The sequence below is a fragment of the Marinospirillum alkaliphilum DSM 21637 genome (assembly GCF_900119735.1).
Lineage (GTDB): Bacteria > Pseudomonadota > Gammaproteobacteria > Pseudomonadales > Halomonadaceae > Marinospirillum > Marinospirillum alkaliphilum.
The window spans coordinates 390,312-505,654 of record NZ_FPJW01000001.1; the positions used below are offsets into that span (position 1 = coordinate 390,312).

The 115,343-nt window shown below is 54.2% G+C and carries 100 protein-coding genes and 3 tRNA genes (2 of these 103 cut by a window edge); 70 read left to right on the forward strand and 33 right to left on the reverse strand.

Features of this window, described 5'->3' with window-relative positions; genetic code table 11:
• The 3 genes from BT114_RS01915 to gltA form a co-directional block, all read right to left on the reverse strand.
• Window positions 1-847 carry the 5' portion of an HD domain-containing phosphohydrolase gene (locus BT114_RS01915; RefSeq protein ID WP_072324609.1) on the reverse strand. Its footprint begins 1,016 nt before the window's first position, so 847 of the gene's 1,863 nt are visible here — the first part of the coding sequence; it begins with the start codon at window positions 845-847; its stop codon lies beyond the left edge, outside the window.
• Between the two features lie 142 nt (window positions 848-989).
• Window positions 990-1,895: an NAD(P)-dependent oxidoreductase gene (locus tag BT114_RS01920; RefSeq protein WP_072324610.1), complete on the reverse strand. Its 906-nt coding sequence runs from the start codon at window positions 1,893-1,895 to the stop codon at window positions 990-992.
• A gap of 125 nt (window positions 1,896-2,020) precedes the next feature.
• Window positions 2,021-3,304, reverse strand: a complete 1,284-nt coding sequence (gene gltA / locus BT114_RS01925; RefSeq protein WP_072324611.1) for a citrate synthase — start codon at window positions 3,302-3,304, stop codon at window positions 2,021-2,023.
• 361 nt (window positions 3,305-3,665) lie between these two features.
• Between gltA and sdhC the strand changes: the two genes are divergently transcribed.
• From sdhC to sucD, 9 genes are all read left to right on the forward strand, one after another.
• A complete protein-coding gene (gene sdhC / locus BT114_RS01930; RefSeq protein ID WP_218163435.1) occupies window positions 3,666-4,043 on the forward strand; it encodes a succinate dehydrogenase, cytochrome b556 subunit in 378 nt (125 codons plus the stop codon).
• Window positions 4,037-4,384, forward strand: a complete 348-nt coding sequence (gene sdhD / locus BT114_RS01935; RefSeq protein ID WP_072324613.1) for a succinate dehydrogenase, hydrophobic membrane anchor protein — start codon at window positions 4,037-4,039, stop codon at window positions 4,382-4,384. The genes sdhC and sdhD overlap by 7 nt, the downstream gene beginning before the upstream one ends.
• Before the next feature lie 3 nt (window positions 4,385-4,387).
• On the forward strand, window positions 4,388-6,175 hold the full coding sequence (gene sdhA, locus BT114_RS01940) for a succinate dehydrogenase flavoprotein subunit (RefSeq protein WP_072324614.1): 1,788 nt from the start codon (window positions 4,388-4,390) through the stop codon (window positions 6,173-6,175).
• Window positions 6,176-6,201: 26 nt separating this feature from the next.
• A complete protein-coding gene (locus tag BT114_RS01945) occupies window positions 6,202-6,906 on the forward strand; it encodes a succinate dehydrogenase iron-sulfur subunit (protein WP_072324615.1) in 705 nt (234 codons plus the stop codon).
• Window positions 6,907-7,201: 295 nt separating this feature from the next.
• Window positions 7,202-10,036, forward strand: a complete 2,835-nt coding sequence (locus tag BT114_RS01950) for a 2-oxoglutarate dehydrogenase E1 component (RefSeq protein WP_072324874.1) — start codon at window positions 7,202-7,204, stop codon at window positions 10,034-10,036.
• 71 nt (window positions 10,037-10,107) lie between these two features.
• Window positions 10,108-11,313 (forward strand): 2-oxoglutarate dehydrogenase complex dihydrolipoyllysine-residue succinyltransferase, encoded by a 1,206-nt coding sequence (gene odhB, locus BT114_RS01955; protein WP_072324616.1) that lies wholly within the window; start codon window positions 10,108-10,110, stop codon window positions 11,311-11,313.
• Window positions 11,314-11,360: 47 nt separating this feature from the next.
• On the forward strand, window positions 11,361-12,797 hold the full coding sequence (lpdA, locus tag BT114_RS01960; protein WP_072324617.1) for a dihydrolipoyl dehydrogenase: 1,437 nt from the start codon (window positions 11,361-11,363) through the stop codon (window positions 12,795-12,797).
• Window positions 12,798-12,936: 139 nt separating this feature from the next.
• Window positions 12,937-14,103 (forward strand): ADP-forming succinate--CoA ligase subunit beta, encoded by a 1,167-nt coding sequence (sucC, locus tag BT114_RS01965; RefSeq protein WP_072324618.1) that lies wholly within the window; start codon window positions 12,937-12,939, stop codon window positions 14,101-14,103.
• Window positions 14,103-14,975, forward strand: a complete 873-nt coding sequence (gene sucD / locus BT114_RS01970) for a succinate--CoA ligase subunit alpha (RefSeq protein WP_072324619.1) — start codon at window positions 14,103-14,105, stop codon at window positions 14,973-14,975. Before sucC ends, sucD begins: the two co-directional genes overlap by 1 nt.
• Window positions 14,976-15,105: 130 nt before the next feature.
• Here the strand turns inward: sucD and BT114_RS01975 are convergent, their stop codons facing one another.
• The 3 genes from BT114_RS01975 to BT114_RS01985 all read right to left on the reverse strand — a co-directional run bounded on the left by BT114_RS01975 (window position 15,106) and on the right by BT114_RS01985 (window position 17,153).
• Complete coding sequence (locus tag BT114_RS01975) at window positions 15,106-15,678, reverse strand: glutathione S-transferase family protein (protein WP_072324620.1); 573 nt, start codon at window positions 15,676-15,678, stop codon at window positions 15,106-15,108.
• Window positions 15,675-16,757, reverse strand: a complete 1,083-nt coding sequence (hppD, locus tag BT114_RS01980; protein ID WP_072324621.1) for a 4-hydroxyphenylpyruvate dioxygenase — start codon at window positions 16,755-16,757, stop codon at window positions 15,675-15,677. The genes BT114_RS01975 and hppD overlap by 4 nt, the downstream gene beginning before the upstream one ends.
• Before the next feature lie 150 nt (window positions 16,758-16,907).
• Window positions 16,908-17,153 (reverse strand): DUF2798 domain-containing protein, encoded by a 246-nt coding sequence (locus tag BT114_RS01985; RefSeq protein ID WP_072324622.1) that lies wholly within the window; start codon window positions 17,151-17,153, stop codon window positions 16,908-16,910.
• Window positions 17,154-17,330: 177 nt separating this feature from the next.
• On the opposite strand from BT114_RS01985, the gene BT114_RS01990 reads away from it, so the two are divergent.
• The 9 genes from BT114_RS01990 to BT114_RS02030 all read left to right on the forward strand — a co-directional run bounded on the left by BT114_RS01990 (window position 17,331) and on the right by BT114_RS02030 (window position 26,387).
• Window positions 17,331-17,810 (forward strand): PaaI family thioesterase, encoded by a 480-nt coding sequence (locus BT114_RS01990; protein WP_072324623.1) that lies wholly within the window; start codon window positions 17,331-17,333, stop codon window positions 17,808-17,810.
• Entirely contained in the window at window positions 17,807-18,256 is a 450-nt protein-coding gene (locus tag BT114_RS01995) for a PaaI family thioesterase (protein ID WP_072324624.1), read from the forward strand. Before BT114_RS01990 ends, BT114_RS01995 begins: the two co-directional genes overlap by 4 nt.
• 80 nt (window positions 18,257-18,336) lie before the next feature.
• Window positions 18,337-20,235 carry a molecular chaperone HtpG gene (gene htpG, locus BT114_RS02000; protein WP_072324625.1) on the forward strand — a complete coding sequence of 633 codons (1,899 nt, stop codon included), beginning with the start codon at window positions 18,337-18,339 and terminating at the stop codon, window positions 20,233-20,235.
• A 222-nt stretch (window positions 20,236-20,457) separates the two neighbouring features.
• Window positions 20,458-21,420 (forward strand): M15 family metallopeptidase, encoded by a 963-nt coding sequence (locus tag BT114_RS02005; protein WP_072324626.1) that lies wholly within the window; start codon window positions 20,458-20,460, stop codon window positions 21,418-21,420.
• A gap of 95 nt (window positions 21,421-21,515) precedes the next feature.
• Window positions 21,516-22,376 (forward strand): glucosaminidase domain-containing protein, encoded by an 861-nt coding sequence (locus BT114_RS02010; protein WP_072324627.1) that lies wholly within the window; start codon window positions 21,516-21,518, stop codon window positions 22,374-22,376.
• A 67-nt stretch (window positions 22,377-22,443) separates the two neighbouring features.
• Entirely contained in the window at window positions 22,444-23,904 is a 1,461-nt protein-coding gene (locus BT114_RS02015; protein ID WP_072324628.1) for a protein adenylyltransferase SelO, read from the forward strand.
• Between the two features lie 112 nt (window positions 23,905-24,016).
• Window positions 24,017-25,081: an NAD(P)H-dependent glycerol-3-phosphate dehydrogenase gene (locus BT114_RS02020; RefSeq protein WP_072324629.1), complete on the forward strand. Its 1,065-nt coding sequence runs from the start codon at window positions 24,017-24,019 to the stop codon at window positions 25,079-25,081.
• A gap of 17 nt (window positions 25,082-25,098) precedes the next feature.
• The gene (locus BT114_RS02025) at window positions 25,099-25,446 is read left to right on the forward strand and encodes a DUF4389 domain-containing protein (protein WP_072324630.1); all 348 of its coding nucleotides are present in this window, start codon (window positions 25,099-25,101) and stop codon (window positions 25,444-25,446) included.
• A gap of 32 nt (window positions 25,447-25,478) precedes the next feature.
• Window positions 25,479-26,387 carry an alpha/beta hydrolase gene (locus BT114_RS02030; RefSeq protein ID WP_084661786.1) on the forward strand — a complete coding sequence of 303 codons (909 nt, stop codon included), beginning with the start codon at window positions 25,479-25,481 and terminating at the stop codon, window positions 26,385-26,387.
• Here the strand turns inward: BT114_RS02030 and BT114_RS02035 are convergent.
• The gene (locus tag BT114_RS02035) at window positions 26,371-27,162 is read right to left on the reverse strand and encodes an alpha/beta fold hydrolase (RefSeq protein WP_072324631.1); all 792 of its coding nucleotides are present in this window, start codon (window positions 27,160-27,162) and stop codon (window positions 26,371-26,373) included. The genes BT114_RS02030 and BT114_RS02035 overlap by 17 nt on opposite strands.
• A gap of 225 nt (window positions 27,163-27,387) precedes the next feature.
• Here BT114_RS02035 and BT114_RS02040 point away from each other — a divergent pair, with 225 nt between their 5' ends.
• The 8 genes from BT114_RS02040 to BT114_RS02075 all read left to right on the forward strand — a co-directional run bounded on the left by BT114_RS02040 (window position 27,388) and on the right by BT114_RS02075 (window position 34,719).
• A complete protein-coding gene (locus BT114_RS02040; protein ID WP_072324632.1) occupies window positions 27,388-28,350 on the forward strand; it encodes an AEC family transporter in 963 nt (320 codons plus the stop codon).
• Between the two features lie 3 nt (window positions 28,351-28,353).
• Entirely contained in the window at window positions 28,354-29,289 is a 936-nt protein-coding gene (locus BT114_RS02045) for an alpha/beta fold hydrolase (RefSeq protein ID WP_072324633.1), read from the forward strand.
• Window positions 29,290-29,301: 12 nt separating this feature from the next.
• A complete protein-coding gene (locus BT114_RS02050) occupies window positions 29,302-30,321 on the forward strand; it encodes a patatin-like phospholipase family protein (protein WP_072324634.1) in 1,020 nt (339 codons plus the stop codon).
• Between the two features lie 138 nt (window positions 30,322-30,459).
• Window positions 30,460-31,086: a histidine phosphatase family protein gene (locus tag BT114_RS02055; RefSeq protein WP_072324635.1), complete on the forward strand. Its 627-nt coding sequence runs from the start codon at window positions 30,460-30,462 to the stop codon at window positions 31,084-31,086.
• Complete coding sequence (locus BT114_RS02060) at window positions 31,083-33,233, forward strand: putative bifunctional diguanylate cyclase/phosphodiesterase (protein WP_072324636.1); 2,151 nt, start codon at window positions 31,083-31,085, stop codon at window positions 33,231-33,233. Before BT114_RS02055 ends, BT114_RS02060 begins: the two co-directional genes overlap by 4 nt.
• Window positions 33,234-33,256: 23 nt before the next feature.
• Window positions 33,257-34,009 (forward strand): AzlC family ABC transporter permease, encoded by a 753-nt coding sequence (locus tag BT114_RS02065; RefSeq protein ID WP_072324637.1) that lies wholly within the window; start codon window positions 33,257-33,259, stop codon window positions 34,007-34,009.
• Window positions 34,006-34,317, forward strand: a complete 312-nt coding sequence (locus tag BT114_RS02070; protein WP_072324638.1) for an AzlD family protein — start codon at window positions 34,006-34,008, stop codon at window positions 34,315-34,317. Before BT114_RS02065 ends, BT114_RS02070 begins: the two co-directional genes overlap by 4 nt.
• A 33-nt stretch (window positions 34,318-34,350) precedes the next feature.
• Window positions 34,351-34,719, forward strand: coding sequence for a cupin domain-containing protein (locus BT114_RS02075; protein ID WP_072324639.1), 369 nt, complete (start codon window positions 34,351-34,353; stop codon window positions 34,717-34,719).
• Window positions 34,720-34,727: 8 nt separating this feature from the next.
• Here BT114_RS02075 and BT114_RS02080 read toward each other — a convergent pair whose 3' ends face one another.
• The 6 genes from BT114_RS02080 to BT114_RS02105 all read right to left on the reverse strand — a co-directional run bounded on the left by BT114_RS02080 (window position 34,728) and on the right by BT114_RS02105 (window position 40,997).
• Window positions 34,728-35,552 (reverse strand): ABC transporter permease subunit, encoded by an 825-nt coding sequence (locus tag BT114_RS02080; protein ID WP_072324640.1) that lies wholly within the window; start codon window positions 35,550-35,552, stop codon window positions 34,728-34,730.
• A complete protein-coding gene (locus BT114_RS02085) occupies window positions 35,545-36,450 on the reverse strand; it encodes an ABC transporter permease subunit (protein ID WP_425434761.1) in 906 nt (301 codons plus the stop codon). The genes BT114_RS02080 and BT114_RS02085 overlap by 8 nt, the downstream gene beginning before the upstream one ends.
• Window positions 36,447-37,586 (reverse strand): polyamine ABC transporter ATP-binding protein, encoded by a 1,140-nt coding sequence (gene potA / locus BT114_RS02090; protein WP_072324642.1) that lies wholly within the window; start codon window positions 37,584-37,586, stop codon window positions 36,447-36,449. The genes BT114_RS02085 and potA overlap by 4 nt, the downstream gene beginning before the upstream one ends.
• 19 nt (window positions 37,587-37,605) lie before the next feature.
• Complete coding sequence (locus tag BT114_RS02095) at window positions 37,606-38,712, reverse strand: polyamine ABC transporter substrate-binding protein (protein WP_072324876.1); 1,107 nt, start codon at window positions 38,710-38,712, stop codon at window positions 37,606-37,608.
• A gap of 110 nt (window positions 38,713-38,822) precedes the next feature.
• Entirely contained in the window at window positions 38,823-40,169 is a 1,347-nt protein-coding gene (locus BT114_RS02100) for a glutamine synthetase family protein (protein ID WP_072324643.1), read from the reverse strand.
• Window positions 40,170-40,190: 21 nt separating this feature from the next.
• Complete coding sequence (locus tag BT114_RS02105; RefSeq protein WP_072324644.1) at window positions 40,191-40,997, reverse strand: gamma-glutamyl-gamma-aminobutyrate hydrolase family protein; 807 nt, start codon at window positions 40,995-40,997, stop codon at window positions 40,191-40,193.
• Between the two features lie 224 nt (window positions 40,998-41,221).
• Here BT114_RS02105 and BT114_RS02110 point away from each other — a divergent pair, with 224 nt between their 5' ends.
• Both BT114_RS02110 and BT114_RS02115 read left to right on the forward strand, forming a co-directional pair.
• Entirely contained in the window at window positions 41,222-42,586 is a 1,365-nt protein-coding gene (locus BT114_RS02110; RefSeq protein WP_072324645.1) for a glutamine synthetase family protein, read from the forward strand.
• An 18-nt stretch (window positions 42,587-42,604) separates the two neighbouring features.
• Window positions 42,605-43,897: an NAD(P)/FAD-dependent oxidoreductase gene (locus tag BT114_RS02115; protein WP_072324646.1), complete on the forward strand. Its 1,293-nt coding sequence runs from the start codon at window positions 42,605-42,607 to the stop codon at window positions 43,895-43,897.
• A 15-nt stretch (window positions 43,898-43,912) separates the two neighbouring features.
• Here the strand turns inward: BT114_RS02115 and BT114_RS02120 are convergent, their stop codons facing one another.
• The 4 genes from BT114_RS02120 to BT114_RS02135 all read right to left on the reverse strand — a co-directional run bounded on the left by BT114_RS02120 (window position 43,913) and on the right by BT114_RS02135 (window position 48,319).
• Window positions 43,913-44,896, reverse strand: coding sequence for a GGDEF domain-containing protein (locus BT114_RS02120; RefSeq protein WP_072324647.1), 984 nt, complete (start codon window positions 44,894-44,896; stop codon window positions 43,913-43,915).
• Window positions 44,893-45,885 carry a response regulator gene (locus BT114_RS02125; protein WP_072324648.1) on the reverse strand — a complete coding sequence of 331 codons (993 nt, stop codon included), beginning with the start codon at window positions 45,883-45,885 and terminating at the stop codon, window positions 44,893-44,895. The genes BT114_RS02120 and BT114_RS02125 overlap by 4 nt, the downstream gene beginning before the upstream one ends.
• A gap of 165 nt (window positions 45,886-46,050) precedes the next feature.
• Window positions 46,051-46,686, reverse strand: coding sequence for a hypothetical protein (locus tag BT114_RS02130; protein WP_072324649.1), 636 nt, complete (start codon window positions 46,684-46,686; stop codon window positions 46,051-46,053).
• A 127-nt stretch (window positions 46,687-46,813) separates the two neighbouring features.
• The gene (locus BT114_RS02135; RefSeq protein WP_072324650.1) at window positions 46,814-48,319 is read right to left on the reverse strand and encodes an aldehyde dehydrogenase; all 1,506 of its coding nucleotides are present in this window, start codon (window positions 48,317-48,319) and stop codon (window positions 46,814-46,816) included.
• A 91-nt stretch (window positions 48,320-48,410) separates the two neighbouring features.
• Between BT114_RS02135 and BT114_RS02140 the strand changes: the two genes are divergently transcribed.
• Window positions 48,411-49,694, forward strand: a complete 1,284-nt coding sequence (locus BT114_RS02140) for an NAD(P)/FAD-dependent oxidoreductase (protein ID WP_072324651.1) — start codon at window positions 48,411-48,413, stop codon at window positions 49,692-49,694.
• A gap of 60 nt (window positions 49,695-49,754) precedes the next feature.
• Here BT114_RS02140 and BT114_RS02145 read toward each other — a convergent pair whose 3' ends face one another.
• Window positions 49,755-50,339, reverse strand: a complete 585-nt coding sequence (locus tag BT114_RS02145) for a Fe-Mn family superoxide dismutase (RefSeq protein WP_072324652.1) — start codon at window positions 50,337-50,339, stop codon at window positions 49,755-49,757.
• A 231-nt stretch (window positions 50,340-50,570) separates the two neighbouring features.
• Between BT114_RS02145 and BT114_RS02150 the strand changes: the two genes are divergently transcribed.
• The 4 genes from BT114_RS02150 (at window position 50,571) to BT114_RS02165 (ending at window position 58,015) form a co-directional block, all read left to right on the forward strand.
• Complete coding sequence (locus BT114_RS02150; protein ID WP_072324653.1) at window positions 50,571-51,776, forward strand: hypothetical protein; 1,206 nt, start codon at window positions 50,571-50,573, stop codon at window positions 51,774-51,776.
• A gap of 92 nt (window positions 51,777-51,868) precedes the next feature.
• Window positions 51,869-53,251, forward strand: a complete 1,383-nt coding sequence (locus BT114_RS02155; protein ID WP_072324654.1) for a DEAD/DEAH box helicase — start codon at window positions 51,869-51,871, stop codon at window positions 53,249-53,251.
• On the forward strand, window positions 53,248-55,389 hold the full coding sequence (dinG, locus tag BT114_RS02160; protein WP_072324655.1) for an ATP-dependent DNA helicase DinG: 2,142 nt from the start codon (window positions 53,248-53,250) through the stop codon (window positions 55,387-55,389). The genes BT114_RS02155 and dinG overlap by 4 nt, the downstream gene beginning before the upstream one ends.
• A gap of 271 nt (window positions 55,390-55,660) precedes the next feature.
• Window positions 55,661-58,015 (forward strand): diguanylate cyclase, encoded by a 2,355-nt coding sequence (locus BT114_RS02165; RefSeq protein ID WP_143142747.1) that lies wholly within the window; start codon window positions 55,661-55,663, stop codon window positions 58,013-58,015.
• A gap of 8 nt (window positions 58,016-58,023) precedes the next feature.
• Here BT114_RS02165 and BT114_RS02170 read toward each other — a convergent pair whose 3' ends face one another.
• Complete coding sequence (locus BT114_RS02170; protein ID WP_072324657.1) at window positions 58,024-59,670, reverse strand: methyl-accepting chemotaxis protein; 1,647 nt, start codon at window positions 59,668-59,670, stop codon at window positions 58,024-58,026.
• A 233-nt stretch (window positions 59,671-59,903) separates the two neighbouring features.
• Between BT114_RS02170 and BT114_RS02175 the strand changes: the two genes are divergently transcribed.
• Window positions 59,904-60,575, forward strand: a complete 672-nt coding sequence (locus BT114_RS02175) for an energy-coupling factor ABC transporter permease (protein WP_072324658.1) — start codon at window positions 59,904-59,906, stop codon at window positions 60,573-60,575.
• Between the two features lie 14 nt (window positions 60,576-60,589).
• Here BT114_RS02175 and BT114_RS02180 read toward each other — a convergent pair whose 3' ends face one another.
• Window positions 60,590-61,144: a response regulator transcription factor gene (locus tag BT114_RS02180; RefSeq protein ID WP_072324659.1), complete on the reverse strand. Its 555-nt coding sequence runs from the start codon at window positions 61,142-61,144 to the stop codon at window positions 60,590-60,592.
• Window positions 61,141-62,454 carry an ATP-binding protein gene (locus BT114_RS02185; RefSeq protein WP_342715651.1) on the reverse strand — a complete coding sequence of 438 codons (1,314 nt, stop codon included), beginning with the start codon at window positions 62,452-62,454 and terminating at the stop codon, window positions 61,141-61,143. The genes BT114_RS02180 and BT114_RS02185 overlap by 4 nt, the downstream gene beginning before the upstream one ends.
• 200 nt (window positions 62,455-62,654) lie before the next feature.
• On the opposite strand from BT114_RS02185, the gene acuI reads away from it, so the two are divergent.
• Together acuI and BT114_RS02195 are read left to right on the forward strand one after the other, a co-directional pair.
• Window positions 62,655-63,638: an acrylyl-CoA reductase (NADPH) gene (gene acuI, locus BT114_RS02190; RefSeq protein ID WP_072324661.1), complete on the forward strand. Its 984-nt coding sequence runs from the start codon at window positions 62,655-62,657 to the stop codon at window positions 63,636-63,638.
• A 91-nt stretch (window positions 63,639-63,729) separates the two neighbouring features.
• Window positions 63,730-65,310: a peptide chain release factor 3 gene (locus tag BT114_RS02195; protein WP_072324662.1), complete on the forward strand. Its 1,581-nt coding sequence runs from the start codon at window positions 63,730-63,732 to the stop codon at window positions 65,308-65,310.
• 15 nt (window positions 65,311-65,325) lie between these two features.
• On the opposite strand, the gene BT114_RS02200 is transcribed toward BT114_RS02195, so the two are convergent.
• From BT114_RS02200 to folD, 7 genes are all read right to left on the reverse strand, one after another.
• Window positions 65,326-65,997: a helix-turn-helix domain-containing protein gene (locus BT114_RS02200; RefSeq protein WP_072324663.1), complete on the reverse strand. Its 672-nt coding sequence runs from the start codon at window positions 65,995-65,997 to the stop codon at window positions 65,326-65,328.
• A 183-nt stretch (window positions 65,998-66,180) separates the two neighbouring features.
• A complete protein-coding gene (locus BT114_RS02205; protein WP_072324664.1) occupies window positions 66,181-67,176 on the reverse strand; it encodes an asparaginase domain-containing protein in 996 nt (331 codons plus the stop codon).
• Window positions 67,177-67,192: 16 nt separating this feature from the next.
• Window positions 67,193-68,392, reverse strand: coding sequence for an amino acid aminotransferase (locus BT114_RS02210; RefSeq protein ID WP_072324665.1), 1,200 nt, complete (start codon window positions 68,390-68,392; stop codon window positions 67,193-67,195).
• A gap of 67 nt (window positions 68,393-68,459) precedes the next feature.
• The gene (locus BT114_RS02215) at window positions 68,460-69,413 is read right to left on the reverse strand and encodes a diguanylate cyclase domain-containing protein (protein ID WP_072324666.1); all 954 of its coding nucleotides are present in this window, start codon (window positions 69,411-69,413) and stop codon (window positions 68,460-68,462) included.
• A 28-nt stretch (window positions 69,414-69,441) separates the two neighbouring features.
• A complete protein-coding gene (locus BT114_RS02220; RefSeq protein ID WP_072324667.1) occupies window positions 69,442-70,062 on the reverse strand; it encodes a chemotaxis protein CheC in 621 nt (206 codons plus the stop codon).
• 3 nt (window positions 70,063-70,065) lie between these two features.
• Window positions 70,066-70,437 (reverse strand): response regulator, encoded by a 372-nt coding sequence (locus tag BT114_RS02225; protein WP_072324668.1) that lies wholly within the window; start codon window positions 70,435-70,437, stop codon window positions 70,066-70,068.
• 80 nt (window positions 70,438-70,517) lie between these two features.
• A complete protein-coding gene (folD, locus tag BT114_RS02230; RefSeq protein ID WP_072324669.1) occupies window positions 70,518-71,387 on the reverse strand; it encodes a bifunctional methylenetetrahydrofolate dehydrogenase/methenyltetrahydrofolate cyclohydrolase FolD in 870 nt (289 codons plus the stop codon).
• Between the two features lie 199 nt (window positions 71,388-71,586).
• On the opposite strand from folD, the gene BT114_RS02235 reads away from it, so the two are divergent.
• The 9 genes from BT114_RS02235 to BT114_RS02275 all read left to right on the forward strand — a co-directional run bounded on the left by BT114_RS02235 (window position 71,587) and on the right by BT114_RS02275 (window position 80,657).
• Window positions 71,587-71,663 (forward strand) — tRNA-Pro (locus BT114_RS02235).
• Between the two features lie 49 nt (window positions 71,664-71,712).
• Window positions 71,713-71,789: transfer RNA gene (locus BT114_RS02240), tRNA-Arg, on the forward strand.
• Between the two features lie 49 nt (window positions 71,790-71,838).
• Window positions 71,839-71,914: transfer RNA gene (locus tag BT114_RS02245), tRNA-His, on the forward strand.
• A 187-nt stretch (window positions 71,915-72,101) separates the two neighbouring features.
• Window positions 72,102-73,403 (forward strand): trigger factor, encoded by a 1,302-nt coding sequence (gene tig, locus BT114_RS02250; RefSeq protein WP_072324670.1) that lies wholly within the window; start codon window positions 72,102-72,104, stop codon window positions 73,401-73,403.
• Window positions 73,404-73,552: 149 nt separating this feature from the next.
• Window positions 73,553-74,167, forward strand: coding sequence for an ATP-dependent Clp endopeptidase proteolytic subunit ClpP (clpP, locus tag BT114_RS02255; RefSeq protein WP_143142751.1), 615 nt, complete (start codon window positions 73,553-73,555; stop codon window positions 74,165-74,167).
• A 73-nt stretch (window positions 74,168-74,240) separates the two neighbouring features.
• On the forward strand, window positions 74,241-75,518 hold the full coding sequence (gene clpX, locus BT114_RS02260) for an ATP-dependent Clp protease ATP-binding subunit ClpX (RefSeq protein ID WP_072324672.1): 1,278 nt from the start codon (window positions 74,241-74,243) through the stop codon (window positions 75,516-75,518).
• Window positions 75,519-75,689: 171 nt separating this feature from the next.
• A complete protein-coding gene (gene lon, locus BT114_RS02265; RefSeq protein WP_084661787.1) occupies window positions 75,690-78,125 on the forward strand; it encodes an endopeptidase La in 2,436 nt (811 codons plus the stop codon).
• A gap of 201 nt (window positions 78,126-78,326) precedes the next feature.
• The gene (locus BT114_RS02270; protein WP_177247021.1) at window positions 78,327-78,656 is read left to right on the forward strand and encodes an HU family DNA-binding protein; all 330 of its coding nucleotides are present in this window, start codon (window positions 78,327-78,329) and stop codon (window positions 78,654-78,656) included.
• A gap of 141 nt (window positions 78,657-78,797) precedes the next feature.
• Complete coding sequence (locus tag BT114_RS02275; RefSeq protein WP_072324674.1) at window positions 78,798-80,657, forward strand: SurA N-terminal domain-containing protein; 1,860 nt, start codon at window positions 78,798-78,800, stop codon at window positions 80,655-80,657.
• A gap of 124 nt (window positions 80,658-80,781) precedes the next feature.
• Here BT114_RS02275 and BT114_RS02280 read toward each other — a convergent pair whose 3' ends face one another.
• Window positions 80,782-82,008, reverse strand: a complete 1,227-nt coding sequence (locus BT114_RS02280) for an MFS transporter (protein ID WP_245770370.1) — start codon at window positions 82,006-82,008, stop codon at window positions 80,782-80,784.
• A 125-nt stretch (window positions 82,009-82,133) separates the two neighbouring features.
• On the opposite strand from BT114_RS02280, the gene nagZ reads away from it, so the two are divergent.
• Genes nagZ through BT114_RS02300 form a run of 4 tightly spaced genes read left to right on the forward strand, consistent with a single transcriptional unit; the run spans window position 82,134 to window position 85,661 of the window.
• The gene (gene nagZ / locus BT114_RS02285; protein WP_072324676.1) at window positions 82,134-83,174 is read left to right on the forward strand and encodes a beta-N-acetylhexosaminidase; all 1,041 of its coding nucleotides are present in this window, start codon (window positions 82,134-82,136) and stop codon (window positions 83,172-83,174) included.
• Between the two features lie 31 nt (window positions 83,175-83,205).
• Window positions 83,206-84,345 carry a mechanosensitive ion channel family protein gene (locus tag BT114_RS02290; protein WP_245770371.1) on the forward strand — a complete coding sequence of 380 codons (1,140 nt, stop codon included), beginning with the start codon at window positions 83,206-83,208 and terminating at the stop codon, window positions 84,343-84,345.
• Entirely contained in the window at window positions 84,342-84,911 is a 570-nt protein-coding gene (locus BT114_RS02295) for a hypoxanthine-guanine phosphoribosyltransferase (RefSeq protein ID WP_072324677.1), read from the forward strand. The genes BT114_RS02290 and BT114_RS02295 overlap by 4 nt, the downstream gene beginning before the upstream one ends.
• Window positions 84,912-84,926: 15 nt before the next feature.
• Window positions 84,927-85,661 (forward strand): S-methyl-5'-thioinosine phosphorylase, encoded by a 735-nt coding sequence (locus BT114_RS02300; protein WP_072324678.1) that lies wholly within the window; start codon window positions 84,927-84,929, stop codon window positions 85,659-85,661.
• 25 nt (window positions 85,662-85,686) lie between these two features.
• On the opposite strand, the gene BT114_RS02305 is transcribed toward BT114_RS02300, so the two are convergent.
• Window positions 85,687-86,496: a CsiV family protein gene (locus tag BT114_RS02305; protein ID WP_177247022.1), complete on the reverse strand. Its 810-nt coding sequence runs from the start codon at window positions 86,494-86,496 to the stop codon at window positions 85,687-85,689.
• Between the two features lie 76 nt (window positions 86,497-86,572).
• Window positions 86,573-90,028: a transcription-repair coupling factor gene (gene mfd / locus BT114_RS02310; protein ID WP_072324680.1), complete on the reverse strand. Its 3,456-nt coding sequence runs from the start codon at window positions 90,026-90,028 to the stop codon at window positions 86,573-86,575.
• Between the two features lie 234 nt (window positions 90,029-90,262).
• On the opposite strand from mfd, the gene BT114_RS02315 reads away from it, so the two are divergent.
• The 9 genes from BT114_RS02315 to sthA all read left to right on the forward strand — a co-directional run bounded on the left by BT114_RS02315 (window position 90,263) and on the right by sthA (window position 99,750).
• Window positions 90,263-91,720 carry a glyceraldehyde-3-phosphate dehydrogenase gene (locus BT114_RS02315; protein WP_072324681.1) on the forward strand — a complete coding sequence of 486 codons (1,458 nt, stop codon included), beginning with the start codon at window positions 90,263-90,265 and terminating at the stop codon, window positions 91,718-91,720.
• 304 nt (window positions 91,721-92,024) lie between these two features.
• Window positions 92,025-93,386: a Na(+)-translocating NADH-quinone reductase subunit A gene (locus BT114_RS02320; RefSeq protein WP_072324682.1), complete on the forward strand. Its 1,362-nt coding sequence runs from the start codon at window positions 92,025-92,027 to the stop codon at window positions 93,384-93,386.
• Window positions 93,387-93,388: 2 nt separating this feature from the next.
• On the forward strand, window positions 93,389-94,597 hold the full coding sequence (locus BT114_RS02325) for an NADH:ubiquinone reductase (Na(+)-transporting) subunit B (RefSeq protein WP_072324879.1): 1,209 nt from the start codon (window positions 93,389-93,391) through the stop codon (window positions 94,595-94,597).
• Complete coding sequence (locus tag BT114_RS02330; RefSeq protein WP_072324683.1) at window positions 94,590-95,354, forward strand: Na(+)-translocating NADH-quinone reductase subunit C; 765 nt, start codon at window positions 94,590-94,592, stop codon at window positions 95,352-95,354. Before BT114_RS02325 ends, BT114_RS02330 begins: the two co-directional genes overlap by 8 nt.
• A 2-nt stretch (window positions 95,355-95,356) precedes the next feature.
• The gene (locus BT114_RS02335; RefSeq protein ID WP_072324684.1) at window positions 95,357-96,025 is read left to right on the forward strand and encodes an NADH:ubiquinone reductase (Na(+)-transporting) subunit D; all 669 of its coding nucleotides are present in this window, start codon (window positions 95,357-95,359) and stop codon (window positions 96,023-96,025) included.
• A gap of 3 nt (window positions 96,026-96,028) precedes the next feature.
• Window positions 96,029-96,649 carry an NADH:ubiquinone reductase (Na(+)-transporting) subunit E gene (gene nqrE / locus BT114_RS02340; RefSeq protein ID WP_072324685.1) on the forward strand — a complete coding sequence of 207 codons (621 nt, stop codon included), beginning with the start codon at window positions 96,029-96,031 and terminating at the stop codon, window positions 96,647-96,649.
• A 35-nt stretch (window positions 96,650-96,684) separates the two neighbouring features.
• Window positions 96,685-97,920, forward strand: a complete 1,236-nt coding sequence (gene nqrF, locus BT114_RS02345) for an NADH:ubiquinone reductase (Na(+)-transporting) subunit F (RefSeq protein ID WP_072324686.1) — start codon at window positions 96,685-96,687, stop codon at window positions 97,918-97,920.
• A 97-nt stretch (window positions 97,921-98,017) separates the two neighbouring features.
• On the forward strand, window positions 98,018-98,260 hold the full coding sequence (nqrM, locus tag BT114_RS02350; RefSeq protein WP_072324687.1) for a (Na+)-NQR maturation NqrM: 243 nt from the start codon (window positions 98,018-98,020) through the stop codon (window positions 98,258-98,260).
• A 95-nt stretch (window positions 98,261-98,355) separates the two neighbouring features.
• Window positions 98,356-99,750: a Si-specific NAD(P)(+) transhydrogenase gene (gene sthA / locus BT114_RS02355; RefSeq protein ID WP_072324688.1), complete on the forward strand. Its 1,395-nt coding sequence runs from the start codon at window positions 98,356-98,358 to the stop codon at window positions 99,748-99,750.
• A 178-nt stretch (window positions 99,751-99,928) separates the two neighbouring features.
• On the opposite strand, the gene BT114_RS02360 is transcribed toward sthA, so the two are convergent.
• A complete protein-coding gene (locus BT114_RS02360; RefSeq protein WP_072324689.1) occupies window positions 99,929-100,798 on the reverse strand; it encodes a hypothetical protein in 870 nt (289 codons plus the stop codon).
• A 50-nt stretch (window positions 100,799-100,848) separates the two neighbouring features.
• Here BT114_RS02360 and BT114_RS02365 point away from each other — a divergent pair, with 50 nt between their 5' ends.
• Window positions 100,849-102,087, forward strand: a complete 1,239-nt coding sequence (locus tag BT114_RS02365) for a lipoprotein-releasing ABC transporter permease subunit (protein ID WP_072324690.1) — start codon at window positions 100,849-100,851, stop codon at window positions 102,085-102,087.
• Entirely contained in the window at window positions 102,080-102,796 is a 717-nt protein-coding gene (locus BT114_RS02370) for an ABC transporter ATP-binding protein (protein ID WP_072324691.1), read from the forward strand. The genes BT114_RS02365 and BT114_RS02370 overlap by 8 nt, the downstream gene beginning before the upstream one ends.
• Before the next feature lie 6 nt (window positions 102,797-102,802).
• On the opposite strand, the gene BT114_RS02375 is transcribed toward BT114_RS02370, so the two are convergent.
• The gene (locus BT114_RS02375; RefSeq protein WP_072324692.1) at window positions 102,803-103,342 is read right to left on the reverse strand and encodes a DUF2062 domain-containing protein; all 540 of its coding nucleotides are present in this window, start codon (window positions 103,340-103,342) and stop codon (window positions 102,803-102,805) included.
• A 101-nt stretch (window positions 103,343-103,443) separates the two neighbouring features.
• Between BT114_RS02375 and BT114_RS02380 the strand changes: the two genes are divergently transcribed.
• The 10 genes from BT114_RS02380 to BT114_RS02425 form a co-directional block, all read left to right on the forward strand.
• The gene (locus BT114_RS02380) at window positions 103,444-105,843 is read left to right on the forward strand and encodes a DNA internalization-related competence protein ComEC/Rec2 (protein WP_072324693.1); all 2,400 of its coding nucleotides are present in this window, start codon (window positions 103,444-103,446) and stop codon (window positions 105,841-105,843) included.
• Window positions 105,844-105,870: 27 nt separating this feature from the next.
• Window positions 105,871-106,563 carry a MotA/TolQ/ExbB proton channel family protein gene (locus tag BT114_RS02385; protein WP_072324694.1) on the forward strand — a complete coding sequence of 231 codons (693 nt, stop codon included), beginning with the start codon at window positions 105,871-105,873 and terminating at the stop codon, window positions 106,561-106,563.
• A 3-nt stretch (window positions 106,564-106,566) separates the two neighbouring features.
• Window positions 106,567-106,977 carry an ExbD/TolR family protein gene (locus BT114_RS02390; RefSeq protein WP_072324695.1) on the forward strand — a complete coding sequence of 137 codons (411 nt, stop codon included), beginning with the start codon at window positions 106,567-106,569 and terminating at the stop codon, window positions 106,975-106,977.
• Between the two features lie 5 nt (window positions 106,978-106,982).
• The gene (lpxK, locus tag BT114_RS02395) at window positions 106,983-108,002 is read left to right on the forward strand and encodes a tetraacyldisaccharide 4'-kinase (protein WP_072324696.1); all 1,020 of its coding nucleotides are present in this window, start codon (window positions 106,983-106,985) and stop codon (window positions 108,000-108,002) included.
• Window positions 107,999-108,619 carry a MiaE family protein gene (locus BT114_RS02400; protein ID WP_072324697.1) on the forward strand — a complete coding sequence of 207 codons (621 nt, stop codon included), beginning with the start codon at window positions 107,999-108,001 and terminating at the stop codon, window positions 108,617-108,619. Before lpxK ends, BT114_RS02400 begins: the two co-directional genes overlap by 4 nt.
• A gap of 150 nt (window positions 108,620-108,769) precedes the next feature.
• A complete protein-coding gene (gene traF, locus BT114_RS02405; protein WP_072324698.1) occupies window positions 108,770-110,134 on the forward strand; it encodes a conjugal transfer protein TraF in 1,365 nt (454 codons plus the stop codon).
• 170 nt (window positions 110,135-110,304) lie between these two features.
• Complete coding sequence (locus BT114_RS02410; protein WP_245770372.1) at window positions 110,305-111,171, forward strand: UTP--glucose-1-phosphate uridylyltransferase; 867 nt, start codon at window positions 110,305-110,307, stop codon at window positions 111,169-111,171.
• Window positions 111,172-111,177: 6 nt separating this feature from the next.
• A complete protein-coding gene (gene pgi / locus BT114_RS02415; protein WP_072324700.1) occupies window positions 111,178-112,791 on the forward strand; it encodes a glucose-6-phosphate isomerase in 1,614 nt (537 codons plus the stop codon).
• A complete protein-coding gene (locus BT114_RS02420) occupies window positions 112,788-114,068 on the forward strand; it encodes a nucleotide sugar dehydrogenase (RefSeq protein ID WP_072324701.1) in 1,281 nt (426 codons plus the stop codon). Before pgi ends, BT114_RS02420 begins: the two co-directional genes overlap by 4 nt.
• 38 nt (window positions 114,069-114,106) lie before the next feature.
• On the forward strand, window positions 114,107-115,343 hold the 5' portion of the coding sequence (locus BT114_RS02425) for an MBL fold metallo-hydrolase RNA specificity domain-containing protein (RefSeq protein ID WP_072324702.1). The gene runs 176 nt beyond the window's last position; the window shows 1,237 of its 1,413 coding nt (coding positions 1-1,237); it begins with the start codon at window positions 114,107-114,109; its stop codon lies off the right edge, out of view.

The window sequence follows — 115,343 nt, forward strand, 5'->3', positions numbered from 1 at the left end:
CAGCAGGTGGGGTAAAGAGTTCTGAGGCTGGTGCAGAAATGGCGTTGCCGCTGCTGGCACGGGCGTTGTCGCGTTGAAGTTCGGTGACCACAAAGGAGATCTGGCGATCCAGCTTGGGGTTCATGTTAATGAACTGGCAGCCAAGGCTGCTGATGTCGCGGTTTTCATCATACCCGACATGGCGAACGGCAATACCCAGGTCAATCAGATGGCCGTTGGGGAAAATGATATGGCAGCTGGTGTATTCAGTGTTTTTGGGTAGTGCTTCCTGCAGATCGCCGGGTACTTCAATCTGGCAGCCCTGGGCAGACAGGTCGCGCAGCAGGCCTTCATGTGCCCAGGTTGGGTTTTGTGGAATGATGTTGTCGTATTCGTCCCGTTTGACGGGTGGCACCTTTACGCCAAGGCGAACCGGGATTTCCAGTGACATGCGAATGGGGGCGCGATAAAACTGACGCCTTTGTAAAAATTGCAGCTCCGTCGGAAAGGGGATCTTGTAGATCGGGCTACCTTCCTTTACAGCCCTGCCGGAAGCCTGCATGTGGGCTGCGCTGATTTTGCAGCCGTCGTGAAAGCTGTCAAAGCTGAAGGGGATGGCTTTGGCCATCAGTTCATCACCCCACTTGGGAGTGACTTCATCGAGCAGGAAATAACCTTCCTTGTAGTTAACCGCCAGAACCATGCTGGTGTAATAGTCCGCCACTGAATCAAAGTGCAGTTTCAGGGGGGTGTGCTTGGACTGCAGGCGGCGCAGCAGACGATAGACGCCTTCCGGTGACTTGATCAGTTGACCCTCAGGTTTGTTTTGGTGCGCACCTGAGTTGTTATCGGTTCTGCTTTCTTCCATAGTTGCCACTAAGTCGGTCCTGGCTCGGTGAGGGTTGGCCAATGCTCCTTAATACCTTTTCATGTGTCAAAAATCAAGATTAAGTCATTGATTTTTGCAAGAAAGAGCAAGGGCCTTGAGTTGTGGGTGCAGCTGAATGCCTTTAGTTCTTATTGTCAGCCGGTTTCGAGAAGGCCTGCAGGCGTCGTAACAAGCTGGAGGTATCCCAGCGGCCGCCGCCAAGTTGTTGAACTTCAGAATAAAACTGATCAACCAGGGCTGTCACGGGAAGTTGTGCATTGATCTGGCGAGCCTGTTCAAGGCAGATGCCCAGGTCCTTACGCATCCAGTCTACCGCAAAACCATGTTCATACTCATTGGCAATCATGGTTTTGTGACGGTTGTTCATTTGCCAGGAGCCGGCCGCACCCAGACTGATCACATCAATCACCTTTTGTTGATCCAGTCCGGCTGCAGCTGCAAAGTTGAGTCCTTCCGCAAGCGCTTGCACCAGGCCGCCAATACAAATCTGGTTGACCATTTTGGTGAGTTGTCCTGAGCCGGCAGGGCCCATGTGGGTGACCGCCTTGGCAAAACATTGCATGATCGGTTCGCCACGCACAAAGGCTGCATTGTTACCGCCAACCATGATGGTGAGCTGGCCGTTTTCAGCGCCTTGTTGGCCGCCAGATACGGGGGCATCCAGAAAATCAATTTGTTTCTGGTCGCAGCATTCGACCATTTCTTTGGCCAGGCTGGCGGATGCAGTGGTGTGGTCGATGATCAGGCTGCCGGGTTTAAGGCTTTCCAGCAGGCCGTTGCGCCCACTGATGACTTCACGAACATCGGCGTCATTGCCAACGCATAGCAGCACAATTTCAGCATCGGCCGCTGCCAGAGCCGGGGTGCGTGCGGCCTGTTGACCAGGATGGCGCTCGGCCCAGGCCTGTGCCTTTTCAAAAGTGCGGTTGTACACAGTGACTTGATGGCCCGCTTTGACCAGGTGGCTGGCCATTGGTGCTCCCATAACACCCATGCCGATAAAGGCTAATTTACGGGATGAAGTCATTGGTGGCTCCTGTGATTGTTGGGTGGTCGTTTGTCTTTATTGCACACAGCTTAATGGGCTGCATCATTTACAGCAATGCATAAAAAAGGCTGCCCGCAGGCAGCCTTTTAAGTGGGTGGCCAGAATCAGCGCTGAGGATAGTCGCGCTGAGGAGCACCGGTATACAGCTGGCGTGGGCGACCAATTTTGTAATCGTTGCTGATCATCTCGTTCCAGTGAGAGATCCAGCCAATGGTGCGGCTCATGGCAAAAATTACGGTGAACATGGCGGTCGGAATGCCAATTGCTTTCAGGATGATGCCGGAGTAGAAGTCTACGTTCGGGTAGAGGCGGCGAGACTTGAAGTAGTCGTCTTCCAGGGCGATCTGCTCCAGGCGCTTGGCGATTTTCAGTTGTGGGTCATCAGCCATACCCAGCTCTTGCAGTACTTCATCACAGGTCTTTTTCATGACTCTGGCGCGAGGATCGAAGTTGCGATAAACACGGTGACCAAAGCCCATCAGTTTGAAGGGGTCGTTTTTGTCTTTGGCGCGTGCAACAAACTCGTCGATGCGTGACTCGTCACCAATTTCATCCAGCATGGTCAATACCGCTTCATTGGCACCACCGTGAGCCGGTCCCCATAGGGCGGCAATACCGGCAGCAATACAGGCGAAGGGGTTGGCGCCAGTGGAGCCAGCCAGGCGTACGGTTGAGGTTGATGCATTTTGCTCGTGGTCAGCATGCAGCATGAAAATGCGATCCATGGCCTTGGCAAACACCGGGTTAACCTTGTATTCCTCGCAGGGTGTTGCAAACATCATGTGCAGGAAGTTTTCTGCGTAGGTCAGGTCATTGCGCGGATAAACAAAGGGCTGGCCAGTGGAGTACTTGTAACACATGGCTGCAATGGTTGGCATCTTGGCGATCAGGCGATGGGCAGATACTTCGCGGTGATAAGCATCACTGATGTCCATGGCTTCGTGATAAAAGGCAGACAGTGCGCCAACCACGCCACACATGACGGCCATTGGGTGGGCGTCACGGCGGAAACCTTTGAAGAACTGGGTCAGCTGTTCGTGTACCATGGTATGACGACGGATGGTGTTTTCGAACTTTTCACGCTGAGCCGGGGTAGGTAGTTCGCCGTTCAGCAGCAGGTAGCAGAGCTCAACATAGTCAGAGTGTTCTGCCAGTTGCTCAATGGGGTAGCCGCGATGCAGCAGGATTCCCTTTTCGCCATCAATAAAGGTGATCTTGGATTCACAGGAGGCGGTGGCCAGAAAACCAGGATCGTAGGTGAACATGCCGGTTGCACCGCCGAGGCTGCGCACGTCAATCACGTCAGGACCAGTGGTGCCGCTCAGGATCGGGAATTCGATGCTCTGCTCAAGACCATCAACGGTCAGTACTGCTTTCTTGTCAGCCATAAGGCCTCCTTATTTATTTTTGGTCACACTTGCCATACAAAAATTCAAAGTCGCACCACTATAAAAGGCTTGAATGACTTGTCAATTGAGCCAATGGGCTAGGTTGAGGGGTTGCTGGGCTGCCAGAATGCGCCACGCCTGAGTTTCAGGCCGTACATTAGATTGGCTTATTTTGATGCAGCGCACAACCTTTGGCTAGATTGCACAAGCAGAAGCGGGTTCCTATAATCGGCGACCTGCACCAGGGGGAAGTAGTACTGCAGCAGAACTGACTGGATCAGCCCGTTCTGGCAAGTGCTTCTTATTACAATCGCTTGTTGCCGGGGAAACCTGTGCAAGCACCATAAGAGTGTGTAGAGCCGTGAAAGACAAAAGACCTGTAAACCTCGATCTATCGACGATCAAACTTCCTTTGTCAGCGCTGACATCGATTACTCACCGGATTACCGGTGTGATCATGTTTGTCGGCCTGATTTTTATGTTCTGGGCACTGGATGTGTCGCTGTCCTCTCCTGAGGGCTTCGAAACTGTCAAGACTGTATTGCAGCAGAATTTCCTCGCCAAGTTTGTGCTTTGGGGCCTGTTGTCTGCGTTGGCATACCACTGCGTGGCGGGTGTTAAGCACCTGATCATGGATCTGGATATCGGTGTGACTCTGGAAGGCGGTCACAAGATGTCTCAGGCGGTAGTGGCTGTTTCTGTTGTTCTTGTTCTGCTGGCGGGGGTCTGGGTATGGTAACCAATATCACCAACTTTGGTCGCAGCGGCCTATCTGACTGGTTGATGCAGCGTATTTCAGCGGTCATCCTGCTGGCTTACACCCTGTTTATGGTTGGCTTTTTCCTGCTGAATCCCAATCTGGATTACGCGGCCTGGTCAGCACTCTTTCAGTGCACTCTGATGCGCATTTTCAGCCTGCTGGCGCTGTTGTCGCTGGCTGCACACGCCTGGATTGGTCTGTGGACCGTATCCACTGACTACATGAAAGCAACCGGTGTGCGTCTGGTGTTCCAGGCGGTGGTAGCGCTGGGTCTGTTTGCCTATGTGGTCTGGGGCGTTCAAGTTTTGTGGGGAGCATAATCCATGTCAGTTCTTCGTACTCTCGAATTTGATGCCATCATTGTCGGTGGCGGCGGTTCCGGTCTGCGTGCTGCGCTGCAGCTGGCTCAGTCCGGTCGCAAGACAGCAGTTATTTCCAAGGTGTTCCCGACTCGCTCGCATACAGTGTCTGCTCAGGGTGGTATCACCTGTGCCATCGCTTCTGATGATCCGAATGATGACTGGCGCTGGCACATGTACGATACCGTCAAGGGTTCCGACTACATCGGTGACCAGGACGCGATCGAATACATGTGTAATGAAGGCCCGAAAGCGGTATTTGAGCTGGAGCACATGGGTCTGCCTTTCTCCCGTACTGAACAAGGCCGTATCTACCAGCGTCCGTTTGGTGGTCAGTCTAAAGAGTTTGGTAAGGGTGGTCAGGCTGCACGGACCTGTGCCGCTGCTGACCGTACCGGCCATGCGCTGCTGCATACGCTGTATCAGGCTAACATCAAGAACAACACCACTTTCCTGAATGAGTGGTATGCCGTTGATCTGGTGAAAAACGCCAAAGATGACGTGGTGGGTTGTATTGCCATGTGCATTGAAACCGGTGAAACCGTATTTGTGAAGTCCAAGGCCACGGTACTGGCCACCGGTGGTGCGGGCCGTATTTATGCCTCGACCACCAATGCCCTGATCAACACCGGTGACGGTATTGGTATGGCGCTGCGTGCCGGCTTCCCGATGCAGGATATGGAAATGTGGCAGTTCCACCCAACCGGTATTGCTGGTGCGGGTGTACTGGTGACCGAAGGTTGCCGTGGTGAAGGTGGTTACCTGATCAACAAGGATGGCGAGCGCTTTATGGAGCGTTACGCTCCGAACGCCAAAGACCTGGCGGGGCGTGACGTGGTTGCACGCTCCATGGTTCTGGAAATTCTGGAAGGTCGTGGTGCCGGTGAGAAGGGTGACCATGTATTCCTGAAGCTGGATCACCTGGGTGAAGACGTACTGAACAAGCGTTTGCCGGGTATCTGTGAGCTGTCCAAAACCTTTGCTCACGTGGATCCGGTCAAGGCCCCAATTCCTGTGGTGCCAACCTGCCATTACATGATGGGCGGTATCCCGACCAATATTCATGGTCAGGCCATCACTCGTGATGCCAACGGCAACGACAAGATTGTTAACGGTCTGTTTGCCTGTGGTGAAGCGGCTTGTGTATCTGTGCATGGTGCCAACCGTCTGGGCGGCAACTCGCTGCTGGATCTGGTGGTGTTCGGTCGTGCAGCAGGTCTGTACATCGAGCAGGCGCTGGATCAGGGTATTGCTTATGACGAAGCTTCTGCTTCCGACATTGAAGCATCCATGAAGCGTCTGACGCGTTGGAATGAATCCAAAGGTGGTGAGTCTGTTGCGGCACTGCGCGCCGAGCTGCAGACCTGCATGCAGAACTACTTCGGTGTATTCCGCGATGGTCAGTACATGGAGAAGGGTATTGCCCAACTGAAAGATCTGCGTGGTCGTATTGCTGAAGCCCACCTGGGTGACAAGAGCAATGCTTTCAACACGGCCCGCATCGAAGCACTGGAGCTGGACAACCTGTTGGAAGTGGCTGAAGCCACTGCCATTGCCGCCAACGAGCGCAAGGAAAGTCGTGGTGCCCACAGCCGTAACGATTACCCGGAACGTGATGACGTGAACTGGCTGAAGCACTCTCTGTACATGCCGGCAACCAAAACCCTTGAGCAGCGCGACGTTAATATGGCGCCGAAGCTGGTGCAGGGTGAACTGCTGAAGTACTTTGAACCCAAAGTACGTACTTACTGATCAGACTTGCCGATTTGGAGAACAAAATGCTTCAGGTATCTGTGTATCGTTACAATCCGGAAACGGATAAAGCGCCTTACATGCAGGACTTTGAAATCGACACCAAAGGCAAGGACCTGATGGTGCTGGATGTTCTGGCCCTGGTGAAGGAAAAAGACAATGGTATGGCTTATCGTCGCTCCTGCCGTGAAGGTGTGTGTGGTTCTGATGGCATGAACATGAATGGCAAGAATGGCCTGGCCTGCGTCACACCCCTGTCCGAAGTGGTCAAGGGTGGCAAGCTGGTGCTGCGCCCGCTGCCGGGTCTGCCGGTCATTCGTGACCTGGTGGTGGACATGAGTCTGTTCTACCAGCAGTACGAGCGCATCAAACCCTTCCTGATTAATGACACTCCGGCCCCGGCCATTGAGCGTCTGCAAACTCCGGAAGAGCGTGACAAGCTGGACGGCCTGTACGAGTGTATTCTCTGTGCTTGCTGTTCCACTTCCTGTCCGTCCTTCTGGTGGAATCCTGACAAGTTTGTTGGTCCTTCCGGTTTGCTGCAGGCCTACCGCTTCCTGATCGACAGTCGCGATACGGCCACCCGCGAGCGTCTGGCTGATCTGGATGATCCGTTCAGTGTGTTCCGCTGCCGCGGCATCATGAACTGTGTGTCCGTATGTCCGAAGGGTCTGAACCCGACCCGGGCTATCGGCCACATTCGCGACATGTTGCTGGCCAACGCGACCTAAGGTTTTTTTTGCCCCTTGTAAAAAGGGGCTTTTATGCACCAAAAGTCGTGGGCAAAACCCTGTACCGGCACTGTCGTTTTTCTGTCAGTCGGGTACAATACGCAAGCAGAAGCCGGTGTGATCCACCGGCTTCTGACTAAATTGAGAAACCATCAGGGGATACGGGTTTTCCCCGTTTGTTCGCGGCGGCCAGGGGAACTGAGAAAGTAGATTCTGAACAGGCGAACAGCCCGGTTCAGAAAATGACTCAGCGGTCGAAGCGAATGGACTCCCCTTCATGCAGGGTGATAACAGAATGCAAGAAGGCAGCATGGAGTTTATGTGGAACACCTCCCATACCTATGGGGGCAACGTCCACTACATCGAGGATCTCTACGAAGAGTATCTGAACGATCCCAACGCCGTTCCGGAGCAATGGCGTGAATATTTCAACAAGCTCCCCCGCCCGGAAGGCGCACCTGCGCAGGATCTTCCGCTCGCTCCCGTCCGCGATCATTTTTCCCAATTAGCCCGCCAGCGTGTTTCCCGTGCTGCTTCAGGCAGTGTGGATAGCGCGCACGAGAAAAAGCAGGTCAAGGTACTGCAGCTGATTAATGCCTACCGTTTCCGTGGTCATCAGCACGCCAAGCTTGATCCGCTTGAGCTGATGAAGCGTCAGCAAGTGCCCGATCTTGATCTTGGCTTCCACCAGTTGGGTAAGGAAGACCTTGAACAAGAATTCCAGACAGGCTCCCTTTTTATCGGTAAGGAAAAGGCAACCCTGCGAGAGATCCATGAAGCAGTCACCCAAACCTACTGTTCCACCATCGGTGCTGAGTTTATGCACATTGTGGATACAGAAGAGAAGCGTTGGCTGCAGCAGCGTTTTGAGTCAGTGCGCTCAAAACCGGAATACAGTGCTGAAGTTCGCAAACACCTGTTGGAGCGACTGACAGCTGCTGAAGGCCTGGAAAACTACCTGGCCTCCAAATACCCGGGCACCAAGCGTTTTGGTCTGGAGGGCGGTGAGTCCTACATTCCGATGATGGATGAAATCATTCAGCGCTCTGGTTCCTATGGTGTTAAAGAAGTGGTGATTGGTATGGCCCACCGTGGCCGTCTGAACACCCTGGTTAACATCCTGGGCAAAAACCCCTCTGATCTGTTTGATGAGTTTGACGGCAAAAAAATGTTTGCCGATGGCTCCGGTGACGTTAAGTATCACCAAGGCTTCTCGTCCAACGTGATGACTCCCGGTGGTGAAGTGCACCTGGCACTGGCTTTTAACCCGTCACACCTGGAAATTGTTTCCCCGGTGGTGGAAGGGTCTGTGCGTGCTCGTCAGGATCGCCGTGATGACCGTACCGGTGAGCTGGTACTGCCGATTTCCATTCATGGTGACTCTGCCTTCTCTGGTCAGGGTGTGGTGATGGAAACCTTCCAGATGTCCCAGACACGCGCCTACAAAACGGGCGGTACCATCCACATCGTCATCAATAACCAGGTGGGTTTCACCACTTCCAAGCCAGAAGATACCCGTTCTTCCGAGTATTGCACTGATGTGGCAAAAATGGTTTCTGCGCCCATTTTCCACGTGAATGGTGATGATCCTGAAGCGGTACTGCACGTCACTCAGGTGGCAGTGGACTATCGCATGCAGTTCAAGAAAGACGTGGTGATTGACCTGGTTTGCTACCGTCGTCGTGGTCACAACGAAGCGGATGAGCCGTCCGGTACTCAGCCGCTGATGTACCAGAAGATTGCCAAACACCCATCAACACGCAAAATTTACGGTGAAAAACTGGTTGCAGCGGGTGTGATCACCGCTGAAGAAAACCAGAAGTTCAGCGATGATTACCGTGATGCACTGGACAATGGTCAGCATGTTGCCAAATCACTGGTGAAAGAGCCCAACAAGGCGCTGTTTGTTGATTGGACGCCTTACCTGGGTCACAAGTGGACTGCCAAATACGACACCAGTGTGGATATCAAGCATCTGCAAGAACTGGCCGCTAAAATGTGTGAAGTCCCGGAAGGCTTCCAGATGCAGCGCCAGGTTGCCAAGATCTACGAAGACCGCCGCAAGATGCTGGCCGGTGGCATGGCTCTGAACTGGGGCTTTGCCGAGGTGCTGGCTTATGCGACGCTACTGGATGCCAACCACCCGATCCGCATCACCGGTCAGGACGTGGGTCGTGGTACCTTCTCTCACCGCCATGCCGTACTGCACGATTACAATGATGCTCGTGTCTATGTGCCGTTGCAGAACCTGAAAGAAGGCCAGCCGAAGTTTGTGATTCATGACTCCTACCTGTCTGAAGAGGCAGTACTGGCGTTTGAATATGGTTATGCCACCACCATGCCGAATGCACTGGTGATCTGGGAAGCTCAGTTTGGTGATTTTGCCAACGGTGCCCAGGTGGTGATGGACCAGTTCATTTCTTCTGGTGAAACCAAATGGGGTCGTCTGTGTGGTCTGACCATGCTGCTGCCGCATGGTTATGAAGGTCAGGGCCCAGAGCACTCTTCAGCCCGTCTGGAGCGCTACCTGCAGCTTTGTGCTGAGCACAACATTCAGGTTTGTACACCAACAACACCTTCGCAGATTTTCCACCTGCTGCGTCGTCAGGTGTTGCGTCCGTTGCGCAAGCCGTTGGTGGTCATGTCACCAAAAAGCCTGCTGCGCCACAAGGATGCCATTTCCAGCCTGGAAGACCTGGCCAATGGTCACTTCCAGACGGTGATTGGTGATCAGGCAAACCTCGATCCGAAAAAGGTCAAGCGTGTGATTCTCTGTGGCGGCAAGGTTTACTACGACCTGGCTGCCAAGCGTGAAGAGATGGGCAATACCGATACCGCCATTGTGCGTATTGAGCAGCTGTATCCCTTCCCGGAAGAGGATCTGGAAGCTGAGCTGGCACAGTACACCAATCTGGAACATGTTGTCTGGTGTCAGGAAGAGCCCCAGAACCAGGGTGCCTGGTACTCCAGCCAGCACCACATGCGTCACGTGCTGAGCCGTGTTAAACCTGAGCTGACTCATCAGCTCAAGTTTGCCGGTCGTCCGGCCTCCGCTGCGCCGGCTTGTGGTTATGCCAGCGTGCACGTTGAGCAGCAGAACAAACTGGTTGCTGACGCCTTCGAGGCATAACAGCAGGTAAACCTCAACAAGTCCGGGTCAGTTGGCCCGGACCACAAAGAATAAAACAGGAAAGGTATAACATGGCCATCGAGATTAAAGCTCCAACTTTCCCCGAGTCGGTTGCCGAAGGCACCGTAGCAACCTGGCACAAGCAGCCTGGTGAAGCCGTCAGCCGTGATGAAATTCTGGTTGATATCGAAACTGATAAGGTGGTGCTGGAAGTTCCATCTCCTGCTGATGGTGTGCTGGAAGAAATTATTGCTGCTGAAGGTGACACTGTTGCCTCTGAACAGCTGTTGGCACGCGTGAAAGAAGGTGCTGTTGCTGCAGCCCCGGCTGCTGCCAAGCCTGCAGAAACCGCTGCACCTGCTGCTTCTGAAGAAGCTGAAGTTGTTGGTGACAAGCGTGTTGCACCTGCTGCTCGCAAACTGGCTGCTGAAAAGGGCCTGGATCTGGCTGCCATTCAAGGCAGTGGCAAGGGTGGCATGATCACCAAGGAAGACGTACTGAAAGCTGCTTCTGCTCCAGCCGCCAAACCTGCAGCTGCACCTGCTGCCGTTCAAGTGACTGCAGCTCCGGGTGAGCGCATCGAGAAGCGTGTTCCGATGAGCCGTATGCGTCAAACCATTGCCAAGCGTCTGGTACAGGCTCAGCAAACTGCTGCCATGCTGACCACTTACAATGAAGTGGACATGAAGCCTGTCATGGATCTGCGCAAGCAGTACAAGGACCTGTTCGAGAAGCGTCACAATGGTGTGCGTCTGGGCTTCATGTCCTTCTTTGTGAAGGCCGCCACTGAAGCACTCAAGCGTTTCCCGGATGTGAATGCCTCCATTGATGGCACTGACATTGTTTACCATGGTTATCAGGACATCGGTGTTGCAGTATCCACTGATCGTGGTCTGATGGTTCCGGTTCTGCGCGATTGTGACTCCATGAACCTGGCTGATATCGAAGGCACCATTGCTGATTTTGGCAAACGTGGCCGTGAAGGCAAAATTGGTATCGAAGACCTGCAGGGCGGTACCTTCACCATCACCAACGGTGGTGTATTCGGCTCCCTGATGTCCACTCCGATCATCAACCCGCCGCAGACTGCGATCCTGGGTATGCACAAAATCCAGGAGCGTCCGATGGCTATTAATGGTCAAGTGGTTATCCGTCCGATGATGTATCTGGCGTTGTCTTACGATCACCGCATGATTGACGGCAAGGATGCTGTACAATTCCTTGTTACCATCAAGGAACTGCTGGAAGATCCGGCGCGTATTCTGCTGGATGTCTAAAAGCCGGGAAGCAATCCATCCTGAGACCCTGAAACAGGAACAGAGATATGTCTGACAAATTTGATGTAGTGGTCATTGGTGCGGGTCCTGGCGGTTATGTTGCCGCCATCCGCGCAGCACAGCTGGGCCTGAAAACTGCCTGTGTTGAGAAGTGGGTAAATAAAGAGGGTAAAACCGTACTGGGTGGCACCTGTCTGAACGTGGGCTGTATTCCGTCCAAGGCATTGCTGGAAGCTTCGCACAAGTACCATGAAGCCAAGCATGATTTTGACACCTTTGGTATTGAAGCCAAAGACGTCAAAATGGATGTCAAAAAGATGGTTGCCCGCAAGGACAAGATTGTTACCCAACTGACTGGCGGCATTGCCATGCTGTTCAAGGCCAATGGTGTCACTCCTTTTGAAGGTACTGGCAAGTTGTTGGCTGGCAAAAAGGTTGAAGTGACAGGTCATGACGGTAAAACCCAGCTACTGGAAGCTGAGAATATCATTATTGCATCCGGTTCTGTGCCGGTTGAAATTCCACCAGCGCCGCTGACTGAAGGCCTGATTGTAGATTCCACTGGTGCACTGGACTTCACTGAAACCCCCGCACGTCTGGGCGTAATTGGTGGTGGTGTCATCGGTCTGGAGTTGGGTTCTGTGTGGAGCCGTCTGGGCTCTGAGGTCACTGTGTTTGAAGCCATGGATACCTTCCTGGCCTCAATCGACCAGCAGATTGCCAAAGAAGTCAAAAAATCACTGACCAAACAGGGTCTGCAGATTGAGCTGGGTGCTCGCGTTACTGCGACCAAGGTGAAGGGTAAAGAAGTTGAAGTGACCTACACCGATGCCAAGGGTGAGCACAACAAGGTTTTTGACAAGCTGATTGTTTGTGTGGGTCGTAAACCTTACACCAAGGGTGTGCTGGCTGATGACTCCGGTGTATCACTGGACGAGCGTGGTTTCATCTTTGTTGATGATCAGTGCCGCACTTCTGTACCGGGTGTTTATGCCATTGGTGATGTGGTGCGCGGCCCGATGCTGGCACACAAGGCATCTGAAGAAGGTGTGACAGTTGCTGAGCTGATTGCTGGTCACAAGGCCGAGATGAACTATGACGCCATTCCTGGCGTAATTTACACCTTCCCGGAAGTGGCTTCTGTCGGTAAGACCGAAGAAGAGCTGAAGGCAGCGGGTGTACCCTACAAGTCCGGTGTGTTCCCCTTCTCCGCGATTGGTCGTGCCATGGCCAACAACTGCACTGAAGGTATGGTGAAAATCCTGGCTCACGAAGAAACTGATCGTGTACTGGGCATGCATATTTTTGGTCAGAACGCCGGTGAAATGATTCACAATGGTGTTATTGCTCTTGAGTTTGCTTCTTCGGCTGAAGATCTGGCGCTGATGTGTTTTGCACACCCGACCCTGTCCGAAGCAGTTCACGAAGCAGCTCTGGCTGTGGATGGTCATGCCATTCACATGGCCAACCGCAAGAAGCGCTGATTTAATCAGTTGTAAGGTTTGTGGGTCAGCCTGACCGGCAGACTCACTGGGGATAAACCCTGTCAGAACATTGGTTACAAGCCGGTGTTCGGACAGGGTTTATCAGGATCGCAAGTAACAGACAAAGACGGCATTGAATATGAACCTGCACGAATATCAGGGAAAAAAAATTTTCGCCGATTACGGTCTGCCAGTTTCCACCGGTTTTGCAGTAGACACCCCGGAAGAAGCTGCAGAAGCCTGTAAAAAAATCGGTGGCAACATGTGGGTTGTTAAGGCCCAGGTACACGCTGGTGGCCGTGGTAAGGCTGGTGGTGTAAAACTGATCAAGTCTGCCGATGAAGCAGCTGCTTTTGCCAAGCAGTGGCTGGGCAAGAATCTGGTAACCTACCAGACTGACAAAAATGGTCAGCCGGTTAGCAAGATTCTGGTAGAAAGCTGCACCGATATCGCCAATGAACTGTATCTGGGTGCGGTTCTGGATCGTGCAACTCGTCGTGTGGTTTTCATGGCCTCTACTGAAGGCGGTGTGGAAATCGAGAAGGTTGCCGAAGAAACTCCAGAAAAAATTCTCAAGGCCATCATCGACCCGCTGGTCGGTGCTCAGCCTTACCAGGCCCGTGAACTGGGCTTCAAACTGGGTCTGAACAGTGAGCAGATCAAGCAGTTCACCAAGATCTTCCTGGGTCTGTCCCAGATTTTCCAGGACAAAGATCTGGCGCTGATGGAAATCAACCCGCTGGTCATCACCGAGCAGGGCAATCTGCACTGCCTGGATGCCAAACTGGTTGTGGACAGCAATGCCCTGTACCGTCACAAAGACCTGCAGGAAATGCGCGATCCTTCTCAGGAAGACGAGCGTGAAGCCAATGCTGCCAAGTGGGAACTGAACTACGTTGCTCTGGATGGCAACATCGGCTGCATGGTTAACGGTGCCGGTCTGGCCATGGGAACCATGGATATTGTTAACCTGCACGGCGGCCAGCCAGCCAACTTCCTTGACGTAGGTGGCGGTGCGACCAAAGAGCGCGTTGCTGAAGCATTCAAGATCATCCTGTCTGACAGCAATGTTAAAGCCGTACTGGTCAATATCTTCGGTGGTATCGTTCGTTGCGACATGATCGCTGAAGGTATCATTGGTGCGGTTGAGCAAGTGGGTGTAAAAGTGCCCGTGGTTGTCCGCCTCGAAGGCAACAACGCAGAACTGGGTTCCAAAAAGCTGGCTGACAGCGGTCTGAACATCATTGCGGCCACCAGCCTGACCGATGCAGCTCAGCAGGTTGTTAAAGCTGCGGAGGGCAAATAATGAGCGTATTGATCAATAAAGACACCAAGGTTATCTGCCAGGGTTTCACCGGTGGTCAGGGTACTTTCCACTCTGAGCAAGCGATTGCTTATGGCACCAAGATGGTTGGTGGTGTTACTCCCGGTAAAGGTGGTACCACTCACCTGGGTCTGCCGGTTTTCAACACCGTAAAAGAAGCGGTGGAAGCAACTGGTGCAGAAGCTTCTGTGATCTACGTTCCGGCTCCCTTCTGCAAGGATTCCATCCTGGAAGCAGCCAACGCTGGTATCAAGCTGATTGTGACCATCACCGAAGGTATCCCGACGCTTGATATGCTGGACTGTAAAGTCAAGTGTGACGAGCTGGGTGTTATCCTGATCGGCCCGAACTGCCCCGGTGTGATCACTCCCGGTGAGTGCAAGATCGGTATCATGCCGGGTCACATCCACAAGCCTGGCAAGGTTGGTATCGTATCCCGTTCCGGCACCCTGACTTACGAAGCTGTTAAGCAGACCACTGATTACGGTTTTGGTCAGTCTACCTGTGTTGGTATCGGTGGTGACCCCATCCCCGGTTCCAGCTTCATCGACATTCTGAAGCTGTTCCAGGAAGACCCGCAGACTGAAGCGATTGTAATGATCGGTGAAATCGGTGGTTCTGCCGAAGAAGAAGCGGCTGCCTTCATCAAGGCCAATGTCACCAAGCCTGTTGTGTCTTACATTGCCGGTGTGACTGCACCTGCTGGTAAGCGCATGGGTCACGCGGGTGCCATTATCGCTGGTGGTAAGGGTACCGCTGCCGAGAAATTTGCTGCCTTGGAAGATGCTGGTGTCAAGACCGTGCGTTCTCTGGCCGACATCGGTGCAGCCCTGAAAGAAGTGACTGGCTGGTAAGTTCCAGCCTGTGACCTGAGTCAATCTGCTTCGGCAGGTTGACCATCCATAAAACCGCCTGATGATTTGATCAGGCGGTTTTTTTTTATGGGTATGGGTATGGGGTTGCAGATTTTTTGCCCAATGCTGGTCAGCGTCTTGGATCGGTACTGATCACATACTCGCGTTCAGTATTGGCATCACGAAAGGTTTTCAGTGCGGGTGTGGACTCCAGCTGGAATTGTTCACGAAAATCAATCCAGTCCAGCAGGCAATAAAGGCAGATGGCTGGATAGTTCCAGTTGTCAAAGTGGCCGCTGCTGACCATGCCTTCCAGGTGCATCATCAGGTTATTGATGCGCTCACGCTGGAGGTTGAAATAGAGTGCATCCTGATCAACATCCACGCCAGATTTTTTCAGCAGGAACAACTGCACAAAAGCCGTATTGGCTTCATCAATCAGGGTGAGCTGGTTGTCTTCACGAACACCAACCGTTTCCCGCTGCAGCCGGTCATTCAGATGATAAAAGATCACCCTTGAGTCATAGATGGTGTCCTTGCCGAGTTGCAGCAGTGGGATTTTGCGTGCCGGACTGACTGCTTCAAGCTGTTTTCGGCCTTCGGGTAAAAAAATATCCATGGCCACAAACTCATAATCGGCATGCTCCAGCCAGATTCTGAGTCGGCGTACATAGGGTGATGTGGCAGAACCATAAAGCTTCATAAGACTCCCCTTTGCATCTGGTCGCGTTCAATGCTTTCAAACAGGGCGCGGAAATTACCCTCACCGAACCCTTCATCGCCCTTACGCTGGATAAGCTCAAAAAAGATCGGTCCTATCACAGTATGAGTGAAGATCTGCAACAATAAACCACCTCCGGGTGTTGGTGCACCATCCAGCAGTATTCCCAGTTGCTTCAGGTGTAAGACATCCTCACCATGACCGGGCAGGCGTTGTTCCAGCATTTCATAATAACTGTCGGGTGGGGCTGCCATAAAAGTCACACCACCTTGCAGCAAGGCTTCCACGCTGTCATAGATGGAGGCGCAGCTTAAAGCGATATGTTGTATGCCTTCCCCGCGGTAGCTGCGCAGGTATTCCTCAATCTGACTTTTATCATCCGCTGACTCATTGATGGGAATGCGAATTTTGCCGCAGGGGCTGGTCATGGCGCGGGATTTGAGTCCGGTCAGTTGCCCTTCAATGTCAAAGTAACGGATTTCACGAAAATTAAACAAGCGTTGATAAAAGTCGGCCCACTGATCCATGTGCCCCCGATAAACATTATGGGTCAGGTGATCAATGGATTGCAGACCCACCCCCTTGGGTTGCTGATCAACACCTTCCAGTGGCACAAAATCCAGGTCATAAATGCTGTGCCCCGGGGTGTAACGATCCACTAAATAAATCAGGCTGCCACCGATGCCTTCAATAGCCGGTATATTCAGCTCCATCGGTCCAACCGGGTTGGCAATGGCCCGAGCACCCAGGCTAATGGCTCGTTCATAAGCCCAGGCCGCATCAGCAACTCTCAGTGCCATGGCACAGGCACTGGGGCCGTGTTGCCGGGCAAAGCGACGGGCAAAGGCATCTGCTTCAGCATTCACAATAAAGTTGATGTCACCCTGGCGAAACAGGGTCACCTGTTTTGAGCGATGACGGGCGATAGCTGTAAAACCCAGGGATTCAAAAAGCTGGTGCAGTTGTTGTGGGTCTTCGGCTGTGTATTCAACAAACTCAAAGCCATCAGTCCCCATGGGATTGGCCGGAGTGATACAGGCCGGGTTGACAGGCAACGACATGGTAAAGCTCCTGTTTTTTTATTGTTCTGAGAAGGGCTGTTAAACAGGAGTGTAGGTGTTGTCCGGTATTTTTCCACCTGTCGCCAGTGGGGTAAATGGCTATTAGCAGATGGTCTGACAGGATGAAGTCTAAGGCTTGATCAGGGTGTTTTAGTGGGGTTGTTCAGGTGGGGTACGGATTAATTTGCCTGCCAGTATCTGTAGTTTCGGAGCACCCAGCAGGATCAGTGCAAAGGCAATCGGCCAGGCAATGTAAAAGGCACGCCACCAGCGGGCAATGAAATCACTGTCCATTCCGGTGTTCACCAGGGTGATGACAAAGGTCATGATGGTGACCATGTAAATGGACATGATGAAAGAAAAGACATAACGGGTATAACGGGGTGGAAACAGCATCAGTGACTCCAGCTTAATTAAGGATCTGCTTATTTTAAGAGCTCTGGGCAGTTTTGCACAGGGCGATATCCCTGTGGAAGGCTTCCTGGTACTTCCCTCGCAAAACTTTTCAGAAAGGCTTTCTGTCGTTATGCTAGTCAAACAAGTGTTTGTCTATGGACGCTGCTGGAAAGATCAATGACCAATGAACAACGCCTGACGGGCTTAAAGCGTTTCATGACCCTGATTCCTCACTGCAAGATGCTGAACATGCAGGTGGAAGCAGTCAGCGAAACAGATCTGGTGCTGTCTCTGGAAGGGGATCAGCGTTTTGTGGGTAATGCCCGTGATCAGCTGATTCACGGTGGATTGTTGACCGTGCTGATGGATACTGCCTGTGGTTCGGCAGCCATTCTGGCTTTGCCGGAACCGGAAGTCTGTCCAACCGTGGATTTACGGATGGATCACTACCGGGCAGCCTCGGCCGGGCAAAGGCTTTTTTGTCGCGCCCGTGTGACGCATCTGGCGCGTCAGATCGTTTTTACCGAAGGATGGATCTGGCAGCAACAAGAGGATCATCCGGTCGCCAAGGGAACCGGTACTTTTATGCGCCTGGGCCCGGAACGTACTCCAAAAGGTTTTGCCCAGCATTTATTTGGTACCGGAGGTGCGGCATGAATGAGAGTGACCTGCAGTCCGGTCAGTTGGGTGAACGCCTGACAGCAACCACCATCAATGGTTGGTTTGATCTGATCCCTTACGCCCGATTGATTGGTGTTCAGGCGCTGGAGCAGGGTGATGAACTCTTGTTCCAACTGCAGCCGGAAAGCAGCAATGTCGGTAATCCACTGTTACCTGCCTTGCATGGTGGGGTGGTGGCGGCCTTTATGGAAACCGCAGCAGTGCTGAGTGTGATGGCTCACACCGGTGGCAAGCGGGTGCCCAAGGTGATCGACTTCTCGATTGACTACCTGCGATCTGCTCGTCTGGAACCGACGCTGGCCAGTTGCCAGTTGGGGCGGCTTGGCAAGCGGGTGGTGAATGTTTCTGTTGCGGCCTGGCAGGGTGAGCGACGTGATGAGCCGGTGGCACTGGCCAGAGCACACCTGGTATGGCCGGAATAAAAGACTTGAAATTCAGCTGAATGCCCCCATCTATGCGGATATCCCAACCAACAACATGATGTTCAGGAGTCCGCATAATCATGAGCCAGGCAGAAAAACAGACACTGGGTTTCCAGACGGAAGTCAAACAGCTGCTGCACCTGATGGTGCACGCACTTTATTCCAACCGCGAAATCTTTCTGCGCGAACTCATTTCCAATGCCTCAGATGCTTGCGACAAGCTGCGCTTTCAGGCGATTGCCCACCCGGCATTGCTGGAAGAAGATCCAGAGCTGCGGGTGCGTATCAGCTTTGATGAAAAAGCCGGTACCCTGACGCTGGAAGACAACGGCATCGGTATGGATCGTGAAGATGTGATTGCCAATCTGGGCACCATCGCCCGTTCAGGCACGGCCGAATTCATGAAGCAACTCACCGGCGATCAGAAAAAAGACTCCCACCTGATCGGCCAGTTTGGTGTCGGTTTTTATTCAGCCTTTATTGTGGCTGATGAAGTGACCGTGGAAACCCGTAAAGCAGGTGCTGCACTGGCTGATGCAGTGCGCTGGACTTCAAAAGGTGATGGTGAGTTCACCGTTGAGAGCATTGAGCGCGCGCCACGAGGCACCCGCATTACCCTGCAGCTGAAAGAAGATGCCAGCGAATTTGCCAATGGCTGGCGACTGCGCAACATCATTCACAAGTACTCGGATCACATCGGCTTACCGATCCAGTTGCAGAAGGATGTTGAGGTGGACTCCGAAGGCGAGCAGGCCAGTGCCGTTGAATGGGAAACCATCAACAAGGCCAATGCGCTGTGGACTCGCAGCAAGAGCGACATCAAGGAAGAAGAATACAAGGAGTTTTACAAACACGTTGCTCATGACTTTGAAGATCCGCTGGACTGGAGCCACAACAAGGTGGAAGGCAAGCAAGAGTACACCTCTCTGCTGTATGTGCCAAAACGGGCACCCTTTGACCTCTATCACCGCGAAGCGCCACGTGGCCTGAAGCTTTATGTGCAGCGGGTATTCATCCTCGACAATGCCGAACAGTTCCTGCCGCTGTACCTGCGTTTTATCAAGGGTGTGGTGGATTCTTCTGACCTGCCGTTGAACATCTCCCGTGAGATTCTGCAGCAGAATCCGCAGATCGACAGCATGAAAACCGCACTGACCAAGCGCGTGTTGAGCCTGCTGGAAAAAATGGCGGAAGACAAGGAAAAATATCAGGGCTTCTGGAAAGAGTTTGGCCAGGTATTGAAGGAAGGGCCGGGTGAAGACTATGCCAACCGTGAGCGCATTGCCGGTTTGTTGCGTTTCAGTTCCACCAGTGAAAATGAGCAGTCAGTCAGTCTGGCGGATTATGTCAGCCGCATGAAGGAAGGTCAGGACAAGATTTATTACCTGGTGGGTGAAAGCCTGGCGCAGGTGAAATCCAGTCCGCACCTGGAAGTATTCCGTAAAAAAGGCATCGAAGTGCTGCTGCTGACCGATCGCATTGATGAGTGGCTGATGAGCCACCTGAATGAGTTTGATGGCAAGTCTTTTGTGGATGTGGCACGGGGTGATCTGGATCTGGGCGCGCTGGATTCTGAAGAAGATAAAAAGGCTCAGGAACAGGCCAGTGAAACCAAAAAAGACCTGCTGGAGCGCATCAAGAAGTCACTGGAAGAGCGCGTCAGTGAAGTCAGGGTTTCCACTCGTCTGACTGATTCTCCGGCGGTGCTGGTGATTGGTGCAGGTGATCTGGGTGTGCAGATGCGCAAGATTCTGGAGGCAGCAGGTCAGAAAGCACCGGACAGCAAACCCATTCTGGAGATCAACCCAGGTCATCCGCTGATTGAGCGTCTGGAAGCTGAGCAGCAGGAAGGGCGTTTTGGTGAGCTGGCATTGCTGCTGTGTGACCAGGCGGCACTGGCCGCCGGTGAAAGTCTGGAAGATCCGGGCCAGTTTGTGCAGCGGCTCAACCGTTTGTTGCTGGAGCTGAGCAGCCACTGATGGCTTCATCGCAACACTAAACTCAAGTCAGGCTCAATACAAATCGAGCCTGACTTGTATTTGATATGTAATACTGATTGATTTATTTGTAACTATGGTATTTTTAAATCGATACCATTGAGAATTCTCATCATCTCTTCACCAGTTATTCTGGACAGCCTCAAATCACCTCGGTAAAGTTTACTCATCAAAGCATTATAACGAACAAGGGTGGAGTGATTTGTGGAACGTAGAACACTTCTGAAAGCGCTGTCTGTCACTGGTTTTGTGGCGCTTGGCAGTGGCTCGGTGCTGCGCCAGATACATCTGAATAGCCAGTTGCAGGAAAGTTTTGGCATGGGTGCACTGCAAGGTCAGTGGGCAGCATCCAACCTGCAGTATGGCATGGAAGATATTTTGCCAACTGAGTTGAGTCAGGCCCTTTCTGCTGTCCACCAGCAAGCTGCAGCTCAGGCTGCTGCCAGCGGTCAGAATGACGCCCAGACGCGCATTCGTTATTTTGAAAGCGTGTTTGATGATGACTACTTCCTGCCTGCCGACAAGCATGATGTCATGATGGCTGCTTATCAGCGCCTGGATCGTGTGCAGTCCTATGTTGGACATGGCAACTTCAATCTGCTGTCTTTTGATGATGCCCTGCGTTTTGCACGTAACTATTCAGAAATCGGCGCCTTTACCCAGGCAGAGCTGGATTTCCTGGATGAGCTGTATCACACCGATGCACGCCTTTACGGTTTCTACGGTGAACGGGTCATGGATACCCTGACTGCCAGTATTTCCCGCAAGGATGTGATTGGTGTTGGTCGTACCGGCCACTTCCTGTTCAAAGGCAAGTCAGAAGCCTTTTATGATCGACTGTTAAAAGAAGTCGGTGATGACCTGGTGCTGACGTCCGGTGTGCGTAGTATGGTTAAACAGATGCACCTGTTCCTGGCCAAGACGGAGCAGTCTGCCGGTAATCTGTCCAAGGCTTCACGCTCGCTGGCTCCGCCCGGTCACTCTTACCATGCTGTGGGCGACTTTGATGTGGGTAAGGTGGGCTTTGGTTATCGCAACTTCACTGATGACTTTGCTGATACTGATGTCTACAAGCGTCTGCAGGATCTGGGTTTTGTCGAGATTCGCTACACCACAGACAATAACTATGGTGTTCGTTATGAGCCCTGGCATATTCAGGTCACTTGATGCAGCATTAGACAAGTACAACAAAAATCCCGGCCCTGGCCGGGATTTTTGTTGTATGATGTAATTAATTGTTATCAATATTTCTGGTGTGCCTGATGCAAGTGCCTGTAACCGAAAAACCTACAATTGCCGTACCACGCATTTTTCCGTTATTGATTCTGCTGTCCTTGCTGGTGGCGCTGGGTGCATTGGTCAATGAGTGGTTATCCCCCAGGCCTCAGTTAAAACCTTTTGATCTGGTCATTGCAGACCCCCTGAAACAGATGCCGGATTATTCACATATCACCCATGTGCCCTGGCGAAAGGAGGCCTTTTTCAATGTGCTGTTGCCGCTGGTGGTTTATGAAAACCAGCGCATTGCCTGGCAGCGGGAGCAGTTATTGGCAGCGAAAGCCTTGTTGGACTCCGGGCAGGAACTGGTCACCAAAGACGAGAAGCTGGTGGCTGATATTGCCCGTTATTACGGATTGCAGTGGCCACTCACTGAAAACGAATGGCTGACCCTGTTGCGACGCGCCGACCAGGTGCCTCTGGATCTGGTGTTGATGCAAGCCGCCAATGAGTCCGCCTGGGGGACCTCACGTTTTGCGCAAGAAGGTAACAACCTGTTTGGGCAGTGGTGTTTCTCAGTGGGTTGTGGTCTGGTCCCTGAGCGACGGGTACCTGGCATGAATCATGAGGTGCGCCGTTTTGAAACAGTATTGGACAGCGTGCAGGCCTACATGCGTAACATCAATACCCACCGGGCTTATCGGCAATTGCGGTTGATTCGCCAGAACCTGCGTGAATCAGGCATTGAGGCTACGGGTGTTGATCTGGCACCGGGCTTGATCAGTTACTCAGAGCGTCGCCAGGCTTATGTGGATGAAGTCATTTCCATGATCAACAGTAATCTGGCATTCATTGATCAGGCACTGCAGCTGTTGCTGGAGGAAGAAGTCAGCGCGACTCCCTGAAGGTTTTGCTGCTGGTTTTACAGCTATAGTTGAGTAAAATACTCTGTTATACCTGTTGGAGACCCGCATGAAAACCCTGGCTCAATTGACGTTCAGTAACCGCTACAGCGGTCTGCCTGCATCATTTTACCAGCAGCGCCATCCAGGCCCACTGCAGGGACAGACCGCGCTGGTTGCTGTCAGCAGTGATGCTGCAGCGCTGCTGGATCTGGATCTGTGCCGTCAGGATCAACAGCAATTGCTTGATCTGCTCACCGGGCACTGGTTACCACCTGGTGCTTCTCCGCTGGCCATGAAATATGCAGGGCATCAGTTTGGTGTTTACAACCCGGATCTGGGCGATGGTCGCGGTCTGTTACTGGGCGAGGTGGTCAACTGTCAGGGTGAATACTGGGATCTGCATCTGAAAGGAGCCGGTCAAACAGCCTATTCACGCTTTGCCGATGGTCGGGCAGTGCTGCGCTCCAGTATTCGTGAGTTTCTTGGCAGTGAAGCCTTGCATCATCTGGGCATTCCCACCACCCGTGCACTGGCGATTGCCGTGAGCAGCGAACCGGTCAGGCGCGAACGCTATGAAGCTGCCGCTACCCTGTTGCGTCTGGCACCCAGCCATATCCGCTTTGGTCACTTTGAACATTTCTGTTATCAGGGTGACCGAACCGGTTTGCAGGTGCTGCTGGATTTTGTCATCAACAATCTTTATCCGCAGTTAAAGGACCACCCGGACCCGGCGGCCGGATTACTGGCTGAAGTTCAGTCACGCACTGTGCGATTAGTGGCCAGATGGCAGGCCTATGGTTTCTGTCATGGCGTGTTGAACACCGATAACATGTCAATTCTGGGTGAGACCTTTGACTTTGGCCCTTTTGCCTTTCTGGATCATTATGAGCCGGGTTATGTCTGTAATCACAGTGATGACCGGGGGCGTTATGCCTTCAACCGCCAGCCGGGTATCGTGCACTGGAATCTGGTGTGTCTGGGGCAGGCTTTGTTGCCACTCAGTGATGAAACCTCCATCCGGGCAGTGTTGGAGCGCTTTGCTGATGAATACCAGCAGCAGTATCAGCAGTTGATGGCAGCCCGTTTAGGCGTGGATGCCATTCAGGACTGGCCGTTGGTGGTTCGTTTTCTGGCTTTGTGTGAAGCTGGTGCCGCCGACTGGACCCGTGTTTTGCGTTTATTGGCTGAAGGGCAGCTGGAGCGGGCAGGCAGGCTGATGCAGGGGGATCGCAACCAGCCACTGCAGGAGTGGTCTCGCTGGCTGCAGGACTGGCAGCAGCGGGTCGCCAACCACTGGCCGGATGCTGAAGTGCGTCGTAAACAATTATGTCGTGTGAATCCTTGTGTATTGCCGCGCACTGGGATGTTGCAACAGGCCATCAGTCTGGCGGAGTCCGGTGATTTCAGTGAGGTGAATCGGTTGCTGGCAGTGTTGCGTGATCCCTTTGACCCTGATGGCAAATTGCCCGGAGATCTGGCAGGCCCACCAGCAGGCGCTGTGAGTCCCGTGTTGTCCTGCTCTTCTTGAGCGGGGTCAGTGACTCTTTTGCAATCCTTTACAAGCCGATGCGTTTCCATGGCCTCAGATGAGTTAGAATAAAAGCCATTATTTTGTTCAATCTGATGCATTAAGGAATTTCATGGCTTCAGAGCGCCTTGTCACTGTGCTGGGTGGTGGCAGTTTTGGTACCGCACTGGCTTCCATTGTTGCCAATAATGGTTATGCCACCCGTCTCTGGGTTCGTGACCCGGAGCTTGCCGTACATATTAATCAGCAGCACCGTAACCCACGTTATTTATCGGATCTGGTGTTGCCTGAATCCATTCAGGCCACTGCATCGCTGCAGCAGGCCCTGGAAGGTGCCGAACTGGTCTTTCTGGCAATTCCCAGCAAGGGATTTGCCCAGGTGCTCGATCAGGCGCTGCCTTACCTGCATCCGGATCAGTTGTTGGTCAGTACCACCAAGGGATTTGAGGAACAGGGATTTCGCCTGATGAGTCAGGTGATGGAGCAGAAAACCGGTTTTAAACATCTGGGGGTGTTATCCGGGCCCAATCTGGCTGGTGAGCTGGCTCAGAAACAACTCACCGCAACCGTCATTGCCAGTCCGGATGACCTGACCCGTGCCACAGTCCAGCAAGTCCTCGGCAATCGATATTTCAGGGTTTACGCCAATACCGATATGTATGGTGCAGAGCTGGGTGGTGCCTTGAAGAATATTTATGCCATCGCAGCGGGTATGGCTTCTGCCCTGGGCATGGGTGAAAACACACGTAGCATGTTGATGACCCGGGCGCTGGCTGAAATGAGCCGCTTCGCGGTCAGCCTGGGTGCCAACCCAATGACTTTTCTGGGTTTGTCCGGTGTGGGTGATCTGATCGTGACCTGTTCATCACCTTTGTCACGTAATTTCAGGGTCGGGCAGGCCCTGGGCCGTGGGCAATCGCTGGATCAGATTGTGGCATCACTTGGCCAGGTTGCAGAGGGTGTCAATACCGTTCGTCTGGTGAAGCATAAAGCCGATGAAATGGGGATTTACATGCCTTTGGTGCAGGCACTGTACCTGGTGTTGTTTGAAGGGCACCAGCCGACCGAAGTTGCTGGTTCAATGATGGGGCGAGAGCAGAGCACTGACGTGGAATTTGTATTGCCCCATGATGAAGTGGTTAAATCAGCAAGAAACATCACTCGAGTCGACACCTGACTCTGGAGAAATGACCAATGAGTTCAACAAGTATCAAAGAACGCCTCAAGGATGAAAGCTACTGGTTGCGCCTGCCGTTTATGGTGTTGTTTTTTCTGGCCTGGAAACTCACTGAGCTGGTACTGATTGGTGTGATTCTGGTGCAGGTGGTTTACCGCCTGGTGATGGGTGAACCACAACAGCAGCTGCAGCAGTTTGGTTCCCAGCTGACGGTTTATGCTTACCAGCTTTTCCGCTACCTGACCTTCAACACTGATACCAAGCCTTTTCCATTCAGTGAATGGCCGGAAACCGAACAGCCGGACAGCAATCCTTATATGCCACATAATCCGCCGGATGACAGTGATTCCACTGCGGGCCACTGAAAAAGAGTGAAGCATACACCGGAGGGTATCTGATGTGGCATGAAATGCTTTGGCCGTTGGCTGCAGCCCAGCAGAGTATGGATCTGGTCAACCGACAGATGCTGGCCAGTCAGTGTCGTTTATTGCGTGACTATCTGAATGAACTGAATACCAACTGTCGTTTGCCTCATGATATCGAACTGATGACCCTGGACATTAACGGGCGAGCTGCCGAACTGCTGAGTCCGAAGGGCAGTCCTACACAGCGTTATATGCTTTATCTGCATGGCGGTGGTTTTGCACTGGGTTCACTGGATACTCACCGCGAACTGGCGATGGCTTTTGCTCGTCATGCTGATGCCAGGGTGCTGGCGATTGATTACCGCCTGGCGCCGGACTATCCCTGGCCTGCCGGCCTGGAAGATGCATTGGCGGCCTGCCACTGGTTACTGGAGCAGGGAGTGACACCGGAGCGTCTGGCCATTGGTGGTGATTCGGCGGGCGGTGGCCTGGCCGTTTCCTTGTTGCAGAGCTTGCGCCGTGAAGGCCATCGTCAACCGGCTGCCTGTGTGCTGTTGTCGCCTTGGGTGGATCTGAGTTGTTCCAGTCCTTCCATGGACTTGAATGCAGCTACCGACCCTTTGTTGAATCGTGTGCAGATGCGTGCTTTTGCCGAGCTTTATGCCGGCAAGCAACCGCTGGACAGCCCGGCCATTTCGCCCCTTTTTGGTGACCTGCAGGGTCTGGCTCCCTTGCATGTACAGGTGAGCTTGCAGGAGGTGTTGCGGGATGACGCCAGACGCCTGGTGCAGGGTGTGCAGCAGCAGGGTGGTCGGGCTGAAATCAAGGAAACCGCCTGGATGCCACACGTCTGGCAACTGCTTTATCGTTATCTGCCTCAGGCAGCATCCAGTGTTCGTCAGGCTTCCCGCTTTATCAAGGCCTTTACTGCTGCGGCTTGAGGAGCTGCAACAGGCAGTGGCGTGTCTCTTCCGGATGTTCCAGTGGAAACATGTGTCCACCAGGCACACTGATGCAGCTGAATCCGCTTCTTTTCAGCCGCTTTTCACGCTCTGGGGTTAACAGGTCACTTTGTTGACCACGAACCAGTGTCACTGGAACCTGCAGGCGTTTCAGGCTACCACTGAGGTGATCGGCCAGATTCCGAAAGATAGCCACTTCCACACCTGGATCAAAACGCAGTCTGATGCCGCCACGCGGGTCTGGCTCGGTGCCATGATCAACATAGTCAGCCAGTGCCTGGGCGTGAAACTTGCTGAACAGCTTTTTGGAAGCAAAGTACTCAATGGCCAACTCACGATTAGGCCAGTGACTGCGACGTCCTCTGGTGATGCCTGCCGGGGTTACCTTGTCTATGAATCCAAGTTTTTTAGCCAGTTTTAACCCCAGGCTATCCAGGCCTGTCATCAAGGGTGGATCCAGCAGGATAATCTGTTCAAAACGTTGTGGCTGTTTCAAGGCAGCCATATAGGTGATGACTCCACCGAGAGAATGACCGATGCCGGTAACTTTTTGATCACTACAGGCCTGCTGTAAGTGGTCCAGCAGTTCGTTAACCAGCGCCTGCCAGTTATGGTCCACCGGAAAAGTGGGGTTATGCCCGAAGCGATCCAGGCTTTCAACCTTCCAGTGGGTTTTCAGGGGTTCCAGCAATACCCGGTAACTGCCGGCAGGGAAGCCGTTGGCATGGGCAAAGTGCAGGATGGGGAGGCTCATGCAGTATCCTTATAAACAGAATAAGTGATCAGTAAAACGCCTGTTTTAAATAATTGCAAGGCAGTTTTAGCTGTTAGAATGCATAAAAATAGACTGAAGAGTCAAAGCTAGCCTTGGGAGAAAAATATGTCTGATAACAAACCACCTCGTGATAATCGTGCCCGTAACCTGATTTTCCTGTTGATTGCTCTGGCAGGTATTGCCTATGGACTGGCGACCCTGTAAATGCAGCTGTTCATTGATACCCTGAGTTTTACCCTGCATGTCACAGCCCCGGTGTTTGTGCTGGTGTTTCTGGGCATGCTGTTTCGCCGCATGGACCTGATCAACGATGAGTTCAATCGGGTGGCTTCACGCCTGGTGTTTAATGTCACCCTGCCGACGCTGGTGTTTCTGAACCTGTTGCGAACTGATTTAACCCAGGTGTTTGCCCTGGACCTGCTGTTTTATGCTGCGTTGGTCACGCTGCTGGCGTTTGGTTGGCTGGTATGGCGAGCAAGGTCCTTGCCATCAGCCGCTGATCGCGGGGTATTTGTACAGGGGAGTTTTCGTGGCAACCTGGGTATTCTGGGGCTGGCACTGGCTGGCAATCAGTATGGTGAAGCGGGCCTGGCACTGACTTCGATTCTGCTGGCGTTGTTGATTGTGCAATACAACCTCTTGTCCGTGGTGGCGCTGAACCTGTGGCGTGACAATGGTGGCAAGGGCATCAACTGGCGACGGATGCTGCTGGATGTGGTGCGTAATCCATTGATTATCGCTGTAGCCCTGGCCGTGCCTACTTCTCTCTGGTCTGTGCCTATCCCCCAGTTGGCATTAAAGGTTGGTGATTATTTTGCCAGCATGACACTGCCATTGGCCTTGTTGTGTATCGGTGCGGCACTGGACTTGCGGGCTTTACGCGAAACCAGCGGCCCGGCGCTGATGGCTACAGCCTATAAATTGGTACTCTTGCCGGTACCGATGGTGCTGGGTGCCTGGTTGCTGGGTTATGAAGGCATGACACTGGGCATATTATTTCTGGTATTCAGTTGTCCAACTGCTGCGGCCAGTTATGTGATGGCAAGAGCCATGGGTGGTAATGCGGTACTGTCTGCCAATATTGTGGCACTGACCACCTTGTTTGGAACACTCAGTATCAGTCTGGGTGTTTTTCTCCTGCACTGGTTTGGATTAAGTCAAGGCTGATGAATGACTGTTGATAATACCCTACACCCCATTCCCGAGGGTGCTGAAACCCTGACCTTGAACCTGCCACATCTGCAACTTGCAGCGCTGGCCTGGGGTGATCCTGATGGCAAGCCGCTGCTGGCACTGCATGGCTGGCTGGATAACGCCATGACTTTTGCAAGGCTGGCACCGGTCCTGGCAAAAGTAGGATACCGTGTGGTGGCACCCGATTTTGCAGGTCATGGCTATTCTGACTGGCGCCCGGCCGGACAGACTTACCTGTTGATGGAAAACTGTTTTGATGTGCAGGCCGCTGCTCTGGCGCTGGGTTGGTCCCGTTTTACGCTGATTGGCCATTCCATGGGGGCAGGGGTGGCCTCGTTATTGGCTGGTGCCCACCCGGAGGTGGTGGAAAAACTGGTGATGCTGGATGGTATCGGCAGTCTGACAACACCCGATGAGGAGGCTGCTGCTCAGTTGGGACGTGCGTTGGGTCGCTGGATTGGGCATCAGGAAAAATATGCCGAGAGTGATCCCTTATCGGCATTTTCAGCTCGCATTTATGCCAGTGTGCAGGATGCGGCGGAGGCACGCATGAAAGGTGTCGGGGCGGTGGATTTTGATGCTGCATTGATGTTGTGCCAACGGGCCCTGCGGCAGGTTGATGAAACCCATCAGGCGGGTGGTTGGTTCTGGCGCAGTGATTCACGTCTGCGGCACCCTTCACCCTGGCGCTTGACCGAGGCGCAGAATTTATCTTTCATGAAAGCCATACAGGCACCCACCTTGTTGGTCGAAGCCCAGCAGGGTTTGTTAATCAATCGTCCGGAAATTGAGACCCGTTTTCAGGCACTGACAAATGCGCAAAAATCAGTGCTTGAAGGTGGGCATCACTTGCATCTGGAAACTGGGAGTTGTGATGCAGTGGCTGAGGTGGTTGTGAAGTTTTTGCAGTAAGGAGCAATGACGATGACAAGCAAAGGAGCAGCAGGAAAAAGCCTTGCGGTACGTTCTGCTCATCATAAACGGGTGGCGCTGGTACTGGGCTCAGGTGGTGCCAGGGGGTATGCCCACATTGGCGTGATTGAAGAGCTGGAAACCCGCGGTTATGAAATTGTTGGTGTTTCCGGCTGCTCCATGGGAGCGTTGGTCGGAGGGCTGTATGCCGCGGGCAAGCTGAAGGAATACCGTGACTGGGTCACCGGCCTGGATTATTTTGACCTGTTTCGCCTGGTGGATGTGACCTGGAGTCCCATGGGTGCCATCAAAGGAGAGCGGGTCATGGAAGTGATCAAGGGTATGCTGAATGGGCGCACCATTGAATCCCTGCCGATTCCCTATACTTCGGTTGCGACGGATCTGGTCAATCAGAAGGAAGTCTGGTTCCAGGAAGGTTCTCTGGAAGAAGCCATCCGTGCGTCTATTGCCGTACCTGGTGTCATCACACCGGTTCACCACCGTGGACGTACCCTGGTGGATGGTGGTCTGCTCAATCCCTTGCCGATTACTCCTGCTGTCGCCTGGCATGCAGATCTGATCCTTGCTGTAAACGTGACGGCTCAGAACTCCCAGGCCACCCTGGATGATTTGATGCCGGACTGGAATAAATCCGATAAAACTGAAACAGAACCCACAGCACTGCGTGACTGGATGCAACGGATTCGTGGTCGTGCCGGGCAACTGCTGGATCGTTTGAATTTCTGGGATGGTGAGGATGCAGACCCCCGCCAGGATGGTGAGGTCAGTGATACCCGCTGGGGCAAGCTTGATGTGATGTTGCAATCCTTTGAGATCACCCAGGCTGCTTTAAGCCAGTACAAGGTGGCCGGTTATCCCCCGGACATTCTGATCGAAGTGCCTCGCACAGCCTGTGGTGGTTATGAGTTTCATAAAGCCAGCCAGTTGATTGAACTGGGTCGCCGTCTGGCGCGGGACAAAGTTAATGAATGGGAGCAACTGAATCCTGTCCACCAGGGTGATCTGGATTAAAACAGGGCGACCTTGATTAAAAATACAGCAGGGTATATCAGTGATTTCTGAACAAAGAATACCCATTAAGTCGATAAGGCATTGCAAAAGCAGTTTCCGGGTTGAATAATGGAAAAAAACAAGTGAAAGGGTATTCACATGCTACGCAAGCGACTTTCAGGGTTTCTACTGTTACTGCTGATTCCAACGGTTCAGGCAGATTTTGAAGTAAAAAGCCTGACACCAGCCTTGTTGCACGAGGTGCGAGCCGGTGGTTATGTGCTGTATATCCGTCACGGCAGTACCGACTCTTCAATTCCCGATCAGGTGCCAGTCCAGCTGGACAAGTGTGAAACCCAGCGCCCCTTGACCGAAGCCGGACTGCGGCAGATGCAGCAGGTGGGTGAAAATATCCGTCAGTTGGGTCTGCCGCTGGGTGATATTCATGTCAGTCCCTTTTGCCGGACTCAGGCCAGTGCCAATGCAGCCTTTGGTGAGGGTAACTGGCAGCTTGAAAAACTCCTGATGTACACCGCTGCCATGACCCGTGCTGAAAAAGAACCAGTGGTGGCGCGCACTCGTGAACTCTTGTCTGCACCGGTGACTCAACCTGGTGTTAATCGTGGCATTCTTGCTCACGGCCCCAATCTGGCTGAAACCCTGCGTTACTTCCCGCCGGAAGGTACCCTGGTGATCATTCGTCCTTTGGGCAATGGGCAGTTTGAATATCAGGCCAGTATTCGACCTGATGACTGGGCTGGAATACTGGAAAGCCAGCAAAAATGAAAGCCAGTCGCAGCTTGCTGCTGATTTTTCTACTTCCCGCTTTTCTGGTGATCGGACTGACCCTGATGCTGGGTTACTGGTCGATCACCAGCCTTCGCGCTCAATTTGACAACTCCAGTCATCTGCAATCCACCGACCTGCAAACCATTCATGCCTCAGCCACTTTCAGTCGGGATATGGCGCTGGTGCATGAGCAGGTGGTTACGGCTCTGGCCAATGCCAAGACGGGCAGCAAGAGTGAGTTGGAGCTGTATTTTATGCACTCGGACATCACCGAAGAATTAGGGCAATTACTGGAACGGGTGGAGGTGCTGGCAACCTCTGATCTGTTGCGTGAAGTGAATCATGGCAGCGCTGACAAGCTGCGGCGAGAATTCCAGCTTTATCGCCAGTTTGTGATCATGGCCACCGATATTGCAGCCATAGACCCACCCATGGCACGTTATTACATTGAAGAAGCTCAGCAACATTTCATTCAGTTCTCCGGTTATGCCCACCGCATCACCCAGCTGTTGTCCGAGCGGGGGGAGCAGCGCCGGAATCGCTCCGAACAGGTTGTACATGATCACTTTAACACTATTGCACTGCTGGGTTTTTTCAGTCTGATTCTGATGCTGCTGCTGGCATTGTTTGCCGCCAGGCTGGTCAGTTTTCGTCTGCGAGTGGTGGCGGATGCGTTATTAAAACTGGCACGCAGTTATGACAGCAAAACCTTGCCAGAGCTGCCCGCCATTGAGGCTTTAAAAGGCAAGGGGGATGGTGAATTCAGCCTGATCGCTCGTGCATTACTGGATTTTCGGGATGCTGAAACGCGCCGTCGGGCGGCAGAAGAGCAGGTTGAACACCTGGCTTATTATGATCCGCTGACCCAGTTGGCCAATCGCCGTTTGTTGACCGAACACCTGCAGCATTCATTAAAAATGAACTCCCGCTCCCACCAGTTGGGTGCGCTGATTTATTTTGATCTGGACCACTTCAAGGCGGTCAATGATACCGGTGGTCTGGAGGTCGGGGACTTGTTACTGCAGCAGGTGGCTGACCGACTGCGCACTCTGGAAGACTTGCGCCCGATGCTGGGTCGCCCCGGTGGTGACGAATTTGTGTTGTTGCTGGACTCCCTCGGCACCGATCCGGCACTGGTGGCACCCAGGGTTGAGCAGTTGGCAGAGCAGGTGCGTACACTGCTGAATGAACCTTTTAATCTGGCAGGTGAAAATTACCAGATCACACCCAGTATCGGGATCGTGATTTTTGATGGCATCGAGTACACATCTGACGATCTGTTCCGTTTTGCTGATTCAGCCATGTATCAGGCTAAACAGGCGGGACGAAACACCACTTGTTTTTATGACCCCGAAATACAGTCGGCTCTGGAGGCCCGCACCCAACTGGAGCGGGACCTGCGTCTGGCATTGGAGCGCCAGGAGCTGTATCTGGTTTATCAGTTGCAGGTGGATACAGCGGCCCAGCCGATTGGTGCTGAAGCCTTGCTGCGCTGGCAGAGTGAGCGGCATGGCCTGGTTTCACCCGGGGTATTCATTCCACTGGCAGAAGAAACCGGGTTGATCATTCCGATTGGTTATTGGGTCTTGCAAACGGCTTGTCAGCAGTTGCTGACCTGGCAGCAAAATCCAAAAACGCGTCATCTGGTATTGGCTGTTAATGTCAGTGCGCGCCAGTTCAAGCAGGCTGATTTTGTTGAGCGAGTCCGCAAGTTGCTGGATGAAACCGGTGCTCCTGCACATCAGTTGAAACTGGAGTTGACAGAAAGTACGGTTCTTGACCGGGTGGAAGAAACCATTGAAAAAATGAAGCAGATCAAGGAGCTAGGTCTGACCTTTTCGATGGATGATTTCGGAACCGGTTATTCTTCGCTACAATACCTGAAACGCCTGCCGCTGGATCAGATCAAGATAGACCAATCCTTTGTGCGGGACATCCACCAGGATCCGGAAGATGCCGCCATCGTTAAAACCATTATCGCCATGAGCAAGGCCTTGCGCCTGCACGTGATTGCGGAAGGGGTGGAAACCGAGGCACAGCAATTCTTCCTGATGGAGCAGGGGTGTGAGGCTTTTCAGGGTTATCTGTTCTGCAGGCCAATGACGGCCAGCGAACTGGATGAACAGCTGCTGATCACCCACTGATCCCTGACCCGGAACAATTTTCCATGGCTCTGATTTCCACAGAGACCCGGCTGGATGCTTACGGCACCTGGCTGGGTTTCAAGCGTTTATTACCCCTTTCAATGTTTGTGGTGGCCTTTGGTCTGGCTTTTGGCCTGGCTGCTGCCCAGGCAGGTTTGAGCAAGTTTGAAACCCTGCTGATGAGTGGTCTGGTGTTTGCCGGAGCCTCCCAGTTTGCTGCACTGGAATTGTGGCAGCAGGATATCCCGCTGCTGACCATCATGATTACCACCTTTGCCATCAATGCCCGTCACTTGCTGATGGGCGCATCCCTTTATCCCTGGCTTTGCCAGCTTCCACCCGGTAAGCGTTATGGCATTCTCACCGTGATCAGTGATGCCAACTGGGCGATGGCGGTGCAGGATTACCAGCGAGGTGAAAGAAATCTCGGCATCCTGTTTGGTGGTGGTCTGGCTTTGTGGGTGACCTGGATGCTGGGCACCTGGCTGGGTTTGATACTGACTCAGGGTATTCCAGATCCTCAGGCTTTGGGCCTGGATATGGTGCTGGGCTGCTTTTTGCTGACCATGGCTGTGGGTGGCAAAAAGAATGCCCGTCTGTTCACCATCTGGGCGGTTGCTGCGATGGTAACACTGCTGGCGCTCTGGTTGTTACCACCCAATAGCCATGTGGTTGCTGGTGCGCTGGCGGGTGGCCTGGTCGGTGCGCTGTGGCTGGAGCCAGTAGCGGATCACGGCAAAACAGCAGATAAAGATCAGATGGAGGTAGATTCATGATGCTGGAAAATACCGGCCATGCTGTCTTGTTGGTGATTCTGGCCATGTTTCTGGTGACCCTGACGACCCGTTATGGCGGGGTGTTGCTGATGTCCTGGGTGCCCATTAACCGCCGGGTAGAGGGATTTATCAATGGCATGTCCGGCTCGGTGTTGTTGGCTATTATTCTTCCCATGGCTGTACAAGGGGATACCGCAGCCAGGCTGGCTCTCCTGACCACCCTGTTAACCGTGTTATGGCTGAAAAAGCCCTTGCCAGCGATTGCAGCAGGGTTGTTGGTGACGGCTGGCTGGCGCTACTTCATGTAAGTGGTTCCTTAATGAATTTGAACCGGAGGAAGTATGAGCTCTTTGATTCGTTTGTTGGATAAAAAGCCTGCTGTTGCGGCGGAAACCTACCAGCTGCCAGAAGAGAAGCGTCTTGTTGGTAATCCATTGCAGACGCTGTGGCTGGAGTACACCGATGCAAGTAATCAGTTCTTCAGTGGTGTCTGGCGCAGTGAGCCGGGTAAATGGCGCATCCATTACACGGAAGAAGAGTACTGCTGTATCCATGAAGGCATCAGTATTGTAACCGATGCCGAGGGACAAGCTGTCAGGCTGAAAGCCGGTGATGAGTTTGTTATCCCGCGGGGGTTTACTGGCACCTGGGAGGTGGTGGAAACCACCACCAAGCGTTTTGTTATTTTTGAAAAGGTGTCAGCAAGCTGAAAGTTGCTTCAGGGTAGTGTCTGCTTGCGCCTTTCTTCAGCCCGGCGCAGCAGATACCAGGCAATGAATGCTGCCAGAGACACGGCCAGAATGATCAGGGTGGCCAGCGCATTCACCTTGGGTGAAACGCCCAGTCGCACTGATGAAAACACCACCATCGGCAGAGTGGTGGCGCCGGGGCCGGAGACAAAACTGGCAATCACCAGATCATCCAGCGACAGGGTGAAGGCCAGTAGCCAACCAGCAGCCAGTGCTGGTGCAATCATTGGCAGGGTGATCAGGAAAAAGGTCTTGAAGGGAGTAGCACCCAGATCCATGGCGGCTTCTTCAATGGATAAATCCACTTCCCGCAAGCGGGAGGATACCACCACCGCCACATAAGCACTGCAGAAGGTGGTGTGGGCAATCCAGATGGTGGCCACACCACGATCCTGAGGCCAGCCGATGATCTGGGCCATGTGCACAAACAGCAGCAGTAATGACAGACCGGTGATTACCTCTGGCATGACCAGCGGCGCAGTGATCATGCTGGACAGGGTAGTGCGTCCGCGAAAACGGTGGAAGCGGGTCATCACAAAGGCTGCCAGGGTGCCGATGCATACCGCCATGCTGGCGGAATAAAAGGCAATTTTCAAACTGGTCCAGATGGCATTCATCAACTGCTGGTCACGCAGCAGCTCACCGTACCAGTGGGTGGAAAAGCCGGCCCAGACAGTGACCAGCCGTGAAGCGTTAAAAGAGTAGATCACCAGTATCAGCATGGGGACATAAAGAAACATCAGCCCCAGAAACAGCATGATGGTGGAGAAACCCGGTTTTGGCAGCTTAACCATTTTTTTCCAGCTCTTTTGACTGATAGCGATGGAACAGGGTGATCGGGATGATCAGGATCAACAGCATCACAATGGCCAAGGCAGATGCAACCGGCCAGTCACGGTTGTTGAAGAACTCCTCCCACAGTACCTTGCCGATCATTAATGTGCCGGGTCCGCCCAGCAGTTCTGGAATGACAAACTCACCCACAGCCGGAATGAACACCAGCATTGAACCGGCAATGATGCCACCTTTTGACAGGGGCAGGGTCACTCTCCAGAAGGTGTTGATGGTGCGGGAACCCAGATCGGATGCTGCTTCCAGCAGGCTGCGATCCAGCTTCACCAGGTTGGCATAAAGCGGCAGAATCATGAATGGCAGGTAGGCATAAACAATACCGATCACCACTGCGATGTTGGTGTTCATCAGTCGCAAGGGGGTGTCAATGATGCCAATCCACAGCAGAAACGAGTTCAGTAGCCCCTGCTGACCCAGAATACCCATCCAGGCATAAATGCGGATCAGGAAAGATGTCCAGGATGGCAGCATCACCAGCATCAACAACACCAGTTGGGTCGAGGGTTTGGCCTTGGCCATGGCATAAGCCATCGGATAACCAATCAGCAGCGCCACCAGCGTGGAGATAAATGCCAGCTTGATGGAACCCCAGTAGGCTGCGATGTAGAGGCTGTCTGACGCCAGAAACAGGTAATTGCCCAGATTGAATATCAGCGTCAGGGTGTTGTCGGCAAACTCCACTACCGGCTGATAGGGTGGAATGGCAATCACCGCTGAAGAAAAACTGATCTTCAGTACCAGTGCAAAAGGCAGTAGGAAGAACAGCAGCAACCAGATGAATGGGATGCTGAAAACCCAACTGCGGCCGCTGGGCAGATATTTTTTAATGACCTTGATCATTGCCATAACACAACCGGGCTATGGGCATCCCAGCTGACAAAGACAGGCTCATCCCAGGTGGGGTGCTCACCACGCCTTTCGCTGTTCACCAGATAGGCTTGTACAACCTGGTTGGATGGCAGTTTGATGTAATAGACCGAATGACCACCCAGATAGGCGATGTCGTGCACGGTGCCTGCTGACCAGTTGTGGTTATCGGCTGGTTGTTCACGGCTGACCAGGGTTTTTTCCGGACGCAGGGCCACCCAGCCTTTACGGGCCTCGGCCTGGGTGGTGATGCCGTGATCCAGATAAATCGGGTTGTCCAAGGCTGGAGAAACCAGCGTGCAACTGTCGGCTTCGTCTTCGGTCACTTCCGCTTCAAAGATATTCACGGAACCGATGAATTCAGCAATCATGCGGCTGTTGGGGCTTTCGTAAATATCCACCGGAGAGCCAACCTGCACAATCCAGCCATCGGCCATGATGGCAATACGCTCGGCCATGGTCATGGCTTCTTCCTGGTCGTGGGTGACCAGCACACAAGTCACGCCAACCTTTTCAAGAATATCCACTACTTCAAGCTGCATTTCGGTGCGCAGTTTTTTATCCAGCGCGCCCATGGGTTCATCCAGCAGTAACAGCTTCGGACGCTTGGCCAGTGATCGTGCCAGCGCCACACGCTGGCGTTGACCGCCAGATAACTGGTGAGGTTTGCGATGAGCAAACTTTTCCATTTTTACCAGTTTCAGCATTTCCGCCACCCGCTGTTCAATGTCCGGGCGGGGCAGCTTGTCCTGTTTCAGACCAAAGGCAATGTTCTGTGCCACCGTCATGTGTGGAAACAGTGCATAGGACTGAAACATCATGTTGATCGGACGCTCGTAGGGCGGCAGGTCGGTAATGTCCTTGCCGTCCAGAATGATGCGCCCGCTGGTGGGTTTTTCAAAACCGGCCAGCATGCGCAGCAGGGTAGACTTGCCGGAGCCCGAGCCACCCAGCAGGGCGAAAATTTCGCCCTGACGAATGCTCAGGCTCACATTATCGACGGCCAGCGTTTCATCAAAACTTTTGCTGACACCTTCGATTTGTAACAGCACTTCTGTCTGGCTACCACCGGACAGAATCTTTTTGTAGCTGCCTGCTGCACCTGCCATGCCGGTTGTTCTCCTTACCTTAACGGCCAGATTTGACGCGGTTCCAGGCGCGAGTGATTACGCGCTGGGTCGCCAGGGGGCGTTCTTTGGCGATGTAGAGCTTGGCCAGAACTTCCTCGGTCGGATAGATGGATGGATCGTTGAAAATCTCTTCATCCACCAGGCTGTTGGCTGTTTTGTTGGGGTTGGCGTACATCACGTAGTCGGTGATTTCAGCAATCACTTCCGGCTCCAGCAGGAAGTTGATCAGGGCGTGAGCATTGTCCTTGTTCGGAGCGTCGGCCGGAATCGCCATCATGTCGAACCACAGGGCAGCACCTTCTTTCGGAATGGTGTAGATGATCACGTTGCCGTTTTCAGCTTCTTCAGCACGATCAGCGGCCTGGAAGATGTCACCAGAATAACCGGCGGCCACACAAATCTCGCCATTGGCCAGATCAGAGATGTAGCGCGAAGAGTGGAAGTAGGTGACGTGACGACGCACCTTGCTGATCACTTCTGCGGCTTTTTCCAGATCACGGGTTTCGTTGCTGTTGGGGTTCATGCCCAGGTAAGCCAGGGCTGCGGGCAGCATTTCTTCGCCAGAGTCCAGCATTGAGATACCACAGCCACCAGCGGCCAGTTTGGCAGTAATGGCTGGGTCAAACAGCAGCGCCCAGGAGTCTACCGGAGCATCTTCACCCAGAATGCTCAGTACCCGCGCTTCGTTGTAACCAAAGCCGTTGGTACCCCACAGGTAAGGAATGGCGTAGTCACTGCTGGCGCCTACATCAGCCAGTTGTTTCATTAACACCGGGTCCAGGTGTTTCATGTTCGGCAGCTTGCTGTGATCCAGCTTGGCAAAGGCACCGGCAGAAATCTGTTTGGTGACATAGTGGTTGGAGGGTACTACCAGATCGTAACCGGAACGACCCGACAGCAGGGCTGCTTCCAGCACCTCGTTGCTGTCAAACACGTCATAAATGACGCGGATGCCGGTTGCTGCCGTGAAGTTGGACAGGGTGTCCTCGGCAATGTAGTCCGACCAGTTGTACACACGAACCTGATTGGACTGAGCACTGACAGTACCGGACATCAGGGCTGCCACTGCAGTGGCAAGCAGGGTCATTTTTACGGGTTGCTTCATGGTGTTGCCTCCTGGTGTGAGGTCAATGGCTGCCGGGAAAAAGCGGCGCATTGTCGGGTTTTTTTACAGCTTTGAAAATACGTCCTGATCAAAAAAATCAAAAAACTGTATCACACGCTCAAAAGCAGGAATTCACGCTCCCATGAGCTGATCACCTGTTTGAAGTTTTCGTTTTCGGTTCGTTTTACAGCAATATAACCTTCAATGAATTTGTTGCCCATGTAGTCACGCAATTTCTGGCATTGCTCCATCCGCTCCAATGCTGCTTCAAGCGTAAAAGGCAAACGCAGATTACGACGTTCATAAGCCCGTCCCTGTACAGGTGGTGAGGGTTGGACTTTTTCGATCATGCCCATGTAACCGCACAGCAGGCTGGCAGCAATGGCCAGGTAAGCATTGGCATCAGCACCGGCCAGGCGATTTTCCACTCGGCGGTTCTGGGCATCCGATTCCGGGATGCGCAGGCCACAGGTCCGGTTTTCCATGCCCCATTCCACATTCACTGGTGCCGAGGTATCCGGCAGAAAGCGGCGGAAGGAGTTCACGTTGGGAGCAAACAGTGGCAGGGCTTCAGGAATGTACTTCTGTAACCCACCCAGGTGATAGAGGAATAGGTCACTCATGCTGCCATCGGGGTTGGTGAACACACTGATGCCGGTATTGGCGTCCACTACACTCTGGTGCAGGTGCATGGCACTGCCGGGTTCCCGGGTAATGGGTTTGGCCATGAAGGTGGCCACAACACCATGTTTTAAAGCTGCTTCGCGCATGGTGCGTTTGAAAATCAGCACCTGGTCAGCCAGTTGCAGTGGGTCACCGTGACGGAAGTTGATTTCCATCTGGGCGGTGCCTTCTTCATGGATCAGGGTGTCGATGTCCAGTCCCTGAATTTCACACCAGTCATACATGTCCTCAAACAGCGGATCAAATTCGTTGGCGGCATCAATGGAAAAGGACTGGCGACCGGTCTCTTCACGACCGGAACGGCCAATGGGGGGTTGCAGCGGAAAGTCCGGGTCGGCCACGCGCTTGGTCAGGTAGAACTCCATTTCCGGAGATACAATCGGTTTCCAGCCCTGTTCTTCATAAAGTTTCAGCACGCGCTTTAGCTGGTTGCGAGCTGACAGCTCCTGAGGATTGCCGTCACGGTCATAACAATCGTGGATCACCTGAGCAGTAGGTTCCTGTGCCCAGGGAATCAGGTAGAGGGCTTCAGGATCCGGATGGCAGTGCATGTCAATGTCGGCCGGGTCCAGCAGTGAGTAATAAACATCATCCTCAACATAATCGCCGGTGACGGTCTGCAGCAGCAGGCCTTCCGGCAGACGCATGCCCTTTTCAGTGATGAATTTGGACACCGGGCTGATTTTGCCACGGGCAATGCCAGTGATGTCACTGATGACACATTCAACTTCTGTAATGCGATGTTCGTGCAGCCAGTTTTCCAGGTCTTTCATACAAGGCTCGGAGTGGTTGTTTCAGCGTGAGTTCAGGCGCTGCTGCATGCGTTGACGGCAGGCAGCACCAAAAGCTTTAAGAATAGCGCGATAAAAGGGGAAGTCACCTACCTTGTCATCCGGATGCCACTGCCATTCCGGGTGCCACTGCACTGCCAGGGTAAAGGCCGGTGCTGCCGGTAGTGAAAAGGCTTCAATCAGTCCGTCCGGTGCCAGGGCTTCGATGCGGGCACCATCGGCCAGGCGGTTGACACCCTGGCCATGCAGGGAGTTCACCCTGGTTTCTGTTTCTGGCCAGATCTGCTGCAGCAGGCCACCGGGCTGGATGCTGATATTGTGACTGAGTTTGCCGTACTGCTCCAGGATTGGGTCATCCGGGTTTTCGCGGTGATTCAGGTAACCCGGCAATTCGTGCACCTTCTGATGCAGGCTGCCACCCAGTGCCACATTCATTTCCTGAAAACCGCGACAGATGCCCAGTAACGGTACTCCGGCAGCAATGGCGGCACGGATCAACGGCAGGTTGGTGGCATCCCGCTTGATGTCCTGTGGGCTGTTCGGGTCGGCTGGCTCGCCATCATAGTGGTGTGGCTGGATATTGGAGGGTGAGCCGGTCAGCAGGATGCCATCCAGATGTTGCAGCAGTGGCTGCAGGGGTAGCTGATCGCCAAGTGGTGGAATAACCCAGGGCAGGCCTTCGGCACCCTGGCTGGCCGCACGGACATACTTTTCACCCACCACAAAAAAAGGGTGATGATTCAGCGTTTGGCTGCAGGCATTAACACCAATGACTGGTAGCAGGGAGGCAAATTCGGAAGCAGAGGGCATGGGGCAGAACACTCCACAGGTAAAGTCACTTTGTAGCCTTCTGCAGTGACAATAGCAAGATCCGGTAGCGCCTGAAAAGTAAAATTTTGCGCTGCATGAATATGGTGCACTGCAAGGCATAAAGCCCTGTTTTGCGGCAGCTTTCCTTAAGCGTTGACAGTTCGGTCAAGATGGAATTTACTGCAGGTTAAGGCCTGATGACAGGCGTCCGCAACAGGTGCTCTATGCCTACCCAGCTCGAAAAGGCGCTGGCTTTTCTGGATGAACATCCGGAAGTTCAGTATGTTGATCTGCTGATCTCTGACATGAACGGGATCGTACGTGGTAAGCGTGTTGATCCTGCCGCTTTGGCCAAGGTGTATGAAAAGGGCATTGCCCTGCCGGCCTCCATCTTTGCCCTCAATATTCAGGGCACCACCGTTGAAGAAACCGGCCTGGGGCTGGAAATTGGTGAAGCAGACCGCATCTGTCTGCCGGTCACTGATACCCTTTGCATGGAACCCTGGCAGAAACGTCCCACTGCTCAGTTATTGATGAGCATGTATGAACTGGACCGGGAAACGCCTTTTTTTGCTGATCCAAGGGTGGTGCTGCAGAAGGTGGTGGAGCGTTTTGCTGATCTGGGACTGAAACCGGTGACGGCATTTGAACTGGAGTTTTACCTGATCGATCAGGAAAATATCTCCGGGCGTCCACAGCCGCCCAAATCGCCTATTTCCGGCAAGCGCCCCGCCAGTGTGCAGGTTTACTCCATTGATGACCTGGATGAATATGCCGATTTTCTGGATGATGTGCTGGATGCTGCCCATGAGCAGAACATTCCGGCAGATGCGCTGGTGGCCGAATCAGCGCCGGGCCAGTTTGAAGTCAACCTGCATCATGTGGATGACCCGTTGAAATCCTGTGATCACGCCATCCTGTTGAAGCGGGTGATCAAGAGTGTGGCTTATGACCATGAAATGGATACCACCTTCATGGCTAAGCCCTACGCGGGTCAGTCCGGCAGTGGTATGCATCTGCACATCAGCCTGTTGGATGAAAACGGTCAGAATGTTTTTGCCGGTGATCCCCTGCAGCCTAATGATCAGCTGCGTTGGGCGGTGGGTGGCCTGGTGGAGGTGATGAATGCCAGCATGGCTTTGCTCTGCCCCAACATCAATTCCTACCGGCGCTTCAGCCCCGAGTTCTATGTGCCCAGTGCTGCCACCTGGGGGCTGGACAACCGCACCACAGCCTTGCGGATTCCCGGTGGTGACCCGGAAGCCCTGCGCATTGAGCATCGGGTCGCCGGTGCCGACGCCAATCCCTATCTGTTGATGGCCGCCATCCTGGCGGGTGTTCATTACGGCCTGACTCATCGGATAGAACCGCCGCCGATGATTGAAGGTAATGCCCATGAGCAGCAGGATGCCAATCTGGTCAACAACCTGCGGGATGCCCTGCGCAGCCTGGAAGAGTCCCCAGTGTTAAGGGATTATCTGGGTGAAGATTTCCTCAAGGTGTTTGTGGCCTGCAAGGAACATGAAATCAATGAGTTTGAGCACACCATTTCTGATCTGGAGTACCTCTGGTATTTGCATACCGTCTGAAAATGGGGAGTCTAAAACATGAGTGATCATGTGGCTTCCTGGTATGCCGCCACAGCGAACAGTCATCAGCCTTGGCCGCAACTGGCTGAAGCACTGGATGTGCAGGTGTGTGTACTGGGTGGCGGTTTTACCGGTGTCAACACAGCGCTGGAGCTGGCCGAGCGGGGATTCAGTGTAGTGCTGCTGGAAGCTCATCGTATCGGCTGGGGGGCATCCGGGCGCAATGGCGGCGAACTGATCCGTGGTATTGGTCATGGACTGGAACAGTTTGCCGGGCAGATCGGTCAGGAAGGTATCCTGCAATTCAAACAGATGGGTTTTGAGGCGGTGGATATCGTTAAACGACGCATCCAGCGCTTTGATATCCAGTGTGACTACCGGCCAGGTTACGCTGATCTGGCTACTCGTCCTTCGCACCTGCACGCCCTGGAAGAAGACCTGAAGGATCTGCAGTCACTGGGTTATCCGCATCAGCTGAAATTGCTGGATGCCAGTGAACTGAAACAACAGGTGGTCAAGTCGGACTTTTATGTCGGTGGCCTGGTGGATGAAGGCAGTGGTCACCTGCATCCGCTGAATCTGGTGCTGGGTGAGGCTGAAGCAGCTGCCGGTCTTGGCGTGAGGATTTTTGAACAGTCAGCGGTGCAAAAGATTCACAAGGGCGAGCGCCCAAGGGTGGAAACAGCTCTGGGTTCAGTGACCTGTGATCGGCTGGTGATTGCCGCCAATGGTTACCTGGACCCTGACCTGGAGCCTTGGCTGGGTGGCAAGTTGTTACCGGCTGGCAGTTATATTCTGGTGACGGAGCCGCTGGGTGATGAGCAGGCCAATGCCCTGATGCCGGGTGGTCATGCTGTTGCTGATCTGCGGGTGGAGCTGGATTATTACCGCTTCACACCCGATCAACGGCTGTTGTTTGGTGGTTTGTGCACCTACTCCGGCAAGGATCTGCCTGATCCGTCAAAACACCTGCTGCCGCATTTGCATCAGGTGTTTCCACAGCTGCTGGATGTGAAAGTGGCTTATCAGTGGGGGGGGATGCTGGGCATCGGTGCCAATCGTCTGCCACAAGTTGGTCATCTGCCGGACTGTCCGTCCATCCATTTTGCTCAAGCTTATGCAGGGCATGGCCTGAATGCATCCCACATGACGGCACGTGTACTGGCAGAAGCGTTTACGGGTGAAACCCGGCGTTATGATCTTTTTGCCAGCGTCAGGCACATGACTTTTCCCGGTGGCAAGTGGTTGCGTGGGCCTTTGTTGGCAGCGGGGATGAGTTGGTATCGAATTAAAGATCGCTTTGGCAGTTAGGCCGGTCAGGTTTTATCAGGCCAGTTGTGTCAGATCGGGCCGCCACAGACTGGTCTGGTTGCGCCCTTGGTGCTTGGAGTGATATAGCGCCTGATCGGCCTGCTCCAGCCATTGGCGAGCAGTTTGCAGCTCATTGCTGTAAGGGCAGACACCCAGACTGATGGTGATCTTCAATTTTAATTGTTCGTAGTCAACAGTCATGTCCTGAATCAGGTGGCGCAGGCGTTCAGCGACTTCCAGTGCGCCAAACTCATCGGTGTCCGGCAGCAGTAATACAAACTCTTCACCACCATAACGCCCGGCAAGGTCGGTGTCTCTGGCTGTGTGTTTGAGCTGTTTTGCCACCTGACGGATCACCTCATCACCGGCCTGGTGGCCATGCGTGTCATTCACAGCTTTGAAGTGATCAATGTCAAAGATGATCAGGCTGGCATGGCCCCCCGAGCGTTTACAGCGCCGGTATTCCTGTTGCAGGCACTCTTCCCAGAAGCCCCGGTTGTTCAGTCCGGTCAAACGATCCGTACGGCTGAGTTTTTCCAGCTGCTGATTGGCCTGCTCCAGCTGCAGTTTGCTGGTGGCGCTTTCGGTAACGTCATAAATCAGCAGGCAGACCTGTTGTACCTTGCGGTCAGGGCCCAGCAACGGCATAAAAGTAATGTTCTGGTACATGAGTTCCGACTGCCCAGTCAGTGGCCGGTAACTCTTGAAGCGAAACAGGTGGGGGCGCTGTTCCCAGGTTGAATAAGCGGGTGCACCCAGCTTGAATACGGACTCAATCTTGCGTTCCATCCAGGTTCGGGGCAGATCAGGCAGCAGGCTGAAAATGTCCTGTCCGGTGATCTGTTTGCCGGGTAGTCCGCTGTGGTTTTCCATAAAGCCATTCCACAACTGAATGCGATAGTCCCGACCGAGAATCACCAGCCCCACGTCCACAGTCTGGAGCATCTGAATCATCCAGTAGAAGTCGGTGAGATCCGGTTGTTTTTCCTGAGCGGTCATTGCAGGTATCCGGTGCGTTCAGTCAGGGCTGGCAGGGAGTCTTCAGTAAAAACCAGCAGCAGATCACATTCAATCTTTTTTTCAGGTAACTGGTAATCCAGATCAATCGCCAGCACCTGTTTCTGCTGATTGCTGCCAAGCAGTTGTTGTAAGGAGGTGTTGCGTCCCAGCAGGGTCGGGTGCCCCAGGCTGAACTGAATATCCAGTTGTTCGGCAAAACCTTTCAGGCAGGCACCAGCCAGCAAGCCGGCCAGATCCGTCAGGATTTCCAGTTCACTATTGCTATCAGGTTGCTGGGTTTCGGGCAGTAGTCGTGCCAGGGTGGGCAGGCTGGTGGTGTCAATCAGTATCAGTGCTTCCCCGGTAATGCCGGAGCCGCTGAACCCCTGGGAGACACCGGAATAGTCAGCATCGGGGCGTGTGGTGATCAGGTTGGCCAGACGCGGGTAGGGTTGCAGGTGAACCCGGGGAACCGGCAGATGGATAAAGGTACCGAGCAGTTCGCCCAGCAGTTTACCGGCCTGTCCCATGGCAATGTTGACTACTTCCTGGATCAACCCCGGCAGGTCAACCGGTTGATCATCAAAACGGGCCAGCTCGATTTCAGTCTGTGGCTGGCTGCTGCTGATGATGCCAAAACGCAGCAGGATATCAGTCAGGGTGTCAGCACCAAAGGGTTTACGAATAAAGTCCAGAGCACCCAACGCCATCACGCGTTGACGTGCTTCTGGCTGAATATCACCCGAAACCACCAGTACCAGTGTTGAGAGGTCTTCGCGGCGGATGGCTTCAAGGGTTTGATAACCATCCATCACTGGCATGTTCAGGTCCAGAAACAGCAGGTCACCCTTACCCTGGCGTATGGCTTCCAAAGCTTCCTGGCCATTGCTGGCAAAGCTGATGCTGACATCCCAGCCACCGGGTAAAGAGCGGGCCAGTTGTTTGCGGGCAAGCGCTGAATCATCACAGATTACAATGGGCAGCGTCATGGCAGTTGGTTGACCTTGGGTCAGGTTATTCTTCTTGAAAAAGATACCTTAATTAATCTATTGTTCATTGTCACTCATCAGTGACAGCTTTCGTCACTTATTTGTGATGCAGTTGGCACTTGTTATGATTTTTCTCAATGATCAGGCAGTTTCTGTCAACTGCGATCATTCAGTTACAGCACGTTGCTGGCGCCGTTGGGCTGCCCGTTCGGCGCTGCTCATGTTCGGTGCCTGCAAGCCACCATGAGGGGTGCTACCAGACACACCGTCACCGGGTTGGCCGGTTGGGCCGGTGCGCAGGTCATAGTACTCGATGTCGATATAGGGTGGGGGATTGCGCATGCTGGCCAGATAAGCGGCATCCATCAGGGTGATGATCTGTTCCACTGGCATGGGCAATCGATCACCGACCAGCATTTCTGCAATCAACAGCAGCTCGATGGCACCATCCTGGCGAGCAGCCCCCATCAGCTCACGGATGACACCCGGTGGAATGTCTTGTCCGGTACGACGGTCACTGAAGCGCACACCCAGATACTCAGGTGGCACGCCCATGTTGGCGGTGACACCCGTGGCAAACAGCTGTTCAATATCTTCGGCGCTTAAAGCACTACCCGACTGCATCAGTAAACGCGCCGGGTCCAGCAGGTTGGGTTGAGCTGAAACGGGGGACTGTGCATGCATTGCAGGGCTGGTCAGCAGCAAACTTCCGGTCAATAACAAGCTTGTGAACAGGATTCTTGAGGTGTTGGTCAGCCTGTTGCGGATACATGGCAAATGAGTGGTGGGCTGAGTTGGCATGTTTGCTCCTTGCGTGTGTGGTTCATAACCATCCTGACATAAGCCTGGGTTGATGACCACCCAGGGTGCACCTGATGGTTTTATCAGATGCACCCCAGGTTGAGGGTGTTGCTTTGAAGGTTGCAGATCAATCCAGTTTCAGCCAGGTCGCCTTGATTTCGGTGTACTTGTCAAAGGCATGCAGGGACTTGTCGCGGCCATTTCCGGATTGTTTAAAGCCGCCAAAGGGTGCTGTCATGTCACCACCATCATAGTGGTTGATCCAGACGCTGCCGGCACGCAGGGCTTTGGCGGTTTTGTGGGCCTTGTTGATGTCGCTGGTCCACACCGCTGCTGCCAGGCCATAAATGCTGTCGTTGGCGATGCTGATGGCCTGCTCCGGGGTTTCAAAGCTGATCACTGACAGTACCGGGCCAAAAATTTCTTCTGCAGCAATGCTCATCTGATTGTTCACACCGGCAAACACCGTCGGTTCGACATAATAACCACCACTGGTCTGATCCACCTGTTGACCACCACTGACCAGGCTGGCCCCTTCACTTTGTCCCAGTTGAATGAATGACAGCACACGTTTCAGCTGAGCCTGGTCAACAATGGCACCGCAGGTGGTGGCTGGATCGAGTGGATGGCCGGGTTGCCAGTCTTTCAGGGCTTCAGTGACCAGTGCCACAAACTCATCCCGGATGCTGGCTTCCACCAACAGGCGTGAACCGGCGGTGCAAACTTCACCCTGGTTGAAGGCAATGGCCTGAGCGGCCTCTTCTGCGGCACGGCGCAGATCGGGTGCATCGGCAAATACAATGTTGGGGCTTTTGCCGCCAGCTTCCAGCCACACCCGTTTCATGTTGGACTCACCGGCATAAATCATCAGCTGTTTTGCCACGCCGGTGGAGCCAGTGAACACCAGGGTGTCCACATCCATATGCAGGGCCAGCGCCTTGCCAACGGTATGACCAAAACCGGGTAAAACATTGAACACCCCGTCAGGTATACCCGCCTGTTTGGCCAGTTCTGCCACACGAATGGCAGTGAGGGGTGATTTTTCCGACGGTTTCAGGATCACCGAGTTGCCCATGGCCAGGGCAGGTGCAAATTTCCAGCTGGCCATCAGCAAGGGGAAGTTCCACGGCACGATGGCTGCCACCACACCCACAGGTTCGCGGGTGACCATGCCAATTTCATTGATCGCAGTGGGGGCCAGTTCGTCATACACCTTGTCGATGGCTTCTGCGGTCCACTGCAGGGTGCGAATGGTGGAGCCGACATCCACGCTGCGCGAAAAACGGATGGGTTTGCCCATGTCCAGGGTTTCCAGTAGCGCCAGCTCGTCACGGTTGGCGGCAATCAGCTCGGCAAACTTCAGCAAGATCTGTTTACGTTTGGCGGGGGCCAGATTACGCCATACACCCGACTCAAAAGCAGCACGAGCTGCTGCTACGGCACGATCAGCATCTTCGGCATCACAACTGGCGACCTGGGTCAGGATGCGGCCATCCACGGGGCTTTCGCAGTCAAAGGTGGCACCACTGACAGCATTCACATACTGGCCATTGATAAAGGCCTGATTGCGGATCTCCAGGCTGGCAGCCATGTTCTGCCATTCTTCACGGGTCATCTGTTGTTGTTTGCTCATGCTTTACCTCGTCAGTTGTTCTTTCTGTCTTGCGCTTTCTGGCCAGTGGCATAGACTGGGGTCAGTCTATTTTTCTGGCCGAGGTGTCCTTATGACCGCTTTTGCTCCGGTTCCTTCTTATTACGCAGCGTCTGCCAATCCTACTCCATCCCGCCCGCATTTGTCAGAGTCCATCGAAACCCAGGTGTGTGTGATCGGAGCTGGTTACACAGGCCTGTCCACCGCACTGTTTCTGGCTGAAGCCGGTTTTAAGGTGGTGATCCTGGAGGCTGCCACTGTGGGGTGGGGGGCATCCGGGCGCAACGGTGGTCAGATGGTCAACAGTTACAGTCGTGATCTGGACGTGGTGGCGCGTCAGACCAGTGCCGATGCTGCACGCTTACTGGGGCAGATGGCATTTGAAGGGGGGCGCATCATTCGCCAGCGGGTGAAGCACTATGGCATTCAGTGTGACCTGCAGGATGGTGCCGTGTTTGCTGCCCTTAATCCTCGCCAGATGAAAGAGCTGGAGCATCAGAAAAAACTCTGGGAAAGCCATGGTTATGATCAGTTGGAGCTACTCGACAAGCAGGCCTTGCAGCAACAGGTCAACACCGAGCGGTACATCGGTGGCAGCATGGATCATGGCAGTGGCCACATCCATCCGCTGAATCTGGCGCTGGGTGAGGCGGCTGCCTTTGAATCCCTCGGTGGTGTGATTTATGAGCATTCTGCGGTGGTGGACATCCAGCAGGGCCAGCCAGCAGTGGTTAAAACAGCGCAAGGAGTGGTGAAGGCGGAGTGGGTGGTGGTGGCTGGTAATGCCTATCTGGGTAAGTTGTTGCCGCAACTGGCCAGCAAATCCATGCCCTGCGGTACTCAGGTGTTGGCCACCGAGCCACTGGGTGAAGAATTGGCACGCAGCCTGATTCCTCGAAATGCCTGCATCGAGGATTGCAACTACCTGCTGGATTATTACCGCCTGAGTGCCGACCATCGCCTGATTTATGGCGGTGGGGTGGTTTATGGTGCGCGGGATCCGGTCGACATCGAACGGCTGATTCGCCCAAAAATGTTAAAAACCTTCCCGCAACTCCAGAATGTGAAGGTGGACTACACCTGGACCGGCAACTTCCTGTTGACCCTGTCACGCTTGCCTCAGATGGGGCGCATCGGCAGCAATGTTTTTTATTCCCAGGGGTGTTCCGGTCATGGTGTGACGTTTACTCATGTTGCCGGTCAGTCGCTGGCGTTGGCCATTCAGGGGCAGACACAGCAACTGGATGCCTTTGCCAGTCTGCCGCACTACCCTTTCCCCGGTGGTCGCCTGTTCCAGGTGCCTTTTTCTGCACTGGGTGCCTGGTACTACGATCTGCGCGACAAGCTGGGTATCTGATCCGGCTATAAAAAAACCCGGCACAAAAGGCCGGGTTTGAAGTGCATCCCTGAACGGGTATCAGCCAGCGAAGTTCTGGTTGACGAAGTCCCAGTTCACCAGTGCCCAGAAAGCCTCCAGGTACTTGGGACGCAGGTTGCGGAAGTCGATGTAGTAGGCATGTTCCCACAGGTCAACGGTCAGCAGTGCCGTGTGGCCGTCGGTCATGGGGGTGCCGGCGTTGGAGGTATTTACAATCTCCAGTTGACCAGCAGCATTTTTTACCAGCCAGGTCCAGGAAGAACCGAAGTTGTTGACTGCCTTGTCATCAAACTCTTTCTGGAAGGCTTCAAAAGAACCCCATTTGGCATTGATGGCATCAGCAATGGCACCCTTGGCTGCGCCACCACCGTTGGGGCTCAGGCAGTTCCAGTAGAAGGTGTGGTTCCAGACCTGGGCAGCATTGTTGAATACCGGGCCGGATTTGGAGGCCTTGATGATGTCTTCCAGGCTCTTGCCTTCGTATTCAGTACCGGGCACCAGGCCGTTCAGTTTGGTGACATAGGTGTTGTGGTGCTTGCCGTGGTGGAATTCCAGGGTTTCGGCAGAAATGTGGGGCTCCAGCGCATTCTTGGCGTAGGGCAGTGCCGGTAATTCAAAAGCCATGGTCAATCTCCTTTTTTCATCATCAAGTGACAGTGCTTATTGAGTAATGGTGGCAGTGCAGCAGAGTTTCAAGGCTGCTCTGACATAAATCAATGATTACCTTGGAATCATAACATTGCATTGCAGATGTGACAATTCCGACCTTTTTACTGGGTTATGGTGTTGGGCTGGCGGCAACCCTTGGGAATTGGCAGAATAGACCATCTTTTCACAGAAGCAGGGAAACTGTTTATGCCTGATCGTAAAGAACCACTGCTGGATATGGATGTTGGCAAAGTGGCATCCCACTCGACTGACGCTCGTACAACTGAAAGCAGGGTTGCGCCAGGTTTGTCAGAGCAGAAAACCAGAACTTCGCTTGTTGACCCTGCTCCAGCCGCTTTTTCTCGTCCTTCTGGTGTCGCCACCAACAAGGCCGCATCAAAGGATGTTGATGCCGCTGAAAAGCGGGCGGCAGCGGCAGCAAGGTTAAAGGCAGCCGTTGAAGCTGCAGCCAAACGCACCGGGCAAGCAGTGAATCAGGAAACAGCGACGGCATCAGACAGCCACCGCGAAACATCTTCTCCGCGCCCAGCAGGTGCAGGATTCAGTGCCTCAGCTTCAGCCTCAACATCAAGCGCTTCCGGTTATAAAGAACCCTCCGAGACTGCTTCTGCCGGTCAGGGTGGCGGTGGTGGTTTTGATCACCCCCATTACCTGGTGCGTCGTGAGCCGGATCAACCCGGTGGTGGCGGTGGTTTTTCACCCTTGCTGTGGGTGGCTCTGGTGCTGGCTGTGGTGGGGCTGGCATTTGGCGGCTGGCAATATACCCGTGCGGAAAAACAGCAGCAATCGATGCTGGCACTGGCGGATCGGGTACAGGAGCTGGAAATCCGTTTATCAGAAACCGGTCAAGACCTGTCCGAAGCGGGTACCACCTTCCGTGAGAAGCTGGAGTGGGCGGATAGTGAAATTCGTAAACTCTGGGTGGTTGCGCATCAACGCAACCGTCCAGCCATTGCTGAGTTGCAAGAGCAGGTAAAGGGGTTGGAAGGCAAGCTGACCCAGGCTGAGCGCCAGGCCGGTGAAGCGGCAACTGCTGCCCGTACCGCCAGTGAGCGAGCCTCGGAGGCGGGGCGTAACCTGCAAACCCAGACCGAAGCCCTCAAAAAGGATATCGCAGCCATGGGGCAGCGGCTGACAGAGGTTAGCCTGACCACCAGCACACTGGACCAGCGTTTGAGAAATCAGGATAACCGTAATGAAGTGACAGCCTTGAAACGCCAGCTTGAAGTGCTGGAACAGAAGGTGGCTGCCGGTGGCATGCCAGCTGAACTGCAGCAAAAGTTACAAGAACAGGAAGAGATTCTGGCTTCTCTGGAAGCCAGCCGCAGCCAGTTGGTCAGTCGGGTGACTCAACTGATGGATCAGGTGCGGGAGCTGCAACAGGCAAGGTGATGGGTCGTTAGGAGTGAGAGACAAAACTTGGTATCATGGCTGGCCCGAACTCCATGCGGTCCACTTTACATCAACATTTCTGAGGTCGTGTTTTGACTAATTCGTCTGCTACATCGTCCGGATCAAGAAACGCTGCACCCAAGCGCCGTCGTCGCAGAAGCAATCCCGCTGGCCAGTCTGGCGAGGCGCGTACCACTGCACCAGCAGTGCGAGTGAATGTGACTGAATGGCAGCAGAGCCGCCGCGAGCAGGCTGCTGCTGCAATGAGCGACTGGTCACCGGAATCCTTTGTGGTTGAACCTGCGGAAGGCAAGGTGCGTTTTCATGATTTTGACCTGCCTGCACCCCTGATGCGCGCCATCAGTGAACAGGGTTTTAACTACTGCACACCCATTCAGGCCGGTTCCCTGCTTTACACCCTGCATGGTGTGGATCTGATCGGCAAGGCCCAGACAGGTACCGGCAAAACGGCAGCCTTCCTGATTGCCATCCTCACTTATCTGTTGGAAGAAGAAGTACCGGAAGGTCAGAAGATTGGTGCCCCACGAGCCCTGATTCTGGCACCAACGCGTGAATTGGTACTGCAGATCTGCAAGGATGCCGAAACCCTGATGCAATACACCCCCTTCAAGCTCCTGTCGGTGGTGGGGGGTATGGATTACGTCAAACAGCGAGATCAGCTGCGCAGTGAACCGATCGATTTGCTGGTAGCCACACCCGGTCGTCTGCTGGATTTCCACAGCAAGCGGGATGTGGATCTGCGGGAAGTGGAAGTACTGGTGCTGGACGAAGCTGACCGCATGCTGGACATGGGTTTCATCCCGGATGTGAAGCGCATCATCCGTGCCACACCGCCGAAGGAAAAACGCCAGACCATGCTGTTCTCGGCCACCTTCACCCAGGACATCATGAACCTCGCGGCGCAGTGGACCATTCATCCGCAGCGAGTGGAAATTGCCACCAAGGTACAAACCGCTGACAACATTGAGCAACACGCCTTTCTGGTGTCTGACAATGAAAAGCTCAAGCTGCTGATCCGTATCATTGAACACTGGAAGCTGACCAAGGTGATGGTGTTCAGCAATCGCCGGGACTCCACCCGTAATGTCTGTGAAGCCCTGAAAAAGGCTGGCATTAACGTAGCGATGTTGTCGGGTGAAGTGGAACAGAAAAAACGCATTGCCACGCTGGAAAGCTTCCGCGAAGGCAAGATTGAAGTGCTGGTGGCCACTGATGTGGCCGGGCGTGGCATTCACATCGATGATGTCAGTCACGTGATCAACTTTAATCTGCCGGAAGACCCGGAAGACTACGTGCATCGCATAGGTCGGACTGGCCGTGCTGGCGCTTTGGGTACTTCGATCAGTTTTATTGGCGAGGAAGATGCCTTTGCTTTACCGGGCATTGAAGCACTGACCAAAAGCAAGCTGCCTTGTGTTTATCCACCGGATGAGCTGCTGCAAGACGACGCATGAATCCTGAATGGCAGGCGTTGATCCAGCAGGCTTACCGGGATTTTCTGGCAGGACGCCAGGTCAATGCCCGCCGTGGACAGGCCCACATGATTGCCGATATTGCCAAAAGCTTTGCGGCCATCACCGAAGATGCGGAGGGTCGGCGCAATAGCCAGGATCACCTGATGGTGATTGAGGCAGGCACCGGCACCGGTAAAACCCTGGCTTACCTGCTGGCCACCCTGCCGGTGGCTCAGGCACGGGAAAAACGCCTGGTCATCTCCACTGCCACCATTGCCTTGCAGGAGCAGCTATTGCTGCGTGACCTGCCGGATCTGGCCAGACACACCCAGCTGCAATTCCGTCATGCCTTGGCCAAGGGGCGCGGGCGTTATGTCTGCACCAGTCAGTTGATCAAACAGCTGGATGCAGGCAAACCGGAACAGCAGGATGCCACGCTGGATCTGTTTCAGGCCGAATTGTTAAAAGCGTCCGGCAGTGCTGACCAATCCCGTTTGCAGCAACTGGCGGATGATTTTTCTTCCGGTCGCTGGGATGGTGATCGTGACAGCCTGAAAGAATCCCTGCCATCGGAACTCTGGGATCGCCTGACCACCGATCATCAGCGTTGCACCAATCGCCGTTGCCCTCACTTTAATGGGGCCTGTCCGTTTTTTAATGCCCGGCGCGAACTGGAACAGGCCGATGTGATCGTCGCCAATCATGATCTGGTACTGGCTGATCTGGCGCTGGGAGGCGGTGTGATCTTGCCGCCACCGGAGCAGACCTATTATGTGTTTGATGAGGCTCATCACCTGCCGGACAAGGCCATCAATCATTTTGCCGCCGGTTTTCGTTTTAATACCTCCTTAAGCTGGTTGCGCCTGTTGCGTAAATCCCAGCCGGATCTGTTAACTGCTTTGGCATCCAGTCCAACGGCTTGCCGCTTGCTGGATCAGCTGGGTACACCGCTGGGGATGCTGGAGCAGGATCTGGGCGTGTTGTATGGCCAGCTGCATGAGCAGGCTGGTTTTGAGCCGGATCGCAGCAGCACGGAAATTTATCGCTGGCCGCAAGGTCAGTTACCCCAGGGCTTAAGGGATTTTGCCGCACAACTGCTGGTGCACTTTGCCACCCTTTGCCGCCTGCTGGAAAGTCTGGTGAACCAGCTGAAGGATGCCCAGGACCCGGAGAAGAACACCGCACTGGATGCCGATCTGGCAGCTGAATGGCAACCGCTGCTGGCGGTGTTGCACAACCGGGCACTGGCCGCTCATCAGCTGTGGAGCCTTTGTGCCGAGGCTGATCGGGAAGGTCAGCCGCCACTGGCGCGGTGGCTGATTCGGCACCGTCTGCAGGATGGTGATGAGGATCTGGAACTCTGTGCCAGCCCGGTAACAGCGGCTGGTGATCTGGCTTATCGTCTCTGGTCCCGTTGTTTTGGTGCCACCCTGACTTCTGCCACTCTGACAGCGCTGGGGCAGTTTGACCGTTTGCGGCAGCGGGCCGGTTTGTCGGGTCAGACACCCTGCAAGGCCTATCCCAGTCCTTTTGACTACCCCAATCTGGGGGTGCTGGAGATTCCACGTCAGGCCTGTGACCCCTCTCAGGCAGAAGCCCATACCGATGCCATCATCGATTACATGCAGGAGCATCTGGATCATCCGGCTGCTGCGGCACTGGTATTGTTCAGCTCCCGACGCCAGATGAACGAGGTTTATGATGCTTTGCCAAGCCAGCTGAAGCGAGTGACCCTGACCCAGGATGCCCTGTCCAAAAACCGCCTGATCGAAAAACACCGTGAGAGGGTGGATGCGGAAAAACCCAGCATCATTTTTGGTCTGGCTTCCCTGGCAGAAGGCATCGACCTACCCGGCAAATACCTGACCCATGTGGTGATTGTACGCCTGCCTTTTTCAACCCCGGATGATCCGGTGGAAGCCACGCTGGCGGAGTGGATTGAAGCCAGTGGCGGTAACCCCTTCATGCAGATCAGTGTACCGGATGCCAGCATTCGCCTGGTACAGGCCTGTGGTCGACTGATTCGCACCGAACAGGATCAGGGGCGGGTGACACTGCTGGATCGACGCATCCTGACCAAGCGTTATGGCAGTCAGTTGCTGAATAGTCTGCCGCCCTTTCGCCGCGAGATTCGCTGAAACTACTGATTAACTATTGTACTTGCCAATACAGCGTTGAAATTGATCTCAAAATGCTCATTTACTCTGTGTAACTCGGCTTTGGCATCCTACGTTGCTCTACCTCCTGCATCCATGCATCACGTTAATCGGCGGCTCCTTGGTTGTATGGTATACAGTTCGTAACAATTCGCATGTAAAATGTTGTCTTATGTGGTTTCACGCCATTTAAGTTGAGCCAGAGATGCTTTATTCTTGTCATTTGCGTCTTGAATAAGGAAGGTTGCAGGCAGTGAAAAGCGCGGCGTACTTCCCGAACCGTTGGTCGGGTTTGGTGGTGATTCTGCTGCTGATGTTTGCAGTGGCTTTGCCCGTGCGCGCTGAACAAGTGGTGATACAGCTGAAATGGTTGCATCAATTTCAGTTTGCCGGATATTACGCTGCCCTTGAGCAGGGTTATTTTGCTGAGGAAGGTCTGGATGTTGTGTTGCGTGAACGCAGTATGGAACACGACAACATTGATCAGGTACTCAGTGGTGAAGCGCATTATGGCATTGCCGATGCCATACTGCTCAGCATGTATGCCCAGGGACGTGACCTGGTGCTGGTTGCCCCCATCTTTCAACACTCCCCCAATGTTTTGATGACCCTGCGCTCCTCTGGTATCCGCACTCCGCGGGATCTGGTGGGGCGACGCCTGTCTTTTTACGACAATAACACCGATGGCATTGCCATCCTGGCCATGCTGGCTGAACAGGGTGTGCTCCGGGATGGTTTGATTCGTGAACACTGGAGCCAGCGCACTGAACGGCTACTCAGTGGTGAAGTGGATGCTGTGGCGGCCTACAGCACCAACGAGCCCAATGTGATGCGTGAACTGGGCCACCCGGTGCATATCATTGATCCGAAACACTATGGTATGGATTTTTACGGCGATATTTTTTTCACCAGCGGTGAAGAAGCACGCAATCATCCTGAGCGAGTGGAGCGCATGCGCCGCGCAGTGATCCGGGGCTGGCATTATGCGCTGGACAACAAGGAAGAGCTGGTTGAGCTGATCCATGCACGCTACAACACTCAGGGTAAATCCCGCACGGCGCTGATGAGTGAAGCGCTTGGCCTGGAGCCCTTGATTGCTCGCCACACCGTTGAGTTGGGGCATTTGGATGCCGGGCGCCTGGACTACATGCTGGGTTTGTTGGCCCGACACCGGATCATTGAACCTGACCAGTACGGGATTGATCGTCTGGTGTTTGAGTCGAGTCGTGGTAACCAGCTGGATCTGACGGAGGAAGAAGAGGCATTTTTACGCGCCAATCCACGTTTAACGGTGGGTATTGATACACAGTGGCCCCCATTTGATTTTCTGGATGCAAGAACAGGTCGTTTACGCGGCATCAGTCAGGACTATCTAGACATCCTTTCGGAGTTACTGGGAGTCAGCTTTGATCCGTTACTGAATTTAAGCTGGCCGGAAGTTCTGGATGCTGCGGCAAATAACCAGTTGGATCTGATCACCAGTATCACTTCCACACCTGATCGACGCAGTTTTCTGGAGTTTACCCAGCCCTATGTACGCTCACCGATGGTGATTGTCACGGGCCAGCAGGTGGATTTTGTGACCAGCATGGAGCAGTTGCACGGTCGTCCGGTGGCGGTGGTCAGGGATTATGCTTCGGATGAATGGTTAAGTAGCAGCCATCCACTGATACCACTAGTGCGAACGGCAACCACCTTGCAGGGGTTGCAGGCAGTTGCCGCCGGTGAAGTTTATGCCTTTGTGGATAATCTGGCAGTGGTCAGTTACCTGATCCGCAACGAAGGTCTGGCCAATTTGAAGGTATCCGGTCAAACGCCTTACTTTTTTGATTTGAGCATGGCAACCCCTCAAGACCGCCCTGAATTGCGCTCCATTCTGGACAAGGCACTTGCCAGCATTACCCAGCAGCAGCATGCCGAGATTTATGATCGCTGGGTAAGTTTGCAGCCAGAGCCAGGTTTTCCCTGGCAGCGTATGCTGTTACCGGTATTAAGCATGCTGGCACTATTGCTGGTATTAGGCGGTTACACCCTCTATCTGCAACGTTTAAATCAGCGTATTCGGCAGTTTAATAACCGGCTGCAAGCGGCTGAGCTTGAGCTGTTGGAAAAAAACCGGCAGTTGGAGCTGGTTTCAGTCACTGACAAACTGACAGGCGTTTACAACCGCCATCACTTGGACAAGGTACTCAGTGAGCAGTTGTCTCTGGCATCCCGTCATCAACGCCCCCTGTCGGTGGTTTTATTTGATCTGGATTATTTTAAAGAAGTGAATGATACCTACGGGCACCAGGCTGGTGACCGGGTATTGCAGTGTTTTGCCGAGCTGGTTCGCAGCAAGATCAGAACCTCGGATGTATTTGGGCGCTGGGGGGGTGAGGAGTTTTTGTTGATTTGCCCGGAAACCACTTTAAAACAAGCGGTTTCAGTGGCAGATAAAATTCGTCTTGCCTTGCAGGATCTACCGTTTGATGAAGGTTTAAAACAGCATGTCAGTGCAGGGGTGATGGCTTTATCACCGGGCATGAACCTGGATCAGCTGCTGTCCGGAGTGGACAAGCAGCTGTATATTGCCAAGGCCTCAGGCCGCAATCAGGTGGTGGGCTGAAGCTCAGTTCAGGTACGGAACTGGCTGACCTGATGATTCAGCTTCTCTGCCAGCGCCGCCAGCTCTTCACTGGCTTGAGTGGTATGTGCAGCCCCTTCTGCAGTCTGATCTGACAGCTCATTGATATTCACCACATTACGATTGATCTCATCCGCCACTGCTGCCTGTTGTTCCGCAGCGCTGGCAATCTGGGTGTTCATGTCGGCAATGTGGTGAATGGCACTGGCCACTTCATCCAGGGCTGCTGACGTCTCACGTGCATGACTCACCGTGGCGGCAGCCTGTTTACGGCTGGCAGCCATGGCAACAAAAGAGGCTTCCGCTTCTTTCACCAGCCGATCAATGGTGTCACGGATTTCCACCGTGCTTTGCTGGGTACGGGCAGCCAGGTTGCGGACCTCGTCTGCAACCACTGCAAAGCCTCGGCCATGCTCCCCGGCACGGGCAGCCTCAATCGCTGCATTCAGTGCCAGCAGATTGGTTTGTTCAGCCACATTGCTGATCACTTCCATAATGGCACCGATGTTTTCAGTGCCTTCTTTCAGGCGCTCCAGCGTGACAGCGGTGTTTTCAATGCTGGCATCCAGGTCAGACAGGGTTTGCAGGGTTTCTTTAAGGCGGCCCTGGCCTCGCTGGGTTTGTTCACTGGCAGTGCGTGCTGCACCTGCAGCCTGGGTGGCATTGCCGGCAACTTCCTGAACCGTGGCAGTCATTTCGTTCATGGCAGTAGCCACCTGGTCCGTTTCCTGGCTCTGCTGACGAACGGTCTGGGCGCTTTGCTGAGTGACAGCTGACAATTCTTCTGCAGCAGCAGACACAGACAGGGAAGACTGATGTGCTTCTTTTACCAGTTCCTGAATTTTGCCGATAAAACGGTTAAAAGCCCGGTTGATGTGCATGATTTCATCCCGGCCTTCCAGCGGCAGGCGATGGGTCAGATCACCGTCACCATCAGCAATTTCGCGCATGCGCACCAGCATGTCATGTAATGGACGTTTGATGGAGCTGGCAACCAGCAGGATCAGTACCGCAGTAATGCCCGCACCGATCAGCACAATGGTCAGCAGGGCCAGACTATGGCGCCATAACAAGGCATTCACTGTATCAAGATAAATGCCATTCACCAGAATCAGATTCCATTGGGGGAAGGTCTGGTAACGAGCCAGCTTACCGACCGGATTGGTAAAACCGGGTTTATTCCAGACGTAGCTGGTATTGCCACCTTGGCTGCTTCTTGACTGAGCAAGCATGTCTGCAATAAAAGCAAAGCCATTGGGATCTTTTAACCCGGCCAGATTACGCCCAACCAGTTCAGGTTGTTCGGGATGCATCAGCATGGTGCCCTGACCATCCAGTATCCAGAAGTAGTCACGGTCGGTGTCGGTGGTGTAACGGAAAGCACGAATCAGCTCAAAAGCTTCGGTGCGTGCCTGTTGTTCACTGATTTCACCGCGACGAGCCCGCTGGTAATGGTGCTCCAGCGTGGTATGTGCCAGCTCCAGCAGTTGCTGCAGTTTCAGGTCTTTTTCGGCCAGAATGGCGCGACGTTCTTGTTGTACGGCCAGGAGGCCAACCAACACCAGTGATAGCAGGGTTAAACCAAGGATAAGCCACAGGCGCGACTGGATCGCCAGTTGTCTGAGCAGGGATAGCATGAGTTCTTTCTCCAGAACAGCGTATTTCGTCAGATTGCAGTTTGCCGAGTGGTGTTGTTATGGAGTGCCATCAGAGGGGGTGGCTGGTTTATACTCGACTGAAAGGTGATTTTTTAGTTGTTAGTTATGTTGCGGCGCAGTATGCGATTTTATTTGCTGTGCTTCTAGTACTTCTTTGGTTTGTGTTGTCAGTGGATGTTTCTGATTGTTATGGTTCTTCTTGAGGTGAGTTAATGAGTTTTTCCGGCAGTTTTGATCCCGGTATGCTGGGTTGGGTCGCCTGGGTGTTTTACCTGCTGTTCCTGGTCCTGGCCTTGTGGCAGGTGCCGTGGACTATCCTGCTGCGCGAGCGGGGTCTGCAGCACCTGTTTCTGGGCAGCGTGGTATTGGTTGCCTTTTTGTGGCAGATGCGGGCCGGTATCAGCTACACCGTATCCATCCACCTGTTGCTAGCTACCACCCTGACCCTGATGTTCTACTGGCCGATGGCGCTATTGGCTACCAGCATTGCTCTGCTGGGTGTGACCGTCAGTGGCAAGGCCAGCTGGGACATGTTTGCCATTAATGCGCTGATTGTGTGTGTGCTGCCGGTGTTTGTCAGCCACTGGGTATGGCGCTGGGTGGAATGGAAGCTGCCAGCCAACTATTTCATTTTTGTATTGATTGCCGGAGGGGTGGGCAGTGCCCTGGCGACCCTGTCGTCAGGCCTGGTGGTGATAGGGCTGACCTGGCTTTATACCTCGGCTCACGAGTTTCGCCACCTGGCAGAAGACTACTTCTTGTTTTTGCCGCTGACCCTGCCGCCGGAAGCAGTGGTCAACGGTATGATTTTGAGTGGTTTGACGGCTTATCTGCCAGATTGGGTGCGTGCTTTTGATCCCAAAAAGTACCTGGATGAGGCATAAAGCACCCTGCTGAATCAGCGGCGTACTGGCCGTTTCTGCAGTTTACGCTGCAATGTGCGTCGATGCATGCCCAGTGCTCGTGCAGTGGCAGAAATGTTGCCATCATGCTCATGCAGCACTTTCTGGATGTGTTCCCAGGTCAGGCGATTCACTGACATGGGCTGTTCCGCCAGCGGTGTATCAGGGTTGCCTTCCTGTTTGTTGAAGGCAGCCAGGATCTCATCAGCATCGGCTGGTTTGCACAGGTAGTTTACTGCCCCCAGTTTGATGGCTTCCACTGCTGTGGCAATGCTGGAGTAACCGGTGAGCACCACAATCCTGGATTGAGGTGAGCGTTCGACCAGTTGTGGCAGCAGGTTAAGGCCGGAGCTGCCTTCCAGTTTCAGGTCCAGCGTGATGTAGTCTGGCTCGAATTCCTGAGTCTGTTCCAGTGCCTGCGTTTCATTGGTGACCTGGGCAACTTCATAGCCTCGCTTGCTGAAAGCGCGCTGCAGCACCTGTCCGAAAATTTCATCATCATCAATGATCAGAATGCGCAGTTGTTCTTCCTGCTGCTCTTCAGGGTTCATGATGTCCTGTTCTCCCGGCTGGCTGATTTGAGTGAGGGTGAAAGCACTGGAATCCTGACTTCGGTCAAGGTTCCGCCCTGGCTATGATTATACAGGCGCACGGTTCCGCCGAGGCGGTTTATCGTCGCATGCGTCAGAAACAACCCTAATCCCAGGCCTTTGCTTTTGGTTGAGATGAAAGTCTGTCCCAGGCGTTCAGCTATGTCCATCGGGATGCCAGGCCCCTGGTCGTGGATTTCAATCTGAGCCACTTGCCGACCCCATTCCACCATGATCATCACCGGCTCCCGGCTGGCATCTGCTGCATTGTTGAGCAGGTTGATCAGTGCCTGCTGCAGGGTGATGTCGTCCGGTATCCAGGGCTCGGTTTTGCTTTCATCCGGCCAGTCGATGCAATAACGCACATCGGGTCTTAACACCTCCCAGTGCTCCAATACATCGCGCAGAAAGGTCTTGATGGGTTTGCTTTCCGGGTTCAGCAGACGGCTGCGATCTGCGTTACTGACCAGGGACTGCAAGGTGACCTTGCAGGTATCCACCTGACGACGCAGCAGTGCCAGGTCGGCTGCCAGCTCCGCATTGTCAGCATGTTCATTGCTGAGTTCCTTCAGCATGACCGCCATGGTCGACAGCGGGGTGCCCAGTTCATGGGCAGTGCCGGCTGCCTGGGTGGCCACGGCCATGATCTGCTCATCACGCAGGGCGCGCTCACGGGTATCGGAAAGATCGGCATCCCGTTTGCGCAAGGATTGGGCCATTTTGTAGACAAATACTGTGATCAGGGTGGTGCTCAGCACAAAGTTGGCCCACATGCCGAGGATATGCAGATTGAAGCGGCTATCGTGCTCCATTTGCATCAACTGGGGCACCGGATGGTGAAACAGCATCAGCAGTGGGTAGGCCAGCAGGATAAAACCGGCAATGATCCAGGTGAAACGCCAGGGCAGGGTGGCTGCAGAAATGGTCAGAGGCACCAGGAAATAGGAAATGAAGGGGTTGTTGGCGCCACCCGTGAAATAAAACAGCAGGGTTAATCCGATGACATCAGCCAGCAGGTGCAACAGGTATTCAATGTCTGCCACTGGTCTGGGCCAACTCAACCGCCACCAGGTCAACAGGTTGATCAGTGCCATGCCCATGATCACGGAAAAAACCGCCAGCACATTGAGTTGGAAATTGACTACTTCCAGGCCAAAGATGATCCCGCCAAGAAAACCCGTCCAGGTGATACCCCGCACCAGAGTCAGGCGCATCAGGTTACGGCCGGGGGTGGACAGGGGAAGGGGTTGGGGGGGGCTGGTGTCTTTCAAGTGTTTCTCCATCAGGGTTCGATGAAGTTTAAGGGAAAACCCCGTTTAAACAAACCTTGATGCAGATCAGGATTTATGTGTCCAACAGGTCGGTTTGTAGTTTGTGTCCTCCCGGTCTACTATCTGCGAACACCAAGGCCTGGATGAGTCAGGTCGCTGTTCTGCATGAACAGTTATGCTGTGAGTCAAGCGGAGGTTTTATGTTCAAGGCAATAGTGATCGAGAAGGACGACACCGGTTATCGGGCCGCCATTCAGCAACTGGATGACAGTCGTCTACCCGAAGGTGAAGTGACGGTGCGAGTCAGCCATTCCACGCTGAACTACAAGGATGGTCTGGCCATCACCGGCAAGGGTCCGGTGGTGCGCAAGTTTCCGATGGTGCCGGGTATTGATCTGGTGGGTGTTGTGGAAGCGTCGGACAGCCCGGATTATCAACCGGGTGATGCGGTACTGCTGAACGGTTGGGGTGTGGGTGAAGGTCACTGGGGTGGTCTGGCGCAGAAAGCACGTTTAAAAGCAGAATGGCTGGTACCCCTGCCATCTGCATTCACGCCGGCGCAGGCCATGTCGATTGGCACTGCCGGTTATACCGCGATGCTGTGTGTGATGGCGCTGGAGCGTCATGGCGTCAAGCCTTCAGACGGTGAAATTGTAGTGACTGGTGCTGCCGGTGGTGTGGGCAGTGTCGCGCTGGCGCTGCTCAGCAAACTGGGCTACACCACTGTGGCGGTGACGGGACGTCCTGCCGATGCGGACTACCTGAAGTCTCTGGGTGCCAGTGAGGTCATGGACCGGGCCGACTTTTCACAGCCTGGCAAACCGCTGGCACGGGAGCGTTGGGCGGGAGCCGTGGATGTGGTGGGCAGCCATACCCTGGCCAACATCTGTGCTTCCACTCGTTATCGGGGTGTTGTGACTGCCTGCGGTCTGGCCGGTGGCATGGATTTACCCGCCACTGTGGCACCCTTTATCCTGCGTGGCGTCACACTGGTGGGCATCGACAGTGTCATGTGTCCACGTGAAGAACGTCTGGAAGCCTGGCGCCGTCTGGCTCAGGATCTGGACATCAGCAAGCTGGATGCCATCAGTCGTGAAATCAGCCTGGAAGAGGCGATCCCGCTGGCGGGTCAACTGCTGCAAGGGCAGGTGCGCGGTCGCGTGGTTGTGCGCATTGGTGATTGACCTTGCTGGCAGGGGTTGGTGTTATGGCATTGTTTAAGCGGACAGGATCAGCGAAAATAGCCGCCATTTTCCATCTGAACACGAGCGCCTGATGTCGACCCTTGCCAGTGAAGTCCAAAAACGCCGCACTTTCGCGATCATCTCCCACCCCGATGCCGGTAAAACCACCATCACAGAAAAGCTGTTGCTGCTCGGCAAGCTGATCCAGACCGCCGGTACCGTGAAGGGCAAGAAGAGCGACAAACACGCCACCTCTGACTGGATGACCATGGAGCAGGAGCGGGGTATCTCCATCACCTCGTCAGTGATGCAGTTTCCCTTTGATGACCGCATTGTCAATCTGCTGGACACCCCCGGTCACGAGGACTTCTCTGAAGACACCTACCGTACCCTGACGGCTGTGGACTCTGCCCTGATGGTGGTCGATGGTGCCAAGGGTGTTGAAGAACGCACCATCAAGCTGATGGATGTCTGCCGCCTGCGCGACACCCCGATCTTTTCCTTTGTGAACAAACTGGACCGGGATATTCGTGATCCGATCGAGCTGCTGGACGAAATTGAAGAAGTATTAAAAATTCAGGCAGCACCGATCAACTGGCCCATCGGTTCCGGTAAATGGTTCAAAGGGGTTTACAACCTCTACACCGATGAAATCCATGTTTTTAAACCCGGTCAGGGCCATGTGCTGCCGGATGATGAGCGCATTCAGGGGCTGGACTCGCAGCAAGCGCGTGACTTTCTGGGTGATGAATACGAATCGCTGGTGGAAGAGCTGGAGCTGGTGCAGGGTGCCACGCATCCCTGGGATGAAGCGGCCTTTCTGGCCGGTAAGCTGACGCCGGTTTATTTTGGTACTGCCCTGGGTAACTTCGGTGTGCGGGAGATGCTCAGTGACTTTGTGAAGTGGGCGCCGTCACCCCGTGCACGTGCCACGGAAACCCGTCAGGTGGATGCAGCAGAAGAAAAATTCTCCGGTTTTGTGTTTAAAATCCAGGCCAATATGGACCCGAAACACCGGGATCGCATTGCTTTTATGCGCATTTGTTCGGGTCAGTACACCCGAGGTTTGAAAATGCGTCACTGCCGCATTGGCAAGGATGTTCGCATTGCGGATGCCGTGAACTTCATGGCTGGTGAACGGGAACTGTTGGAAGAAGCCTGGTCTGGTGACATCATTGGTTTGCACAACCACGGTACCATTCAGATCGGTGATACTTTCACCGAAGGTGAGGATCTGAAGTTCACCGGTATTCCCCATTTTGCCCCTGAGTTGTTTAAACGTGTACGCCCCAAAGATCCACTGAAAATGAAGCAGTTGCAGAAGGGTTTGCAACAGCTGTCTGAAGAGGGGGCGGTGCAGTTGTTTCAGCCTTTTAAAAACAATGATCTGGTGCTGGGTGCTGTGGGTCAGCTGCAGTTTGAAGTGGTCATGTTCCGTCTGCAGGATGAATACAAGGTGGACTGCATGTATGAGCCAGTCAATGTGCAGACGGCGCGCTGGGTAGAGTGCAAGGATGCCAAAAAACTGGAAGAATTCCGTCGTAAGGCGGAGGAGAACCTGGGTGTGGATGGAGCGGGCTTATTGACCTATCTGGCACCAACCCGCGTTAACCTGCAGCTGACCCAGGAGCGCTTCCCGGAGATTGAATTCCATTCAACCCGGGAGCACTAAAAACGCTGCTGTTGATTACATGGCACGAGACCAGTCCTTGTGCTGGGGCTGCTGCCTTGCTGGTTGATTGTTGCCGTGAGTGGGAATCAGCAATTCGCGCTGTTTTCCATCCACTTCCAGAATGGCACGTCCCAAACCTTCAGCGGGCGGTGCATCCAGCAGGCGGCTGGAGACCCGATAGACCAGTTCGCCACTGTCCAGTCGAAAGGGGATCCACAGGCTTTCCATCCAGCGATAACCCGAGTGAAGAGTGGGTGTGGGTACTGTAAACCTGGCCCAGTTGATGCCTTCGTCAAAGGCACCGGACTCTTGCAGCCACAAATAAAGGCTGCGGGCGGTTTCATTCAGCATTGGCAGGTAACTGCTGCCAATCAGTTCACTGCGGCTGCGGCAGCCATTGATGGCCAAAGTGGTTTCAGAGGCAGCCAGAACGCGCAGTTCACAGTCCAGTACCAATGAAAAGTGCAGATCGCGGTTAACGCTATCCAGCAGCGGTTGGTCCATTTCCATCAAGGGAGCCTGGAGCACCCTCTCAAGTTCTTGCCGGTAGCGGGCAGAAGGCATGATGTGGCCTCTTTCCCAGCGTGAAACAGCACCCTGATCGATACCCAGTAGCTCAGCCAGTTGCTGCTGGGTCATATTACGCGCTCTACGTAGACGCTTGATGCGTTCTCCGAGCTTTTTCATGGCCTGACTCCGTCGATAGCTTGTTATTTTGTGGCTTTTTCTGAACTAATGTTAAGCATTGTATGCCACTGGTGCAGTAATTCCATGCCTAATATGTGGGATATCTTCCAAAGCTTGAACCAGTTCACAGTCCTCAGCATATCTTTGCTGAGCATGTGAAGTTCTTCACATATTTTTTGAAGTTTAGATGCTATCTGGCCAGAAGTCGCAGAGTGTTGAGAAAGATATTTTTCCCATGTATTGAAGTGCCAACAGCAGTGTCAGGCGGGTTTCGGCTGTCTCAGGTGTCATCTGGCCGAGGCTGATGACGCCTGCCTGATGCAAGCCAACTGCCGATTCGTAATCTTTTGTAACTCCGCCTTGCCAGCATTGGCTAACCAGGCCAACAGGCTTGCCACTGTTATGCATTTGTTGCAGTAAATGAAAGAACCTGGGTAGATGAGGAGTGTTACCACTGCCAAGGCCTTCCAGGATTAATCCATCAAGGCCATCCAGATGCTTGGCTAACCAGTTGTCATCCATGCCTGGTATGATTGGCAGGCGCAGTAAGCAGGGTTTGAAGTGTTCGGCCAGATGCTGCAAGTCTGTCAGTGATAAGGGTGCAATATCTGGCCATACGCCACCACTGGAGTGTTCAGCGGCTGATTCAACCGCATGAAACGCCTGGTGGGATTGGCTGTGAAATTTGCGAGTCCGTGTTGGTGGCAGCAGTTGCCGGTTAAAACAGATGCCCTGGCTGCCACGTGGCAACTCAATGGCCTGCTGCAGGGCATGCATCAAATTGCTTAAGGCATCACTGCCGGTTTCTGCTAACGGTTGCATGGCTGCAGTCAACAGTAATGAGCAGTGCAGGTCTGGTAGCAGTGTATGCAGCGCGGAAGCACTCCAGGCCAGGGTATCGGTTCCCTGAATCAGAATGCAGGCATGGGTTTTGGGGTCCAGTTGACGCAACTGTGCAGCCAGCCGAAACCAGTGGCTGCAGTTCATGGCAGAGGAATCAAGCGGTGGTTGGCATTCGCTGATTTCCAGGTCAATGCCGGATGCCTGCAGCCAGTCATCGGGTAACAGGGGAAGTAATCGACTGCCAAGATCCGGGGCTGGAGTTAATCCCTGCGGGCCAGGCAGCATTCCAAAGGTGCCACCGGCATACAGCAGATGAATTCTGTATGGCCGGGGCATACTGGAGATTATCCGCTCAGGCCTTGCCGCAGACGCTGGCAATGGCTTTGCAGAGGTATTGCAGGTTCTGCTCACTGTAACCGGCAATGTTCATACGACCGGTTTTCACCATGTAGATGCCAAACTCCTGCTGCAGTTTCTGGACTTCTTCCGGCTTTAAGCCAGAGTAGGAGAACATGCCGCGCTGCTCAGCAACACAGGCAAACTTTTCAGCCAGACCAAAGGGTTTCAGCGCATCTACAAACTGCTGGCGCAGGGTGTTGATGCGGTTGCGCATGTCATCCACTTCCCTGCGCCACAAGCCATTCAGCTCCGGGTTGGCCAGAATGGTGGCAACAATGGCACTACCGTGTGCAGGTGGGTTGGAATAGTTGGAGCGAGCGACAACAGCCAGTTGGCTGCGTACTTTTTCCATATCATTGCGGTTGGCCGCTACAGCAATAAAGGCACCAATACGCTCGCGGTACAGGCCAAAATTCTTGGAGCAGGAAGCAGTGATCATTACTTCTGGCAGTTGTTCAGCCAGCAGCCGCACAGCCGCAGCATCTTCTTCCAGACCAGCACCAAAACCCTGATAAGCAAAGTCGATCAGTGGCAGCAGCTTACGGGCTTTAAGGATCTCCAATACCTGTTGCCACTGCTCCAGGGACAGGTCAAAACCGGTTGGGTTGTGGCAGCAGGCGTGCAGCAGTACCACGTCACCTTCTGGGATTTGTTGCAGGTCAGCCAGCATGGCCGGGAAATCCAGGCGGTTGGTGTTGCTGTCTACATAACGGTAGCTTGCATATTCAACCCCGGCAGCATTAAAAATAGCGTAGTGATTGGGCCAGGTAGGATCAGAAATCCAGACCTTCTTGCCTGGTGCGCAGCGATGAATAAAATCTGCAGCCAGGCGCAGTGCGCCGGTTCCGCCAGGTGCCTGAGTCAGGGTGGCGCGGCTGGCCTGCAGCACTGCAGAGTCCTGGCCCAGTACCAGTGGCAGCAGTTGCTGGCCAAACGCCGGATCACCGTGGGAACCAATGTAGCTTTTGGTTTTTTCACGAGTCAGCAGTAGCGCTTCTGCTTCCTTGACCGCTTGCAGGATAGGGGTATTTCCCTGTGCATCCCGGTAGACACCGACACCCAGATCGATCTTGTTCGGGTTGGTGTCACGGTTAAAGGCCTCGATCAGGCCAAGGATAGGATCAGCAGGCAGAAGTTCTACTTGTCCGAACATGATTTTTCCTTTCAGGAAGCAGGGTGAATTTGCGCGGCATTGTACCCAACCCGGTGCCGCAAATGAATCAGGATTTGGTGGTAGCTGATGTGTTTTTAACAGGAGCGGCTTGAGCCGCTTGTCCCTTACCCAGGGATTTTGCCAGATACATGGCATTATCAGCACTGGTCAGCAGTGCATCGGGGGTTTCACCTTGCTCTGGCCACAGGGCGACACCAATACTGGCACCAACCTGCAGCTGGATTTGTTGCCAGGTAAAAGGCTCCGCCAGCAAGCTGCAGAGGGTTTCAGCAAAGCTTACGGCCGCTTCCGGATCAGTGATGGACGGGGTGAGGGCGATCAGTTCATCACCACCCAGGCGTGCAGCGGTATCACCCGCTTGCAGGCGGTTGGCCAGGCGTTGTGCCAGTTCCTGCAGGAGTGCATCACCAGCATCATGACCATACACATCATTGACGCTTTTAAAACCATCCAGATCAATAAAAAACAAGGCGAAGGGTTCGTTGTGCTGGCGCGCCTGACGGCAGGCTGCCTGTAGACGGTCATTCAGCAGGCTGCGATTGCCCAACCCGGTTAATACATCGTGATGAGCCAGATGGCGGACTTGGTCCATTGCGGCACGCAGGTGTTGCTCACGGCGCACGGTGCTGGTGACATCAGTGATTTGTACCAGGCAGGCCTGATGGCCATCATGTGTCACTGGTTGCACCAGAATGGAGTGGTGCAGGTGTTGGTTTGACTGGCGCTGGTAGAGTGGCAGCAAGTGAGGGTGAAGCTGGTGAGACAGGCGACGTGACAGACGATTGCTGGTGGCCTGAGTCAGCGCATCCAGCAGTGTTGGATCAATAACGCCTTTAAACAGGGTGTTGAGCGAGCAGCCACGTGCTTCAGCTTCACTGATACCGCTGATACGGGCAATCCAGGGATTCCACAGTAATACTTTCAACTCGGAATCGAGCACAATCAGGCCGGTTTCCAGCAGATCAATCAGCTGCTTGTAGTCACGCTGCTGCAGGGTCATTGTTTCAGGAAATTCCTGTCTGGCAGGTTCATTGTCCGGTCAACTTGTCAAGGTATTCGCTGAGTGCCTGGTGAAAACCCTGAGCACTGCGCAGGTCAATGATAAATGCCAGATACCCTTGCAGCGCACGCTGGCGCAGTGAGAAGTCGATCTGTACCAACATCACCATGGAGTCGTCACTTTCACACAGCAATTGCAGCATCTCATTGCAATTGCCACTGTAGGCTTCAGGCAGGGCAGTGTGGATTTCACGGTGCAGGATATTGGCGAGGGTTGCCAGGCAAGAGTTAAGCAGGATATTACCCAGCTCAGCCAGGGTATCCTGCTCCAGCTCGGAGATTTCGGTGGCACTCATTTCGTTACCAACAACGATGCGTACCAGCTCCAGGCTACGTTCTTCAGGGAAGATCAGTGCCGCCTTGCCATTGATAAAACCGTCAAAAGCCTGGGTCACGCCGGCTAGTGCGGTAGGTAACAACTGATTGAAGGTTGATTGGGCGGTTTGCATGTCGACAAAGTCAACCTTGGGCACTGAGAGCAGTACTTCATCCTGCACCAGTCGTGAGAGTGCGGAAGCGGCGCGACCAACACCGATATTCATCAGTTCAACAACGGTTTCCTGCTCATCAGTGCTGAAAAGCTGGCTCATGATCTATCCCCTGATCAGGTTGGATAACTGTTCTGGTGTAACCGGTTTGCCAAGAAATGCCATGTCCATACTGCGGGCGCGCTCCACAATGCTGTCCTGAATATTGGCGGTTACCAGGGCCATACGTAGCAGGGGATCCTGTTTGCGCAGTTCACCTGCCAGTTCAATACCATCCATGCCGGGCATATTAAAATCGATCAATGCCAGATCAAACTGACCCGGGGTGAAAGCGGCCAGGGCCTCGTCACCGTTGGCTGCCTCTGCAACACTGATTTCAAAACCGGTTGATTTCAGCAGGTGTTGCAATGTCAGGCGTGCGACCCTGCTGTCATCAACCAGCAGGATGCGCAGTGGCGTTGGGTTTGCATCAGTCATGGCTCTGTTACCTGACCTTTATCTTAGGTTATACTTTATTGTAATGAATTGTAATCAAGTGGCCGCTCAGAGTCCAGCCATCAACCTTCATTACGCATTTGTTCCTGCAGTTCACAGGCCTGCAGGGTGTTTTCAATCAGTGAAGCAACGGTCATGGGGCCGACACCACCGGGTACTGGTGTAATCCAGGCTGCGCGCTCGCTGGCTGCCTGATATTCAACGTCACCCACCAGGCTGCCGTCGGCCAGGCGGTTGATGCCAACGTCAATCACTATGGCGCCGGGTTTGATCCATTCTCCTTTTACCAGGCCCGGTTTGCCAACACCCACCACCACCAGGTCAGCATCTGCCAGTTCAGCGGCCAGGTCGCGAGTGAAGCGATGGGTGACGGTAACAGTACAGCCAGCCAGCAACAGCTCCAGTGCCATGGGGCGGCCCACGATGTTTGAGGCACCCACAACCGTGGCTTTAAGGCCCTTCAGATTAATACCCAGCTGCTTTAACAGCGTCATTACCCCTTTGGGGGTACAGGGACGAAGCTGTGGTTGGCGTTGAGCCAGGCGGCCAAGGTTGTAAGGGTGGAAGCCATCAACATCCTTTTCAGGGCGAATGCGCTCCAGTAGGGGGGTGGCATCCAGGTGTGCAGGCAGCGGTAGCTGCAGCAGGATGCCGTGCACATCCGGCTGGGCATTTAACTGGTCAATCAGCACTTCCAGCTGCTGCTGGGTGGTTTCAGCAGGAAGGGTGTGTGAATGAGAGATGATGCCAGCCTTTTCACAGGCCAGATGTTTGTTGCGAACATAAACCTCGGAGGCGGGATCAGCACCCACCAGGATCACTGCCAGTGCAGGTGCTGATTTGCCATCAGCCAATCTGCGGCGGACCTGTTCAGCAAGGGTGTTGCGAATATCGAGGGCGGCCTGCTTGCCGTCAATCAGTTGGGCGCTCATGATTACTCTGTGTAAGGGGGTCCTTGAAATGGTCGCTATTGTGGCATGAGTTGACTGCAAGTGAAACAATGCCTTCCGCACGAACTGATAAGTCACAGGAATTTTTTTTGAATCAGGGGCTTGACGCCCGCTTTTAACCCCCTATAATGCGCTCCTCGTTGGCAGGCACTTCTGGTGCGGTCAACTTGGGAAGTTGTTTCGGGGTATAGCGCAGTCTGGTAGCGCGCCTGCTTTGGGAGCAGGATGTCGGGGGTTCGAATCCCTCTACCCCGACCAAGCTTCTTCCTGTTAAGATGCGAACTGTTTGCAGGCAACAAGCGAATTGGCGCCTATAGCTCAACCGGATAGAGCAACGGCCTTCTAAGCCGTAGGTTGCAGGTTCGAGTCCTGCTGGGCGCGCCACTGCGCTCCATGTAAGCAAGACAGAGCAGTTTGTGCAGTAATTTTTGTGGTGAGCGTAGCTCAGTTGGTAGAGCTCCGGATTGTGGCTCCGGCGGTCGTGGGTTCGAGCCCCATCGTTCACCCCAGTATTTAATGAAAAAGGCGCTTTCTTCCCGGAAAGCGCCTTTTTTGTTGGCTAAAAAGCAGTATTTGTCCTTGATGGGTACTTTTTCGGCTGTCTGGCTTGCTGACCGGGGCTGTTACTCTTAAAATCCCGTCTTTGATTGATGCATCTTTTTATAAAGACCATTTAGTGTTTAACGAGGATTGTCCATGCAAGTTTCCGTAGAAACGACTTCCGCGCTGGAGCGCCGTCTGACCATTCAGGTGCCCGCTGAGAAGGTTGATACCGCAGTTGATGAGCGCCTGAAGCAGACTGCCCGCCGGGTCAAGGTCGATGGCTTCCGTCCTGGCAAGGTGCCGATGAACGTGGTCAAGCGTCGTTTCGGTGACAGCGTGCGTCAGGAAGTGCTGTCGGAGCTGATGCGCAATCACTTCATCGAAGCAGTGACCCAGGAAAAACTGAATCCTGCTGGCACACCTGAAATTGAACCGGTCAAAATGAATGCCGGTGAGCCCTTTGAATTCACTGCCACCTTTGAGGTTTACCCGGTAGTTGAGCTGAAGTCTCTGGAAGGTGAAAGCGTTGAGCGTCCGGTTGCTGAAATCAAGGATGCTGACGTTGAAGAGCTGATCACGGACCTGCGCAAACAGCGTGCAACCTTTGTTGAGACTGACAAGGCTGCTGAGACCGGTGATCAGGTCAAGATTGATTTTGAAGGTTTCATTGATGGTGAAGCTTTTGCTGGTGGCAAGGGTGAGGGTTATGACCTGACACTGGGTTCCAACTCCTTTATTCCTGGCTTCGAAGATCAGCTGGTGGGCAGCAAAGCGGGTGACAGCAAAGACGTGGAAGTGTCCTTCCCGGAAGATTACCAGGCTGCTGATCTGGCTGGTAAGGCTGCCGTATTCAAGTGCAAGGTGCACGCAGTCAAGCAGCAGCAACTGCCGGAACTGAATGATGCGTTTTTTGCCCAGTTTGGTGTTGCTGAAGGTGGTGAGTCAGCCTTCCGTGCTGAAGTGCGCAAGAACATGGAGGCTCAGTTGAAGCAGGCCACCCGCAATGCCACCAAGCAGGCGGTATTTGAAGCCCTGATGAAGGCCAATCCGATTGAAGTGCCGCGTGCATTGATCAGTGGTGAAATTGACAACCTGCGTCGTCAGGCTGCGCAGCAGTACAACCTGGGTCAGGACTTTGATATCGGCCAGATTCCGGCTGACCTGTTCAAAGACCAGGCTAAAAACAACGTGACCCTGGGTCTGCTGGTGGGTGAAGTAATCAAGGCTAATGAACTGAAAGCCGATGACGCACTGGTTGATGAGCTGCTGAATGAGATGGCAGGTTCTTATCAGGAGCCCCAGAAGGTGGTTGACTATTACAAGTCCAACCCGGAAATGCTGCGTCAGGTACAGGGTGCAGCACTGGAGCAGCAGGTGGTGGATAAACTCCTGTCTCAGGCTCAGGTCACTGATGTAACCAAAACCTTCCGTGAACTGGCTATGCCCGGTCAGTGATTCAGTCGTTCAGACGGTTGCGGTAAATCCTGATCCGGCGCTTAGGCGCCGGATCTTTTTTTGGGGATGAGCGGCAATTCACGGTGGAATTTATCTTCAACCTCGGTTAGTTTAGTTGCTATAACCTAACCTTTCGGGAATGCACTATGTTGAAAAATCTGGATATTCAAAATGCCGGTGGCCTGGTACCGATGGTGGTGGAGCAGTCTGCCAGGGGTGAGCGCGCCTATGACATCTATTCCCGTCTGCTGAAAGAGCGGGTGATTTTTCTGGTCGGGCAGGTTGAAGACTACATGGCCAATCTGGTGGTGGCTCAGATGTTGTTTCTGGAGTCTGAGAACCCCGACAAGGATATTTATCTGTACATCAACTCTCCGGGTGGTTCGGTGACTGCAGGCATGTCCATTTATGACACCATGCAATTCATCAAGCCGGATGTATCGACCATGTGTATCGGTCAGGCAGCGAGTATGGGTGCATTGCTGCTGGCGGGTGGTGCCAAGGGCAAGCGTTATTGTCTGCCCAATTCGCGCATGATGATTCACCAGCCGCTGGGTGGTTATCAGGGGCAGGCTTCTGATATTGAAATCCACACCCGAGAAATTCTGGGTATTCGTGACAAGCTCAATCGAATTCTGGCGCATCACACGGGTCAGAACATCAAGACCATTGCCAAGGATACTGATCGTGACAATTTCATGGATGGCCCGACTGCGGTAGACTATGGTCTGATCGATGCGGTGCTGGATAAACGCCCTGCCTGAAACAAAGCTGGCAGGGTATTTGCTGTAACTCCGGAAGGGTTGCAGCAGATTAATGAAGTAAACGGGGTATGACATGACCGACGGCAAGAAGAGTAAAGACAAGCTTTTGTACTGTTCATTCTGTGGCAAAAGCCAGGATGAAGTGAAAAAGCTGATTGCAGGGCCTTCGGTCTACATCTGTGATGACTGTGTGTCCTTGTGCACCGATATTATCCGCAATGAACTGCAGGATGATGAGTTGGGCGAAGAAGTTGAGCGCCTGCCGACTCCGAAAGAAATTCGCAAGCACCTGGATGACTATGTCATTGGGCAGGATCGCGCCAAAATGGTTTTGTCTGTGGCGGTTTACAACCATTACAAGCGCCTGCGTTCTCATGGTGGCAGCACCAAGGATGTTGAGCTGGGTAAAAGTAACATCCTGCTGATTGGCCCAACAGGATCCGGTAAAACACTGCTGGCTGAAACCCTGGCCCGTATGTTGAACGTGCCGTTTACCATGGCTGATGCCACCACGCTCACTGAAGCGGGTTATGTGGGTGAGGATGTTGAAAATATCATCCAGAAGCTGCTGCAGAAGTGTGATTATGATGTTGAGCGTGCTCAGCGCGGTATTGTCTACATCGACGAAATCGACAAGATTTCGCGCAAATCCGACAATCCTTCCATCACTCGTGACGTGTCCGGTGAAGGTGTGCAGCAGGCGTTGCTGAAGTTGATTGAAGGCACGGTGGCCTCGGTGCCTCCCCAGGGTGGTCGTAAACACCCGCAGCAAGAGTTTCTGCAGGTGGATACCAGCAATATGCTGTTCATCTGCGGTGGTGCTTTTGCCGGTCTGGAAAAGGTCATTCGTGCGCGTACTGAAAAAGGTGGCATCGGTTTTAATGCTGAAATCAAAAGTAAGCAGGAAGACAAGGTGTTGGGTCAGGCATTGACTGAAATCGAGCCGGAAGATCTGGTCCGTTTCGGTTTGATTCCTGAGTTCATTGGTCGTCTGCCGGTCGTGGCAACCCTGACTGACCTGGATGAGGATGCCTTGATCCAGATCCTGACCGAACCCAAAAATGCCTTGACCAAGCAGTATGCCAAGCTGTTTGAAATGGAAGGGGTGGATCTGGAATTCCGTGAAGAAGCCCTGCGCTCGATTGCCAAAAAAGCGCTGGAGCGTAAAACCGGCGCCCGTGGTTTGCGTTCCATCATGGAAAATGTACTGCTCGATACCATGTACGAAATCCCGTCACTGACCAATGTGGTCAAGGTGGTGGTAGATGAAAACGTCATTGAAGGCAGTGCTCGTCCGCTGATGCTCTACGAAAATGATGAACTGGAGCAGTTAGCCGTTAATCGTGATTGACCATCATGACGGGTGAAGTGGCTTGCCCGGTGTCACAACCCCAGCATAAAAAAAGCATCTGTGTAGAAAAAAAAGGGCCTGGTTGCCCTTTTTTTCTTGCTGCCTTGCCACCATAACTCTGTATTCTCGGTCTGTGGACCGAACCGAAACTGAACCTGGAGTACCCCTGCGATGTCGCAGTCCCAAGATGCATCTGTAATGCCGACCTTTGAGCTGCCTTTGTTGCCTTTGCGCGACGTGGTGGTTTATCCGCAGATGGTGATTCCGCTGTTTGTTGGACGTGAAAAATCCATTCATGCACTGGAAGCCGCCATGCAGAAAGACAAAAAAGTCTTTCTGTTGGCGCAGAAGGATGCTGAGGTGGATGATCCCGAAGTGGAAGACCTCTACACCATTGGTACGCAGGCCAGCATTCTGCAGTTATTGCGCTTGCCTGATGGCACGGTCAAAGTGCTGATTGAGGGTGATCAGCGTGCCCGCCTGGAATCGGTGCGTGCTGAGTCCAGTCATAATCCTCAGGGCGAGGCTGTCAGTTATCTGGTTGCCAGTGCCACTCTGCTGGATAGTGAAACCCTGTCCGAGCGTGAACAGGAAGTACTGACCCGAGTCTTGCTGAACCAGTTTGAGCAGTACGTCAAACTGTCCAAAAAAGTACCTGGTGAAGTCCTCAGTAGCCTGCAAAATATTGCTGACCCGGTACGCATGGTGGATACCGTTTCTGCCCACATGTCGCTGAGTGTGAAAGATAAGCAGCAATTGCTGGAACTGGATCGTGTGCGTGACCGCATCGAGCGGTTGATGGCGCAGATCGAAGAAGAAATTGACCTGTTGCAAGTCGAAAAACGCATTCGTGCCCGCGTTAAGCAGCAGATGGAAAAAACCCAGCGTGAGTACTATCTGAATGAGCAAATGAAAGCCATTCAGAAGGAAATGGGTGATCTGGAAAACACCGGAAACGAAATCGAGCAGCTGACGCGCAAGATTGAAGCGGCTGGCATGCCGACGGATGCCAGAGAAAAGGCGACTGCTGAGCTCAACAAGCTGAAAATGATGTCACCCACTTCAGCAGAAGCCACTGTGGTGCGTGGTTATCTGGACTGGATGGTGAATCTGCCATGGAAAAAGCGTTCACGTGCCAGTATTGACCTGAAAAAGGCCTCTGAAATTCTTGATGCAGACCACTATGGTCTGGAAGAAGTCAAAGAACGCATTCTGGATTATCTGGCTGTGCAGCAGCGGGTCAAAAAAATCAAAGGCTCGGTACTGTGTCTGGTTGGGCCGCCCGGTGTTGGTAAAACCTCGCTGGGTCAGTCGATTGCCAAGGCCGTTAATCGCAAGTATGTGCGTATGGCGCTGGGTGGTGTACGTGATGAAGCGGAAATTCGTGGTCATCGCCGTACCTACATCGGTTCCATGCCCGGCAAGCTGGTGCAGAAACTGTCTAAAGTTGGCGTCAAAAACCCGCTGTTCCTGCTGGATGAAATTGACAAGCTGGGTATGGATCACCGTGGTGACCCTTCTTCTGCGCTGCTGGAGGTGCTGGACCCGGAGCAGAACAGCAAATTCAGTGACCATTATCTGGAAGTGGACTTTGACCTGTCCGAAGTGCTGTTCATCTGTACTGCCAACTCCATGAATATTCCCGGTCCGCTGCTGGATCGTATGGAAGTGGTGCGCCTGCCCGGTTATACCGAAGACGAAAAGAGCAACATTGCTGAGTGTTATCTGGTACCCAAACAAATGGAAAATGCCGGTTTGAAGGTTGGCGAAGCCACCTTTGAGCTTGCCGCGCTGCTGGAGATGATCCGCTATTACAGCCGCGAAGCCGGGGTGCGTGAGCTGGAACGTCAGATTACCCGCGTGTGCCGTAAAGTCGTACGTGAGCTGGGTGAAGGCAAGGTGCAGGCACCGGTTAAGGTTGATGCCGCAGCCATTGAGCATTACCTGGGGGTACGCAAATACAACTACGGCCTGGCAGATGCTGAAAATCAGGTTGGGCGGGTGACCGGTTTGGCCTGGACCAGTGTGGGTGGTGAGCTACTCAGTATTGAAGCGGCCATCATGCCAGGCAAGGCGCGCCTGGTGAAAACCGGCAAGCTGGGTGATGTGATGCAGGAATCCATTCAAGCCGCCCTGACGGTGGTCAGAAGCCGTTGCATGGCGCTGGGCATTGATCCAGAGTTGTTTGAGAAAAAAGACATCCACATCCACGTACCTGAAGGGGCCACCCCAAAAGATGGTCCCAGCGCCGGTATCAGCATGTGTACCGCTCTGGTGTCCGCTTTTACGGGCATTGCAGTACGCTCAGATGTTGCCATGACGGGTGAAATCAATCTGCGGGGTGAGGTGATGCAGATTGGTGGCCTGAAAGAAAAACTTCTGGCGGCTCGCCGTGGAGGCATCAAAACCGTACTGATCCCGCAGGATAATGAGCGCGACCTGAAAGAAATTCCCGACAGTATTAAAGGCCCGTTGAAAATTGTGCCAGTGAAATGGATTGATCAGGTGCTGGATGTTGCGCTTTCCGAACACCCTGTGCCGCTCACGGCAGAAGCCCTGGCAAAAACTGAGGATAAAACCACGGATTTGCGCCCGGGAACCCACTAATTCCTGAAATAATTGCCTCAGGGTATTTCCCTGAAGCTGTCTAAAGGGCTAAGATAGGGTTCATGCGGCTTCCAGAGGCATTAAGGGCCGTTTTGTAACTGCGGTTACTGTCAGCTTGACAATTTTCCGGGCTTGTTGGTATAAGTTCTCCACGGAGTTCGCGACCAGCAGGAAAAGAAGTAAATCCTTGCATTCTGGACGTTGAGCCAAGACTTTACGGAACAGAAGCTTGTTAAATACCAAAAAAGGGGTGGAAGAGTGAATAAGTCAGAATTGATTGATGCTATCGCTACCAATGCAGACCTGCCTAAGGCTGCTGCCGGTCGTGCACTGGACGCAGTGATTGAAGCGGTAACTGCTGCTCTGCAGAAGGGTGATAGCGTCTCTCTGGTTGGTTTCGGCACCTTCGCCGTTAAAGAACGCGCTGCTCGTACTGGTCGCAACCCACAGACTGGTGCAGAAATCAAAATTGCTGCTGCCAAAGTGCCCAGCTTCAAGCCCGGTAAAGGCCTGAAAGACGCAGTTAACTGATTGATCTCAGTCAGAACCAAAAGCGCACCCAGAGGGTGCGTTTTTTTTGCCTTGAAAGAAGCTTCTTCGTTGGTTGTTGCTGGTCAAAAGGCTATAATCCGGCGTTGAACTTCATTTCATTTTGCCTGGACCGAGTGTTTCATGCTTGTAAAAATCAGAGAGAAATCCCGCGGAATCGTCGCCTATTTTCTCGTAGGTTTGATTGCCATTGCTTTTTCCATGTGGGGTATGGATTCACTGTTCACCGCCATGCGCGGTGATCCCAATGAACTCGCCCGAGTGAACGGTGAAAGCATCAGTCAGTTTCAGGTTGACCGCATGGCTCAGCAGCAGATGCGTCAGTTGCTGCAGTCCGGCCAGATCGACCCTGAACAGCTGGATATGAACCTGCTGCGCCAGTTTTCCCTGAATCAGCTGATTCAAGAGGAACTGCTGCGTCAGAAGGCTGCTGACCTGAACATGCGGGTATCGGATCGCCAGGTGGAACGTCAGATCGTTCGCATGCGTGCCTTCCAGGATGAAAATGGTCGTTTCCAGCAGGAAACCTTCACCCAGTTGTTGCGCCAGGAAGGTTTATCACCCGCTGCATTCCGCGCACAGCTGCATGAAGATCTGGTTAATCAGCAGTTGCTGGGTGGCCTCTCTGACAGTGAGTTTGTGCTGGCTTCTGAGCTGACAGAGTTTCAGTTGCTAGTCGGTCAGCAGCGTGATTACCGTTACCGGGTCATTGCTGCAGAAGACTTCATCAGTCAGGTCCGTATCACTGATGAAGCGCTGGAAGCCTTTTATCGTGAGCAGATCGCTCGCTTTATGACCCCAGAGCAGATTCGTGTCGACTACCTGATTTTTGATCCGGCCAGCCTGGTTGCCGGGATGAATGTCAGTGAAGAAGAGTTGCAGCAGGAGTATCAGCGTTATGCAGATACCCTGCGCTCCCAGTCCAGCAGTTATTCTGCTGCTCACATCCTGCTGACTTACAGCAACAATGCAGAAAAACAGGCAGCCACACAGCGTTTGCAGGAAGCCCGCCAGGAAGTACTGGCTGGTGCCGATTTTGCTGAGTTGGCGCGTGATCTTTCCGAAGATCTGGCCACTGCCCGTCGTGGTGGTGAACTTGGACCGGTGCAGCCTGGCAGCCTGAATGCCGCCTTTGAAACAGCCCTGTTTGCCATGAGTGAGCCGGGTCAGGTCTCTGAGGTGGTGGAAACCGAGTTTGGACTGCACCTGATCCAGCTGCTGGCACGAGAAGATGCCAGCGTTCCGCCGTTGAATGAAGTGCGTGAAGAGCTGCGCAGCCGTCTGTTGGCTCAGCCACTACGCGCGGCCACCAGCGACAAGCTGGAACAGCTGCGTAATCTGAGCTTCAGTTCCGAGAGCTTAAAAGAAGTCGCTGAAGCATCAGGTATCGAACTGCACCAGAGTGGCTGGCTGGTACGTGAAACGCTGCCGAGCTTCTGGGCTGAGTCTGCGGTACGTGAAGCACTGTTTTCCCGTGATGTGATTGAAGATGGCTGGATCACTGAACCACTGCGACTGCAGGATGGTCGTTATCTGGTGCTGGCTCGTGATGCTTACCAGCCACGTCAGCAGCAGCCGCTGGAAGCTGTAGCCGATGAAGTACGTGAGCACCTGACGCAGGTTCAAGCCACTAAAATGGCGCGTGAGGCTGCCACCACTCAGTTGGAGCAACTGCAAGCAGGTGAAACCCTGCGTGGTAACTGGCGTGAAATCACTGGTGCAACACGCAATACACAGAATGCCCCCCGTGATATCAATCGTGAGGCCTTCCGTTTAAGCAACAACAATACAGCTGGTTTGGTAACCCTGGCCAATGGTGATACTGCGCTGGTTGAACTGCAGCGCGTTCAGCAAGGTGAGGTGAGTCAGGATCAAGCCGAACTGGCACAGCTACGCCGTTTGTTGCTGGAGGATCGTGGTTATCGTTTGCAGGCTGGTTTTGTGAAACAGTTGGAAAGTGAAGCCAAGATAGAACTGCGCTGATATCAGTTAATCACTGATCTTTGTTGGAACGAAAAAACCGGGCAATCTTTTGATGCCCGGTTTTTTTTCGGGAGAAGGACTGAGTTGATTGGTAAGCGTAATAATTAACCAGGCTTCCTGATGATTACGGCGTGCCAGGGCGTGCCAGGAAGTACCACACCAGAGCCAGCATCTGACAGGCTGCAACGGCAGCAAAGGCGTAAACATAGGCCATATCTGGATAGCTGCCATCTGCTGCCGGAGTCCAGAGCGCAATCAACACGCCAATCAACCACTGGATCAGGAAGGCCGATGCAAAGACCAGCAGATTGAGTGCGGTGTTAACACGGCCGGCTAGTTTTTTTGGGAAAGACTGAGACAGGGCTGCATACATCAGGGTGCCAGAGCTACCAAAAAAGCCCAATATCACCCAGAGTAGCGTTGTGGGTACTGGCCAGCGCAGGATCAATGCCAGCATGCAAACCGAAAACACCAGCATGCCACTGACACTGACTTGAGTGGTGGTAAAGCCCAGTTGTTGCAGCCGGGTGGTCAGCCAGCCGAGCCCCATAAAACCAGCCACCATACCCGCTGCCGACCAGAACAGCAGATCAGCAGTAGCCGAACCTGAGTAACCATCAACTTCCCTTAACCAGACACTGGCCCAGAGGCTGAGCAGGGCAATATAAATTGCCTGGTTCAGTACACTGGCCGGAGCAACCCGAAGAAAGGCGCGATTCCGGAATATGGCCAGGCTGTCACGGATTTGTGTCATCAAGGAGTCTTCGCGTGGTTGCTCGGCAGACAGGATCACCGGAACCCGCAAACGAAGCAGCAGTGCAATGGCCAGGGTCAGAATCGCCAGACCAAAAAACATGCCGCGCCAACCCGTTAATGGCAATAGCCATTCCACCGGTGCGGTGGCGGTAAGTGCACCCAAACCGCCGCAGGCCAGCTGCAGCCCGTTAATCATCGCCAGGCGCTCGGGTGGAACCAGGGCGGCATAGGCTCGAAATGCAGACATCAGGCAGGCAGAAACCCCCAGGCCAATGAGCCCGCGTCCAATCCAGAGCTGGGTGGCATTTTGGGCCAGGGCAAAAATCAGTGCTCCGGCTGCAGCAATCACCAATATGGCTGAGGCAACCTTGCGGGTATCAAAGCGGTCCAGCAACACACCCAGTGGCAATTGCGCTGCTGCAAAGAACAGGAAATAGGCACTGCCAATCCAGCCCAGGGTAGCTGGGCCAAGTCCCAGCTCCAAGGTCAGGGGTTCGGCAATCACACCGTTGACCACCCGGTAAAAATAAGAAAGGTAATAACCCAGCGCAAAGGGCAAAAAGGCATGGAGGAAAAAACGCAGATTAAGAGTCACGGCAGGCTCGGAAGTCAGAGTTTTAGTTATGATGCACCAAAATATGGCATTCAGGGCATTTTGGCAAGCCAGTCCTGATCTGGTAGAGTTGCGCAGATCCTTGATGATGCAGGAAAAAGCTGACCATGTTGCCAGGACGTCTCATGCTGGACCTGGAAGGCCCACAACTGACTGATGATGAACGTCTGCTATTGCAGCGTGAAGCAGTGGGTGGGGTCATCCTTTTTGCACGAAATATTATTAATCGTGAACAGGTTGAACATTTAACGGCTGAAATTTGTTCGTTACGCCCTGAACTGCTGTTGGCAGTGGATCAGGAAGGGGGACGGGTACAACGTTTAAAAGAGGGCTTTACCCGCCTGCCAGCGATGCGGCAACTGGGCTGCCTTTACGATCTTGATGCCAGTGCAGCACTTGAAGCGGCTCGCTTAATGGGCCAGTTGATGGCTGCCGAGGTGATTGATGTTGGGCTGGATATCAGTTTTGCACCAGTGCTGGATCTGGACTATGGCCAGAGTGAAGTGATCGGTGATCGTGCCTTTGCATCGGATACCGGTACACTGATCCGCCTGGCAGAGGCTTTTATCGATGGCATGCATCGGGCAGGTATGGCTGCAACCGGTAAACACTATCCGGGTCATGGTCATGTTGCCGGTGACTCTCACACCTGCCTGCCGGTGGATCATCGCAGCATGCAGCAAATTCGTGATACCTGCTTAAAACCCTTTGTTGCCCTGGCGCCGCGTTTACAAGGCATCATGCCAGCCCATGTGATTTATACCGCACTGGATGATCGTCCTGCTGGTTTTTCACGCCCGTGGCTGGACTTGTTGCGTAAAGAACTCAAGTTTTCCGGCATGGTTTTCAGTGATGATCTGACCATGGCCGGTGCAGGTGCAGCAGGTGATTTTGCTCAGCGAGCCGAAGCAGCACTCAGTGCCGGATGTGATCAGGTGCTGGTTTGTAATGACCGAGCTGCTGCCTTGCAGGTGCTGGAGTGGCTGGAATCAAGCAATGCCGGTTGTTGTGAGGCGGCTAGTGGATTAAAGGCAAACCCACCCACCGGTGGTGACTGGCTGGCATCACCGGAAGCCTTGTTGGCTCGCCAGCTGGCAGGATTACTGGTTGACAAGGAGTTACAGGCAGCCTTGCATCTGCTGGTCTGATCAGACATGACACAATGAACAGGAAAGGCTAGTGATCGATTTTTTGGAAAACGTCTCTTCAGCGGGCGGTATCATTCCCCGGGAGTACGCCTGGATTATCCAGGTGTTTATTGTGGTGTTTGTGGCGTTGCTGGCGAATTATTTTGCCAGACGTTTTTTTGACAAGCTGGAAATCCGCTTTAACGCCACTCGCAATCACTGGGATGACCTGTTGCTGGATGCTGGACGTAAACCGGCAGCCATTTTTATCTGGGTTCAAGGCCTTTTGTGGGCACTGGACATTGTGCGCGCCAACTCGGACGTGGACTTGTTTGAGGTGGTCGACCCACTGCGCCGGATTACCGTGGTGGTGCTGTTGACCTGGTTTGTGGTGCGTTTTATTTCCGGGTTGGAATCTCGACTGGTGCGTCCTGGCATGTTGCGCAGGCCGATGGATGTCACCACGGCCCAGGCCATCGGCAAGCTGCTGAAAGCAACCTCATTGATCACCGCCGCACTGGTACTGCTGCAAAGCCTGGGCTTCTCGGTTGCCGGTGTGCTGGCATTTGGTGGCATTGGTGGCATCGCCATCGGTTTTGCGGCACGCGATCTGTTGGCCAACTTCTTTGGCGCATTAATGCTTTATTTCGACCGCCCCTTTGCTGTGGGGGACTGGATACGCTCACCGGACCGTGAAATTGAAGGCACGGTAGAAGAAATCGGTTGGCGCCTGACGCGTATTCGAACTTTTGACCAACGCCCCCTCTATGTACCCAACTCCATTTTTGCCAATATTGCAGTGGAAAACCCATCGCGCATGTTTAACCGGCGGATTTTTGAAACCATTGGTATCCGTTATCAGGATGCAGACAAGATGGCTGGCATCATTCAGCAGGTGCACAATTATTTGAAAAACCATCCGGAACTGGAAACAGATGCCCGCACCCTGATCGTCAACTTTAATACCTATGCAGCATCGTCACTGGACTTTTTTATCTATACCTTTACCAAAACCACCAACTGGGTTGAGTTTCACCGCATCAAGCAAGAAGTGCTGTTAAAGGTTTTTGAAATCATCCGGGAAGCGGGTGCCGACATAGCCTTTCCAACCCGCACGCTGCATGTGGCTGACCCGGTACTGCTGGAAACGGCTGCACCCCCTGTTTCAAATTTGCCGCGAGCTGAATCATGAAAGAAGAAAAGCAGGTCGAAATTCAACGCATCAACCAGGTGCTGCAAGAGGCTGATTGCCTGATCGCTGAGGCTCAGATCAGTGAAGCCCTGGACCGCATGGCAGCGGAGATCACGACCTGTCTGCAAGATCGCCTGCCGGTGGTTTATTGTGTGATGAATGGTGGCCTGTTTGTGACGGCTGAACTCTTGCGACGCATGCGTTTTCCACTGGAAGTGGATTACCTGCATGCCACCCGTTACCGCCGCGAAACCTCCGGTGGCGAGTTGCACTGGCGGGTCGAGCCGGAAATCGACATGAAAGGCCGCAGTGTATTGGTCGTCGACGACATTCTGGATGAAGGGGCCACCCTTGCTGCAATTCTTGAACACTGTCGCCAGCAGGGTGCCAGTGAGGTGCGTTGTGCGGTGCTGGTGGATAAACAGCATAATCGCAAGGCAGTGCCGGGTTTTGTGGCTGACTTTACCGGTCTGCAGATCGAGGACCGCTACCTGTTTGGTTGTGGTATGGATTACCAGGGTTACCTGCGTAATCTGCCGGCCATTTATGCCCCACGCGGGCTTTAAGACGAGGCACAGGTTATGCTGGCGATTATCGGTGGTACCGGACTGACCCAGATTGAAGGGGTGCAGCTGTTGGCCGAGCGTTCTGCGCACACCGCACTGGGTTCTGCTTCTTCACCGGTCACCGAGGCCCGTCTGGAAGGCCAGCCGGTACTGTTTCTGGCCAGGCATGGGCATCCCCATCGCATTCCACCCCATCGCATTAATTACCGTGCCAATCTGCTGGCGCTGCAGGCGGCGGGTGCCACCCGCATACTGGCGATTAATGCCGTGGGGGGCATCGATCCTGCATTTACACCCGGTTCGCTGGTGCTGCCCGATCAGATCATTGATTACACCTGGGGGCGTGAAGCCACCTTCTTTGATGGCGATTATCTGCCATTAAAACACCTGGATTTCACCTGGCCTTATGATAAAAACCTGCGTAAAAGCCTGCTGGCTGTAGCCGCCAAGGAAAAAATACCTGTCCATGCTGGTGGAGTCTATGGTGCAACCCAGGGGCCACGGCTGGAAACTGCTGCAGAGATCACCCGCATGGCCCGGGATGGCTGTACGCTGGTGGGCATGACTGGCATGCCGGAAGCCATGCTGGCTCGTGAGCTGGAGTTGCCCTATGCCTGTCTTTCGCTGGTGGTCAACCCGGCAGCAGGTCTGAGCAGTGAAGCCATCACCATGGCGGGGATTGAGCAGGTGCTGCAGCAGGGCATGGGCGAGGTGTTAAAACTGCTGCGGGCCTTTGTCAGAACCTCCTGACCTGCACCTTTAAAAGCCTCGGCCCTCAGCGAGTGGCAGCAGGCACTTCCCGTTCCGGTGCTCGTTCAATGCGAATCAACAGGCCCATATATGGGCTGTCAATAAAGTGCAGTTCGTTACTCCGCATTCTGCGGCGCTGGTGCATGCGGGCTGAATCGATGGGTTGATAACGTCCCTCCACCCGGGAAGAGCCATGGCGCAGTTCATCCGCTGTCGGCGGCTGTATGAGTGCAGGCAGCTGCAGTTGAGTGGATGTTGCGCTCAGAGACAGGGGATTGCGGCTGTCGAGTAGTACCTGGTCCACACTGCCGCTGAGCACTTCCGGTACTGCTTCAAAACGGCTGAAATACAGGTCCGTTTCAACGTGCAGGTAACGGGCTACCATGACTTTTAGTGTGCCTTGCAGTTCGGGCATGCCGTCATAATAGTTACCCCCTTCAATCAGCAGTGGAATGCTGCGATCTTCTCCGACGACATGCATGCGCCAGGCGTCATGGAATAACACCCGATAATCACGGCTGCGTTCAATGGCTGCTGCCTCGCGCACCAGTTGAACCTCGATGGGTTCATAAAGGGGTTGGGGCAAGTAATTCAGACGGCTCCAGGCCGGTGATGGCCCGATTTTCATCGCTGCGGCTGTAACCGGCTCAAAAATCTGCGGGCGGCCGGGTTTTTCAGTGGAATTGGTGGCCGGAGTCTGAGTGAAAATCAGTACCTCAATCAGATAATCCCGCTCATTGCGGTGAGGCTGGGTGTCTTCTGCTTGCAGCGGTGGGGCAGGCAGCAACAGAGCCAGCAGCAACAAACAGGTCCCGAAAGCGGGTTTTAATTGCATGACATTTTTTTCCATTCTGACTGTACGCATGTCCGGTATCGAAGGTTAGGGGCTTGGCTTCCCGAAGTCAAAAGCTTCACGCCAGTGCATCCAGTAACTGTTGCAGTGCGGTGAAACATTTTTCGGCATCTTCCATGCTGCGAGTGAATTTTAATGCCTGAGCGCCATCCAGCCGGTAGACCTGAGGTTGACGCTGCACCAGTTGCACCAGCTTGATGGGTTCCACCCGGGTCTGGCTGCTGAAATGCAGTACCCCCTTGTCCTTGCCGGCGTCAATGCGCTGGATGCCCATGGCCTCAGCCTGATGGCGCAGATCGGTCAGGCGAAACAGGTTTTTGGTGGCATCCGGCAGCAGACCAAAGCGGTCAATCATTTCCACCTGCAGCTCTTTTAATCCGGCCTTGTCACGGGTGCTGGCAATGCGTTTGTAAAGCTGCAGGCGAGTATTCACATCCGGCAGATAGTCATCCGGAATCAGGGCAGGCAGGTGCAGATTGATTTCCGTACCGCGCTGCAGTGGTAAATCCGGGTTGGGAGTTTTACCGCTGCGAATGGCTTTGACCGCTTCATCCAGCAGGTCCATGTAGAGTGAAAAACCAAGGCTTTCAATCTGCCCGCTCTGTTCTTCACCCAGCAACTCACCGGCCCCACGAATCTCCATGTCCTGTGAAGCCAGCACAAAACCGGAACCCAGATCTTCATTCAGGGCGATGGCTTCCAGGCGTTTCTCGGCTTCTGCTGTTGGTTTTTTGCCTTCCGGGGTCAGCAGGTAGGCATAAGCCTGGTGATGTGAGCGCCCGACTCGACCACGCAACTGGTGCAGCTGAGCCAGACCAAACTTGTCAGCCCGCTCAATGATGATGGTGTTGGCGTTGGGAACGTCAATGCCGGTTTCGATGATGGTGGAACAGAGCAGCAGGTTAAAACGCTTGTGATAAAAGTCCTGCATCACTCGTTCCAGCTGACGCTCCGGCATCTGGCCATGAGCCACACCCAGGCGCACTTCCGGAATCAGTTCACGCAGCTTTTCAGCGGCATTTTCAATGGTGCTGACTTCATTGTGCAGGAAATACACCTGCCCGCCGCGCAGCAGCTCACGCAACACGGCTTCCTTGATGATGGCTTCATCCCGCTGGCGCACAAAGGTTTTTACCGACAGGCGACGAGCCGGAGGCGTGGCAATGATCGACAGGTCACGAATGCCGGACATGGCCATGTTCAGTGTGCGCGGAATCGGCGTGGCGGTCAGAGACAGCAGATCCACGTTGGCGCGCAGGGCTTTTAACTGTTCTTTCTGGCGCACACCAAAACGGTGTTCTTCATCAATGATGACCAACCCCAGGTCCTGGAATTTCACCGAGGACTGCAGCAGCTTGTGGGTGCCGATCAGGATGTCCACCTTGCCTTCTTCCAGGCGCTGAATGCAGACTTCCTGTTCCTTTGCCGAACGAAAGCGCGACAGCAGCTCCACATTCACCGGCCAGTCGGCAAAACGGTCACGAAAGTTCTCGAAATGCTGCTGGGCCAGCAGGGTGGTGGGCACCAGCACTGCCACCTGCTTCTGGCCGTGCACGGCAATAAAGGCCGCACGCATCGCCACTTCGGTCTTGCCGAAACCGACATCACCACAGACCACCCGATCCATTGGGCGGGTGCGGCACATGTCCTGGATCACCGCGTTGATGGCCAGTTGCTGGTCAACGGTTTCTTCAAAGGGAAAACCGGCACTGAACTGTTCCCAGGCGGTTTCATCCAGCGTGAAGGCATGGCCTTTCTGGGCTTCACGGCGGGCATAGATGTCCAGCAGTTCAGCCGCTGTGTCACGGATTTTTTCAGCTGCTTTACGACGCTGTTTATCCCATTGATCGGAACCCAGTCGGTGCAGTGGTGCCACCTCATCACTGGTACCACTGTAACGACTGATGCGATCCAGTGACGCCACCGGCACATACAGGCTGGCATTGTCGGCATACACCAGCTTCAGGAATTCCTGGGTCTGGCCACCGGCACTGAGGGTTTCCAGTCCCATGTAACGACCAACACCATGATCGATGTGCACCACCGGTGCGCCGGGCGTCAGCTCAGTCAGACTGCGAAAGGCCAGCTCCTGATTCACGGCTGCAGTCTGGCGGCGGCGGCGCTGCATGATGCGCTCACCGAACAGGATGGACTCGGTGACCAGCAGCAACTGGGGTTGCTGAATGTACAGGCCGCGATCCAGGGGTGCCAGGGTCAGGGCCAGGCGTGGGCGCTCGGTGACAAAGGCGGGCCAGTCAGCCACATCCACCGGTTGCAGATCATGGCGACCGAGCAGTTCCAGCAGGGCTTCACGACGACCGCGAGACTCGGCAGTTAGCAGGATGCTGGCCTCCGGGTGTTGTGCCATGAAGTCCTGCAGGGCACCCAGTGGACGGGGTGACTTGGCCGCTACTGCCAGCTCAGGCAGCGGCAGCGCAGGCATGGTGACATCACCGGACAGGCTGGTGTCACTGGCACCGGCATGGAGTTCAATGCGGGCAAAGGCATTGCGTTCGCGGTTCAGCTGCTCCAGCGGCAGATAGAGTTCAGTCGGGGCCAGGCAGGGGTGCTGTACATCATGGCGCAGGCTTTCGTAGCGCCGCTGGATTTCATCCCAGTAGTGGCTGGCGGCCTGCTGGATATTCCCCTGTTCAGCAATCAGGCTGGCGTCCGGCAGGTAATCAAACAGGGTGGCGGTGTGACTGAAAAACAGCGGCATCAGGAATTCCAGTCCCGGTGTCACACGGCCCTTCAAAGTGTCCTGGTACAGGTCGCAGCGAGACAGATCCACATCAAAGCGGGTCTGAAATTCAGTGCGAAAATGTTTGAGTGCCGCTTCGGTCAGAGCAAATTCATGGGCGGGCAGCAATGAAATGCGCTCTGCCTTTTCTTCGGTGCGCTGGGTTTCCGGATTAAAAAACCTCAGTGACTCTATCTCGTCATCAAACAGCTCAATGCGAATCGGCTGCTCACAGCCCATCGGGAACAGGTCCAGCAAACCACCCCGCACGGCAAACTCACCGTGTTCGTACACCGTGTCCACATTGCGGTAACCGGCTTCTTCCAACTGGCGTCGGAAACCATGCAGATCGAGGCGTTGGCCGGGTTGCAGATCCAGTGCATGGCTGGCCACAAAATCCGCTGGTGGCAGGCGTTGCATCAGGGTGGTGACCGGTACCACCAGTAATCCCTGTTTCTGGGTGGGCAGAGCCAGCAGGGTTTTCAGGCGTTCTGAAACGATGTCCTGGTGGGGTGAAAAGCGGTCATAGGGCAACACTTCCCAGTCCGGCAGGCTGAATACCGGCAGTTGATCACCGGCAAAAAAACGCAGTTCATCCACCAGTTGCTGAGCACTGCTGCTGTCCGGGCAAACCACTAACAGTGGTGCATCCAGTGCCGCAGCGGCTTCAGTCAATGCCAGTGCCCCGGCTGCATCTGGAAGCTGCAGCCAGCGTTGTAAAAAGCCGGGTTTACGGGGCAGGGAGGCAGATAAAAGTTGTGGAGCAGCTGGCATGGATGTGGGTCACTTGAAATCGGCAAAAACCGGATGATACCAGCCTGTTGCACAGGACAAAATGTCTGCGTCACTCCAAAGTATAAAGGTGTCAGTGGGTGACTGATTTGCCTGCTTTGCCTTCAGCAAGCATAATAGCGCCCAAAAAATGGGTACCTGGTCTTCAATGAATCGCCCAGTGTGAACCTGAAAAGCCGTGCAAAAGTATTAATCAATCAATGAGAGGCAGCCCCCGTGACTGACACTAAACTGGATTCCTACTTCGAAGACTGGCAAGAGCGTGAATCCACTGCTGAAGCCATGATCCCGATGATTGGACGCCTGTACCGCAAATACAATGTGGTCACCTCCATCTTCGGTCGTGCACTGGTGAATCGTTCCGCCATCCGCATTCTGAAGGATCACCGTTTTGTGCGTCAGGTGGAAGGTGACGAGCTGGATGTGCGTGACAGCCATCTGCTGCTGGAAACACTGCTGAAACTCAAGCCTGCTCCCGCTCACGTGGATATCGGCAAGCTGGCTGCCAAATTCCGCAAGCAGGGCGGTGGCGACATGGAAGCCTTCCTGCAGGCTGAAATGGGTTCAATTCTGGGTAAGCACAAGGATGCTGATCTGGGTGGTGAACCAAAAGACGTGGTGCTCTACGGTTTTGGTCGCATCGGTCGTCTGGTCGCGCGCATCCTGATTGAAAAAGCCGGTGGCGGTAGCCTGCTGCGCTTGCGTGCTGTGGTCGTGCGTGGCGGCAAGGATGGTGACCTGGAAAAGCGTGCCAGTCTGCTGCGTCGTGACTCGGTACATGGCCCGTTCAATGGCACCATTTCCATCGATAGCGAAAATAAGGCACTGATTGTCAACGGTAACTACATCCAGTTCATCTATGCCAATTCACCCGAAGAGGTTGATTACACCAAATACGGCATCAGCAATGCCCTGGTGGTCGATAACACTGGTATCTGGCGTGATGAAAAAGGCCTCAGTCAACACCTGGCCTGTCCGGGTGCTGCCCGTGCGCTGTTGACTGCGCCGGGCAAGGGTGACATCAAGAACATTGTTTATGGCATCAATGACAAGACACTGACGGATGATGACAAGATCATCTCTGCAGCGTCCTGTACCACTAACGCCATCGTGCCGGTATTAAAAGCAGTGAATGACAAGTTCGGTGTGGTCAGTGGTCACGTGGAAACCGTGCATGCTTACACCAACGACCAGAACCTGATCGACAACTTCCACAAGGGAGATCGCCGTGGTCGTTCTGCTGCCATGAACATGGTGTTGACCGAAACCGGCGCAGCAAAAGCGGTTGCCAAGGCACTGCCGGAACTGGCTGGCAAACTGACCGGCAACGCCATTCGTGTGCCGATCCCCAACGTTTCCATGGCGATCCTGAATCTGACCCTGAATCAGGAGACCAGTGTTGAAGAGTTGAACAACTACCTGAGCTGGACCGCCCTCTACTCACCGATGCAAAAACAGATCGACTTTGTTGAGTCTGCAGAAGTGGTGTCCTCGGACTTTGTTGGCAACCGTCACGCCGGCATTGTGGATGGCAAGGCCACCATCGTCAGTGGCAAACAGGCTGTTCTCTACGTATGGTATGACAACGAGTTCGGTTACAGCTGTCAGGTGGTGCGTATCCTGCAGGATATTGCCAACGTGAAGTTCCCCTACTTCCCGGCTGATCGCGACTGACCCTTCGGTCATACTGATAAAAGGCTGTAAGCTTTTGGCTTACAGCCTTTTTTTATCTGTTTCAGGTCAAATGATCCTTGAGTTGAGTAGCCATCAGGGGGCAGGGTCTTTATAATGCTCCCAATTTTATGACCCATCCGCTGCGACAAATGGACGCGGAAAAAACGGGTCAGCGAATACTTCAAGTCCTGCAGGGTGGTGCAGACAACCGCCGAGCAAGCTGCAGGGCGAGACACGATTTTTTTGATGTAAAACCTTAGCTTTAAAAAGCTGTGTCTTTAAACTTGGTGATTGGGCGAGACCTATGATTAAAATCAAGCGTGGCCTTGATCTACCCATCGCCGGCGCACCGCAGCAGTCCATCTCGGACGGCAAGGCAGTGCGCTCAGTTGCAGTCCTTGGACCTGACTATGTCGGCATGAAGCCGACCATGGCAGTCCAGGAAGGTGACGAGGTGAAACTGGGTCAGATCCTTTTTACGGACAAAAAAACCGCAGGTGTGCAGTACACGGCACCCGCAGCAGGCAAGGTGGTAGCCATCAATCGTGGTCACCGTCGCGCACTGCAGTCCGTAGTGATTGAAGTAGCGGAGCAGGAAACAGCTGTTGAGTTCACCGCTTATGGTGAAAGTCAGCTGGATGGCCTGAATCGCGAGCAAGTGCAGCAGCAGTTGGTTGACTCCGGCTTGTGGACTGCCTTCAGAACCCGGCCTTTCAGTCGTGTTCCAGCGCTGGATGCCAAACCCAGCTCGGTGTTTGTCACCGCGATTGATACCCACCCCCTGGCTGCTGATCCGGCAGTCATCATTGCCGAACAGAAAGAAGCCTTCCTGGCCGGTCTGAAGGTGGTCAGCAAGCTGACCGAAGGCAAGACCTTCATCTGTAAAAAAACCGGCGCTGATCTTCCGGTAATCACCGGCGGCTCTTTTGAAGTAGCCGAGTTTGAAGGTGTGCACCCTGCTGGTCTGGTCGGTACCCACATTCATTTCCTTGATCCGGTCAGTGCCAAGAAACAAGTTTGGCACCTGGGCTATCAGGACGTGATTGCTGTCGGTCACCTGTTCCTGACCGGTAAGCTGAATCCTTCCCGTGTGGTGGCCATTGCTGGTCCGCTGGTTAAAGAGCCGCGCCTGGTTCGTACCCGTGTCGGCGCTGATCTGAATGATCTGCTGGCTGGTGAAGTGAATGCCCCCAATGGCACTCAGCTGATTTCCGGTTCTGTCTTTGGTGGCCGTGCTGCCAATGGACCGCTGGCTTATCTGGGTCGTTACCACAATCAGGTTTCGGTGCTGGCAGACGGCAGCAACCGTCAGTTCCTCGGCTGGTTGTCTCCAGGTCTGCCGGGCAGCAACCGTCACTCGGTGATGGGCATCTACCTGTCCAGCTTCTTTGGTCTGGGTCAGCGTTTTGCGCCGAATACCTCTACCAACGGCTCCGAGCGGGCCATGGTACCGGTAGGCGCTTACGAAAAAGTCATGCCGCTGGATATTCTGCCCACGCAGCTGCTGCGCACACTGATTGTTGGTGATGTGGAAGTGGCCATGCAGCTGGGTTGTCTGGAGCTGGATGAAGAGGACCTGGCCCTGTGCACCTACGTGTGTCCTGGCAAGTATGAATACGGTCCGATCCTGCGTGACAACCTGACGCTGATCGAGAAAGAGGGCTGATGATGAAGGCTATACGTAAACTTCTGGACGCCATGGAGCCCCACTTCCACAAGGGTGGCAAGTACGAAAAGTGGTACGCGCTCTATGAAGCCGTTGATACCATTTTTTATTCTCCTCCGAGTGTGGCCAAAACCACTGCGTTTGTTCGTGATGGCGTGGATCTGAAGCGCATCATGATCACTGTGTGGTTCTGTACTTTCCCGGCCATGTTCTTCGGCATGTGGAATGCCGGTTACCACGCCAATACCGCCATTGATGCCGGTTTTGGTTCCCTGGGTGGCCTGCGTGAAAGCTTTGTAGTGCTGCTGGGTGCTGGTAGCTATGATCCAAACAGTATCTGGGACAACATCATCCACGGGGCAACCTACTTCATTCCCATTTATGCCGTGACCTTTATTGTCGGCGGTTTCTGGGAAGTGCTGTTTGCCATGCGTCGTGGCCATGAAGTCAACGAAGGTTTCTTTGTGACTTCCGTGCTGTTTGCACTGATTCTGCCGTCCACCATTCCCCTGTGGCAGGTTGCACTGGGCATCACCTTCGGTGTGGTGATTGGTAAGGAAATCTTCGGCGGTACTGGTAAGAACTTCCTGAACCCGGCACTGACTGGCCGTGCTTTCCTCTACTTTGCTTATCCGGCAGAAATTTCCGGTGATGCAGTGTGGGTTGCCGCTGACGGTTACACCGGTGCTACCGCACTGTCTGTTGCCTATCAGGATGGCATGGCCAGCCTGCAGCAGCAGCTGAGCTGGTGGGATGCCTTCATTGGCGTGATGCCTGGCTCCATTGGTGAAACCTCCACCCTGGCAATCTTCATTGGTGGCGCAATCCTGTTGCTGACCCGCATTGCCTCCTGGCGCATCATGGCCGGTGTCATGCTCGGCATGGTATTCACCTCTACGCTGTTCAACATGATTGGTTCCGAAACCAACGCCATGTTTGCCATGCCCTGGTACTGGCATCTGGTGATCGGTGGGTTTGCCTTCGGCATGGTGTTCATGGCCACCGACCCGGTGTCTGCCTCCATGACCAATCAGGGCAAGCTGGTGTTCGGTGCACTGATCGGCATCATGACTGTGCTGATTCGTGTCATCAACCCGGCCTTCCCGGAAGGCATCATGCTGGCCATTCTGTTTGCCAACCTGTTTGCACCGCTGATTGACAGTATGGTGGTGAAGGCAAACATCAAGCGGAGGATGCTGCGCAATGTCTAAGAGCAATGATTCAATCAAAAAGACTCTGACCGTTGCTTTCCTGCTGTGTTTGGTCTGTTCGGTCATCGTCTCTGGCGCTGCCGTGGCTCTCAAGCCGCTGCAAGTTGCCAACCAGGAACATGATCGCCGCACCAACATTCTGGTGGCTGCCGGTCTGATTCAGCCGCGTGAAGCAACCCGCGAGCGCGTCAACGCTGAGTTTGACAAGATTCAGGTGAAGGTTGTTGACCTGCGTACCGGCCAATATGTTGACCATATCAATCCTAACGAGTTTGATCAGCTGCGTGCAGCCGCTGAGCCTGCCACTTCAGAGCGTCTGGCTGTAGATCCAGCGGGTATTCGCCGTCTGGAACACTATGGTCTGGTGTACCTGGTGGGTGATGTGGACAATCCTGATCGCATCATCATTCCAGTACGTGGTTCTGGTCTGTGGTCCACCCTCTATGGCTTCCTGGCCCTGGAAGGTGATGGCTCTACCATTGCTGGCCTGGGTTTCTATCAGCATGCTGAAACCCCCGGCCTGGGTGGTGAAGTGGACAACGCTAACTGGAAAGCCCAGTGGCCCGGCAAGCGTGTTTTTGCTGAGGATTCCATGCAACCCCGTCTGGGTCTGGCCAGTAATCCGGATCCGGATCACCAGGTGGATACCCTGGCCGGTGCGACCCTGACTGCGCGTGGTGTAACCAACCTGCTGCAGTTCTGGACCGGTGAGCGTGGCTACGGACCTTTCCTGGCTAAATTTCGGCAGGGAGTCTAATCATGGCAACTGAAACTCCGAAAACAGTTCTGATCAATCCGGTGTTCAAGAACAACCCCATTGCCCTTCAGGTACTGGGTGTATGTTCTGCACTGGCAGTGACCACCAGCATGAGTGTTGCGCTGGTCATGACCTTTGCGGTTATTTTTGTAACAGCTTTCTCCAACTTGTCGGTATCGCTGATCCGGAATCACATTCCCACCAGCATCCGTATTATTGTGCAGATGACCATCATTGCTTCGCTGGTTATTCTGGTTGACCAGGTGCTCAAGGCTTTTGCTTATGACATCAGTCGCCAGTTGTCAGTGTTTGTGGGTCTGATCATCACCAACTGTATTGTTATGGGGCGCGCAGAAGCCTATGCCATGAAAAATGGTCCGGGCATGAGCTTCATGGATGGTATTGGTAATGGTCTGGGCTACGGCATGGTGTTGTTGGTCGTGGGCTTCTTCCGTGAACTCTTTGGTGCCGGCAGTCTGTTTGGCATCCAGATTCTGGAACTGTCCAAAGATGGCGGTTGGTATGTGGCTAACGGCATGATGCTGCTGCCACCTTCTGCCTTCTTCATCATTGGTCTGATGATCTGGGCCATTCGCTCCTGGTATCCGGAGCAGAATGAAGTGCCAGAGTTCAAGATCACCCACAACACCAAACCCGGGGAGGCGATGTAAATCATGTTTGAACATTATCTGTCGCTGTTTATCTCGTCAGTGTTCGTGGAGAACATGGCACTGGCTTTCTTCCTGGGCATGTGTACCTTCCTGGCGGTATCCAAGAAGATTGATGCAGCCTTTGGTCTGGGTGTTGCGGTTGTGGTGGTGCTGGCCATCACCGTGCCGGTCAACAACCTGATCTACAATGGCCTGCTGCGTGAAGGCGCACTGACCTGGACCGGCATTGCCGGTGCAGAAAACATTGACCTGTCCTTCCTGGGACTGCTGAGCTACATCGGTGTTATCGCCGCGATGGTTCAGATTCTGGAAATGTTCCTGGATAAATACGTACCGGCGCTGTACAACGCCCTGGGTGTATTCCTGCCGCTGATCACTGTGAACTGTGCCATTCTTGGTGCTTCCCTGTTCATGGTGGAGCGCGATTACAACCTTGGTGAGTCAGTGGTTTACGGTGCTGGTGCTGGCGTTGGCTGGGCTCTGGCAATCGTGGCTCTGGCCGGTATCCGCGAGAAACTGAAATACAGTGACGTCCCTGCGGGTCTGCAGGGTCTGGGCATCACCTTCATTGTGGTGGGCCTGATGTCTCTGGGCTTCATGTCTTTCTCCGGCGTGCAGCTGTAAGCCGCTCATGAACAGGTTAAGGAAAGGGTATTAACATGGTCGACTCAACCATCATTCTGCTGGGCGTCGTCATGTTCACCTTGGTCGTGGTTAGTCTCGTCCTGGTGATCCTGGCGGCCCGCAGCAAGCTTGTTAGCTCGGGTAACGTCACCATTGAAATCAATGGTGATCCCAATCACACCATCGTTACTGCGGCGGGCGGCAAACTGCTGACCACCCTGGCAGCGAATGGCATTTTCCTGTCATCCGCTTGTGGCGGTGGTGGCTCTTGTGCCCAGTGTACCTGCCGGGTACTGGAAGGTGGCGGCTCGATTCTTCCGACCGAAGAATCTGCCTTCACCATGCGTGAGAAAAAAGAAGGCTGGCGCCTGTCTTGTCAGGTGCCGGTCAAGCAGGACATGAAAATCGAAGTGCACGAAGAAGTCTTCGGTGTGAAGAAGTGGACCTGCGAAGTGGTATCCAACCCCAACGTAGCCACCTTCATCAAGGAACTGACGCTGAAACTGCCGGAAGGCGAAAACGTCGAGTTCCGTGCCGGTGGTTATGTGCAGCTCGAGTGCCCGGCGCACACCGTTCATTACAAGGACTTCGACATTCAGGAAGAGTACCGTCCTGACTGGGACAAGTTCAATGTATGGAAGTATGTGTCCAAGTGCACTGAACCCACCATCCGTGCTTACTCCATGGCTAATTACCCGGAAGAGCGTGGTCTGGTGAAGTTCAACATCCGTATCGCTTCACCGCCGCCCGGTCGTGATGACCTGCCGCCCGGCATCATGTCGTCTTACGTCTTCAGTCTGAAGCCGGGTGACAAGATTGATGTGTACGGTCCTTTTGGTGAGTTCTTTGCCAAGGAAACCGATGCCGAAATGGTGTTTGTGGGTGGTGGTGCCGGTATGGCGCCGATGCGCTCGCACATTTTTGACCAGCTCAAGCGCCTGCACTCCAAGCGCAAGATCAGCTTCTGGTACGGTGCTCGTTCACTGCGCGAAGCCTTCTACGTGGAAGAGTTCGACAAGCTGGCTGAAGAAAATGAAAACTTCTCCTGGCACCTGGCCTTGTCTGATCCGCTGCCGGAAGACAACTGGACTGGCCCAACAGGCTTCATTCATAACGTGCTTTATGAAAACTACCTGAAGGACCACGTTGCACCAGAAGACTGCGAGTTCTACATGTGCGGACCGCCCATGATGAACGCTGCTGTCATCAAGCTGCTGGAAGACATGGGTGTTGAGCCTGAGAACATCCTGCTGGATGACTTCGGTGGCTAATGCAACAGACTGACAGTTTCAATTCACGGAATTGTTAGACGCATGGGGTTGTCTCTTAACCAGAGGCAACCCTTTGTTCTTTTTAACGAGGTCAACAATGCAAACCTTCTTTTTAACCCTGCTGGTGCTGGGCACCATTATCCTGATCATGTCGGTGGGTGTACTGATGGGGCGTAAACCGATTGCCGGTTCCTGCGGTGGCATGAGTGCGCTGGGTATGGATACTGAATGCGATATCTGCGGTGGTAACAAGGACATCTGCGAAACCGAACAACAGAAAAATCGCAAGGCGCGCAAGTCATCAGCAGCCGACCTGGCTTATGATGCAACGCGTAAATGATAACCTGCTTCCAAAGCCCTATTGCCCTTCAGTGACTGATTGGTCATCATAACGGCAATAACGAGGGTAAAATACTGAAATACAAGGGGTAGTGAATGGCCGTTTATAACTATGACGTGATTGTGATCGGGACCGGACCTGCCGGGGAAGGCGCTGCCATGAATGCTGCCAAGCACGGCAAAAAGGTGGCTGTAGTGGAAGACCAGCGTTCAGTTGGTGGTAACTGTACCCACAAAGGCACCATCCCATCCAAGGCGCTGCGTCATGCGGTCAAACAGATTATCCAGTTCAACACCAATCGCATGTTCCGTGACATTGGTGAGCCCCGTTGGTTCTCCTTTCCCAAGGTGCTGGAGCGCTCCAAGCGTGTGATCGAAAAGCAGGTGTCCCTGCGCACCGGTTTTTATGCCCGCAACCGTGCGGATGTGTTTTTTGGCAAGGCCCGCTTTGTTGATCCCCACACGGTGGAAGTGCGTGATTTCAACAGCGGCATCGAATTCCTGAAAGCCCAGAAGATCATCATTGCCACCGGCTCCAGCCCCTATCGTCCGGCAGACATCAACTTTGATCACCCGCGCATCTACTGCTCCGACTCCATCCTGGGCCTGTCCCACACTCCACGCTCCATCATCATTTATGGTGCCGGTGTCATCGGCTGTGAATATGCTTCCATTTTCAGCGGCCTGGGTGTGAAGGTCGATTTGATCGACAACCGTGATCGTCTGTTGTCTTTCCTGGATGATGAGATTTCTGATGGCCTCAGCTACCACCTGCGCAACAATGGGGTGCTGATTCGCCACAACGAAGAATATGAAAAGGTTGAAGTGGTTGAGCAGGGTGTGGCGCTGCACCTGAAAAGCGGCAAGAAGCTCAAGGCCGATGCCTTCATGTGGTGTAATGGCCGTACCGGTAACACCGCGGATCTGGGCCTGGAAAACATCGGTCTGGAAGCCAATTCCCGCGGTCAGTTGCAGGTGGATGACCACTATCGCACCGCCATTCCGCACATTTATGCAGCGGGTGATGTGATCGGCTGGCCCAGCCTGGCTTCAGCGTCTTATGACCAAGGGCGTTCTGCGGCAGCTGACTTCCTGGAAGAACCGGATTTCCGCTTCATTGATGACGTGCCCACCGGCATCTACACCATTCCTGAAATCAGCTCCATCGGTAAAACCGAGCGCGAACTGACCGAAGAAAAAATTCCCTATGAAGTTGGGCAGGCTTTCTTCCGCACCCTGGCCCGTGCCCAGATCACCGGTGAACCAGTGGGCATGCTGAAAATCCTGTTCCACCGCGAAACTCTGGAAATCCTGGGTATCCACTGCTTTGGTGACCAGGCCTCGGAAATTGTGCACATCGGTCAGGCTGTAATGGCACAGAAGGGTGGTGGTAACACCCTCAAATACTTCATCAACACCACCTTCAACTACCCAACCATGGCTGAGGCTTATCGCGTAGCAGCCATCAACGGCCTGAACCGGGTGTTCTGACCTGCGTTCAACATGTAAGTGAAAGCTTTGCTGAGCCGGGGGGAAACCTCCGGCTTTTTTTATGGGTGCGCCAGGCACGGTGCGTAGTGTTGACCAGGACCCCTAGTGTTGACAAGGCCCCCAGGTGTTGGCCAGAACCAGTATGCCTGCAACCTGTCCACCGTTAATACGAACAAGGTTATTGGCTGTATCGATAAACCCGAATGCTGGGCAGGAAAGGCGTGTCATCCAGGCGGTTGTCTGAGCGCACGGCACGCTGGCGTTTTTCTGGTGGTTCACTGGACGGGATGTTGAAGGGGGGGAGTTTGCCATCCGGTGATAACACAAACAGCGGCATGGCGGCATTGATGGCTTTACGATCCGGCAGGCCAGGTAACTGATCTTTGAAAAACAGATTGGCGCGCATCAAAGGAGCCTGGGTCTGCACCTGCGCCAAGGGCTCATCCAGCGGCAGTGCAGCCAGTTTTTTCAGCTGAATCTGGATATGGGGCGCTTCAGTATTCATCTGCAGCAGGCGGTATTCGGCTTCTTTGCGGCTGATGCGGCGAATACTGCGGCCACTGGTGTACCAACTGAAACGGATTTGCTCCAGTGCTGTCTCACATCCCGGTATCTGTCGCCAGCTCTGTTTCAGGTGCAGTCTTGCCAGGCCTTCATCGGTCAGGTGGGCATGCAGGGCTCGATGACGAGCAGCCAGGCGTTCACGGGCTTCGGGTAGCTCATCGGGGCTTTCCCGGCGAATGGCTTCAATGGCGCGGGAAAAGGTGACCTTGCAGTAGTTCACACTGCCCAGTTGATCCCAGATCACCGGATCACAGGCCACCAGCCCCGGATAACTGCGCGTGGCGCGACCATCCTGCCCATCCAGATACCAGAGATCCTGCAGGCTGTGATGCAGGCTACGGCGGCTGTCTTCTTCTGTCTGACAGCCAAGCATCCAGCAAGCAGGCTGTGCTTCATCCAGCAGATCAGACAGGGTTTCGAGGCTGTTCACCAGCATCTCGAAACAGCTGTCCAGCTGGGACAGAAGACGATAGTGTGTGTTCATGTTTTTCCCTTACAATGAGCGACTTCACATCTTAAGGAAGCTGGTCTTACATGGCATCAATACCACTGCTGATCGGACTGCGTTACACCCGCGCCAAGCGCAGAAACCATTTTATATCCTTTATCTCCCTCACATCCATGCTGGGCATGACCCTGGGTGTGGCAGTGCTGATTTTAGTTCTGTCGGTGATGAACGGTTTTGACCGGGAACTGCGGCAGCGCATTCTTGGTATGGTGCCTCATCTTGCCATCAAAAACTATCAGGACTTTTCCAACTGGCCGGATATTGCCGAGCGCTTGCAGCAGTATCCCGGTGTTCAGGGGGCTGCACCGTTTATCAATACCCAGGGCATGCTGATGCATCGGGGCAATCATCGCGGTGCACTGGTGTCCGGCATTCTGCCAGAGTGGGAAGGCCAGGTGTCGATCATCGGCAACCACCTGCGTGGTGTGCAACTGGATGATCTGCAGCCGGGTGAATACGGCATCATCATTGGTGATCTACTGGCGCGTTTCCTACGTGTGTCACTGGGTGATCAGGTGACGCTGCTGCTGCCGGAGGCCTCCATCACCCCGGCCGGTGTTTTTCCACGCCTGAAGCGCTTCACGGTGCTGGGTACCTTCAGTGTCGGGGCGGAGCTGGATGGCAATCTGGCGTATGTGCACCTGCAGGACATGCAAACCCTGATGCGTATGGGCGATGGCATTGAAGGCATTCGACTGCAGCTGGATGACCTGTTCCAGGCGCCCCGCATCACCCGTGAACTGGTCAACCAGTTGGGGCATCCCTATCGGGGGCAGGACTGGACCCAGACGCAGGGCAACCTGTTTCAGGCCATCCAGATGGAAAAACGCATGATCGGTCTGCTGTTGATGATCATTGTGGCGGTGGCAGCCTTCAACATTGTTTCCACGCTGGTGATGGTGGTGACTGACAAACAGTCCGACATTGCCATCCTGCGCACCTTGGGTGCCAGCCCGGCCACCATCATGGGAATCTTTATGGTGCAGGGGCTGACCATCGGTGTGGTGGGCACGGTGGTCGGGGTCCTACTGGGCATCATTCTGGCACTGAATGTCAGTGACCTGGTGTTGTGGATTGAAGGGCTGCTGGGTATTCAATTCCTCGATGCCAATGTTTACTTCATCAACTACCTGCCATCCGAGCTGCGCTTTGATGATGTGCGTTTCATTACGCTGGCGGCATTACTGCTGAGCCTGCTGTCCACCCTTTACCCGGCCTGGCGAGCATCCCGTGTGCAACCGGCGGATGCCTTGCGTCATGACTGAACAGGGAAACAACAAGATGAATCAGGCAGTACTGCGCTGTCAGGCGCTGAAAAAAATCTATACCGAAGGCCCGCAGGATGTTGAGGTGCTGGCAGGCATTGACCTGGACATTCACCCAGGTGACCGGCTGGCGATCATTGGCAGTTCCGGCTCTGGCAAAACCACCCTGTTAAACCTGCTGGGTGGGCTGGATCTGCCCAGTGAAGGGCGGGTGGAGCTGGCGGGTAAAAGTTATGCTGATCTGAGCGAAAAGCAGCGAGGCTTCCTGCGTAATCGTCATCTGGGATTTGTGTACCAGTTTCACCACCTGCTGGCTGAATTCACCGCACTGGAAAATGCCGCCATGCCACTGTTGTTGCGGGGTGAAACCATGGACAAGGCCAAAGCCAGTGCCATGAAACTGCTGGAACGGGTCAATCTGGCACACCGGGCGGATCACAAACCGGCAGAACTTTCCGGTGGTGAACGCCAGCGTGTGGCACTGGCCCGCGCATTGGTCGGAGAACCCGGCTGTGTGCTGCTGGATGAACCCACCGGCAACCTCGACCAGCACACTGCAGCCCAGGTACAGGACATGATCCGCGAACTGGCAGAAAACTCCGGCACCGCCTTTGTCATCGTCACTCACGACCCTAAATTAGCCATGCAACAAAGCCGCATCCTGCGGCTGGATGATGGCCGGCTGGTGGAAGAACATCAGCCGGGGTGATGCCTCTTACTGATCTTTTGGCGGTGGTGGTGGCAGGCGTTTGTATTGTCGGCGATTCCAGAGGGAAGAGACATGCCAGCGCCAGATCAGTCGCACGGCAATATTGGCCAGCAGGGAGGCTGTTGCTCCCACCACCACACAACCCAGTAGCAGGGGTTTCCAGACGTGGGTGAACTGGGCAGAGATCCAGTCCAGCATGCCTTCCGCGGGGCGGGGATGAACGGGCATGTCCAGCATCCAGGCACCCAATAGATAACAGACATAAAGCATGGCAGGCATGGTGATGGGATTACTGATCCAGACCATGCCCACAGAAATGGGCAAGTTCACTCGGAACAAAATGGCCAGCAGGGCAGCAGGCAGCATCTGAAAAGGCATCGGCATAAAAGCAAAAAACAACCCAATGCTGAAAGCGCCCGCCACGGAGTTGCGGGTCAAGGTCCATAGCCCCGGATCACCCAGATGACTGGCGATGAAACCGAGGGATTTCTGTTGGCGGAGTTTTTCAGGCTTGGGCAAATAGCGCTTGATAAACTTGCGGGGCATGATCTGTGCCAGTACCTCTTCAAAAAGTGCGCGTATTATGACTGTAACGGAAGCAATGACCAAGCAGGGAGGCGCACATTTTGACAGGGACTGTCCGCTTATTGTTCGACCGATTTTTAAAACCTCAGCCGACCTGGCGTCTTCCACTGGCGGCAAGCGGGCTGCTGACAGGTATCCTGCTGGCTTTATGCTTGTCTGCCTGGCCACCGGTTGAACTGCTGATCCTGCTGCTGTTGGTGCAGCTTCGCCTGCTGCGGTTGCAATTTCATGGCATTGCCGCATTTCTGTTCGGGTTTTGCTGGTTGTTGCTGTTTCTGGCCTGGCGCATGGATCTGGCGGTGAATCGGGCGGATACCCAGGGCACGGCAGTCATCACGGCGCAGGTGCTGGAAGTGAGACACTCGCCCGGTGGATTGGATTCACTGCTGGTCAAAATCCACCGCTGTGAGCGGGCCAGTGACCTGCAAGCGAGTGGCCTGCAAAAGAGTGGCCTGCAGAAGAGCCCCCAGCCCTGCCAATTACGTGCTCCGGCCCGAATACGCCTGAACTGGTATGCACCGGCTGATCTGCCACAGCCCGGTGAAACCTGGCAATTGCAGGTGCGGCTGCGTCCGTTGCGATCCCTGAAAAACTTTGGTCAGCCGCCTTCCACCGGTTTGCATCTGGCACAGGGTCTGGTTGCCAGGGGTTATGTGACACGCGATGCCAAGGTGCAACGCCTGCAAATCGCCAGTGGTTGGCAACAGGCACGCCAGTCACTGATTGATGCCATTCATTTCCAATATCAAGACCAGCATCAACCTCACTCACCTATCTTCAGTACACCCATCCCCAATCCCACCACCCTCAGTCAGGGGCAGCGTTTTCTGTTGGCACTGGGTCTGGGGGAGCGTCAGGCGCTGCTGCCGGAAGACTGGCAACTGCTGGAGCGTACCGGCACCATTCATTTGTGGGTGGTGTCTGGCCTGCATCTGGGCATGGTAGCCGGGGTGATGCTGTGGCTGGCTCGGCGCTTACGGGTGCCCTGGAGTCTGGCATTGGTGCTGGCAGGGGGGTGTGCCTGGGGTTATGCCCATCTGGCAGGCTGGGGCGTGGCTGCCGAGCGGGCGGGCATCATGCTGGTGTTCGGATTGCTGATACTCAGTGGCTGGCGGCAACTGGCACCCTGGACCGCCTTTGCACTGGCATTGCTGATCCTGTTGCTGATCAATCCGTTGCTGCCATTGACGCGTGGCTTCTGGTTATCCTTTGGTGCGGTGGCCATTCTGCTGGCTGGATCAAGAGGTTATCCGGCCATGCCGGGGTGGCTGGCGCTCATTCGGGTGCAATGGCTGATCACCCTGGGATTAACACCGCTGCTGATCTGGCAGGGCGCCTGGTTCAGTGTGTGGGCGCCACTGGTTAATCTGGTGGCGGTGCCGCTGGTCGGATTGGTGTTCCTGCCGCTGACACTGCTGGCTTTGTTGCTGCAATTCATCACCGGCTTCAGTCAGCCGCTGTTCTGGCTGGCCCAGTTGTTTGAATGGGCGGCTCTGGGGCTGATGTATGCTGCCCAGTTGCCGCAATGGCCCATTCATTACCCGATGTTTTTATGGATCGGGCTGCTGGCACTGCTGCCACCCGGTTTTCCGGGGCGTTCCCTGGCCTGGCTGGGGTTGCTGCTGGCATTTTTGCCACCACCGGTTAATCACCACCTGACAAAGCAGCAGGAACTGACCTGGCAGGTGCGGGTGCTGGATGTCGGGCAGGGCACCGCCGTACTGGTGGAAAGTCAGGGACAAACCCTGCTGTACGACACCGGGCGAGGTTTTGCATCCGGTTGGGCTCCCGTGGTTCCTGCATTGCAACCCTGGCTGAAACCTGCCGGGCTGGACTGGCTGGTGATCAGCCATGATGATCAGGATCACAGCGGTGGCCTGCCAGCCGTGCTGCGTCACTGGCCGGTTGAGCAACTGGTATATGCAGAAGCACGCCGAGAAGTGCTGGATGTTAAAAGTCAGCAAATACACGACTGTAAAGCCGGTGATCACTGGCAAATGGGAGCACTGCAGGTGCTGGCGCTGTGGCCACCGCAATCGCCACAGGGGCGCATCAATAATGAAGACTCCTGTGTGTTGCTGATCACCGGACCTGGTGCCAGCCTGTTGTTAACCGGTGATGCCCGTACTCAGGAAGAAGCTTTTTTCAGCCAGGGTTTGCCACACCTTTTGCAAGATCAGCCTCTGACCCTGCTGGTCAGTGGCCACCACGGCAGCCGCACCTCCACCGGGCAAGCCCTGCTGGATGCCACCCAACCGCGCTGGACGGTACACACCGCCGGTTGGCGCAATGCTTATGGCCATCCGCATCCAACGGTGGTGCAGCGCTTGCGGCAAAATCAAAGCATACAACTGGATACTGCAGATCAGGGTGCGGTGCACTTCAGTTTTTCACCGGAACAACAGCAGCTGCGCTGGTGGCGTCAGAAACATCGTCCTCTCTGGGAAGGGCTGGTAGAATAGCGCACGGATTTGATCTGGAGAAAGCGCGTGCTGGAGATACTCATTGCCGGTGGCTGGCTGATGCTGCCATTACTGCTCTGTTCCATTGTGGCCACGGCCATCGTGCTGGAGCGCCTGTGGGCCTTGCGTGCAGAACAGGTGGCCCCCCCCGGTCTGTTACAGCAGACATTAACACAGAGCAGTCAGCAGCCTCTCAGCAGTGAACAACTGCAGCAACTGCGTGAAAACTCTTCACTCGGCCGCATTCTGGCAGCCGGGTTGGCTCGCCGTGAACAAGGCGCTGCCCGCATCCGCGAAGCCCTGCAAACAGCCGGTGCGCATGAAGTGCATCTGCTGGAGCGCTTTCTCAGTCCACTCGGTTCGATTGCGGCCATTACACCACTGCTGGGTCTGTTGGGCACAGTGGTCGGCATGATTGATGTGTTCCAGCAACTGGATCTGGCTGCCGGTAACGCCCAGCAACTGGCCGGTGGTATTTCGGTGGCATTGATCACCACGGCAGCCGGTCTCACCGTTGCCATTCCGGCACTGGTCATGCATCGCTATTTTCTGCGCCGGGTCAGTGACCTGGTGGTGGCTTTGGAAGAAGAGTCCCAGAAGCTGCTGGATCACCTCACGCCCAATGCCAACGCGGTGGCTGCAACACAGCCTCAATTACACCTGCAACTGGATCAGGAGATCACTGACCCGGTGCAGGAAAACAGCAGCAGCTGGAACTGATCCATGCAATTCCGTCGCCAGGCTCCGGAAGCCGTACAGATCAACATGACACCCCTGATCGATGTGGTGTTTCTGCTGTTGATCTTTTTTATGGTCACCACCAGTTTTGCCGAACGCCAGCTCAGCCTGCAACTGCCACCGGCAGAAACCGCCACCGTGCAGCGCGACCCGGTGTCGCAGTTGCAGGTACTAACCCTTTATGCTGATGGTCGCCTGCTGCTGGATGAACAGGAACTGCAGGATGTTGCAGCCCTTGAAAATGCGCTGCAGGCACTGTTGCAAGACAACCCTGAGCTGGACCTGGTGATTCGAGCCGAAGCCGATGCCAGCCACCGTCAGGTGGTAGCGGCCCTGGATCTGGCAAGACGCCTGGGCATTGAGCGGGTTAGAATAGCAACCCGTTTAGCGGATTAAACCCCATGATGAAGCTTCAGCGCTGGATTGAACAACGCTGGTACGCCAGCACACCCGGTACCTTGCGTCTGCTGCAGCCCTTGGAGTGTTTTTATCGTTATTTGCAGCAACGGCGCAGCAGGGCATTCCAGACCGGTAAAAAAAACAGCCACCACCCCGGTGTGCCGGTGATCATAGTCGGCAATATCACTGTGGGTGGCAGCGGTAAATCCCCGGTGGTTGCTGCGCTGGCTGATTTCTTCAAACAGCAGGGCTGGAAACCGGGCATCGTCAGCCGGGGTTATGGCGGCCAGGCCACGCAATACCCCCTGCTGGTCACACCGCAAACAGATCCTCAACGCAGTGGCGATGAACCCCTGATGCTGGCACGTCAGACGGGGGTGCCGGTTGCCGTGGACCCGGATCGGCCCAAAGCTGCTGACCTGCTGGTGCAGCAAGGCTGTAATCTGATTCTCAGCGATGATGGTCTGCAACATCTGGCGCTGGCACGAGACATTGAGCTGGTGGTGATTGATGGCACAAGGGGGTTGGGTAATGGCCATTGTTTGCCGGTTGGTCCTTTAAGAGAGCCAGCCACCCGCCTGCAAAGTGTTGATCACCTGCTGTGCCAGGGCGAACTGCAATCAGGCTTGCTCATAACCGGTTCAGATCAAACGCCTGAACTGATTCATTACCACCTGCAGCAAACCGGCTGGCGGCGCGGTGATGGGCATTGGCAACAACAAATGCCTTTTCAGCCCGGTGAAACAGTACATGCCCTGGCGGGTATAGGTCATCCGCAGCGTTTTTTTGAACAATTAAAGCAGCAGGGGCTGGTTGTGATTGAGCATCCGCTGGCTGACCATGCCCACATGGATGCCCAGACCCTGAACCTGCCGGGTGACCATCCCATCGTGATGACCGCCAAGGATGCCGTCAAACTCCAGCCCTGGCTGAACGCACGCCATTGGGTCGTAGAAGTGCAGGCTGCATTGCCGCAAACCTTTTTGAACACCTTGCAAACACAACTGAAATCCCTGACATGAACATTGAAGCACCCGCCATACCTGAAATTGATGCCTTCCTGAAATGCCGCACGCCACAGGCCTGGGTGAACAAGGCACTGGATAATCTGCCCACGCTGTTGATTGACCACGCCCAGTGTGAAAAAAAAGCCGCTGCCACTGCCATGAGCCTGATGCACAAACACCTGCATCGGCCGGAGTTGCTGAAAAAAATGTCTCAGTTGGCGCGGGAAGAGCTGCTGCACTTTGAACAGGTGGTGAACCTGCTGCAGGCGCGGGGGATTGCCTATGAAAACCTGAGTCCGGCGCGTTATGCCGAAGGCTTGCGCAAGGCCATGCGCACCAGTGAAGAAGGGCGCTTCATTGATCTGCTGATCATCGGTGCCATCATTGAAGCTCGCTCCTGTGAGCGTTTTGTGGCGCTGATTCCGCACCTGGATCAGGAACTGGCAAAATACTACCGCTCACTGGTCAAATCCGAAGCCCGGCATTTTGAAGACTATCTGATGCTGGCAGAACTCTACTCATCCGAGCCGATTACGGGGCGAGTGGAGCAACTGCTGCAGGTGGAGCAGGAACTGATCGAAGGCCCCGATGCCCAGTTCCGCTTTCATTCGGGTGCACCGGTGGCTGCCTGATCATGACCAATACAATAAAGAGGCACCACCAAAGCAGCGGTTTACTGTTTGATACCTGGGAAATATGCTATACCTGAAATACAACCTATAAGAACAACAAAAAAACAAGGAACTGCAGCAGTTGATTACAGCAATCATGAGGAACTTAAAATGAAATTATCCCGTCTGGCCGTTGCCATGGCAGCACTCAGCCTGCCACTGGTCGCCACCACCGCCGCTGCTAACCAATCCCTGGTATCGCCGGGCTACTCTGCGACCATAGGTGGTGTATCCAACCGAGGCACTGTGCACTCGAGTTCATTCAATCCGGCCAGTAACAACCTGCTGCTGAAGGAAGGTGAGCGCCTGCGCTTTGGCTATTTCAGTAATATTGGGATGTACATGGAGTTCGGTCAGGTCGATGAGCTGGAAGATACACTGGATGGTCTGGTAGATCTGTTTGGCGACAAAGAAATTAACCTGGAAGATATTGGTCTGGACCCTCAAGGTGCAGTTGATGAGGTGGTGGATGCCATTGACAAGCTGCTGAATGATCTGGAGCGTAATGGCCAGTTCCGTTTTGGGGGCATGGTGCAGGCCCCGCTGACACCTTTTATCATTGGCTCCCAGTCAGCCAAGGGTACCTTCAGCATCAATGCTTCCGGTAGTGTGCAGGGCTCGCTGGGTATTATTAACGGTAAAACTAATATCACGCTAAAGACCTATAATCCAGGAGATGAAACTATTGAGCTGGACTCAGGTAACACCGATGCGGGTGTTGATCTGCGTGTTGCCAGTATCACGCATCTGGCAGTGGGTTATGGTACCAACCTGGGTGAGTGGGCGGACTTCAGCCTGCCAAAGGGTGAGCTGGAACTGGGTGCGCGCCTGAACCTTTACCAGGTGGAAACCGCGCGTACCTTCATTGCTTTGCAGACTGATGACGACGAGTTTGATATTGGTGACAGCTTTGATGCAGCTGAGAACAACACCAAAAACACCAGCCAGATGGGTCTGGACCTGGGTCTGATGTGGCACACCAGCAATATGCAGGCGGGTGTTACTCTGTACAACCTGAATGAGCCTACTTTCAAGTACCCTGATCTGACGGATGTGCTGGACAGTGGTTCGCTGACCGCACTCCAGAATCTGGAATCCTACGGTAAGTCCAAGGTGGCTGATTCAGTGACTCTGACCCGCCATGCTGTGGTGGAAGGTGCCTACTTCACCCAGAATCGCAACTGGGTGATCCAGGGTTATTACACCCTGGGCACGGCCACCAACTTTGTGGGTGATGAGTCCCAGATGATGGGTGTGTCCGCAGGTTACTTCTCTGATTCCTGGTTTATACCGGGTGCCCGTTTTGGTTACAACAAGAACCTCACAGGTACTGAGCTGAGTACCATCAATGGTGGTATCACGCTGGGCGGCATGTTCAACCTTGATGTGGCCATGGGTCTGGAAACTGTGGATGTTGATGGTGACAGCATCCCTCGCTACTTTGCCATCAGTCTGGGCTTTGAAGAGAAATTCTGACGTCGCCTGCCTTCGGGCCAGCAGTGCTCAGACAAGAAAGGGTGCTTCGGCACCCTTTCTTTATTTCTGGGTCATGAAATCACTATTCAGGCTTAATTTTATGTTCAAGCTCTTGCTGGAAGCACATGTTAAACTTTCCTGAAAACGGAACCACCTCAGGAGCTTTCAGCGTGTTAACCAACCTTCGCAAGGCCATCATTCCCGTTGCCGGTCTCGGCACTCGTCTGTTACCCATCAGCAAGTCCATTCCCAAGGAAATGGTGCCGGTGGTAGATCGCCCGCTGATTCAGCATGTGGTGGAGGAAGCACTGGCTGCAGGCCTTAATGAAATCATTCTGGTGACCCGTGGTGGCAAGTCGGCAGTGGAAGATCATTTTGATACCCACTATGAAATTGAAGCTGAACTGGAAAAAAAGGGCAAAACGGCCCTGCTGGAAGCGCTGCGCACCATTACACCACCTCAGCTGAAAGTCACCAGTGTGCGTCAGGATCGTGCACTGGGTCTGGGGCATGCCATTCACTGTGCAGCGCACCTGCTACAGGCTGATGAACCCTTCGCCGTGATCCTGCCGGATGTACTGGTGAAACCGGTACCGGGGGATGCAGCACCGGTCGACCTGGCGGTGATGGCTGAAGCCTACCAGCGTGATGCGGCAGCACAGATCATGGTGGAAGCCGTGCCGCTGGAGCGAGTGGACCAGTACGGCATAGTGGATTGTGGTGGTGTGGAGCCTGCTGCGGGTACGGCAGCGGCCATGCGAGGCGTGGTTGAAAAACCGAAACCTGCCGATGCGCCCAGCCGCCTGTCTGTGATCGGGCGCTACATCCTGCCCGGCGAAATCATGGGCCTACTCGCCAACACACCGCCCGGTGCCGGTGGTGAAATCCAGTTGACCGATGCCATTGCCGAGCTGATTCGTCTGGGCCGTCCGGTGGAAGCTTTCCGCATGCAGGGGCGTACCTTTGATTGTGGTTATGTGCAAGGCTGGTTGCAGGCCAATCAGCAACTGGCCCGCGAAGCAGGATTGCTGGAATAAAACAGAATGAAAAAACTGGATGCTTTTTCTCGGTTGACGGAACTCAGCCAGCGTCCCTTAATCCTGGCTGATCTGTTTGCCGATCAACCTGGGCGAGGACAAGACTTTTCACTGCAAGCCCCTTGGCTGCGGCTGGATTACAGCAAGCAGCGGGTCACCGCAGAGGTGCTGGCAGCCTTGCAACAGCTGGCCACACAGGCTGAGTTGCAGAGCTGGCGTGAAAAACTCTTTACCGGTGAAGTCGTTAATGCCAGTGAAAACCGTGCCGCGCTGCACACTGCCTTACGCACACCGGCAGAGAACCAGCCGGCTGAACTGGCCTGCGTGGAAGAACAACTGCAGCGCATGGAGCAACTGGTAACTCGCATCCAGTCGGGTGTATGGCGCGGCTTTTCCGGCAAGCGCATCACCGATGTGGTCAACCTTGGGGTGGGGGGCAGTGATCTGGGACCTTTGATGGTCACCCATGCGTTACGCGAACATGCCCAGCCTGAAGCAAAATCCCTGCGCGTGCATTTTGCATCCACCATTGATGGCAGCCAGCTGTTTGACCTGCTGGAACACCTGAACCCGGAAACCACCCTGTTCATCATCTGCTCCAAGTCCTTCACCACCATTGATACCCTGTCCAACGCCAGCACCGTACGATCCTGGCTGAACAGCCACTGTGCTGATGAGCAGCGGGTATTGCGTTGCCACTTTATTGGTGTCTCAGCGGCAGCAGACAAGATGCATGCCTGGGGCTTGCCAGCCGAAAATCAACTGGCTTTCTGGCAGTGGGTTGGAGGGCGTTTTTCACTCTGGTCAACCATCGGCCTGCCGATTGCACTGGCGCTGGGTGCCCCTGTATTCCGCCAACTGCTGGCGGGTGCACATGCCATGGATGAACACTTCCGGCATGCGCCCCTGCTGCAGAATCTGCCGGTCATGCTGGGGTTGCTGGGTGTCTGGAATGTCAATTTTCTCGACATTCGTGCCCATGCCATCCTGCCTTATGATGGTCGCCTGAAGTATTTTCCGTCTTACCTTGAACAGCTGGAAATGGAAAGCAACGGCAAATCCGTGAGCCGTGATGGCGAGCCGATTGACCACGCCACCTGCCCGGTACTCTGGGGTGAAATCGGTGCCAATGCCCAGCATGCGTTTTACCAACTCTTGCATCAGGGCACTCAGGCAGTGGCGTCGGACTTCATTCTGGCGGCCCGCCGTTATGACAATGCCCGCCATTATGCCCATCATGCTGAGCTCCAGGCCCAGCACCAGCTGAACATTGCCAACTGCCTGGCCCAGTCACGAGTACTCGCACTCGGCAATGCTGCTGTGGAGCCGACTGATAACCCGTTTCGCCACTATCCCGGTAACCAACCTTCCTCCACCCTGCTGATGGAAAGCCTGGAGCCGGAAAGCCTGGGTGCCCTGATAGCGGCTTATGAACACAAGGTGTTCACCCAGGCGGTGATCTGGGGCATCAACCCCTTTGACCAGTGGGGCGTGGAACTGGGTAAACAGGTCGCATTGCAGCTGCAGCCACTGCTGGTTTCCACCCTGGATGAGGGAGAAGTGCTGCTGGACTCTTCCACCCTGCAACTGGCACGTTACATACAGGAGCAGCAAGCATGAATGTCTTGATGCTGGGCAATAATCTGGAGTCCTGGACACTGACGGCTGCACTGGCCTCGACCGGTTGTGTGGTGCACTTGAGTGCCGCGCAACTGCCGGAAGCAGACAGTGAATTGATGGAGCCGGACCTTTATCGCCTGTTGCTGAAACAGCAGGATGCCGGACGCCTGGTGTACGCTTCCTCAATGGCTGCCGTGGAGTTGTTGATTGATGCGCGCCACCATGACAAGGGGCAGCACCAATTGCAGCAGGATTTGCTGGATTTTGCTTCACATGTGGCAGCCTTGCCGGGTGATCACACCTGTGTGGTGGCTTTGGTGCAGCCCGTACCCGTGGGCACCACCGAGCGCCTGCAAACCTTGTTGCAACAGCAGGGCTATCACCAGTTGACGTTGGTGTATTGGCCCGGCTTTGTGCAAGCCGGTCGGGCATTGGAAAGTTTTACCCGTGCCGGTCGTATCATTCTGGGCAGCAACCAGCCCGTGGCAACCCGGCTGATTCGCCGTTTGATGTCACCCTTTAACCGCAGTCGTGATGCCTTGATGGTGATGCCGCCCAAAGAAGCGGAGCTCACCAAAATAGCCATCAATGGCATGCTGGCCACGCGTGTCAGTTTCATGAACGAACTGTCGGAGCTGGCCAGTCAGCGTGGCATTGACATTGAAACCGTACGCCAGGGCATCGGTTCAGACGGTCGCATCGGGCACCAGTACCTTTACCCCGGTTGTGGTTTTGGTGGTGAGGCATTTTTACAAACCCTGGATCAACTGGCTGATGAACTGCAGGATCGAACCGGTTTTGGCCTGCTGTGCAGTGTGCGGGCGATTAATGATCAGCAGAAAGACCTGCTGTTCCAGAAACTCTGGCGCTTTTACCGTGCAGACCTGAAGGGTAAACGTGTTGCCCTGTGGGGTTGTGCCTTTAAACCCAACACCGCCAGTATTGCCGGAAGCCCTGCACTGGTACTGATTGAAGCCCTGCTGGCGCATGACGTTCAGGTGCAGGTGTATGACCCCATGGCCCTGCCAACCTTGAAAAAGCATCTGGGCCAGCGATCAGAATTGATTTATGCAAGCTCACCGGAGGCTGCTGCAGAAAGCGCTGATGCCATCCTGCTGGTCACCGAGTGGAAAGAATTCTGGAACCTGAACCTGCAGAAAATCCAGAGCAGCATGAACACCCCGTTATTGCTGGATGGCCGCAACATCTACGATCCACAGGACATGCATCACCAGGGCTGGACCTACTCAGGCATTGGCAGGGGGCAGGCCATTTAAAAAGCCCTGAAGCTGAACAACAAAACAAGGAGGTTTTTATGCAATACCCGGACTTTATTCATCATGGTGGTGCATCAGGCGTTACCGGTAGTTGTCACCAGTTGCTGGCGGATGCTGAAAACAGCTTGCTGGTGGATTGTGGGTTGTTTCAGGGTGAAGATGAAGCAACCGACAGCTTTGAACAGCTGCAGGTGAAGTTTGACATCAGCACCCTCAAGGCACTGATTGTCACCCATGTGCACATTGACCACATCGGGCGCCTGCCTTACCTGTTGGCTGCCGGTTACACCGGGCCGATCCTCTGCAGTAAACCCTCTGCTCAATTATTGCCGCTGGTGATTGAAGATGCACTGCGCATTGGTTTCACACGTGATGCCCGGCTGATCGAGCAGTTCCAGCAGCGGGTGCAGCAACAGCTGAAACCCCTGGATTACAAAACCTGGTTCACCCTGGTGGACAATCCAAAGCTCAGCCTGCGGGTCAAACTCCACCGGGCTGGGCATATTCTCGGCTCCTGTTATGTGGAAGTGGCCGTTAACAACAAAAGTGCTGGCGACCAACTCGGCAACAAAAAGCAGCGCATTATCTTCTCCGGCGATCTGGGTGCCCCCTGGTCGCCACTGCTGCCCGCACCCCAGTCGCCTTACCGTGCTGACACCCTGATTCTGGAAAGCACCTACGGCGACCGCTTGCATGCCCACCGGCGTGATCGGGTGAAACAACTGCAGCAGGCCATTGAAAAAGCCCTGCAGAATGGCGGCACCGTGATGATCCCGGCCTTCAGCATCGGGCGCACCCAGGAGTTGTTGTATGAGCTGGAAGGACTGACTCATTCTGCCGGTGGTCTCTGGAAAGACCTGGAAATCATTGTGGATTCGCCTCTGGCAGCCCGCTTCACTCAGGTTTATCGCCAGCTCAAACCCTACTGGGACAAAGAGGCCCAGCGGCGTCTGCAGGCCGGTCGTCATCCGCTGAGTTTTGACAACCTCTACACCGTGGAAAGCCATGAAGCCCACGAACAAACCGTGCGTTACCTTGCCAGCAGCGGTCGTCCGGCAGTGGTGATTGCTGCCAGTGGCATGTGTGCCGGCGGACGCATCGTGAACTACCTCAAAGCCATGCTGGGTGATGAACGCCATCAGGTAGTGTTTGTGGGTTACCAGTCATCCGGTACACCGGGCCGGAAAATCCAGAAATACGGCCCACAGGGCGGCTGGGTGGAGCTGGAAGGTCAACGCTATACCATCAAGGCCGGCGTCGACACCATCAGCGGTT

Bases quoted from the DNA above. Each gene is read 5' to 3' on its own strand.
- BT114_RS01920 (WP_072324610.1), bottom strand. From the start codon at position 1,895: ATGACTTCATCCCGTAAATTAGCCTTTATCGGCATGGGTGTTATGGGA.
- gltA (WP_072324611.1), bottom strand. From the start codon at position 3,304: ATGGCTGACAAGAAAGCAGTACTGACCGTTGATGGTCTTGAGCAGAGC.
- sdhD (WP_072324613.1), top strand. From the start codon at position 4,037: ATGGTAACCAATATCACCAACTTTGGTCGCAGCGGCCTATCTGACTGG.
- sdhA (WP_072324614.1), top strand. From the start codon at position 4,388: ATGTCAGTTCTTCGTACTCTCGAATTTGATGCCATCATTGTCGGTGGC.
- BT114_RS01945 (WP_072324615.1), top strand. From the start codon at position 6,202: ATGCTTCAGGTATCTGTGTATCGTTACAATCCGGAAACGGATAAAGCG.
- BT114_RS01950 (WP_072324874.1), top strand. From the start codon at position 7,202: ATGCAAGAAGGCAGCATGGAGTTTATGTGGAACACCTCCCATACCTAT.
- odhB (WP_072324616.1), top strand. From the start codon at position 10,108: ATGGCCATCGAGATTAAAGCTCCAACTTTCCCCGAGTCGGTTGCCGAA.
- lpdA (WP_072324617.1), top strand. From the start codon at position 11,361: ATGTCTGACAAATTTGATGTAGTGGTCATTGGTGCGGGTCCTGGCGGT.
- sucC (WP_072324618.1), top strand. From the start codon at position 12,937: ATGAACCTGCACGAATATCAGGGAAAAAAAATTTTCGCCGATTACGGT.
- sucD (WP_072324619.1), top strand. From the start codon at position 14,103: ATGAGCGTATTGATCAATAAAGACACCAAGGTTATCTGCCAGGGTTTC.
- BT114_RS01975 (WP_072324620.1), bottom strand. From the start codon at position 15,678: ATGAAGCTTTATGGTTCTGCCACATCACCCTATGTACGCCGACTCAGA.
- hppD (WP_072324621.1), bottom strand. From the start codon at position 16,757: ATGTCGTTGCCTGTCAACCCGGCCTGTATCACTCCGGCCAATCCCATG.
- BT114_RS01985 (WP_072324622.1), bottom strand. From the start codon at position 17,153: ATGCTGTTTCCACCCCGTTATACCCGTTATGTCTTTTCTTTCATCATG.
- BT114_RS01990 (WP_072324623.1), top strand. From the start codon at position 17,331: ATGACCAATGAACAACGCCTGACGGGCTTAAAGCGTTTCATGACCCTG.
- BT114_RS01995 (WP_072324624.1), top strand. From the start codon at position 17,807: ATGAATGAGAGTGACCTGCAGTCCGGTCAGTTGGGTGAACGCCTGACA.
- htpG (WP_072324625.1), top strand. From the start codon at position 18,337: ATGAGCCAGGCAGAAAAACAGACACTGGGTTTCCAGACGGAAGTCAAA.
- BT114_RS02010 (WP_072324627.1), top strand. From the start codon at position 21,516: ATGCAAGTGCCTGTAACCGAAAAACCTACAATTGCCGTACCACGCATT.
- BT114_RS02015 (WP_072324628.1), top strand. From the start codon at position 22,444: ATGAAAACCCTGGCTCAATTGACGTTCAGTAACCGCTACAGCGGTCTG.
- BT114_RS02020 (WP_072324629.1), top strand. From the start codon at position 24,017: ATGGCTTCAGAGCGCCTTGTCACTGTGCTGGGTGGTGGCAGTTTTGGT.
- BT114_RS02025 (WP_072324630.1), top strand. From the start codon at position 25,099: ATGAGTTCAACAAGTATCAAAGAACGCCTCAAGGATGAAAGCTACTGG.
- BT114_RS02030 (WP_084661786.1), top strand. From the start codon at position 25,479: ATGTGGCATGAAATGCTTTGGCCGTTGGCTGCAGCCCAGCAGAGTATG.
- BT114_RS02035 (WP_072324631.1), bottom strand. From the start codon at position 27,162: ATGAGCCTCCCCATCCTGCACTTTGCCCATGCCAACGGCTTCCCTGCC.
- BT114_RS02040 (WP_072324632.1), top strand. From the start codon at position 27,388: ATGCAGCTGTTCATTGATACCCTGAGTTTTACCCTGCATGTCACAGCC.
- BT114_RS02045 (WP_072324633.1), top strand. From the start codon at position 28,354: ATGACTGTTGATAATACCCTACACCCCATTCCCGAGGGTGCTGAAACC.
- BT114_RS02050 (WP_072324634.1), top strand. From the start codon at position 29,302: ATGACAAGCAAAGGAGCAGCAGGAAAAAGCCTTGCGGTACGTTCTGCT.
- BT114_RS02055 (WP_072324635.1), top strand. From the start codon at position 30,460: ATGCTACGCAAGCGACTTTCAGGGTTTCTACTGTTACTGCTGATTCCA.
- BT114_RS02060 (WP_072324636.1), top strand. From the start codon at position 31,083: ATGAAAGCCAGTCGCAGCTTGCTGCTGATTTTTCTACTTCCCGCTTTT.
- BT114_RS02065 (WP_072324637.1), top strand. From the start codon at position 33,257: ATGGCTCTGATTTCCACAGAGACCCGGCTGGATGCTTACGGCACCTGG.
- BT114_RS02070 (WP_072324638.1), top strand. From the start codon at position 34,006: ATGATGCTGGAAAATACCGGCCATGCTGTCTTGTTGGTGATTCTGGCC.
- BT114_RS02075 (WP_072324639.1), top strand. From the start codon at position 34,351: ATGAGCTCTTTGATTCGTTTGTTGGATAAAAAGCCTGCTGTTGCGGCG.
- BT114_RS02080 (WP_072324640.1), bottom strand. From the start codon at position 35,552: ATGGTTAAGCTGCCAAAACCGGGTTTCTCCACCATCATGCTGTTTCTG.
- BT114_RS02085 (WP_425434761.1), bottom strand. From the start codon at position 36,450: ATGATCAAGGTCATTAAAAAATATCTGCCCAGCGGCCGCAGTTGGGTT.
- potA (WP_072324642.1), bottom strand. From the start codon at position 37,586: ATGGCAGGTGCAGCAGGCAGCTACAAAAAGATTCTGTCCGGTGGTAGC.
- BT114_RS02095 (WP_072324876.1), bottom strand. From the start codon at position 38,712: ATGAAGCAACCCGTAAAAATGACCCTGCTTGCCACTGCAGTGGCAGCC.
- BT114_RS02100 (WP_072324643.1), bottom strand. From the start codon at position 40,169: ATGAAAGACCTGGAAAACTGGCTGCACGAACATCGCATTACAGAAGTT.
- BT114_RS02105 (WP_072324644.1), bottom strand. From the start codon at position 40,997: ATGCCCTCTGCTTCCGAATTTGCCTCCCTGCTACCAGTCATTGGTGTT.
- BT114_RS02110 (WP_072324645.1), top strand. From the start codon at position 41,222: ATGCCTACCCAGCTCGAAAAGGCGCTGGCTTTTCTGGATGAACATCCG.
- BT114_RS02115 (WP_072324646.1), top strand. From the start codon at position 42,605: ATGAGTGATCATGTGGCTTCCTGGTATGCCGCCACAGCGAACAGTCAT.
- BT114_RS02120 (WP_072324647.1), bottom strand. From the start codon at position 44,896: ATGACCGCTCAGGAAAAACAACCGGATCTCACCGACTTCTACTGGATG.
- BT114_RS02125 (WP_072324648.1), bottom strand. From the start codon at position 45,885: ATGACGCTGCCCATTGTAATCTGTGATGATTCAGCGCTTGCCCGCAAA.
- BT114_RS02130 (WP_072324649.1), bottom strand. From the start codon at position 46,686: ATGCCAACTCAGCCCACCACTCATTTGCCATGTATCCGCAACAGGCTG.
- BT114_RS02135 (WP_072324650.1), bottom strand. From the start codon at position 48,319: ATGAGCAAACAACAACAGATGACCCGTGAAGAATGGCAGAACATGGCT.
- BT114_RS02140 (WP_072324651.1), top strand. From the start codon at position 48,411: ATGACCGCTTTTGCTCCGGTTCCTTCTTATTACGCAGCGTCTGCCAAT.
- BT114_RS02145 (WP_072324652.1), bottom strand. From the start codon at position 50,339: ATGGCTTTTGAATTACCGGCACTGCCCTACGCCAAGAATGCGCTGGAG.
- BT114_RS02150 (WP_072324653.1), top strand. From the start codon at position 50,571: ATGCCTGATCGTAAAGAACCACTGCTGGATATGGATGTTGGCAAAGTG.
- dinG (WP_072324655.1), top strand. From the start codon at position 53,248: ATGAATCCTGAATGGCAGGCGTTGATCCAGCAGGCTTACCGGGATTTT.
- BT114_RS02170 (WP_072324657.1), bottom strand. From the start codon at position 59,670: ATGCTATCCCTGCTCAGACAACTGGCGATCCAGTCGCGCCTGTGGCTT.
- BT114_RS02175 (WP_072324658.1), top strand. From the start codon at position 59,904: ATGAGTTTTTCCGGCAGTTTTGATCCCGGTATGCTGGGTTGGGTCGCC.
- BT114_RS02180 (WP_072324659.1), bottom strand. From the start codon at position 61,144: ATGAACCCTGAAGAGCAGCAGGAAGAACAACTGCGCATTCTGATCATT.
- acuI (WP_072324661.1), top strand. From the start codon at position 62,655: ATGTTCAAGGCAATAGTGATCGAGAAGGACGACACCGGTTATCGGGCC.
- BT114_RS02195 (WP_072324662.1), top strand. From the start codon at position 63,730: ATGTCGACCCTTGCCAGTGAAGTCCAAAAACGCCGCACTTTCGCGATC.
- BT114_RS02200 (WP_072324663.1), bottom strand. From the start codon at position 65,997: ATGAAAAAGCTCGGAGAACGCATCAAGCGTCTACGTAGAGCGCGTAAT.
- BT114_RS02205 (WP_072324664.1), bottom strand. From the start codon at position 67,176: ATGCCCCGGCCATACAGAATTCATCTGCTGTATGCCGGTGGCACCTTT.
- BT114_RS02210 (WP_072324665.1), bottom strand. From the start codon at position 68,392: ATGTTCGGACAAGTAGAACTTCTGCCTGCTGATCCTATCCTTGGCCTG.
- BT114_RS02215 (WP_072324666.1), bottom strand. From the start codon at position 69,413: ATGACCCTGCAGCAGCGTGACTACAAGCAGCTGATTGATCTGCTGGAA.
- BT114_RS02220 (WP_072324667.1), bottom strand. From the start codon at position 70,062: ATGAGCCAGCTTTTCAGCACTGATGAGCAGGAAACCGTTGTTGAACTG.
- BT114_RS02225 (WP_072324668.1), bottom strand. From the start codon at position 70,437: ATGACTGATGCAAACCCAACGCCACTGCGCATCCTGCTGGTTGATGAC.
- folD (WP_072324669.1), bottom strand. From the start codon at position 71,387: ATGAGCGCCCAACTGATTGACGGCAAGCAGGCCGCCCTCGATATTCGC.
- tig (WP_072324670.1), top strand. From the start codon at position 72,102: ATGCAAGTTTCCGTAGAAACGACTTCCGCGCTGGAGCGCCGTCTGACC.
- clpX (WP_072324672.1), top strand. From the start codon at position 74,241: ATGACCGACGGCAAGAAGAGTAAAGACAAGCTTTTGTACTGTTCATTC.
- lon (WP_084661787.1), top strand. From the start codon at position 75,690: ATGTCGCAGTCCCAAGATGCATCTGTAATGCCGACCTTTGAGCTGCCT.
- BT114_RS02275 (WP_072324674.1), top strand. From the start codon at position 78,798: ATGCTTGTAAAAATCAGAGAGAAATCCCGCGGAATCGTCGCCTATTTT.
- nagZ (WP_072324676.1), top strand. From the start codon at position 82,134: ATGTTGCCAGGACGTCTCATGCTGGACCTGGAAGGCCCACAACTGACT.
- BT114_RS02295 (WP_072324677.1), top strand. From the start codon at position 84,342: ATGAAAGAAGAAAAGCAGGTCGAAATTCAACGCATCAACCAGGTGCTG.
- BT114_RS02300 (WP_072324678.1), top strand. From the start codon at position 84,927: ATGCTGGCGATTATCGGTGGTACCGGACTGACCCAGATTGAAGGGGTG.
- BT114_RS02305 (WP_177247022.1), bottom strand. From the start codon at position 86,496: ATGCAATTAAAACCCGCTTTCGGGACCTGTTTGTTGCTGCTGGCTCTG.
- mfd (WP_072324680.1), bottom strand. From the start codon at position 90,028: ATGCCAGCTGCTCCACAACTTTTATCTGCCTCCCTGCCCCGTAAACCC.
- BT114_RS02320 (WP_072324682.1), top strand. From the start codon at position 92,025: ATGATTAAAATCAAGCGTGGCCTTGATCTACCCATCGCCGGCGCACCG.
- BT114_RS02325 (WP_072324879.1), top strand. From the start codon at position 93,389: ATGAAGGCTATACGTAAACTTCTGGACGCCATGGAGCCCCACTTCCAC.
- BT114_RS02330 (WP_072324683.1), top strand. From the start codon at position 94,590: ATGTCTAAGAGCAATGATTCAATCAAAAAGACTCTGACCGTTGCTTTC.
- BT114_RS02335 (WP_072324684.1), top strand. From the start codon at position 95,357: ATGGCAACTGAAACTCCGAAAACAGTTCTGATCAATCCGGTGTTCAAG.
- nqrE (WP_072324685.1), top strand. From the start codon at position 96,029: ATGTTTGAACATTATCTGTCGCTGTTTATCTCGTCAGTGTTCGTGGAG.
- nqrF (WP_072324686.1), top strand. From the start codon at position 96,685: ATGGTCGACTCAACCATCATTCTGCTGGGCGTCGTCATGTTCACCTTG.
- nqrM (WP_072324687.1), top strand. From the start codon at position 98,018: ATGCAAACCTTCTTTTTAACCCTGCTGGTGCTGGGCACCATTATCCTG.
- sthA (WP_072324688.1), top strand. From the start codon at position 98,356: ATGGCCGTTTATAACTATGACGTGATTGTGATCGGGACCGGACCTGCC.
- BT114_RS02360 (WP_072324689.1), bottom strand. From the start codon at position 100,798: ATGAACACACACTATCGTCTTCTGTCCCAGCTGGACAGCTGTTTCGAG.
- BT114_RS02365 (WP_072324690.1), top strand. From the start codon at position 100,849: ATGGCATCAATACCACTGCTGATCGGACTGCGTTACACCCGCGCCAAG.
- BT114_RS02370 (WP_072324691.1), top strand. From the start codon at position 102,080: ATGACTGAACAGGGAAACAACAAGATGAATCAGGCAGTACTGCGCTGT.
- BT114_RS02375 (WP_072324692.1), bottom strand. From the start codon at position 103,342: ATGCCCCGCAAGTTTATCAAGCGCTATTTGCCCAAGCCTGAAAAACTC.
- BT114_RS02390 (WP_072324695.1), top strand. From the start codon at position 106,567: ATGCAATTCCGTCGCCAGGCTCCGGAAGCCGTACAGATCAACATGACA.
- lpxK (WP_072324696.1), top strand. From the start codon at position 106,983: ATGATGAAGCTTCAGCGCTGGATTGAACAACGCTGGTACGCCAGCACA.
- BT114_RS02400 (WP_072324697.1), top strand. From the start codon at position 107,999: ATGAACATTGAAGCACCCGCCATACCTGAAATTGATGCCTTCCTGAAA.
- traF (WP_072324698.1), top strand. From the start codon at position 108,770: ATGAAATTATCCCGTCTGGCCGTTGCCATGGCAGCACTCAGCCTGCCA.
- pgi (WP_072324700.1), top strand. From the start codon at position 111,178: ATGAAAAAACTGGATGCTTTTTCTCGGTTGACGGAACTCAGCCAGCGT.
- BT114_RS02420 (WP_072324701.1), top strand. From the start codon at position 112,788: ATGAATGTCTTGATGCTGGGCAATAATCTGGAGTCCTGGACACTGACG.